This is a genomic window from Massilia sp. 01N417 (assembly GCF_056399645.1).
In genome coordinates, this window is the sequence record NZ_JBFTRS010000002.1 from 57066 (window position 1) to 171103 (window position 114038).

The 114038-nt window shown below is 65.0% G+C and carries 100 protein-coding genes, 2 tRNA genes and 1 pseudogene (2 of these 103 cut by a window edge); 44 read left to right on the forward strand and 59 right to left on the reverse strand.

From position 1 onward, the window contains the following. Positions 1-689, forward strand: the 3' portion of a protein-coding gene (locus tag AC1DOQ_RS02365; protein WP_442122993.1) for a helix-turn-helix domain-containing protein. Its footprint begins 43 nt before the window's first position; only the last 689 of its 732 coding nucleotides appear in the window; its start codon lies beyond the left edge, outside the window; the stop codon is at positions 687-689. A gap of 3 nt (positions 690-692) precedes the next feature. On the opposite strand, the gene AC1DOQ_RS02370 is transcribed toward AC1DOQ_RS02365, so the two are convergent. From AC1DOQ_RS02370 to gpmA, 16 genes are all read right to left on the reverse strand, one after another. Then, positions 693-1430, reverse strand: coding sequence for a type II secretion system protein N (locus AC1DOQ_RS02370; protein WP_477359917.1), 738 nt, complete (start codon positions 1428-1430; stop codon positions 693-695). A gap of 11 nt (positions 1431-1441) precedes the next feature. Next, positions 1442-2662, reverse strand: a complete 1221-nt coding sequence (gene gspF / locus AC1DOQ_RS02375) for a type II secretion system inner membrane protein GspF (RefSeq protein WP_477359918.1) — start codon at positions 2660-2662, stop codon at positions 1442-1444. After that, on the reverse strand, positions 2662-4089 hold the full coding sequence (gene gspE / locus AC1DOQ_RS02380) for a type II secretion system ATPase GspE (RefSeq protein ID WP_477359920.1): 1428 nt from the start codon (positions 4087-4089) through the stop codon (positions 2662-2664). Before gspE ends, gspF begins: the two co-directional genes overlap by 1 nt. Before the next feature lie 6 nt (positions 4090-4095). Continuing rightward, positions 4096-6474, reverse strand: coding sequence for a type II secretion system secretin GspD (gene gspD / locus AC1DOQ_RS02385; RefSeq protein WP_477359922.1), 2379 nt, complete (start codon positions 6472-6474; stop codon positions 4096-4098). Further along, positions 6474-7247: a type II secretion system protein N gene (gene gspN / locus AC1DOQ_RS02390; RefSeq protein WP_477359924.1), complete on the reverse strand. Its 774-nt coding sequence runs from the start codon at positions 7245-7247 to the stop codon at positions 6474-6476. The genes gspD and gspN overlap by 1 nt, the downstream gene beginning before the upstream one ends. Next, on the reverse strand, positions 7244-7762 hold the full coding sequence (gene gspM, locus AC1DOQ_RS02395; RefSeq protein WP_477359926.1) for a type II secretion system protein GspM: 519 nt from the start codon (positions 7760-7762) through the stop codon (positions 7244-7246). The genes gspN and gspM overlap by 4 nt, the downstream gene beginning before the upstream one ends. Next, complete coding sequence (gene gspL, locus AC1DOQ_RS02400) at positions 7759-8967, reverse strand: type II secretion system protein GspL (RefSeq protein WP_477359928.1); 1209 nt, start codon at positions 8965-8967, stop codon at positions 7759-7761. The genes gspM and gspL overlap by 4 nt, the downstream gene beginning before the upstream one ends. A 33-nt stretch (positions 8968-9000) precedes the next feature. Beyond that, positions 9001-10086: a type II secretion system minor pseudopilin GspK gene (gene gspK / locus AC1DOQ_RS02405; protein ID WP_477359930.1), complete on the reverse strand. Its 1086-nt coding sequence runs from the start codon at positions 10084-10086 to the stop codon at positions 9001-9003. Between the two features lie 20 nt (positions 10087-10106). Beyond that, complete coding sequence (locus AC1DOQ_RS02410; protein WP_477359932.1) at positions 10107-10775, reverse strand: PulJ/GspJ family protein; 669 nt, start codon at positions 10773-10775, stop codon at positions 10107-10109. Then, the gene (gene gspI / locus AC1DOQ_RS02415; RefSeq protein ID WP_477359934.1) at positions 10772-11149 is read right to left on the reverse strand and encodes a type II secretion system minor pseudopilin GspI; all 378 of its coding nucleotides are present in this window, start codon (positions 11147-11149) and stop codon (positions 10772-10774) included. Before gspI ends, AC1DOQ_RS02410 begins: the two co-directional genes overlap by 4 nt. A 5-nt stretch (positions 11150-11154) precedes the next feature. Then, the gene (gspH, locus tag AC1DOQ_RS02420) at positions 11155-11646 is read right to left on the reverse strand and encodes a type II secretion system minor pseudopilin GspH (RefSeq protein ID WP_477359936.1); all 492 of its coding nucleotides are present in this window, start codon (positions 11644-11646) and stop codon (positions 11155-11157) included. A gap of 78 nt (positions 11647-11724) precedes the next feature. Next, complete coding sequence (gene gspG, locus AC1DOQ_RS02425) at positions 11725-12177, reverse strand: type II secretion system major pseudopilin GspG (RefSeq protein ID WP_477359938.1); 453 nt, start codon at positions 12175-12177, stop codon at positions 11725-11727. A 150-nt stretch (positions 12178-12327) separates the two neighbouring features. After that, positions 12328-13080, reverse strand: a complete 753-nt coding sequence (locus AC1DOQ_RS02430; protein ID WP_477359940.1) for a HesA/MoeB/ThiF family protein — start codon at positions 13078-13080, stop codon at positions 12328-12330. 10 nt (positions 13081-13090) lie between these two features. Beyond that, entirely contained in the window at positions 13091-14587 is a 1497-nt protein-coding gene (locus AC1DOQ_RS02435) for a S41 family peptidase (protein WP_477359942.1), read from the reverse strand. Positions 14588-14596: 9 nt separating this feature from the next. Continuing rightward, entirely contained in the window at positions 14597-16033 is a 1437-nt protein-coding gene (locus AC1DOQ_RS02440) for a murein hydrolase activator EnvC family protein (protein WP_477359944.1), read from the reverse strand. Positions 16034-16035: 2 nt separating this feature from the next. After that, a complete protein-coding gene (gpmA, locus tag AC1DOQ_RS02445; protein WP_442122977.1) occupies positions 16036-16782 on the reverse strand; it encodes a 2,3-diphosphoglycerate-dependent phosphoglycerate mutase in 747 nt (248 codons plus the stop codon). A gap of 93 nt (positions 16783-16875) precedes the next feature. Between gpmA and AC1DOQ_RS02450 the strand changes: the two genes are divergently transcribed. The 5 genes from AC1DOQ_RS02450 to AC1DOQ_RS02470 all read left to right on the forward strand — a co-directional run bounded on the left by AC1DOQ_RS02450 (position 16876) and on the right by AC1DOQ_RS02470 (position 19788). Next, complete coding sequence (locus AC1DOQ_RS02450; protein ID WP_477359946.1) at positions 16876-17280, forward strand: rhodanese-like domain-containing protein; 405 nt, start codon at positions 16876-16878, stop codon at positions 17278-17280. 19 nt (positions 17281-17299) lie between these two features. Next, a complete protein-coding gene (gene grxC / locus AC1DOQ_RS02455) occupies positions 17300-17569 on the forward strand; it encodes a glutaredoxin 3 (RefSeq protein WP_477359948.1) in 270 nt (89 codons plus the stop codon). A 136-nt stretch (positions 17570-17705) separates the two neighbouring features. Next, positions 17706-18179, forward strand: coding sequence for a protein-export chaperone SecB (gene secB, locus AC1DOQ_RS02460; protein ID WP_442122974.1), 474 nt, complete (start codon positions 17706-17708; stop codon positions 18177-18179). A 99-nt stretch (positions 18180-18278) separates the two neighbouring features. Continuing rightward, a complete protein-coding gene (locus AC1DOQ_RS02465) occupies positions 18279-18734 on the forward strand; it encodes an SH3 domain-containing protein (protein WP_477359950.1) in 456 nt (151 codons plus the stop codon). Positions 18735-18747: 13 nt separating this feature from the next. Continuing rightward, on the forward strand, positions 18748-19788 hold the full coding sequence (locus tag AC1DOQ_RS02470; RefSeq protein WP_477359952.1) for an NAD(P)H-dependent glycerol-3-phosphate dehydrogenase: 1041 nt from the start codon (positions 18748-18750) through the stop codon (positions 19786-19788). Positions 19789-19818: 30 nt separating this feature from the next. Here AC1DOQ_RS02470 and AC1DOQ_RS02475 read toward each other — a convergent pair whose 3' ends face one another. Genes AC1DOQ_RS02475 through mscL form a run of 4 tightly spaced genes read right to left on the reverse strand, consistent with a single transcriptional unit; the run spans position 19819 to position 22525 of the window. Further along, on the reverse strand, positions 19819-20190 hold the full coding sequence (locus AC1DOQ_RS02475) for a cupin domain-containing protein (RefSeq protein WP_477359954.1): 372 nt from the start codon (positions 20188-20190) through the stop codon (positions 19819-19821). A gap of 14 nt (positions 20191-20204) precedes the next feature. Further along, entirely contained in the window at positions 20205-20897 is a 693-nt protein-coding gene (locus AC1DOQ_RS02480) for a DUF2461 domain-containing protein (RefSeq protein WP_477359956.1), read from the reverse strand. A gap of 26 nt (positions 20898-20923) precedes the next feature. Continuing rightward, the gene (locus tag AC1DOQ_RS02485; RefSeq protein ID WP_477359958.1) at positions 20924-22087 is read right to left on the reverse strand and encodes a Do family serine endopeptidase; all 1164 of its coding nucleotides are present in this window, start codon (positions 22085-22087) and stop codon (positions 20924-20926) included. A 9-nt stretch (positions 22088-22096) separates the two neighbouring features. Then, a complete protein-coding gene (gene mscL / locus AC1DOQ_RS02490) occupies positions 22097-22525 on the reverse strand; it encodes a large conductance mechanosensitive channel protein MscL (protein WP_477359960.1) in 429 nt (142 codons plus the stop codon). A 255-nt stretch (positions 22526-22780) separates the two neighbouring features. Here mscL and petA point away from each other — a divergent pair, with 255 nt between their 5' ends. The 6 genes from petA to AC1DOQ_RS02520 all read left to right on the forward strand — a co-directional run bounded on the left by petA (position 22781) and on the right by AC1DOQ_RS02520 (position 27013). Beyond that, on the forward strand, positions 22781-23395 hold the full coding sequence (petA, locus tag AC1DOQ_RS02495) for a ubiquinol-cytochrome c reductase iron-sulfur subunit (RefSeq protein WP_477359962.1): 615 nt from the start codon (positions 22781-22783) through the stop codon (positions 23393-23395). A 1-nt stretch (position 23396) separates the two neighbouring features. Then, on the forward strand, positions 23397-24806 hold the full coding sequence (locus tag AC1DOQ_RS02500) for a cytochrome b (protein ID WP_477359964.1): 1410 nt from the start codon (positions 23397-23399) through the stop codon (positions 24804-24806). A gap of 21 nt (positions 24807-24827) precedes the next feature. Next, positions 24828-25589, forward strand: a complete 762-nt coding sequence (locus AC1DOQ_RS02505; RefSeq protein ID WP_477359966.1) for a cytochrome c1 — start codon at positions 24828-24830, stop codon at positions 25587-25589. Positions 25590-25679: 90 nt separating this feature from the next. Then, positions 25680-26291 (forward strand): glutathione S-transferase N-terminal domain-containing protein, encoded by a 612-nt coding sequence (locus AC1DOQ_RS02510; protein WP_052234221.1) that lies wholly within the window; start codon positions 25680-25682, stop codon positions 26289-26291. Between the two features lie 124 nt (positions 26292-26415). Then, on the forward strand, positions 26416-26916 hold the full coding sequence (locus tag AC1DOQ_RS02515) for a ClpXP protease specificity-enhancing factor (protein ID WP_477359968.1): 501 nt from the start codon (positions 26416-26418) through the stop codon (positions 26914-26916). Positions 26917-26937: 21 nt separating this feature from the next. Beyond that, positions 26938-27013 (forward strand) — tRNA-Thr (locus AC1DOQ_RS02520). Positions 27014-27114: 101 nt separating this feature from the next. Here the strand turns inward: AC1DOQ_RS02520 and rtcA are convergent. Together rtcA and AC1DOQ_RS02530 are read right to left on the reverse strand one after the other, a co-directional pair. Beyond that, positions 27115-28089, reverse strand: a pseudogene (gene rtcA, locus AC1DOQ_RS02525) (RNA 3'-terminal phosphate cyclase); the annotation flags it as partial. 2 nt (positions 28090-28091) lie between these two features. Then, complete coding sequence (locus AC1DOQ_RS02530) at positions 28092-29327, reverse strand: RtcB family protein (RefSeq protein WP_477359970.1); 1236 nt, start codon at positions 29325-29327, stop codon at positions 28092-28094. 208 nt (positions 29328-29535) lie between these two features. On the opposite strand from AC1DOQ_RS02530, the gene AC1DOQ_RS02535 reads away from it, so the two are divergent. Beyond that, a complete protein-coding gene (locus AC1DOQ_RS02535; protein WP_477359972.1) occupies positions 29536-30309 on the forward strand; it encodes a GIN domain-containing protein in 774 nt (257 codons plus the stop codon). 20 nt (positions 30310-30329) lie between these two features. On the opposite strand, the gene AC1DOQ_RS02540 is transcribed toward AC1DOQ_RS02535, so the two are convergent. From AC1DOQ_RS02540 to AC1DOQ_RS02595, 12 genes are all read right to left on the reverse strand, one after another. Continuing rightward, the gene (locus AC1DOQ_RS02540) at positions 30330-30656 is read right to left on the reverse strand and encodes a BON domain-containing protein (protein ID WP_442122958.1); all 327 of its coding nucleotides are present in this window, start codon (positions 30654-30656) and stop codon (positions 30330-30332) included. Positions 30657-30747: 91 nt separating this feature from the next. Beyond that, the gene (locus AC1DOQ_RS02545) at positions 30748-31845 is read right to left on the reverse strand and encodes a LytR C-terminal domain-containing protein (protein WP_477359974.1); all 1098 of its coding nucleotides are present in this window, start codon (positions 31843-31845) and stop codon (positions 30748-30750) included. 18 nt (positions 31846-31863) lie between these two features. Next, positions 31864-32799 (reverse strand): type II secretion system F family protein, encoded by a 936-nt coding sequence (locus AC1DOQ_RS02550; protein ID WP_477359976.1) that lies wholly within the window; start codon positions 32797-32799, stop codon positions 31864-31866. Between the two features lie 10 nt (positions 32800-32809). Beyond that, positions 32810-33787, reverse strand: a complete 978-nt coding sequence (locus tag AC1DOQ_RS02555; protein WP_477359978.1) for a type II secretion system F family protein — start codon at positions 33785-33787, stop codon at positions 32810-32812. Positions 33788-33805: 18 nt separating this feature from the next. After that, entirely contained in the window at positions 33806-35149 is a 1344-nt protein-coding gene (locus tag AC1DOQ_RS02560; RefSeq protein WP_442122954.1) for a TadA family conjugal transfer-associated ATPase, read from the reverse strand. A gap of 19 nt (positions 35150-35168) precedes the next feature. Further along, positions 35169-36344, reverse strand: a complete 1176-nt coding sequence (locus AC1DOQ_RS02565; RefSeq protein WP_477359980.1) for a CpaE/TadZ family protein — start codon at positions 36342-36344, stop codon at positions 35169-35171. Positions 36345-36425: 81 nt separating this feature from the next. Beyond that, positions 36426-36713: a hypothetical protein gene (locus AC1DOQ_RS02570; RefSeq protein WP_477359982.1), complete on the reverse strand. Its 288-nt coding sequence runs from the start codon at positions 36711-36713 to the stop codon at positions 36426-36428. A 9-nt stretch (positions 36714-36722) separates the two neighbouring features. Beyond that, positions 36723-38276 carry a type II and III secretion system protein family protein gene (locus tag AC1DOQ_RS02575; protein ID WP_477359984.1) on the reverse strand — a complete coding sequence of 518 codons (1554 nt, stop codon included), beginning with the start codon at positions 38274-38276 and terminating at the stop codon, positions 36723-36725. Between the two features lie 20 nt (positions 38277-38296). Continuing rightward, complete coding sequence (gene cpaB / locus AC1DOQ_RS02580; protein ID WP_477359986.1) at positions 38297-39142, reverse strand: Flp pilus assembly protein CpaB; 846 nt, start codon at positions 39140-39142, stop codon at positions 38297-38299. After that, on the reverse strand, positions 39143-40504 hold the full coding sequence (locus AC1DOQ_RS02585) for a P-loop NTPase family protein (RefSeq protein WP_477359988.1): 1362 nt from the start codon (positions 40502-40504) through the stop codon (positions 39143-39145). 101 nt (positions 40505-40605) lie between these two features. Then, positions 40606-41124, reverse strand: coding sequence for an A24 family peptidase (locus AC1DOQ_RS02590; RefSeq protein ID WP_477359990.1), 519 nt, complete (start codon positions 41122-41124; stop codon positions 40606-40608). A gap of 58 nt (positions 41125-41182) precedes the next feature. Continuing rightward, the gene (locus AC1DOQ_RS02595) at positions 41183-41377 is read right to left on the reverse strand and encodes a Flp family type IVb pilin (RefSeq protein WP_477359992.1); all 195 of its coding nucleotides are present in this window, start codon (positions 41375-41377) and stop codon (positions 41183-41185) included. A 410-nt stretch (positions 41378-41787) separates the two neighbouring features. Here AC1DOQ_RS02595 and AC1DOQ_RS02600 point away from each other — a divergent pair, with 410 nt between their 5' ends. After that, the gene (locus tag AC1DOQ_RS02600; RefSeq protein WP_477359994.1) at positions 41788-42819 is read left to right on the forward strand and encodes a GGDEF domain-containing protein; all 1032 of its coding nucleotides are present in this window, start codon (positions 41788-41790) and stop codon (positions 42817-42819) included. A 15-nt stretch (positions 42820-42834) separates the two neighbouring features. On the opposite strand, the gene AC1DOQ_RS02605 is transcribed toward AC1DOQ_RS02600, so the two are convergent. Beyond that, on the reverse strand, positions 42835-44058 hold the full coding sequence (locus AC1DOQ_RS02605; RefSeq protein WP_477359996.1) for an HD-GYP domain-containing protein: 1224 nt from the start codon (positions 44056-44058) through the stop codon (positions 42835-42837). Positions 44059-44191: 133 nt separating this feature from the next. Between AC1DOQ_RS02605 and AC1DOQ_RS02610 the strand changes: the two genes are divergently transcribed. The 6 genes from AC1DOQ_RS02610 to AC1DOQ_RS02635 all read left to right on the forward strand — a co-directional run bounded on the left by AC1DOQ_RS02610 (position 44192) and on the right by AC1DOQ_RS02635 (position 56671). Continuing rightward, positions 44192-45127: a LysR substrate-binding domain-containing protein gene (locus tag AC1DOQ_RS02610; RefSeq protein ID WP_477359997.1), complete on the forward strand. Its 936-nt coding sequence runs from the start codon at positions 44192-44194 to the stop codon at positions 45125-45127. A gap of 170 nt (positions 45128-45297) precedes the next feature. After that, positions 45298-48894 carry an indolepyruvate ferredoxin oxidoreductase family protein gene (locus AC1DOQ_RS02615; RefSeq protein ID WP_477359999.1) on the forward strand — a complete coding sequence of 1199 codons (3597 nt, stop codon included), beginning with the start codon at positions 45298-45300 and terminating at the stop codon, positions 48892-48894. A gap of 215 nt (positions 48895-49109) precedes the next feature. Next, positions 49110-52409 carry a fused isobutyryl-CoA mutase/GTPase IcmF gene (gene icmF, locus AC1DOQ_RS02620; RefSeq protein ID WP_477360001.1) on the forward strand — a complete coding sequence of 1100 codons (3300 nt, stop codon included), beginning with the start codon at positions 49110-49112 and terminating at the stop codon, positions 52407-52409. 98 nt (positions 52410-52507) lie between these two features. Next, the gene (locus tag AC1DOQ_RS02625) at positions 52508-52816 is read left to right on the forward strand and encodes a hypothetical protein (RefSeq protein WP_477360003.1); all 309 of its coding nucleotides are present in this window, start codon (positions 52508-52510) and stop codon (positions 52814-52816) included. A gap of 146 nt (positions 52817-52962) precedes the next feature. After that, positions 52963-55737: an XrtA/PEP-CTERM system TPR-repeat protein PrsT gene (prsT, locus tag AC1DOQ_RS02630; RefSeq protein WP_477360005.1), complete on the forward strand. Its 2775-nt coding sequence runs from the start codon at positions 52963-52965 to the stop codon at positions 55735-55737. Positions 55738-55906: 169 nt separating this feature from the next. Further along, a complete protein-coding gene (locus tag AC1DOQ_RS02635; RefSeq protein WP_477360007.1) occupies positions 55907-56671 on the forward strand; it encodes a GNAT family N-acetyltransferase in 765 nt (254 codons plus the stop codon). 18 nt (positions 56672-56689) lie between these two features. On the opposite strand, the gene AC1DOQ_RS02640 is transcribed toward AC1DOQ_RS02635, so the two are convergent. From AC1DOQ_RS02640 to AC1DOQ_RS02685, 10 genes are all read right to left on the reverse strand, one after another. Further along, complete coding sequence (locus tag AC1DOQ_RS02640; RefSeq protein ID WP_477360009.1) at positions 56690-57364, reverse strand: hypothetical protein; 675 nt, start codon at positions 57362-57364, stop codon at positions 56690-56692. Between the two features lie 98 nt (positions 57365-57462). After that, positions 57463-58350: a PEP-CTERM sorting domain-containing protein gene (locus tag AC1DOQ_RS02645; RefSeq protein WP_477360011.1), complete on the reverse strand. Its 888-nt coding sequence runs from the start codon at positions 58348-58350 to the stop codon at positions 57463-57465. Between the two features lie 211 nt (positions 58351-58561). Next, the gene (locus AC1DOQ_RS02650; RefSeq protein ID WP_477360013.1) at positions 58562-60175 is read right to left on the reverse strand and encodes an FAD-binding oxidoreductase; all 1614 of its coding nucleotides are present in this window, start codon (positions 60173-60175) and stop codon (positions 58562-58564) included. A 3-nt stretch (positions 60176-60178) separates the two neighbouring features. Further along, entirely contained in the window at positions 60179-60910 is a 732-nt protein-coding gene (locus AC1DOQ_RS02655) for a GAF domain-containing protein (protein ID WP_477360015.1), read from the reverse strand. A 73-nt stretch (positions 60911-60983) separates the two neighbouring features. Beyond that, the gene (locus AC1DOQ_RS02660) at positions 60984-62081 is read right to left on the reverse strand and encodes a nucleotidyltransferase domain-containing protein (protein WP_477360017.1); all 1098 of its coding nucleotides are present in this window, start codon (positions 62079-62081) and stop codon (positions 60984-60986) included. After that, a complete protein-coding gene (locus AC1DOQ_RS02665) occupies positions 62078-62995 on the reverse strand; it encodes an HprK-related kinase A (RefSeq protein ID WP_477360019.1) in 918 nt (305 codons plus the stop codon). Before AC1DOQ_RS02665 ends, AC1DOQ_RS02660 begins: the two co-directional genes overlap by 4 nt. Further along, a complete protein-coding gene (locus AC1DOQ_RS02670) occupies positions 62989-63261 on the reverse strand; it encodes an HPr-rel-A system PqqD family peptide chaperone (RefSeq protein WP_477360021.1) in 273 nt (90 codons plus the stop codon). The genes AC1DOQ_RS02665 and AC1DOQ_RS02670 overlap by 7 nt, the downstream gene beginning before the upstream one ends. A 16-nt stretch (positions 63262-63277) precedes the next feature. Continuing rightward, positions 63278-63823: a hypothetical protein gene (locus AC1DOQ_RS02675; protein ID WP_477360023.1), complete on the reverse strand. Its 546-nt coding sequence runs from the start codon at positions 63821-63823 to the stop codon at positions 63278-63280. 253 nt (positions 63824-64076) lie between these two features. Then, positions 64077-64676, reverse strand: a complete 600-nt coding sequence (locus tag AC1DOQ_RS02680) for an XrtA/PEP-CTERM system exopolysaccharide export protein (RefSeq protein WP_477360025.1) — start codon at positions 64674-64676, stop codon at positions 64077-64079. A gap of 134 nt (positions 64677-64810) precedes the next feature. Next, positions 64811-65527: a S1C family serine protease gene (locus AC1DOQ_RS02685; protein ID WP_477360027.1), complete on the reverse strand. Its 717-nt coding sequence runs from the start codon at positions 65525-65527 to the stop codon at positions 64811-64813. A gap of 439 nt (positions 65528-65966) precedes the next feature. Between AC1DOQ_RS02685 and AC1DOQ_RS02690 the strand changes: the two genes are divergently transcribed. From AC1DOQ_RS02690 to AC1DOQ_RS02740, 11 genes are all read left to right on the forward strand, one after another. Further along, complete coding sequence (locus tag AC1DOQ_RS02690; protein WP_477360029.1) at positions 65967-67505, forward strand: XrtA system polysaccharide chain length determinant; 1539 nt, start codon at positions 65967-65969, stop codon at positions 67503-67505. A gap of 225 nt (positions 67506-67730) precedes the next feature. After that, on the forward strand, positions 67731-68489 hold the full coding sequence (locus tag AC1DOQ_RS02695; RefSeq protein ID WP_477360417.1) for an XrtA-associated tyrosine autokinase: 759 nt from the start codon (positions 67731-67733) through the stop codon (positions 68487-68489). Continuing rightward, a complete protein-coding gene (locus AC1DOQ_RS02700) occupies positions 68470-70032 on the forward strand; it encodes a TIGR03016 family PEP-CTERM system-associated outer membrane protein (RefSeq protein ID WP_477360031.1) in 1563 nt (520 codons plus the stop codon). The genes AC1DOQ_RS02695 and AC1DOQ_RS02700 overlap by 20 nt, the downstream gene beginning before the upstream one ends. Positions 70033-70043: 11 nt before the next feature. Continuing rightward, a complete protein-coding gene (locus AC1DOQ_RS02705; RefSeq protein WP_477360033.1) occupies positions 70044-71102 on the forward strand; it encodes an XrtA/PEP-CTERM system-associated ATPase in 1059 nt (352 codons plus the stop codon). Beyond that, positions 71099-71983 carry an XrtA system polysaccharide deacetylase gene (locus tag AC1DOQ_RS02710; protein WP_477360035.1) on the forward strand — a complete coding sequence of 295 codons (885 nt, stop codon included), beginning with the start codon at positions 71099-71101 and terminating at the stop codon, positions 71981-71983. Before AC1DOQ_RS02705 ends, AC1DOQ_RS02710 begins: the two co-directional genes overlap by 4 nt. A gap of 10 nt (positions 71984-71993) precedes the next feature. Continuing rightward, positions 71994-73196, forward strand: coding sequence for a TIGR03087 family PEP-CTERM/XrtA system glycosyltransferase (locus AC1DOQ_RS02715; protein ID WP_477360037.1), 1203 nt, complete (start codon positions 71994-71996; stop codon positions 73194-73196). Next, complete coding sequence (gene xrtA, locus AC1DOQ_RS02720; protein ID WP_477360039.1) at positions 73187-74764, forward strand: exosortase A; 1578 nt, start codon at positions 73187-73189, stop codon at positions 74762-74764. The genes AC1DOQ_RS02715 and xrtA overlap by 10 nt, the downstream gene beginning before the upstream one ends. Before the next feature lie 8 nt (positions 74765-74772). After that, complete coding sequence (locus AC1DOQ_RS02725; protein ID WP_477360041.1) at positions 74773-76380, forward strand: polysaccharide deacetylase family protein; 1608 nt, start codon at positions 74773-74775, stop codon at positions 76378-76380. Next, positions 76377-77549, forward strand: coding sequence for a TIGR03088 family PEP-CTERM/XrtA system glycosyltransferase (locus tag AC1DOQ_RS02730; protein ID WP_477360043.1), 1173 nt, complete (start codon positions 76377-76379; stop codon positions 77547-77549). The genes AC1DOQ_RS02725 and AC1DOQ_RS02730 overlap by 4 nt, the downstream gene beginning before the upstream one ends. Further along, positions 77537-79429: an XrtA/PEP-CTERM system amidotransferase gene (locus AC1DOQ_RS02735; protein ID WP_477360044.1), complete on the forward strand. Its 1893-nt coding sequence runs from the start codon at positions 77537-77539 to the stop codon at positions 79427-79429. Before AC1DOQ_RS02730 ends, AC1DOQ_RS02735 begins: the two co-directional genes overlap by 13 nt. 17 nt (positions 79430-79446) lie before the next feature. Then, the gene (locus AC1DOQ_RS02740) at positions 79447-80649 is read left to right on the forward strand and encodes a TIGR04063 family PEP-CTERM/XrtA system glycosyltransferase (protein WP_477360046.1); all 1203 of its coding nucleotides are present in this window, start codon (positions 79447-79449) and stop codon (positions 80647-80649) included. An 18-nt stretch (positions 80650-80667) separates the two neighbouring features. Here AC1DOQ_RS02740 and AC1DOQ_RS02745 read toward each other — a convergent pair whose 3' ends face one another. The 5 genes from AC1DOQ_RS02745 to AC1DOQ_RS02765 form a co-directional block, all read right to left on the reverse strand. Next, entirely contained in the window at positions 80668-82155 is a 1488-nt protein-coding gene (locus tag AC1DOQ_RS02745) for a lipopolysaccharide biosynthesis protein (RefSeq protein WP_477360048.1), read from the reverse strand. Then, positions 82152-83051: a glycosyltransferase gene (locus AC1DOQ_RS02750; RefSeq protein ID WP_477360050.1), complete on the reverse strand. Its 900-nt coding sequence runs from the start codon at positions 83049-83051 to the stop codon at positions 82152-82154. The genes AC1DOQ_RS02745 and AC1DOQ_RS02750 overlap by 4 nt, the downstream gene beginning before the upstream one ends. Before the next feature lie 18 nt (positions 83052-83069). After that, positions 83070-84155 (reverse strand): glycosyltransferase, encoded by a 1086-nt coding sequence (locus AC1DOQ_RS02755; RefSeq protein ID WP_477360052.1) that lies wholly within the window; start codon positions 84153-84155, stop codon positions 83070-83072. A gap of 94 nt (positions 84156-84249) precedes the next feature. Next, entirely contained in the window at positions 84250-85482 is a 1233-nt protein-coding gene (locus AC1DOQ_RS02760) for a pyridoxal-dependent decarboxylase, exosortase A system-associated (protein WP_477360054.1), read from the reverse strand. Further along, positions 85479-87062, reverse strand: coding sequence for an acyl-CoA ligase (AMP-forming), exosortase A system-associated (locus tag AC1DOQ_RS02765; protein ID WP_477360056.1), 1584 nt, complete (start codon positions 87060-87062; stop codon positions 85479-85481). Before AC1DOQ_RS02765 ends, AC1DOQ_RS02760 begins: the two co-directional genes overlap by 4 nt. An 85-nt stretch (positions 87063-87147) precedes the next feature. On the opposite strand from AC1DOQ_RS02765, the gene AC1DOQ_RS02770 reads away from it, so the two are divergent. Genes AC1DOQ_RS02770 through AC1DOQ_RS02790 form a run of 5 tightly spaced genes read left to right on the forward strand, consistent with a single transcriptional unit; the run spans position 87148 to position 91343 of the window. Next, on the forward strand, positions 87148-88347 hold the full coding sequence (locus AC1DOQ_RS02770) for an aminotransferase class I/II-fold pyridoxal phosphate-dependent enzyme (protein WP_477360058.1): 1200 nt from the start codon (positions 87148-87150) through the stop codon (positions 88345-88347). Then, positions 88344-89399 carry a GNAT family N-acetyltransferase gene (locus AC1DOQ_RS02775; protein WP_477360060.1) on the forward strand — a complete coding sequence of 352 codons (1056 nt, stop codon included), beginning with the start codon at positions 88344-88346 and terminating at the stop codon, positions 89397-89399. The genes AC1DOQ_RS02770 and AC1DOQ_RS02775 overlap by 4 nt, the downstream gene beginning before the upstream one ends. After that, positions 89396-89641: an acyl carrier protein gene (locus AC1DOQ_RS02780; protein ID WP_477360062.1), complete on the forward strand. Its 246-nt coding sequence runs from the start codon at positions 89396-89398 to the stop codon at positions 89639-89641. The genes AC1DOQ_RS02775 and AC1DOQ_RS02780 overlap by 4 nt, the downstream gene beginning before the upstream one ends. 3 nt (positions 89642-89644) lie before the next feature. After that, positions 89645-90487, forward strand: coding sequence for a hydrolase 2, exosortase A system-associated (locus AC1DOQ_RS02785; protein ID WP_477360064.1), 843 nt, complete (start codon positions 89645-89647; stop codon positions 90485-90487). Further along, positions 90477-91343, forward strand: coding sequence for a hydrolase 1, exosortase A system-associated (locus tag AC1DOQ_RS02790; protein WP_477360066.1), 867 nt, complete (start codon positions 90477-90479; stop codon positions 91341-91343). The genes AC1DOQ_RS02785 and AC1DOQ_RS02790 overlap by 11 nt, the downstream gene beginning before the upstream one ends. A gap of 15 nt (positions 91344-91358) precedes the next feature. Here the strand turns inward: AC1DOQ_RS02790 and prsR are convergent, their stop codons facing one another. The 5 genes from prsR to AC1DOQ_RS02815 all read right to left on the reverse strand — a co-directional run bounded on the left by prsR (position 91359) and on the right by AC1DOQ_RS02815 (position 98740). Continuing rightward, positions 91359-92723, reverse strand: coding sequence for a PEP-CTERM-box response regulator transcription factor (prsR, locus tag AC1DOQ_RS02795; protein ID WP_477360068.1), 1365 nt, complete (start codon positions 92721-92723; stop codon positions 91359-91361). 22 nt (positions 92724-92745) lie between these two features. Next, positions 92746-94851: an XrtA/PEP-CTERM system histidine kinase PrsK gene (gene prsK, locus AC1DOQ_RS02800; protein WP_477360070.1), complete on the reverse strand. Its 2106-nt coding sequence runs from the start codon at positions 94849-94851 to the stop codon at positions 92746-92748. A 54-nt stretch (positions 94852-94905) separates the two neighbouring features. Next, entirely contained in the window at positions 94906-96318 is a 1413-nt protein-coding gene (locus tag AC1DOQ_RS02805) for a TIGR03013 family XrtA/PEP-CTERM system glycosyltransferase (protein WP_477360072.1), read from the reverse strand. Between the two features lie 40 nt (positions 96319-96358). After that, a complete protein-coding gene (locus AC1DOQ_RS02810; RefSeq protein WP_477360074.1) occupies positions 96359-97387 on the reverse strand; it encodes an SDR family oxidoreductase in 1029 nt (342 codons plus the stop codon). Positions 97388-97450: 63 nt separating this feature from the next. Continuing rightward, positions 97451-98740 (reverse strand): nucleotide sugar dehydrogenase, encoded by a 1290-nt coding sequence (locus AC1DOQ_RS02815; RefSeq protein ID WP_477360076.1) that lies wholly within the window; start codon positions 98738-98740, stop codon positions 97451-97453. Between the two features lie 504 nt (positions 98741-99244). Between AC1DOQ_RS02815 and AC1DOQ_RS02820 the strand changes: the two genes are divergently transcribed. The 4 genes from AC1DOQ_RS02820 (at position 99245) to AC1DOQ_RS02835 (ending at position 104015) form a co-directional block, all read left to right on the forward strand. Continuing rightward, positions 99245-100300, forward strand: coding sequence for a GNAT family N-acetyltransferase (locus AC1DOQ_RS02820; protein WP_477360078.1), 1056 nt, complete (start codon positions 99245-99247; stop codon positions 100298-100300). Between the two features lie 106 nt (positions 100301-100406). Continuing rightward, the gene (locus tag AC1DOQ_RS02825) at positions 100407-101585 is read left to right on the forward strand and encodes a glycosyltransferase family 4 protein (RefSeq protein WP_477360080.1); all 1179 of its coding nucleotides are present in this window, start codon (positions 100407-100409) and stop codon (positions 101583-101585) included. A gap of 37 nt (positions 101586-101622) precedes the next feature. Then, the gene (locus AC1DOQ_RS02830; RefSeq protein ID WP_477360082.1) at positions 101623-102606 is read left to right on the forward strand and encodes a polysaccharide deacetylase family protein; all 984 of its coding nucleotides are present in this window, start codon (positions 101623-101625) and stop codon (positions 102604-102606) included. Between the two features lie 86 nt (positions 102607-102692). After that, a complete protein-coding gene (locus AC1DOQ_RS02835) occupies positions 102693-104015 on the forward strand; it encodes a glycosyltransferase (RefSeq protein WP_477360084.1) in 1323 nt (440 codons plus the stop codon). Positions 104016-104035: 20 nt separating this feature from the next. Here AC1DOQ_RS02835 and AC1DOQ_RS02840 read toward each other — a convergent pair whose 3' ends face one another. The 3 genes from AC1DOQ_RS02840 to AC1DOQ_RS02850 all read right to left on the reverse strand — a co-directional run bounded on the left by AC1DOQ_RS02840 (position 104036) and on the right by AC1DOQ_RS02850 (position 107757). After that, complete coding sequence (locus tag AC1DOQ_RS02840; RefSeq protein ID WP_477360086.1) at positions 104036-104956, reverse strand: AAC(3) family N-acetyltransferase; 921 nt, start codon at positions 104954-104956, stop codon at positions 104036-104038. After that, on the reverse strand, positions 104949-106133 hold the full coding sequence (locus tag AC1DOQ_RS02845) for a hypothetical protein (RefSeq protein ID WP_477360088.1): 1185 nt from the start codon (positions 106131-106133) through the stop codon (positions 104949-104951). Before AC1DOQ_RS02845 ends, AC1DOQ_RS02840 begins: the two co-directional genes overlap by 8 nt. A gap of 172 nt (positions 106134-106305) precedes the next feature. Further along, complete coding sequence (locus tag AC1DOQ_RS02850; protein WP_477360090.1) at positions 106306-107757, reverse strand: right-handed parallel beta-helix repeat-containing protein; 1452 nt, start codon at positions 107755-107757, stop codon at positions 106306-106308. Between the two features lie 342 nt (positions 107758-108099). Here AC1DOQ_RS02850 and AC1DOQ_RS02855 point away from each other — a divergent pair, with 342 nt between their 5' ends. From AC1DOQ_RS02855 to AC1DOQ_RS02865, 3 genes are all read left to right on the forward strand, one after another. Beyond that, positions 108100-110325 (forward strand): RIFT barrel domain-containing protein, encoded by a 2226-nt coding sequence (locus AC1DOQ_RS02855; RefSeq protein WP_477360092.1) that lies wholly within the window; start codon positions 108100-108102, stop codon positions 110323-110325. A gap of 384 nt (positions 110326-110709) precedes the next feature. Further along, complete coding sequence (locus tag AC1DOQ_RS02860; protein WP_477360094.1) at positions 110710-112038, forward strand: putative O-glycosylation ligase, exosortase A system-associated; 1329 nt, start codon at positions 110710-110712, stop codon at positions 112036-112038. Next, positions 112035-113102 (forward strand): acyltransferase family protein, encoded by a 1068-nt coding sequence (locus tag AC1DOQ_RS02865; RefSeq protein WP_477360096.1) that lies wholly within the window; start codon positions 112035-112037, stop codon positions 113100-113102. Before AC1DOQ_RS02860 ends, AC1DOQ_RS02865 begins: the two co-directional genes overlap by 4 nt. Positions 113103-113412: 310 nt before the next feature. Here the strand turns inward: AC1DOQ_RS02865 and AC1DOQ_RS02870 are convergent. Then, a tRNA-Arg gene (locus AC1DOQ_RS02870) sits at positions 113413-113488 on the reverse strand. A 197-nt stretch (positions 113489-113685) separates the two neighbouring features. Here AC1DOQ_RS02870 and AC1DOQ_RS02875 point away from each other — a divergent pair. Next, on the forward strand, positions 113686-114038 hold the 5' portion of the coding sequence (locus AC1DOQ_RS02875; RefSeq protein ID WP_477360098.1) for a c-type cytochrome. Its footprint extends 565 nt past the window's final position; 353 of the gene's 918 nt are visible here — the first part of the coding sequence; the start codon lies at positions 113686-113688; its stop codon lies beyond the right edge, outside the window.

Sequence of the window (114038 nt, forward strand, 5' to 3'; positions counted from 1 at the left end):
TGCGCGCCGCGGGCATCACCTACAAAATGCTGGCCGACCGCATCGCGATGAGCGAATCGAGCATCAAGCGCATGTTCGGCCAGAAGGACATGACCCTGTCCCGCCTGGCCCAGATCTGCCAGGCTGCCGGCATCGCCCTCGAGGACGTGCTGCGCCGCGCGGCCGACGCCCGGCCCCAGGCCGACACCCTCACCCTCAACCAGGAAACCTCGCTGGTCGCCAATCCGCGCCTGCTCTTGATGGCGATCTGCTGTCTCGGGCACTGGAGCCTGGAGCAGATCGTCGAGACCTACCGCCTGACCGAACCCGAATGCATCGGCCTGCTGGCCGAGCTGGACCGGCTGGGACTGATCGAACTGAAACCCCTGAACCGCTACAGCCTGCGCGTCTCGAACGCCTTCCGCTGGCTGCCGGACGGCCCGGTGCAGCGCTATTTCCGCGAGCACGTGGTGGGGGATTATTTCGACGGCCGCTTCGACGGCCCGGGAGAAGCGCTGATGTGCCTGCCGGCACGGCTGTCGCTGGCCAGCGCCGGCGAACTGGTGGAAAAAATCCACCAACTGGCCGGCGAACTGGCGCGCCTGCACCGCAACGACCGCCGCCTGCCGCCGCGCGAACGCGACGGTTTTACCTTGCTGGTGGGGTTCCGGTCGTGGGAATTTTCCGCCTTTACGGCACTCCGACGTTAAATTTTATTGCGTGGTCGGCACCGCGCCACCAACCGGGCTGCCGGTCGAGCGGGTCGGCGGCGGCATCTGCACCGGCGCCGGCGCCGGGTTGTTCGCGTTCGGATTGTTCTGATTGTTCGGATTATTCTGATTGGCGGGCGCGGCGTTCGGATTGGCCGGCGGCGGTGCCTCATGCTGCTGGGTGGCATCGGCCGGGTTGCCGAACTCCTGGCTCTGGGTCGGCTGCTGGATCGCACCCGGCGCCATCGGCGGTTCCTGCACGGCGCCGGCCGATGACGGTGCGGCGGTGAGCGCTGCCGCCGGCGCTCCCGGAGGAACGGCGGCGCCACCCATCGGCGCCGCAGCCTTGGTGTCGGCCGCCAGGTCGAGCCGCTTCATGACGCCGCCATCGGACAGCATCACATAGCGCGGATGCACCTCGGCCAAGGTAATGCCCGGCGCCACTTCCTTGCCCACCTTCAGCGCCTTCGGCGGCGAGCCCTCGGCCACGATGATGGCCACGCTGTCGCGCCCGGCGGCAACGATGCCGGTCAGCTGGTAATTGCTTGCGCTGGCGGTCGCGACTTGTCCGCCGAACAAGGTTGCGGCAGCATCGATCGACGGCTCCGGCATGCTCGTGCGCGGCACCGCGGCGATCGGGCGCTGCACCGGCTTGTACAGCTGCATGATCCAGTAGGCGAGCGAGACCGCCAGCAGGATCACGCCGAGCAGGCTCAAAACGAGGGGCAAACGCTTGTTCATCAATTTCCTTATCAACGCACCAACTGGTTGATTTCAATGATCGGCATCAGCACCGCCAGCACGATCAGCAGCACGACCAGGCCCATGGCCAGAATCAGCACCGGCTCGAGCAGGCCGGCGATCGTCAGTGCACGGCGCTCCAGGTCGGCCTGCTGGGAATCGGCGGCGCGCTCCAGCATGGCCGGCAATTCGCCGGTGATCTCGCCGGCGCGGATCATGTGCACCAGCATCGGCGGGAAATACTTCTGCACCGACAGGGCCCGCGCCAGGCTCGCGCCCTCGCGCACGCTGGCGGTCGCGTCCTCGACCAGTCCTTTCATGGCCACGTTCGACAGCGTGTCGCGGCTGGTTTCCAGCGCGCGCAGGATCGGCACCCCGGAACCGGTGGTGATCGCCAGGGTACTGGCGAAGCGCGCCGTGTTCAGGCTGCGCTCGAAGCGGCCGTAGACCGGAGCGTCGAGCAGCCAGGCATGCCAGCGCAGTTTCAGTGCGGGATTCTGCAGCGCCCGGCGCCACATGAACCAGGCGGCGACGATGGCCAATCCGACATAGATCCCGTAAGCCCGCGTAAAGTTCGACACGCCGAGCATGATCACGGTAAGCACCGGCAGCTTCTGCTTGGTGTTGGCGAACACCGAGACGATCTGCGGCACCACGTAGGTGAGCAGGAAGATCACGATCGCAAACGCGACCACGGTGACGATCGCCGGATAGGTAAACGCCAGCCGGACCCGCTGCACCAGCGCGTTGCGGCGCTCGATATAGTCGGCAAGGCGGGCCAGCACGCGCGCCAGCTGGCCGATCTGCTCGCCGGACGAGACCAGCGCGCGGTAGATCTCGGCGAAGTCGCGCGGGTGGCGCGCCAGCGCGCTGGAGAAGGAGGCGCCGCCCATCACCTCGGAACGGATCGAGGCGATCAGGTCGCGCATGTAGGGACGCTCGGCCTGTTCCAGCAGGGCCGTAAACGCCTGCTCGAGCGGCAGGCCCGCTTCCAGCAAACTGGCCAGCTGGCGCGTAAACAGGGCCAGCTCGACCTGGGACAGGCGTTCGCCGAAGCCGCGCGAACGCGTCGCTCCGCTCTCGTCGACCTGGGCCGCGATGGCCTCGACGCTCAGCGGCGTCAGGCCCTGCAGGCGCAGGTCGGCGCGCGCGGCGCGCGGGCTGTCGGCGTTCAGTACGCCCTTGCGGGTGATGCCACCGGTATCGACGGCTTCGTAGCGGAATGCCGGCATCAGTCAGCCTTCGTCACGCGGACCAGCTCGGCTTCCGTGGTCACGCCTTCGCGGACCCAGCGTTCGCCGTCCTCGCGCATGGTCTTCATGCCGGACTTCAGCGCGGTGTCGCGGATCTCGGCTTCCGACACCTGGTTGTGGATCTGCGCGCGGATCTGCTCGTTCGTTTCCAGCAGCTCGTAGACGCCGACCCGGCCGTGGTAGCCGGTGTGGCCGCAGCGTTCGCAGCCGACCGCCTGCCACTGGCCGTTGCCGTCCTGCTTTTTGCAGTAAGGACAGAGCTTGCGCACCAGACGCTGCGCCATCACGCCCAGCAAGGACGACGACAGCAGGAAGGGCTCGATGCCCATGTCCAGCAGGCGGGTAACGGCCGAGGCGGCATCGTTGGTGTGCAGGGTCGCCAGCACCAGGTGGCCGGTGAGCGAAGCCTGCACCGCGATCTGCGCCGTTTCGAGGTCGCGGATTTCACCGATCATGATCACGTCCGGGTCCTGGCGCAGGATGGCGCGCAGGGCTTTGCCGAAAGTCATGTCGATGCGGGCGTTGACCTGGGTCTGGCCGATGCCCGGCAGGTCGTATTCGATCGGATCCTCCACCGTCATGATGTTGGTGGTGGTCGCGTTCAGGCGTGACAGCGAGGCGTACAGCGTGGTGGTTTTACCGGAACCGGTCGGGCCCGTCACCAGCACGATGCCGTGTGGCTGGTTGATCATCCTGTCGAACTGCGGCAGCAGGCTCTCGCTCATGCCGAGGTGGCCGAGGTCGAGGCGGCCCGCTTCCTTGTCGAGCAGACGCAGCACGGCGCGTTCGCCGTGGCCGGTCGGCAGGGTCGAGACGCGCACGTCGACCGGCTTGCCGCCCACCCGCAGGGTGATGCGGCCGTCCTGCGGCAGGCGTTTCTCGGCGATGTCCAGCTGGCTCATGATCTTGATACGCGAAATGAGCGAGGCGTGGATCGCCTTGCGCGGCCGCACGATGTCGCGCAGCGCGCCGTCGATGCGGAAGCGCACCACGGAGGTCTGTTCGAAAGGCTCGATATGGATATCGGAGGCGCCTTCGCGCAGCGACTGGGTCAGCAGCGCATTGATCATGCGGATCACCGGGGCGTCGTCGGACGATTCCAGCAGGTCTTCGATGGCCGGCACGTCCTGCAGCAGCTTGGTCAGGTCGAGGTCGGCATCGAATTCGTCGGCCACCTGGGACGCGTCGCCGCCGGCATTGGCATAGGCGGCGGCGATTGCCGCTTCCAGTTCGGCGCGGTCCATGCGGTGCAGGGCGATGCGGCCGAAACGGCGCGAAACTTCCGCGATCGCGGCCGGCTTGGTCGCGTTCGAGACCAGCACTTCGACGGCCTGCGAAGGGTCGCCGTTGGAACGCGCCAGCACGCCGTAGTCACGTGCGAATGCGTAGGGCAACAGGTTAGTCATGGTTCGTCAATTCTGGGTCGGCGATGCCGGCCGGTATTCGGGCTGCTGGACGGGCTGCTGGACGGGCTGCTGGGCCGGCGACCGGGCCGGCTGCACCGGACGGTACTGCGGCTGCTGCGGCTGCTGCGTCTGCTGCGGCTGGCTGGTGCCCGGACCGGTGGCGGCGCCCGGCCGCGGCGCAACTGGCGCCGGCGGCGGCATCGTGGCCATCGCACCGCCCGCGGGCGGCTGGCCATTGGTTAATGGAGGCAGCATCGGCGCACCGAGGTTGCGCAGCAGGACCGAATCGTCTTCCGGCTGGGTTGCCGAACCGGAAGCACGCATCAGCTCATAGCGGTCCATCGAAATGCTGGTGTTCTGTTCCTTGCTGCGCACCACCACGGGGCGCAGGAAAACCATCAGGTTGCGTTTGACGCGGCTGCGCGCCTGGTATTTGAACAGGTTGCCGATGATCGGGATGTCACCCAGGCCACGCACCTTCTCGACGTTGTGGCCTTCGTCATCCGAGATCAGGCCACCGAGTACGATGATCTGGCCATCGTCGGCCAGCACGTTGCTTTCGATCGCGCGGACGGTGGTGATGATGCCGCCCGAGTTCGTCGGAACCGAATTGTCGATCCCCGAATTCTCGTGGTAGATCGAGAGCTTGATCGTACCGCCTTCGGAAATCTGCGGGCGCACCTTCAGCAGCAGGCCCACGTCCTTGCGGTCGACCGTCTGGAACGGATTGCTGGCCCCGCTCGCACCGGTCGTGAACGAACCGGTGATGATCGGGATGTTCTGGCCGACCTTGATCGTTGCCAGCTCGTTGTCCAGCGTGATCATGTTCGGCGTGGATAAGATATTGGCGTTGCCGTCGCTTTCAAGGGCGCTGGCGATCGCGCCCAGGCCCAGCTTGCCGTTAATCTGGCGGAAGATGCCGACCGACAGGCCGCTCAGCGCCGGCAGGCTGCTGCTGGTGCCGCCGGTGGTGCCGGTGCCGCCCAGGCCGCCGGCCGCGGCAGCCGCCAGGTTGATGATGTTGTTGGACTGGCCGCTGTTGAAGGACTGCAGGCCGCCCACGCGGTACTTGCTGGTGGCGTCGCCGGACAGGCCGACCCACTGGATGCCGAATTCGGACGCCTTGTTCGAGGTGATCTCGACCACCAGCGCCTCGATGTAGACCTGGGCGCGGCGCACGTCGAGCTGGTCGATGACGGCGCGCAGGTTGCGGTAGACCGCGTCCGGCGCGGTGATGATCAGGCTGTTGGTCGAGGCGTCGGCCTGGATGAAGCCGGAGCCCTGGCCGCCGCCGCCGCCGGCCGCCGTGGCCTGGCCCTGCTGGGCGTAGGTATTGCCGGTGCCGCCCATGCCGACGCTGCTCTGCTGGCCCTGCTGGCCGCCGAGCCCGCCGGCGCCACCGGTGCCGCCGGCGCCCGCGGACTGGATCGAACCGCCCGAGGTACCCTGCTGCTGCACCGGCACCGCCGAGGCATCCTGCGACACCACCGCGCGCAGGGTCTGGGCGACCTTGCTGGCGTCGGCATTCTTCAGGTAGACCACGTGGATGTTGCCGAGTTCGGCAGTCGGCTGGTCGAGCTTGGCGATCAGGCTTTTCGCCATGTTCGCGCGCGCCGCCGAGGGCGCACGGACGATCACCGAGTTGGTGCGCGGATCGGCCAGCACGGTGACGCGGCCGGCGTCGCCGCCCGGGCTCGGCTCCATCAGGCGCGTGACCAGGGTCGCGACGTCGCTGGCGATGCCGTTGCGGATCGGCACCACGTCGAGGTCGCCGGTGGACGGCGCGTCGAGCGCGGCGATGATCTTCGACAGGCGGCGCAGGTTGTCGGCGTAGTCGGTGATGACCAGGCTGTTGTTGCCCGGATCGGCCATGATCGAGTTGTTCGGCGAAATCAGCGGGCGCAGCACGGCGGTCAGGTTGGCCGCCGATTCGTGCTGCAGGCGGTAGACCTGGGTCGCGATCTGGTCGCCGTGCGCCTTCGAACCGCCGACCCCGACCTGGGTCGGCGAGGATTGCAGCTTGGCTTCCGCTTCCGGCACCACCTTCGCGTAGCCGTCGCCGGTGACCACCGCATAGCCCTGCAGGCGCAGCGCCGAGGTCAGCAGGGAGAAGGCCTGGGCCTTGCTCAGGGTGCGCTCCGAAACCAGGGTCAGCGTACCCTTGACGCGCGGGTCGATGATGAAGGTCATGCCGGTGTAGTGCCCGACCGCCTTGATCACCGATTCCATGTCGGCGTTGACGAAATTGAGCGCGGCGCCGCCGCCTTCCTGGGCAAAGGCGGGCGCGGGCGGAACGGCCGTCACGACGGCGCAGCACAGCATGGCGCCGCCGACGATGCGGCGCAGGGCCGGGAGTTGCAGGGTCCTACGGTGGATGTTTTTCATTATCTGAACTCTAATGCGATTATGTTCTTGCCGTTCACCATTCGGCGCTGGCCCAGCAGGTTGAGCAGGTTGCCCAGCGAGTCTTCGTATCCTTCCGCCGCTTGCGCCTGGCCCGAGAATCGCAGCCGGCCGTTTTCCAGCGTACCACTACCAGAGAGCAAAAGCGCGCCACGAACCGTGCGCAGGCCCAGGTCGGCCCGCTGCCCGCGCCAATCCATCGCCAGCTCGTAGCTGCCGAGCGGCTTGACTGGACTCATGCGTGACCCCATATCGGTCAGCGACAGCACGGTTCGTCCCTGCACGGCCACCGCCTGGCCCTGGCGCGCGATGTCCAGCAGATTCCACGACAGCCTGATCACACCCGACGGCGCCAGCGTGTTCAGCGGCGCGCCCAGCCCGGCCAGTCCCTCGGCCGGCAGCAGCAGTTCGCCGGCGCTGACCTGCCATTGCGACCAGCTGCCGCTGATCCTGACCGGCTGCGCCAGCGCCTTGTCGTTCGCCAGTTCCATGCTGACCTGGCCGAACAGCACCAGCGGCGACAGCCGCCAGCTGAACCGGCCCGGCAGCAGCGGCGTCACCGCCCCGCCCTCGCCCGGGGCGCCGCCCACGAAGGCTGAGCCGCGCCACAGCGTACCCTGCGCATCCCCCAGAGTCAAACGTCCGCCCGTCTGGCGCTCGACCATCGGCCCCAGCCACGCCGCCGGCAGGAACACGAGGATCGTCACGGCGACCGCGACCACGGTCAGCCCGACCCACAACAGCGCCTGCCTCATTGAGCGTTGCCGGTGTTCTGGCGCAGCGTCAGGCTGGCGTCGACCTGGCCGGCCGCCGGCAAGGCGGTCACGACGGCGTCCTGCACCAGCACGCGGTTGCTGCGGCGCTGTTCGTCGAGCCAGCTTGCGAGGTTGGCGAACGACACGTTATTCAGTTGCAGCTTGATGTACTCGCCCGTCATCGACAGCGATTGCGGCGTCAGGCTGCGCCCGCCGAGGCTGGTGCTGACGGTTTCGCGGGTGAGCGGCGTCACCTGGACCGCCGGCGCCTGCGCCAGGCTGGCCGCTTCCTGGGCCATGGCCTGCAGCTCGGCGGCCTGCTGGCGCAGCTGCGGCAAGCTGCGGTTCAACTGGGCGCGGCCCTCGACGGCCGGGTCGACCAGGATCAGGTAGAGCAGCGCCAGCAGCACGACGGCGCCGCCGACGCTCAGGAAGCGCCGTTCCTGTTCGGTGCGCGACAGCCAGAGCGCGGTGGCACGCTCGCGGTATTGGGCGATGGTGGTGGCGAAACTCATTGCTTGACTCCTGTGCTGCGGATCACCCAGCTGCCCGGCGCGGTCTCGTCGAGACTCATGTTGCGGGCGGCCAGGGCGCTGCGCAGCTGGCCCGTCAAACCGGGGTCGACCGTTTCGGGTTTGACTTTCACCGACAGCGCGCGTTCACGGTATTCGATTGACGCAATGCCGGGCTGGCGCGCAAGGGAACGCGTTGCTTCGCCGAGGGCCGAGGCCATGTACGTGAATTCGTCGGGCGCGACGTTGCCGGTGCTGGCGCGCGCGCGCGCGATGTTCTGGCGCATCTGGGCCACCGGATCGAGGATCGTGGTCTGGTTCGGATACACCGAGCGGAAGGTCTGGGTCATCGACTGGCGCACGGTCTCGGCTTCGCGCTTCAGGCGCAGCCATTCGATGTTCAGGCCGATCAGGTTGACCGCCAGCGCCAGCAGGGCCAGGCGGATCGGCCAGCGCCAGCGGCGCCAGTCGCGCGGCTGGCTGCCGGCGGCGCCGAGGCCGCTCACCAGGTCGAGCGCGGTGCTCTTCGAGCCGGCGATCCAGTGCGCCCAGTCGTCGGTTTCGAGCGCGATGCCGGGGCCGGCTTCCGAAGCGAGGGCCTGGTATTCGCCCAGCTGGCCGGCCGGCACGTAGAGCACCAGCGGGGCGTCGCCGCTGAAGGCGCGCGCGGTCTGCAGCACCACTGCCGGGACGGCGTCGAGCGCCAGGCCGAAGCCCTGGAACAGGCCCTGGCGCAGGGTCAGCTCGGCGCCCTGGATGGCGGCCGAGACGCTGCCCGGCTGCAGCGGCAGGCAGAGCTGGGCCGGTACGGCGGCGACCGAGCGCGCGCCCTGGGCCAGCAGGCTGCGCACGATGGCTTCCAGCCAGTCGCGGTCGACCACGGCGATCGGGCGGGTCTCGTCGGGTTGCTGGGGGGCGGCCACCAGTACGTGGTCGGCCGGATCGCCCAGGATGTGTTCTTCGACCAGGCCGGGCAGCGCGGCCTTCAGGCGCGCGCCGGTCAGCGGCGGGGCCTGGACCGACAGCAGGCTGACGTCGGCGCCGGCCAGCAGCAGCACGACCCGGTTACCGCCGACCAGGTCGCCGAGGTTGCGCAGCGGGCCTTCGCCCTGCTGCTCGATGACGCCGCCGTCGTTCACGAGGGCGAAGCGGCTCAGCGCATGTTCGCCTTCCGCGCGGGCCGGATGCCGGATATAAAGTGTAGTCAAACGATCTCTCTTTCTTGATCTTGTCGAGCGCTTTTAGTACTGGCGGATCCACACCACCTGGGTACCGCCACCGGCAATCAGGGTCGGAAAACGGTGGATCAGCGCCTCGGCATCGAGGGCCGCGCGGTCCAGGCGGATGCGGCTGTTCACCAGGAACCAGTCGCTTTTCACGTCCGCCGCGCCCGGCGTGATCGGCCGGCTGTCTCCGCCGATATCCTGCATAAAATAAGCCATTCCCCTCCAGGCCGCACGCTGCCGCCGCACGACCAACGAATTCGCTTCCGACACCGACATGTTCGGCACCAGGGCCGCCAGCACTTCCGCCGGCGCCGTGTTGACGTTCACCGGCGTCACGTCCGGCAGCACGATCACGAAGGGCCGCAGGCGCTCGACCATGGCCGGCGTGAAGCCCGGCACCGTCAGCAAATCATCTACCGCCAGGAACTTCATCGGCGAGCCGGCCACGCTGCTGCGCGACGCGCGCGGCAGCTTGCCGGGCGGCGGATTGGCGCTGCCGCCCGGACCGCCCGAGACGCCCGAGCCGCCCGCCGCGCCGCCGCCCGCACCCTGCCCCACGTTCCCGCCTTCGCCATTGCTGCCGCCGCCCGACGCGCCACCCTCCGGCGTGGCCGCTTCCAGCGGCTGGCCGGCGGCGACGAAGGCGGCGACCCGCGCCGCCAGCTGCTGGTCCATCTGCAGGTTGCGCAGCAGGCGGCCGAAGATCTCCATCTGGCCGTCGTTAACCTGTCCTTTGTCGGCAAGGTTGCGCAGATTGTAACGCGAGCATGCGTCGATAATATTGCCCGACAGCGTCGCATCGAAATTTTCGCCTTCGACCCGCTCGCGCTCGATGTACTGGTCGAGCCGGGTTTCGGCCAGCGGCGTGGCCCAGACGTGGTCGAGCGCGGTGTATTCGCGGTGGTCGAGGCCGTCCTGGAACAGCACCAGGCTGGCCCAGTCGAGGGCGCCGCGCAGGATCCACTTGGTCTGCAGGTGCAGGCGCTGGTTCTCCATCGAGCGCACCTGCACCTGCTGCTGCCAGAACAGGCTGGCGACGATCGAGATCGCCAGCGTGGTCAGCAGCAGCGCGGTGATCACGGCGACGCCGCGTTCCCGCATGCCCCTGATTCGTGGCCGTCTCATGGTTCCCCCAGCAGGAAAGACTTGGTCATCGGTAGATCCTGGCCCTGCACCTGCAGCGCCACCTGCAGCCCCGTCGGCGGCAGCGGCACGGTATTCGGGTCCTGCTGCGCCGTCTGCGCGCCGTTGGCGGCGGCGGTGGCGGCCGTGCTGCCGGTGGTGGCCGCGCTGGTCGCCTGGCGCCAGGCGCGGTTTTCCCAGGTCAGCACCTGCATCCCGGTGACGCCGGCCTGCAGCGTAACGGCGCCGCTGGTGTCGGTGTCGCTGATCGCGGCCTGCCACATGCCGTCGAGCTGGGCCAGGTCGCGTACCCCGGCGGTCTCGCGCCGCACCAGGCTGCCGTTGATGACGCGGTAGGCCACCACCTGCAGGCGCGAAGGCTGGTTCTCGGTGAACACCTCGCGCACCATCGTGAAGCGGTCGGTCCCGGTCAGCAGATAAGGGCGGCGGTCGAGCACGTCGCGTCCGGCGATGTGCTCGCAATCGCTCTGCATCTGGGCGAAGGCCAGCTGCATGCCGCGCGTGGACTCCATCTGGTTGGTCAGCGCCACGCGCGCGCGGATGATGCCGTCCAGCCCGCGCCAGCCGAGCACCGCGACGATGGCGAGGATGCTGATCGCCACCAGCAGTTCGACCAGGGTAAAGCCGCGTTGGCGTAGCGGTTTCATAAACGCGGCCTCAGCACGAGTTGGACCAGTTTGACGATGCGCCGGTTCGGATTTTCGATGTCGAATACCGAGACTTCGACGCGGCGCAAACGCGGGTTCGGGCTGGCGATCACTTCTTCCTGGCAAACGAGGTGCAGGTCGCCCTGCGGGCAATCGAAGCCGCGCTTGCCGATTTCCGGAAATTCCTTGCCCAGGCGAATCTGCACGAGGCGGTTCTCGGCCGACCAGGTCGCCATCAGCGAGGTGCGCAGGCCGCTGCTGTTGGCGGTCAGGCTGCCCACCGCGCGCAGGCCGGCGCCGAGCGCGGTGCCGACGATGACCAGCGCCACCAGCACTTCGAGCAGGGTGAAACCGTGGGAGCGGGAGGTCTTCATGTTTCTCATTCGACCGTGAAGTGGCCGACGCCGTCGGCGCGGATGGCGACCCGGTTGCCGCCGCTGGCCAGCACCAGCACGAAGGGCTTGTCGACCGGCTCGCGGCCGAAGGTGATGCGCAGCGGATTGATGGTGCCGGCGCTGGCCGGATCGAGCAGCAGGGTGATCGGGGCGTTCTTGAAATCGCGCTCGCGCAGCAGGTCGTCGCCGCCGCCGATCGGTTCCCAGCGCGTCTCGTTGCGGACCAGGAAATGGTAGCGTTCGGGCGTGGCTTCGAAGGTGACCGGGCGGTTGCGTACGATCGCCTCGTCGCGCGCCAGCTGCAGCAGCAGGGTCAGGCGCTGGGCCTCCTTTTGCAGGTCCTGGCGCGGACTGGGGATCGCGTTGAGCGAGGCCATGCCCAGCGTGATGCCGATGATGACCATCACGACCATGATCTCCACGAGCGTGAAGCCACGGACCGGCATCCCGGCGCGTCCGCGCACGTGCTTAGGCATCGGGCTTGATCTCCTCAGGCTGCTGGCCCGGCGATTTATAGGATGAGCTTATAGACCGGGCCCGTTTATCAGCTTGACTTATTTGTCCCAGGAGCCGACGTCGGCATCCTCGCCGCTGCCGCCCGGCTGGCCGTCGGCGCCCAGCGAGAACACGTCGACTTCCCCATGCAGGCCCGGCGACAGGTACTGGTAGTTATTGCCCCACGGGTCTTTCGGCAGCTTCTCGACATAGCCGCCCTCTTTCCAGCCGTTCGCGGCCGGGCCGGTGGTCGGCTTCTGGACCAGGGCCTGCAGGCCCTGCTCGGTGGTCGGATAGCGCTGATTGTCCAGCTTGTACAGCTTGAGCGCCTGCATCAGGGTAGCGATGTCGGTCTTGGCGGCGGTCACGCGCGCCTCGCCGGTACGGCCCAGCAGCTTGGGCACGACCAGCATGCCGAGGATGCCGATGATGACCACGACGACCATGATCTCGACGAGGGTGAAGCCGCCCTGGCGGCGCCGCTGCGACATGCGATGCGTAATGTTCTGCATAGAATATTGTTGGATGGTAGTCGGAAGAACCGATCTAGTATAAGGCCGAATGCGCATAGCCCGGCATTCGGAAGACTTTCCAATTGTAAGCCAGGAGCAAGGGCACTGCACTGCTTGTCAGTGTGCCCAGCCCCTCTATTATTGGAACGATCAGGCGCGTGCGCCGCAGACCGGACAGCCGGGATGGCGCCCCACCTGCACCTCGGTCCACTCCATGCCGCGGCCGTCCAGCATCAGCAGGCGCCCGGTCAGCGGCCGCCCGCAGCCGGCCAGCAGCTTGAGGGCCTCGGCGGCCTGCACGGCGCCGATCACGCCGACCAGCGGCGCGAACACGCCCATGGTGCTGCAGGCCACGTCTTCGAAGCGGCTGTCCTCGGGGAACAGGCAGGCATAGCAGGGAGACGCCGGGTCGCGCACGTCGAATACCGAGACCTGGCCGTCGAAGCGGATCACGGCGCCGGCCACCAGCGGCACGCCGGCCTGCACGCAGGCGCGGTTGACGGCCTGGCGGGTGGCGAAGTTGTCGCTGCAGTCGAGCACGAGGTCGCTGGCGGCTACCAGTGCGCGCAGGCGCTCGCCTTGCGCGCGCTCGCGCAGCGCCGTCACCTCGATCTCGGGATTGATCTGCATCAATGCTTCGCGACCGGACTCGACCTTGGGCCGGCCGATCCGCGCCGTCGTGTGCATGATCTGGCGCTGGAGGTTGGTGAGGTCGACCTCGTCGTCGTCGACCAGGGTGATGTGACCGACGCCGCTGGCCGCCAGGTAGAGCGCGGCCGGCGAACCGAGGCCGCCGGCGCCGACGATCAGGACGTGCGCGTCCAGCACCCGCTGCTGGCCTTCGATACCGACCTCGTCGAGCAGGATATGGCGCGAATAGCGCAGCAGCTGGCGGTCGTCCATTACTTTCCGGTCACTTCTTCGGACCCTTCACCTCGGGCGGCTTCTGCTCGGTGCCCGGCAGTGCGGCCGGCGCCGGGGCGTCGTCCGCCGGGTCGGCCTTGGCCAGTTTGACGGGCAGGCCCTTGAAGTGGTTGATGGCCTGGGCCAGCTGGAAGTCGTCCTTGCCGCCGAATTCGGGCGGGGCCGCGCTCTTCAGCATGGCCAGGGTGCGCTGCTCTTCCTCGAGCTCGTCACGCTTGGCGCTGACCGAGCCGTTCTTGCCCACGGCTTTCGCATCGCCCTCGTTCGACAGGTGATGGTCGAGGTCGGCTTCGCGCACCCGCAGCGCGTTCAGGCCGTCGCCCTCCGCGGTCTCGTCCACCTTCAGGTCGGGGACGATGCCGCGCGCCTGGATCGAGCGGCCCTTGGGCGTGTAGTAGCGCGCCGTGGTGAGCTTGACCGCGGTGTTCTCGGTCAGCTGGCGCAGGGTCTGCACCGAGCCCTTGCCGAAGGTCTGGCTGCCCATCACGATGGCGCGCTTGTAGTCCTGCAGGGCGCCGGCCACGATCTCGGAGGCCGAGGCCGAGCCGGTGTTCACCAGCACCACCATCGGCACCGTCTTCAGCGCCGCCGGCAGTTTCGCCAGCGGGTCGCTGCCCGGCTTGGCGTAGAAGTCGCGGCGGCCATAGAAGGTGGCGTTCGATTCCGGCAATTGCCCCTTGGTCGAGACGATGATTTCGTTTTGCGGCAGGAAGGCGGCGGAGACGCCGATCGCGCTCGGCAGCAGGCCGCCCGGATCGTTCCTCAGGTCCAGCACCAGGCCCTTGATGTTCGGGTTCTGGGCGTACAGGCCCTTGATCTTCTCGACCAGCTCGTCGACGGTCTCTTCCTGGAACTGGCTGATCCGCAGCCAGGCATAGCCCGGCTCGACCAGTTTGGCCTTGACGCTCGCCACGCGGATCTCTTCGCGCTCGACCGGCACCACCCAGGGGGTGTCGGCGCCGCGCCGGGCGATGGTCAGCATCACCTTGCTGTGCGGTTCGCCGCGCATGCGCGTGATCGCCTCGTCCAGCGTCAGGCCCTTGACCGGCACGTTGTCGATGCGGGTGATCAGGTCGCCGGCCTTGATGCCGGCCTTGAAGGCGGGGGTGTCCTCGATCGGCGAGACGATCTTGACGTAGCCGTCTTCCATCGCCACCTCGACGCCGACGCCGACGAACTTGCCGGCCACGGTTTCGCGCATCTCGGCGAAATCCTTCTCGTCGAGGTAGACCGAGTGCGGGTCGAGCGAGGCGACCATGCCGGCGATGGCGTCGGACAGCAGCTTCTTGTCCGCCACCGGCTCCACGTAGTCGCTCTTGATCAGGCCATAGACGTCGGCCAGCTGGCGCAATTCGTCCAGCGGCAGGGGCGCTGAGATACCAGACGGCGCGCCCTTCTGCGCCAGCGCCGAGAACTGGACCGAGGCCGCGATGCCGGCCACCATGCCGATGCCGACCAGACCGAGGTTCTTGAGTTTCTTGCCCATTCCTGTTCCCTAGAATTTGACCCAGCCGGCCGGATCGATCGGTTTGCCCAGATGCCTGAGTTCGAAGTATAGACCCGATTCTCCGTTACCGCCGGTGCTGCCTGCGCTCGCAATCACCTCGCCGGCCTTGACCGAATCGCCGACGTGCTTCAGCAGGGTTTCGTTGAAACCGTAGATCGACAGGTATTCGCCGCCGTGGTTGACGATGATCATATTGCCCCAGCCGCGCATCCATTGCGCGTGCACGACCCGGCCCGGGCCGATGGCGCGCACGTCGGTGCCTTCCGGCGCCTTGATGAACATGCCACGCCATACCGGGCCGTCGGCGCGCTTGGCGCCGAAGCGGGCCGCGATGGTGCCGGAGATCGGCGCGCTCAGGCGGCCGCGCAGGCTCTCGAAGGTGCCGCTCGGCAGGTCGGCGGCCAGCGCGGTGTCGGCCGAGCGCGGCGCCGGTTTGGTTTCGGCCGGTTCTTCAGCCACCTGCGGCTCTTCCTTGATCGGCGCCGGCGGTGTATACGGCTTGCCGTGCTTGGCCGCTTCGCGCGCCAGGCGCTCGCGTTCGGCCTGTTGTTCCTTGGCCCGCGCCAGTGCGCGCGCCTTCGCTTCGGCCGCGGCCTTGGCGCGCGCGGCGGCCAGCTCCTGCTGGCGCTTGCGCTCGGCGGCGGCGGCGAGTTCCTGTTCGTGGATCAGGCGGGTCAGGCGGTCGACCAGGCCGCTCATGCGCTGTTCGTCCTGCTCCAGCTTGGTCGCCTGCTTGCGCTGGGCCACCAGCTTGCTCGACAGGTTCGACAGCAGGCCGGCGCGCTTGGCCTTTTCCTTTTCCAGCAGCGCCTTCTGGTCGCGCTGTTCCTGGGCGATTTCTTCGAGTTCGTCCTTGGCGTTCTGGGTCTCGGCATGGTTGGCCTCGACCGCCGCCAGGTTCTCGCGCAGCGAGGTCAGCAGCTTGGCCTGGGCTTGCGAGACATAGGCCATCATCTGCAGGTCGCGGTTGATGCGGTTCGGGTTATCGCCCGACAGCAGCAGCTTGATGCGGTCTTCGTTACCGGCGATATAGTGCTCGCGCAGCATCTTGGACAGCTGCCGCTTCTGCGCGGCGATGGTCTGCGCCAGGCGCTCCTGCTGGGCAGCCAGGTCTTGCAGCTTGGTATTGGTCGCAGCCTGCTCGCCGGCCAGTTCGCGCAGCGAGCGGTTGGCGTCCGAGATCGCCTCTTCCGATTCGGCCAGTTCGTCGGCCGCGTCGTCCTTTTCGCTCTCGGTGCGGCTGATATCCTTCCTCAGCGCATTCAGTTTCTGCTGGATGCCGGCGCGCTGGGCCTCGGCTTGCGCCTTCTCCTTGCTGCGGACGGTCTGGCGCGGCGCGGCCTCGGCCGTCCCGATGGACAGCGCACAGGCCAGCAGGCCGCACAGCAGCGCACTGCCGGCGGACTTCAATGCAGGAAATTGCAAGGTTACTTTGCCTTACCTTGGTTGGCCACGGCAGCCATGGCGGCCGCGATCGCTTCCTGGTCGCCCAGGTAGTAATGGCGGATCGGCTTCAGGTTCTCGTCCAGTTCGTACACCAGCGGGGTGCCGTTCGGGATGTTGAGGCCGACGATGTCGGTATCGCTGATGTTGTCGAGCATCTTGATCACGGCGCGCAGGCTGTTGCCGTGGGCCGAGATCAGGATCTTCTTGCCGGCGCGGATGGCCGGCGCGATCTCTTCGTCCCAGGCCGGCATCACGCGTGCGACGGTGTCCTTCAGGCATTCGGTCAGCGGGATCTGTGCCTTGTCCAGGCCGGCGTAGCGCGGATCGTTGAACGAGGTGCGCGGATCCGTGTCTTCCAGCGCCGGCGGCGGGGTGTCGTAGCTGCGGCGCCAGACCAGCACCTGCTCGTCGCCGAACTTGGCGGCGGTCTCGCCCTTGTCCAGGCCCTGCAGGGCGCCGTAGTGGCGCTCGTTCAGGCGCCAGTCGTTCTTGACCGGCAGCCACATCATGTCCATCTCGTCCATGGCCAGCCACAGCGTGCGGATGGCGCGTTTCAGGACCGAGGTATAGGCCAGGTCGAAGGTGAAGCCGGCTTCGCGCAGCATGCGGCCGGCGGTCTTGGCTTCCTTGACGCCCTTCTCGGTCAGGTCGACATCGGTCCAGCCGGTGAAGCGGTTTTCCAGGTTCCACGTGGATTCGCCGTGGCGCATGAATACGATTTTGTACATAGGCTCTTCAGATAAAAAAATTGGCGGGAAATATCGATTCAGCTTCTATTTTATAATGCGACGATTCAATTCAGTTCAACCGACGGAAACTTCGTGAAATTCATCCTTGACCATATCTTCGTTGTTGCGATCGCCGTGATTTCCGGCGGTGCCCTGTTGTGGCCCGCGATCGCGCCGCGCGGCCGCCGCGCCACCCACCTGCAAGCGACCCAGATGATGAACCGTGGCAAAGCCACGGCCGTGATCGACGTGCGCAGCAATGAGGAGTTCGCCGCAGGCCACCTGCGCGACGCAAAAAACATTCCGCTGGCAGACTTGGCCAATCGCATCGGCGAGTTGGACAAGTCGAAAACCAAGACCGTGATCGTGGTCTGCCAGAGCGGCGCCCGTGCCGACAAGGCGGCGCGCCAGCTCAAGGCGGCCGGCTTCGAAGACGTCTACAGCCTGGATGGCGGCATGACGGCCTGGACGGCTGCCGGCCTGCCCGTGACCAAATAACTGTTCGAAAGGATTACTGATGACCGCACATGTCGTTCTTTACCACACCGCAGCCTGCCCCTATTGCGTGCGCGCCGAGCGCCTGCTGGAAGCCAAGGGCGTGACCGACATCGAGCGCATCCGCGTCGACCTCGACCCGGAACAGCGCGCCATCATGATGCAACGCACCGGCCGCCGCACCGTGCCGCAGATCTACGTCGGCGAAACCCACGTCGGCGGCTTCGACGACTTGTACGCGCTCGACCAGGCCGGCCGCCTGGATCCGCTGCTGAAGGGCGAAGCAGCCTGAACGCAGGCCTGAAACGCATTCACGCCAGGGCGCCGGCAACGCTATTGAAACCGAGTTGGTTTTGATACAATTGCCGACGCCTTGACACTCAAGCACGGGCGAGACTTGCCCTTTACATAATTAACGAAAGCGTTCCATGGCTGACGAAAACCTGCAACCCGTGTTCCAAATCCAGCGTATCTACCTGAAAGATATGTCGCTGGAACAACCGAATTCCCCGGCGATCTTCCTCGAACAGGAAGCGCCGACCATCGAGGTCTCGCTGGACGTCGGCGCCGAAGGGATCGCCGATGGCATCTACGAATCGACCGTGACCATCACCGTGACCGCCAAGGTCAAGGACAAGGTCGCCTTCCTGGTCGAAGGCAAGCAGGCCGGCATCTTCGAAGCCCGCAACATCCCGGCTGACCAGATGGATCCGCTGCTGGGCATCGGCTGCCCGAACATCATCTATCCTTACCTGCGTAGCAACATCGCCGATTTCATCACCCGTGCCGGCTTCCCGCCCGTGCACCTGGCTGAAATCAACTTCGAAGTGTTCTACCAGCAGCGCCGCCAGGCGCTGGCCGAGCAGGCTGCCGCAGCTGGCACCCCGGCCGGCAACCAGTAATACCTCCCGGGCTTCCGGCTTTGCCTGCACCAGGCGAAGCCGGCGGCTTGTTGTTCCGGTCCTGCCTTTTGGCGCGTGTCGTTTTCCCAAAGGCCTGTCATGCTCTGCGTCCGTTTCCCTTACCGTGTCATCGCAGGCAGCATCCTGATGCTGGCGTCCTGTGCGGCCGCCGCATTCGACTTCAAGACGGTGGGCGCGCATGCCGTGATCCTGTACGACGCCCCGTCCGTCAAGGGCGGCAAGCTGTTCATCGCCCCGAGCGGCATGCCGGTCGAGGTCATGATCAGCTATGGCGACTGGGTCAAGGTGCGCGACGCCGCCGGCGATCTCGCCTGGACCGAGGCGCGCGGCCTGTCCGCCAGGCGCAATGTGATCGTGCGCGTGGCTTCCGCCCGCGTCCGTGCCGCACCGGAAGACAATGCCCCCGTCGTGATGACGGCCGATAAGAACGTCCTGCTCGAACTGGTCGATCCGGAAGCCGGCCCATGGGTGCGCGTGCGCCACCGCGACGGCATCGCCGGCTACGTCAGGGCGTCCGACGTCTGGGGAATCTGACCCAGCCCACCACATGCACGAAACCAAACAATCCCAACCCATCACTGTCCTCGGCGCCGGCGCCTGGGGCACGGCGGTCGCGATCGCGCTGGCCGCCCGTCATGACGTCCTGCTGTGGGGCCGCAATCCCGAGCAGATGGCCGCCACCGAAGCGGCGCGCGACAACGTCACTTACCTGCCCGGCCATCCGCTGCCGCCCTCGCTGCGCGTGACCGCCGATTTCGAGGCGGCGCTGGCCCACGTGACCGACGCCGCCCCCGGCACCACGCCGCTGCTGATCGCGGCCTGCCCGGTGGCCGGCCTGCGCCCGCTGCTCGAGCAGCTCAAGCAACCGAGGGGCCGCAAGATTCCGAACGTCGTCTGGCTGTGCAAGGGTTTCGAATACGGCACCGGCCTGCTGCCGCACCAGGTGGTGCGCGAAGTGCTGGGCGATACCGTCCCGGGCGCGGCCCTGTCCGGCCCCTCCTTCGCCCAGGAAGTGGCGCGCGGCCTGCCCTGCGGGCTGACGGTGGCGTCCAGCTCGGCCGAGCTGCGCGAGCGCGTGGTCTCCCTGGTGCACGGCGGCAGCGTGCGCGTGTACGCCTGCGACGACATGGTCGGCGTGGAAGTGGGCGGCGCGGTGAAGAACATCCTGGCCATCGCCACCGGCGCGGCCGACGGCCTGGGCCTGGGCCTGAACGCGCGCGCGGCCCTGATCACGCGCGGACTGGCCGAGATCACCCGCCTCGGCACCGCCCTCGGCGCCCAGCCGGGCACCTTCATGGGCCTGACCGGGATGGGCGACCTGATCCTGACCTGCACCGGCGACCTCTCGCGCAACCGCCGCGTCGGCCTGGCGCTGGCCCAGGGCAAGCAGCTCGACACCATCGTCAAGGAACTCGGCCACGTGGCCGAAGGCGTGCCCTGCGCCAAAGCCGTGCGCGAACTGGCGGCCAAGCTCGGCGTCGACATGCCGATCACCAATGCCGTGGCCGGCGTGCTGTTCGATGGCGCCTCGGTGCAGGAAACCGTGGATCAGTTATTGGCGCGCGATCCGCGCAATGAGTTGGCTTGATATGCAGGGTGGACGGCAGAGCCGTCCATCTTACGTGCGCGCGTCGCGGTGCGTCGGCCCGCCGCTGTTGCCGCCCGGGTGCAGCAGGATGGTCATCAGGGCCACGGCATCCTGGTTGGCGCGCACCGCATGCGGCTCGCCGCCGGCCAGGTAGACCATTTCGTTCGGCCGCAGGATGGTGGTGCGGCCGTGGGCGTCGAACGCGATCTCGCCTTCCAGGCACAGCAGCGTCATTTCCCCCTCGACCCGGTGCTCGGGCATCGGCTTTTCCTTCGGCAGCACCAGCCGGATCAGTTCCATATGGTCGGTCTTGATCAGCGCGATGGATGTGAAGTTCGCGATGTCGTCTTCGCCCCGCTCAAGTGCGATGCATTCGCCGGATCTTGCATGCTGCAAGGCCATGGTGTTCTCCTTAATTACGCTGTCTCGTCAAATGTCTGCGGCACCCCGCGCAGCCAGTTGACCAGCGCGGTGGCGTCCTTGAATCCTTGCGCGAGCTGGGGCACCAGTTTTTCCGGTGCGTTGACGTCGAGCTTGACCTCGATCCAGACGAAATAGCTCTTGAGCTTCAGGTATTCGACCAGCGGATGGTTCGGGTCGAAGCCTTTCGGCGGACGCTGCAGTTTGTCTTCCGGGTTCAGGTCGCCGTAGGTCTCGCGCAGATGTTTATTCTTCAACATTTTGCTGAAACCTGTCGCATCGTTGACCACGTGTTCGCGGATCGCCTTCAGGCGCGGTGCCGGCGGCAGGTATTCGCCGGCGCCGAACAGCAGGGTACCGTCGGCTTCGATGTGGAAGTAATAGGTCGGGCCGCCGGCTTCGCTGGGACGGCGCTTGTCGCCCGGCGCGATGCCGGCCGAGAAATGCGTTTTATAGGGCGTCTTGTCGTGCGAAAAGCGGGTATCGCGCTGGAAGCGGAACATCGCCTTCTTCGGATCGCAGGCCGCCACCTGGCGGTCGAACTTCGAAATTTCCCGGATCAGGTGCGTCAGCGTCTCGAGGAACTCGGCGCGCAGGATGTCGTAGCGGGGCTTGTTCCAGAGGAACCAGGGACGGTTGTTGTTGTCCTTGAGTTCGGTAAGGAATTGCGTCAGGTCGTGCAAATGCATAAGTTTTTCTTATTCAACAAGAGGAGTCAGGGAGTCTGGCGCGGGCGGCGGCCGACCGTGACGTCGAGGATGGACTGGCGGTTCTTGCGCATCACCGTCATTTTCGACTTGCCGCCGGGCGGCAGCTCCGCGATCAGGTTCAGCATGTCGTTGGTGCTGGACACCTTCTTGCCGTCCACCGCCAGCAGGATGTCGCCGGGACGCATGCCGGCGCGGTCGGCCGGGCCGCCGCGCACCACGCCGGCGATGATGGCGCCGCTGTCGCGTCCGAGGCCGAAGCTGTCGGCCAGTTCCGGCGTGATGTCCTGGGATTCGATGCCGATCCAGCCGCGCACCACCTGGCCGTGCTTGACGATGGAGTCGAGCACGTTCTTGGCCGTCGAGACGGGAATCGCGAAGCCGATGCCGACCGAGCCGCCGGTCTGGGAATAGATCGCCGAATTAATCCCGAGCAGGTTGCCGCGGGTGTCGACCAGGGCGCCGCCCGAGTTGCCGAAGTTGATCGCGGCGTCGGTCTGGATGAAATTCTCGAAATGGTTGATGTGCAGGTTGTTGCGGCCCAGCGCCGAGACGATGCCGAGGGTGACGGTCTGGCCGACGCCGAAGGGATTGCCGATCGCCAGCACGACGTCGCCGACCCGCACCGCATTCGTATCGCCCAGCACGATCACCGGCAGCTTATCCGCCTTGATGCGGATCACGGCGAGATCCGTTTCCGGATCGGTGCCGACGATGCTGGCCGCGGCCTTGCGGCCGTCGGCGAGGCCGACCTCGATCTCGTCGGCGCCTTCGACCACGTGGTAATTGGTCAGGATATAGCCGTCGGCGCTGACGATCACGCCCGAGCCCAGGCTGGCCATCTGCTCCTGCGGCGGCAGCTTGTCGCCGAAGAAGCGGCGGAAGAAGGGATCCTTCAGCAGCGGATGGGTCTCGCGCAGGGCCTTGCTGGTCAGGATGTTGACCACCGCCGGCATCGCGCGCGCCGCCGCATCGCGGTAGCTGCCCGGCGCCGCGCCATCGGGCGCCTGCAGCACCGGCACCCCGCGGCCGGGGCCGCCGATCCCGACCTGGGTCGGCGCCCGCTGCACCGGCAGCGCCCCCAGCCACTCCGGGCGCAGCGCCGCGATCACGGCATAGATGCCGAGGACGATCGTGACGGTTTGCGCGAACAGGAGCCAGGTGCGCCGCATGCCAGCTACTTATCGGCTCTTCAGCGAGTCGCGGATTTCGCGCAGCAGCAGGATTTCTTCCGCGGTGGCGGCCGCCGCCACCTCTTCTTCCCTGCTCCTGAAGGTGCTGCGCATCCGGTTCATCAACCGTATCATCTGGAAGATGATAAACGCCAGGATCAGGAAGTTCAGCAAGACGGTCAGAAAATTACCGTAGGCCAGCACCGCCCCGGCCTTCTTCGCCTCGGCCAGCGGCAGGCCATAGGCCTGTCCGTTCAAGGGCAGGTAATAACTGGCGAAGTCGAGGCCGCCGAAGATCTTGCCGATCGGCGGCATGATCACGTCCTGCACCAGCGAATCGACGATTTTCCCGAACGCCCCGCCGATGATCACGCCGACGGCCAGGTCGACGACATTGCCCTTCATCGCGAACTGCCTGAACTCCTGCATCATTCCCATATAGGCCTCCCTTTTCGTTGTGGACATCCCGCAGTGATGATACCCGAAAGGCCGGGTTGCTCCAGCCCTGGAATATTCGCTTTGCCCTGGTAAGGCAGACAGGAAAATGCACATTTGGAAGTCATCATGACCGTAAGAACGTTTTTTCTTTAATTTGCAAAACTGTTCACATATAATCGACTGTTGCAATAAAGGTTTTTACCTAATTGCAATCTATTGCATTGCAGCATTTCGCATTTGACGAATGGAGTTGGTATGAGTAATGAGAAGCAGGTCGATACAGGCCGGCGAGGCTTGCTCGTGGCTACATGCGCGGCGGGCGGCGTTGTCGGAGTTTCAACGGCCGGAGTTCTGGTAAGTACTTTCCAGCCTTCGGAGCGAGCGAAGGCGGCCGGCGCGCCGGTCGAGGTGGATATCTCCGACGTCAAGCCTGGCGAAATGAAAGTGGTGGAATGGCGAGGCAAGCCCGTCTGGGTCCTGCGCCGTACCCCGGAAATGCTGGCGAGTCTGCCGAAGAACGACAATCTGGTCGCCGATCCGAAATCGGAAAAGCCGTACCAGATGGAGACGCCTTCCTACGCCAAGAACGAAACCCGGTCGCGCCAGGAGCACAAGGAAGTGCTGGTCGCGGTCGGTATCTGCTCCCACCTGGGCTGCTCGCCCTCTTCCCGCTTTGCCGAAGGTCCGCAGCCGAACCTGCCGGACGACTGGCACGGCGGCTTCCTGTGCCCTTGCCACGGGTCGACCTTCGACCTGGCCGGCCGCGTCTTCAAGAACAAGCCGGCGCCGGCCAATCTCGACGTCCCCCCGTACATGTACCTGTCCGATAACAAGATCGTGATCGGCAAAGACGAGAAAGGCGAGGCATAAGATGGGCGCAGCTTTCAAGGAAACCAAACTCCCGGCCGATGCGCCGAAGAGCCAGAAAGCGCTGGCCTGGGTCGACGACCGCTTCCCCCTGTCGAAGCTGTGGAACGATCAATGGGGCAAGTACTACGCCCCGAAGAACTTCAACGTCTGGTACATCTTCGGCTCGCTGGCCATGCTGGTGCTGGTGCTGCAGATCGTCACCGGCATCTTCCTGACCATGCACTACAAGCCGGACGCCGCCCTGGCCTTCGGCTCGGTTGAATACATCATGCGTGAAGTCCCGTGGGGCTGGCTGGTGCGCTACATGCACTCGACCGGCGCTTCGATGTTCTTCATCGTGGTCTACCTGCACATGACCCGCGCGCTGCTGTACGGTTCCTACCGCAAGCCGCGCGAGCTGATCTGGCTGTTCGGCTTCGCCACCTTCCTGTGCCTGATGGCCGAGGCCTTCTTCGGCTACCTGCTGCCCTGGGGCCAGATGTCGTACTGGGGCGCCCAGGTGATCGTCAACCTGTTCAGCGCCATCCCGCTGATCGGCCCGGACCTGTCGCTGTGGATCCGCGGCGACTACGTGGTATCGGACGCGACCCTGAACCGCTTCTTCGCCTTCCACGTGATCGCGATCCCGCTGGTCCTGCTGGGCCTGGTTGCCGCCCACCTGATCGCACTGCACGAAGTCGGCTCGAACAACCCGGACGGCATCGAGGTCAAGGAAAACCTCGGCCCGGACGGCCATGGCGTCGACATGATCCCGTCGCACCCCTACTACACCACCAAGGACCTGTTCGGCGTCTCGGTCTTCCTGTTCATCTACAGCGCGGTGATCTTCTTCGCGCCTGAAATGGGCGGCTACTTCCTGGAGTACAACAACTTCATCCCGGCAGACTCGATGAAGACCCCGCCGCACATCGCGCCGACCTGGTACTTCACGCCCTTCTACTCGGTGCTGCGCGCCACCACCTCCGACTTCATGTGGGTCGTGATGGCCGGCGTCGCCGCCTATGTCGTGTTCATCTGGCTGCGTTCGCGCCTGTCGTACAAGACCAAGGTCGCCATCACCGCGATCGCCGTGGTGCTGGAAATCGGCATGCTGTTCCTGGATGCGAAAGTGTGGGGCGTGGTGCTGTTCGGCTCCTCCGTCGTGATCCTGGCCCTGCTGCCGTGGCTGGACCATTCGCCGGTGAAGTCGATCCGCTACCGCCCCAGCTGGCACAAGTATGTGTACCTGGTGTTCGGCATCTGCTTCATCGCGCTAGGCTACCTCGGCACCCAGCTGCCGACCCCGGCCTACACCTTGATCGCCCAGGCCTGCACCCTGATCTACTTCAGCTTCTTCCTCCTGATGCCGTGGTGGAGCGCCTCGGGCCGGTTCAAGCCGGTTCCGAACCGCGTGACCTTCACTCCTCATTGACCGCCACGGAAAAGGACAACCATGAATTTTTCGAAGAAGCTGCTCGCGGTCCTTGCCCTGCTGCCGGGATTCGTCTTTGCGAACGAAGGCACCTTCCCGCTCGACCGCGCACCGGAACGCACTGATGTTGCGTCACTGCAGAACGGCGCCAAGCTGTTCGTCAACTACTGCCTGAACTGCCATTCGGCGTCAGCGATGCGCTACAATCGCCTGCGGGACCTGGGCTTGTCTGAAGACCAGATCAAGAACAACCTGCTGTTCTCCGGCGAGAAGGTAGGCGACATGATGACGATCGCGATGCGCCCTGCGGACGCGAAAGCCTGGTTCGGCGCGGTGCCGCCGGACCTGTCGGTGATCACGCGTGCCCGCGCTTCCGGCGCCGGTTCGGGTGCCGACTACCTGTACACCTACCTGCGCACTTTCTACAAGGACGACACCCGCCCCACCGGCTGGAACAATATGGTGGTGCCGAACGTCGCCATGCCGCACGTGCTGTGGCAGCTGCAGGGCGTGCGCACCGCCAGGATGGTCGAGGAAGCCGATCCCCACGAGCACGGCAAGACGGTGCACAAGTTCGCCGGTTTCGAACAGGTGAGCAAGGGCGAACTCACGCCGCAGGAGTTCGATACCCAGGTGGCCGACCTGGTCGCCTACATGAACTGGATGGCCGAGCCGTCGCAGGACCTGCGCAAGCGGCTGGGCGCAATCGTGTTGCTGTTCCTTGCTGTTTTCGCTTTCCTTGCCTGGAGATTGAACGCTTCTTATTGGAAAGACGTAAAGTGATGTGATTGCCCGGTTATAATGCGGGCAATTATTATCTGGGGTGAGCCGCTCGGCGCTTCACCCCTTTGTTACTTGAAGGAACTATAAACCATGATGGTTCTCTACTCCGGCACCACGTGCCCGTTCTCCCAGCGCTGCCGTCTGGTCCTGTTCGAAAAGGGCATGGACTTCGAAGTGCGCGACGTGGACCTGTTCAACAAGCCCGAGGACATCTCGACGATGAACCCGTACGGCCAGGTGCCGATCCTGGTCGAACGCGAGCTGATCCTGTACGAATCGAACATCATCAACGAGTACATCGACGAGCGCTTCCCGCATCCGCAACTGATGCCGGCCGACCCGCTGATGCGCGCCCGCGCCCGCCTGATGCTGTTCAACTTCGAAAAAGAGCTGTTCGTGCACGTGAACACGCTCGAGAACGAGCGCAGCAAGGTCGGCGACAAGAGCCACGACAAGGCACGCGCCGAAATCCGCGACCGCCTGACCACCCTGGCTCCGCTGTTCCTGAAGAACAAGTACATGCTGGGCGACGAGTTCTCGATGCTGGACGTCGCCATCGCCCCGCTGCTGTGGCGCCTGGATCACTACGGCATCGAGCTGTCGAAGACCGCCGCCCCGCTGATGAAGTACGCCGAGCGTATCTTCTCGCGTCCGGCCTACATCGAAGCGCTGACGCCGTCCGAGAAAGTGATGCGCCGCTAAGCGCTTACGGCGCTTTCGAGCCTCGTCCGGCACCACCGGACACCGTTGCACGCCAGTTTTCGACGCCTTGTGGCGAATCGGATTACACTGGCGTGTAACAACTTGTTTCAATTTGATCCTGAACATGCCAGACATCTCCACCAAGCCATATCTGCTGCGCGCCATCTACGAATGGTGCACGGACAGCGGCTACACGCCTTACCTGGCGGTCAAGGTCGACGCCGCCACCACGGTTCCCATGGAATACGTGAAAAAAGGCGAGATCATCCTCAACATCAGCTACGGCGCAACCTCCGGGCTGAAGATGGACAACGACGCAATCACCTTCCGGGCACGCTTCAACGGCGTCTCGCGCGAACTCTATATTCCGGTGCAAAACGTGCTGGCGATCTACGCCAACGAAAACGGCCAGGGCATGGCCTTCGACGTCAGCACCACTGCCGCCGACATGGCGCCGCCCGCCCCCGCGCCTTCTGCCGAAGCAGCTGCCGCACCGGGACCGGGCCTGTCCGCCGTGCCGGGCAAGACGTCCAGCGCACCAAGCGCCGAGGTGTCGCATCTGCCCGACGGCGACAATGAGCCGCCGAAAAAAGGTGGCCGTCCGACGTTGACCAGGATCAAATAAGGGTATAATCCTGGCCACATTGCCGGCTTAGCTCATCAGGTAGAGCAGTTGATTTGTAATCATCAGGTGGCGGGTTCGAGTCCTGCAGCCGGCACCAGTAACACCAGCATCAGCCCAGCCTTCATGGTTGGGCTTTTTGCTTTCCGGCACCCGCTTATCGTGAGTGGACGGTACAGACGTCGACCCCGTCGCGCCTGCCAAACTGAAGCGCACCGGCAGGAACAGCTCGATCACCCCGGCGTTGGTGCGCGCATGCATGGACACCTCGTCCACCGTGAAGCCGCCGCCGCCCGCCAGTGCCAGCGGCAGCATCAGCTGGTCGCCCAGGTATTCCGCGACCGCGGCGTTCGAGCACAGGTACTGGCGCGCGCGCTGCACCACCTGGCGGGCGACGTCCTCGGCCGAGACGGATTTTTCGCCGAAGGCCGTGAATACCTCGGTCGTGTGCGCGTAGTCGAAGGTCAGCATCAGTGCGTTGCCCGGCCCCTGCCCGGCCGGCAGGCTGCGGTTCAGGAGCTGGTCCTCGCCCCAGTCCATGGCCTTGCCGACGCACTCCAGCTCGCGCTGCGCGACCCGTCCCGGAATGCCGGCGATGAAGCATTCGGCATAGGCGGCCCGGCACTCGCCGCGCTCCATCCATTCGCGCGGACGCAGTTGCGCGCAGGGGCTGACGCTGGCGACCACTTCGCCGCCGCCGGCCGGATAGAAGCCGAAGCGTTCCAGTCGCACGTCGATCTGCGCGCCCATCTCGGCCATGGCGCGGCAATAGGCGCGCTGCAGGAACTGCACCGGCGGCGCCATCGGATTGTGGGTACCGCCCGACAGCCTCAGGGTCGAGGGCCGCTCGGCCGTGAGCAGCGCCGGCAGCACGGTCTGCAGCACCAGGGTACAGCTGCCGGCGGTGCCGATCGCGAAGCGGTAGTCGCCGCCCTGGGCTTGATCGGGGACGAATTCCAGCTCCTGGCTGCCGACCGCCGCGCCCTTGACCTCGGCGCCGCAGATCTGGCTGGCGGCCTGCACCGCCACCAGGTGCTGGCGCATCAGGCCGGGCCTGGCGCGCCGCGCACGGATGTTCCGGATGCGGAAGGGCCGGCCGGTGATCATCGCCAGGGTCAGCGCGCTGCGCAGGATCTGGCCGCCGCCCTCGCCCGTCGATCCATCCAGTTCGATCATGCTCACCCCTTCACGCACACGACCTGCTTCAGCGTGTGCACCACTTCGACCAGGTCGCTCTGCGCCTGCATCACGGCGTCGATGTCCTTGTAGGCCATCGGGATCTCGTCGATCACGCCTTCGTCCTTGCGGCACTCGACGCCCTCGGTCGCCTTGACCTGGTCGTCGACCGAATAGCGGCGCTTGGCTTCGGTGCGGCTCATGGTGCGGCCGGCGCCGTGGCTGCAGCTGTTGAAACTCTCGGCATTGCCCTTGCCGCGCACGATATAGCTCTTCGCCCCCATCGATCCCGGAATGATGCCGAGCTCCCCTTCGCGCGCCGATACCGCGCCCTTGCGCGTCACCAGCACATCCTTGCCGAAGTGGTTCTCCTTCTGCACGTAGTTGTGGTGGCAGTTCACCGCTTCCACGTGGGTCTCGAAGGGTTTCGCGATCACCGTGCGCACCGCCGCGATCAGGTTCCGCATCATCATTTCACGGTTCATGCGGGCGAACTTCTGGGCCCAGCCGACCGCTTCGATATAGTCGTCGTAGTGCTGCGTCCCCTCCGGCAGATAGGCCAGGTCCTGGTCCGGCAGGTTGATGAAGTGGGTCCGCATGTCCTGCTTGGCCTGCTCGATGAAGTGGGTGCCGATCGCATTGCCGACGCCGCGCGAGCCCGAGTGCAGCATGAACCAGACGAAGCCCTGCTCGTCGAGGCAGATCTCGATGAAGTGGTTACCGGTTCCCAGCGTTCCCAGGTGCTTGTAGTTGTTCGTGTTGCGCAGCCGCGGCGTCTTCTGGCAGATGAGGTCGAATTCGTCCTTCAGCGCCATCCAGGCCGTGTCGACGGCTGGTGGCGGCGCATCCCACGAGCCCTTGTCGCGTCCCTTGAAGCCGCGCGTCTTGGGCGACATCCCGTGCGGCACCGAGCGCTCGATCGCGCTGCGCAGCGGCCCCAGGTTGTCCGGCAGGTCGGAGGCGCCCAAGGTGGTCTTGGCGGCCATCATGCCGCAGCCGATGTCGACCCCGACCGCGGCCGGGATGATCGCGCCCAGCGTCGGGATCACGCTGCCGATGGTCGATCCCTTGCCCACGTGGACGTCGGGCATCGCCGCCATGTGCTTGTAGATGAAGGGCATGCGCGCCGTGTTCGCCAGCTGGCGCCTGGCGTCTTCCTCGACCGGCACGCCGCGGGTCCACATCTTGACCGGACGGCCTCCTTCCACGTTCAGGACATCGTAGTGTTCGTTTTTCATCTCATTTCTGACCCCAATGTCGGGATCGGGATTTCCAGGGCTTTGAACAGGTATATGGGGTGTTGTCCGAGTATGCGAAGGCCTATTTGCAGGGGCGGGAATTCTGCGCTTCATACCGCCGATGCTGCAGTCTGTCGCAATCCGCCGTTTCTCCCGGATGCCCGAGCCTATAGTGGATTCATCGGCAAACCATTTTGGAGAATACGTCATGAACAAACTGCTCGGCACCGCATTCCTGGCCACCGCTTTCTCGATGGGGGCGCATGCCGCCTGGGCGGACGACATCGTGCGCGAAAACCGGCCGGTCGACGCCAAGGTCTCGAAGATCCACCTGGGCGGCATCGTCCGTCTGAACGTGCGCCAGGGACCGACGGCGTCGCTGGTGGTGTCGGGCGACCGCCGCTACGTCTCGAAGATCACGACCACCCAGCGCGGCGATACCCTGTCGATCGATACCGAAAGCGGCAATCACATGAACTTCGGGCGCAATTCGGGCGAGCTGCGCGCCGACCTGACGGTGCCGAACCTGCAGGAATTCGTCTCGGAGGGCGTGGGCCAGAGCGAGGTCTCGGGCTTCAGCGGCGACAGGCTGGTGGTGTCGCTGGACGGTGCGGGCGCGGTCAAGGTCAGCGGCCAGTACCGCGACATCGATGCCCGCCTGGGCGGCGTCGGCGGCCTGACGCTCAACACCACGGGCCAGGCCGACCGCATCGAGGTCAAACTCGGCGGCGCCGGCCAGATCAGCGTGAGCGGCCAGACCAAGGTGCTGCGCGCCCACCTGGGCGGCGTCGGCAGCCTCGATGCCCAGCAGCTGCGCGCCGATTCGGTCGACCTGGACATGTCCGGCATGGGCGGTGCCAGCGTGTTCGCCAGGACCGCCGCCAACGTCAACCTGAACGGCATGGGTTCGGCCACCGTCTACGGCAAGCCGGCGACGCGCAACGCAACCACGAATGGCTTCGGGAAGGTGAGCTGGCAGTAAGCACCGGCTTGCCGGTGGGCTTAGCGGATCACCGTATCGTTCTTCACGGATTTCACGCCCTTCACGCCGCGCGCCAGTTCGACGGCGCGCTGGGCGCTTTCGCGCGAATCGACGAAGCCGCTCAGCTGGACCGTCCCCTTGAAGGTTTCCACCTGAACCTGGGTGGCCTTGACGGTCGGATCGGCGGCAAACGCAGCCTTCACCTTGCCGGTAATGACGGAGTCGTCGATGTATTCGCCAGTGCCTTCACGGGTGGGGGTCGGGGCGCAGGCGACGACCGATACCAGCAGGGTGCCGGCAATGACGGATTGGGCAATAGCGGACTGGAAGCGACGAGTAAAAGCCATGGCAATTCTCCCGAATGGTTGAGATTTTTATTATTCCCAATTTCGGTTTAGCCTGTCGCCCGATACTGTTGTGAAAACGGCACCGTGCGCCTCAAGGGGCGCCGGCCCCGCTTCCCTGCCCCGCCGGCACAGCGTTCGAGCGGCCGGCAATCAAGCCGGCCGACAGGTCGCGGCCGATCACCAGCCGCAGGTTGGCGCGGCCGCCCATGCCGACTTCCACCGGCCTGGCGCCGAAGCGCCCCGCCAGCCGCTCGGCCACGCCGCGGAAGGCCGGCTGGTATTCGATGCGGGTCTGGCGCACCGCGAAGCCCTTCTCGTTGGTCAGCCGCACCACTTTCAGGTCCGGATCGCGCAGCTGGCGCGACATCAGCTTTGCAAGACCCTGGCGCCCGTTGCCGTTGCAGATCTCGAGCGCGGCGACCACCGGCAGGTTCCGGTCTGTCTTCGGCGCCAGCGGCGCAGCCGGCAGGGCCGGTGCGGCCGGCTGCGCGCCGCGGGACGGGACCACGCGGCGCAGCTCGAGCATGCCGTTCGGTTTGGTGGCGACTTCGACGAAGGCCCAGTCCTGGTCGGGACGATGGGTCGTCTTGACCGCCTGTTCGATCGCCGGCAGCCTGGCGCCGCCATCGGTGGCGGCGTAATCGGCGCGGAAATCGTGCTCGCGCAGGGCGCTGGCCTGGCGCAGCATCTGCTTTGCGCGCTCGTCCTGGCCGAGCTGCTGCAGGGTCTCGCCGAGGCGCTGCCAGGTGCGGTGGTTCAGCGGATCGAGCAGGCAGGCCTTTTCCAGCGCGACCAGGGCTTCGTCGTACTGGCCGTTGAGGAAATAGGCATGGCCCAGGTTCCCGAACAGGAAGGCGGTGGCGGTACCCGAGGCCATGGTGGCGCCGCGCGTCAAGTCGCGCCAGATCGGGATCGCCTTCGCGAAATCGCGCTGTTCGGCGTAGGCGATCGCCAGGCCGTTGCGCGCGTTCACATGGCTCGGATCGGACGCCAGCGCCGCCTGGTAGGCCGCGATGGCCTCGTCGTAGCGGCGCGCAAGGTGCAGGTTGCGCCCGCGCACGTACTGCTCGTCGGCGGCGACGACCGCCGCTGACGCCGTCTCCTGCCGCATATAGGGACTGCTGCACGCCAGCAGCAGCGCGCCGCAGCACAGCAAGGGCAAGGTATGGGTCAGGATCCGGGTACGCATGACGATCTCCGCGAAAAATCAGTGACTGAGGACGGTGCTGAATGTGCGCGTGAGCTGGATCACGGCGGGGCCGAGCAGGACCATCAGCAAGGTCGGAAAGATGCAGAAGATGAGCGGGAACAGCAGCTTCAAGCCGATCTTGGCGGCCGCTTCCTCGGCGATCACGCGGCGCTTGTTGCGCAGGTTCTCCGAGTACACGCGCAAGGCGTCGCCGATGCTGGTGCCGAAGCGCTCCGACTGGATCAGCATGGCGACCAGCGAATCGACGTCGTCGAGGCCCACCCGCAGGGCGAAGTTGCGCAGGCTTTTTTCCTTGCTGAAGCCGGCGCGCATCTCCATCAGCACCAGCTGCAGTTCCTGCGCCAGCGTCACGCTCTTGATGTGGATTTCGGCGGCGACCTTCACCAGCGCCCGCTCCAGGCTCAGGCCCGCTTCCACGCAGACGGTGAGCAGGTCCAGCGCATCCGGAATGGTCTCGAAGATCTCGCGCTTGCGGCGCTGGACCACGCGCGCCAGGACCGCGTTCGGCAGGTAGTATCCGCCGGATGCCGCCAGCAGCAGCAGGAACATGATCCGGGTGCCGCTCAGGGCAGCCGGCATGATCGCGATCGCGATGCCGGCCAGCGCGGGCAGGCTCAGGGCCAGCACGGTCTTCGAGGCGAAGTACAGCGCCGGCGCCGCCGGGTTGCGCCAGCCGGCATTCATGAAGCGGGCGCGCAGCGCCGACTTTTCCCATCCCTCGTCCGGGATCGACAGCTTGGTCAGCGGGCGCACCGCGCGCACCACCCGCTCCACCCAGCCGCTGCGGCGGTCGGCGCCATCGTCCGGACGGCCTGTCGATTCCGCCAGGCGGGCACGCAAGGCCTGCGGCGCGAACAGCATCATGCCCAGCCATACCAGGCCGCAGGCGATCGCGAACACGACCAGCAGGAACATCAACTGTGCACTCGTCATCGATGCCTCCTCAGATGCGGATACGGATTACCTTGCGCAGCCAAATCACGCCGAAAGTGATCATCACCAGCGCATACCAGAGCATCCGGATGCCGGCCGGGTCGGTCCACAGCGGCTTGATGTAATCCGGATTGATCAGGAGCAGCACGGCGGCCACGCCGAACGGCAGCAGTCCCAGGATCCAGGCCGACATCCTGCCTTCGGCCGACAGCACCCGTACCTGGGCCGCCAGCTTCAGTCGGCCGCGGATGATCTGGCTGATGTTGCCGAGGATTTCAGCCAGGTTGCCGCCCGTCTCGCGCTGAATCAGCACCGCGATGATCAGGTAGCGCAGGTCGGTCAGCGGGATACGCGCCGCCATGTTGTGCAGCGCTTCGCTCATCGGCACGCCGTAGTTGATCTCTTCGCGCGCGATGCGGAACTCGCCGCTGAGCGGTTCCGACAGCTCGTTGCCGACGATTTGCAGCACGTTGGTGAACGAATGGCCGGCACGCAGCGCGCGGGCGACGAAATCGGCCGCTTCCGGCAGCTGTTCCTCGATGCGCGCCAGGCGCCGCACCCGGGCGCGCCGCACCAGCGTCAGCGGCACCAGTGCGAACAGCAGCGCCACGCCGGCCTGCAACGGCAGCGGCATGGGCCATCGCGCGACCAGGAAGATGCCTGCCAGCAGCGCGGCGCCGGAGCACAGCAGGAAAGACTCGACCGACCAATTCTTCCCCGATTGCAGCAGCAGCTGGTCGATGCGGTGGGCGAACGCGATACGGTGCAGCAGGCGGTCGACGAGCTCATGGTGGCTGAAGCGGCGCTGCTTCAGGATCGATATGCGTTCGCCGGTACGGCCGGCGCCGCCGGACATCAGCTGAAGGCGGCGCGCCACCCGCTGCGCCGCTGCGCCGTGAGCGCCGACCCACCACAGGTACACGCCTTCGATGCCAAGAATGATGGCAGCGAACAGGAACACCACGAAAGCATAAAAAAGGATGTCCATGCGAGGCTCCGTGAGCGCCTAGGTGAAGATCCGGTCCGGGTCGAAGGTGTCCTCGGGCACCGGCGCGCCGAACATCCTGAGGCGCTCGGCGAAACGCGGACGCACCCCGGTGGCGCAGAAATGGCCCATTACCTTGCCGTCGGCGTCGACGCCGGTCTGCTCGAAGCGGAAGATCTCCTGCATCGAGATGATGTCGCCTTCCATGCCCGTGATTTCCTGCATGCTCACCACCTTGCGGGTACCGTCGGTCAGGCGCGACGCCTGCAGGATCACGGTAATGGCCGAGCAGATCTGCTGGCGGATCGCGCGCGGCGTCAGGTTCACGCCCGCCATGCTGACCATGTTCTCGAGACGCGCCAGGGCGTCGCGCGGCGTGTTCGCGTGGATCGTCGCCAGCGAGCCCTCGTGGCCGGTGTTCATGGCCTGCAGCATGTCGAGCGCCTCGGCGCCACGCACCTCGCCCAGGATGATGCGGTCGGGCCGCATGCGCAGCGAGTTGCGGACCAGGGCGCGCTGCGTCACCTCGCCCTTGCCCTCGATGTTGGGAGGGCGCGTCTCGAGGCGCACCACGTGCGGCTGGCGCAGCTGCAGCTCGGCGGCGTCTTCGATCGTGACGATGCGCTCGTTGCCGGGGATGAAGCCGGAGATCAGGTTCAGCAGCGTGGTCTTGCCGCTGCCGGTACCGCCCGAGATCAGGATGTTGACCTTGGCCAGGCCGAGGCTTTCGAGCACCTTGATCATCGGCGGCGTGACGCTCTTCAGCTCGAGCAGGTTCTGCACCGTGAGCGGGGTTGCGCCGAAGCGCCGGATCGACACCAGCGGCCCATCCACCGCCAGCGGCGGAATGATCGCGTTGACGCGCGAGCCGTCCGGCAGGCGGGCGTCGACCATCGGGCTCGATTCATCGACGCGGCGTCCCACGCGGGAGACGATCTTCTCGATGATCTTCATGAGGTGGGCATTGTCGTGGAAGCTGATGTCGGTCAGCTCCAGCCGGCCGCGCCGCTCGACGTACACCTTGCTGCAGGTGTTGACCAGGATGTCGGAAACGGTCGGGTCGTTCAACAGCGGCTCCAGCGGCCCGAAGCCGAGCATTTCGTGCTGGATGTCGAGCACCAGGTGGTGCCGTTCCTGCTGGTTCAGCACGATGCGCTCTTCCTCGATGATGCGCTGGACCAGCAGCGCCAGCTCGTGCTTGAACTGCTCGCTGGTCAGGCGCTTCAGGCGCTCCAGGTCGATCCGGTCGAGGATCATCTGGTGCATGGTCTTCTTCAGTTCCTGGTAGGCCTGTTGCGCCACTTCCGGCAGGGAGTGGTGCTGGCGGTCCTCGTCGGTTCCGGACAAACGCTCGCGCAGGGACATGGATCGTCTCCTTCAAAGTTCAGTCATCGCCTTCGCCGCGCCCGAACAGGCGGTCGAGCAGGCCCTTGGTCTCGGTTACGCGGCGTGCGGTCACCACTTCGACCAGATCGGCCAGGCTGCGCGCCGCGGCGCTGCCGCGCGACAGCTGCAGGACGGGGATGCCCTGGTTGACCGAGTCGGTGACGGCGACGTAATCGTTGGGAACGGTGTGCAGCACCTCGGCGCCGAGCGCCGCGTGCAGGTCCTGCAGCCGCAGGCGTCCGCCCTTTTCGTAGCGGTTGACGATCAGGCGGATGTGATCGGTCACATAACCGAGCGAGCGGAAGATATCCAGCAGGCGCCGCGCATCGCGGATATCGGGCAAGGCCAGCTGCAGCACTGGGTAGATCGCATCGGTGCTGTCGAGCGCGCGCAGCGAGACGGCATCGATCTGGCGGCCGACGTCGAGCAGGATGTAGTCGTAGTGCTGGCGCGCCACGCGCAGGATGGTGTCGATGTGTTCGGGCTTGGCTTCGCTCGTCTGGCCCGGATCGTCGGCCGCGGCCAGCACCCCGAAGCCGGGCGCCACGTGCACCAGGCAGGATTCGAGAAAGGGGCCGTCGATGCGTGCGATCTGCTGGCAGACGTCCGACAGCGTCATGGCGGGCTTCTGGTCGGACACGTACAGCGTGGCGTCGCCGAACTGGCGGTGCAGGTCGATCAGCAGCACCTTCTTGTCGGCCAGCGTGGCGAGCGCGTAGCCGAAATTGGTCGAGATGAAGGTCGCGCCGCTGCCGCCCTTGCAGGCGATGAAGGCAAGGATCTTGCCGTCGCGGCTCGATGCGACGCCGGCGCTGGCGGCAATGCGGTCGATCGCTTCGTGCAGCGCGCGGTGCACCAGCGGCAGTTGCAGCACTTCGCGCACGCCCGCACGCATGGCGCGGATCAGGAGTTCGGGGTGGTGATTGTCGGTCAGCAGCATGAAATGCGCCGCCGAGTAATGGCGGGTCAGTCGCTCGAGCAGGTCGCCGTCGGCGACTTCGGCTTCGCTGGTATCGACGATGACGAGGCTGGGCGCCTCAACGAGCGGGCGGTCGAGCGCGTCGCGCAGGCTGGCGCGGCTGGCCGCGACATTCAACGGCGGCACGCGCGCAGCTCCTTGGGAGGCGATCTCCGCGTAAAGCTGGGTATCGCGGCTGATCAGCAGGGCTTTCATCGGGGTCCTCGGAACAGCAATCGGTCGGGTCCATATCGGGTTGGGGCGGTGCGCGCTGAAGCCAGTCAGGCAAGCGCTGCATCATTTGGCGCCGCTCCCGCCAATCAGCAGCTGCACGGGCTGCTGCCGATCGGCTTCCTTGAACGAACGCTGGTAACGCTCGCGGGCCGCGAGGGCGGCTGTGCCGTCCACGCCGGAGGCGGGGTTGGCGTTCGCCGCTGCCGCCGGGTCGATTACCTGGGCCGCCAGGTTGGCGCGCACCGAGGCGCCGAAGTTGTCTTCGAAGTGCGGAGTCGCGCTGCAGCCTTGCAGCAGCAGGGCCGCCAATGCCGCGGTCGTGGCCGCGAGACAATTGCGTGTGATGACCATCGCTTCCTCCTATTTCAGTTCGAAGCCGCCGGCGCTCTGCGAGGGATTCGGGGCCGGCACCGGGGTCGAGGCGGCGGCCGTGCTGACCTCCGGCGCCGGGCCGTCCAGGCGACCGCCGAGCAGGACGGCGGCGCGCGACGGCACGCCCACCTTGTCGGTCGGCAGCACGTAGCCCGGGCCCTGCAGCGGCTTGACCAGGTGGGCCGTGATGACGAATACCAGTTCGGTACGGTCGAGCTGGTAATCGGTGCTGCGGAACAGCGCTCCCAGCACCGGAACCTCACCCAGCACCGGCAATCCCTTCAGGTTGGTGACCAGGTTGTTCTTGACCAGGCCGCCGATCACGAAGCTCTGGCCGTCGTACAGCTGTACGGTGGTACTGGCGCGGCGCGTGGTCACGACCGGCAGGATCGCGGCACCGCTCGAACCGCCGGTCGAGATGCCCACGCCTTCGCGCGACAGTTCCGAGACTTCGGGCGCGACGTGCAGGTTGATGCGCCCTCCTCCCAGCACGGTCGGGGTGAAGCGCAGGCCGACGCCGAACTCCTTTTCTTCCAGCGTGACGCGATTGTTGTCCTGGGCGACCGGCACGTAGAATTTGCCGCCGGCGAGGAAGGTGCCTTCCTGGCCGCTGATCGCCATCACGTTCGGTTCGGCCAGGATGCGCACCAGGCTATCCTGGTTTTCCGCATTCACGTTGACTCCGCCTTTGGCCTTGGCGGCCTGCAGCGATCCGTGGGCATTCCCGGTAATGAAATTCGACAGCAGGGCCGCACCCCAGCTACCGCCCCCGAAACGCCAGGCGGCGCCGGCTTCCAGCCGTTCGAGCAGGGATTTCGATACCTCGGCGACCTTCACTTCGAGCTGCACCTGTTGCGGCGCGCGAACCGACAGCAGGTTGATCACCCGCGCGCCCGCCTGGTTCGCGTTCGACGTGCCGCCCGCATTGGTGCCGTTGGCGCCACCCACGGTGCCGGGCGCGGCTTCGTCCTTGTCCGGCATGGCCAGCGGCCGCAAGGGCCGGCGCACATAGGCATTCGCCAGGGCGACCACACGCTCGACGGCATCGGCGTCGCTGACGGTACCGCTCAGCACCAGGGTGTCACCGGCGGCCAGCACCTTGATGTCGCGCTCTTCCGGCAGGGCGGCGGCCAGCGTGGCCTGTACGGCGGACGGATCCATCGCCACCGTGATGTCGAGCATGCTGCAAACGCCGCTCTTGCCCTGCACGATCATGTTGGTGGTGCCGACGTCGACGCCAGCGATATACAGCGTGTCCGGCGCCACCAGAATCGCCTGCACGACCCCGGGGTTGCCGACGCTGCGGTGCTGGACCGCCTCGGGCAGCCGCATCAGCTGGGACTTCCCGACCTGCAGGGCCAGCTGGGCGGGCCGCGCGGCTTCGCCCTGGCAGCGCGGGCCGGCCTCGGAGCGCACCGCGGACGGATTGTCGTTCGCCTGCGCGGCGGTCTTGGCGGCGGCGAGCGCGGGTCCGGCCATGGCCATGGCCAGGCCGGCGAAGAGAACACGGACGATCGGCGTATGCATCAGACTTCCGTTCATGGCATCACCCCGGGATAGGTTCAGAAGCATTCCTGCGCCGTGCGCAGGCCGTTGAGCACGGTGACGCAATCACGCTCCACCTTGGCCGCGGTCTTGACCACCACCGGCACCTGGCGCACCACCACGACCGGCTTGGGCGCGGGCTTGGGCGGCGGCGCTTCCGGCAGTAGCGTCAGCTTGGTGGCGCCCAGGGTGGAAGCCGATTCCGGATCGACCTGGTTGCGCAGGGCCAGCGACAGCGTGCCCACGCTGCGCGCCAGGTCGAGCTTTTCGGCCTGCTCCGGCGTGACCTCGAGCGTGACCGCGTTGACCACCTTCGGCTTGGTCTCGTCGCGGTTGACTTCCTGCGCCACGGCCAGCACCAGGATCCGCTCCAGCACGATCTTCGAGATGCTCTGCTCACGCGCGCCGGATCCGGACGGCACGTCCTTCTGCATGCTGACAATGATGTCCACATAATTGCCGGGCAAGGCGAAGCCGGCCACGCCGATCACGTCGTTGACGCGCACGGTGATGGCGCGCTTGCCCTCGGTGATCAGGGCCGACAACCCGCCCAGGGTGCCGGCCGGCGCCAGCTTGGCTTCGCTGACCGGCTCGCCCATCACCAGGTTGCTCTTGAGGACGCGGCCGCCCAGCTTCTGCGGATCGGTGAAGGCGCCCTTCGGCACACTGTGGGACGGCCAGTCGGCCAGCTTGAACATCTCCGGCGTCAGGCGCTGGCCGAGACTGATGTCGACCGCGGCCACGGCGATCCGTCCCGCGGCGGAGCCAGGCTGGCTCAGGAGCCAGCGCGAGGCGAATACCACGGCCGCCAGGCCGAACAGGATCGCGACTGCCATCATCGCGAGGGCACGCTTGTTCTTCATTTACGCCTCCGGTTCGCAAGCAATGAACATGCTGCGCCAGGCCTGCTCGACCGTCGCCACGGTCAGGCGCGCATCGTGCCCGGCAAAGCCGGCGAAATCGGCGATCCTGTCGAGCAGCTCGCCCGGATAGCAGGCCAGCAGCGCCCGCCCCGACTGCGCGTGCAGGTGCTCGATCAGGTGATCGGCGGCGGCGTCGTCGTACTCGATGCGGCGCAGCCGGCACTGGCGGCGCAACAGGGCGCGGTAGGCCCCTGCCGGCCAGGCACCGATCGCGGCCTTGTAGCCGATCCGGCGCAGGGCCGCGTCATCGAGGATGGCGCCTGGCGCCAGGTTGGTGGCGAACACCACGGCGGCATCGAAGGGCACCGCTTCGGCCTGGCCGCCCTGCAGCGAGAGCTGGTCGATGCCGGCATCGAGCGGGCCGATGAAGCGGTTCAGGAGCTCGGCGGCCTGGATGCGCTGGCGGCCGACGTCGTCGATCACCAGCATGCCGTTGTTCGCCTGCAGGTGCGGCGGCGCATGGTACAGGCCTTCTTCGGCGTCGTAGCGCAGGTCGAGCATCTCGCGTCCGAGTTCGGCGCCGACGTGTACCAGCGGACGCTGGCAGACGGTCCAGCGGGCGTCGCAGCTGCGCCGTTCTTCCTGCTGGCGCGCGGCCAGCGGCGGCGCCACATGCAGCGCCGGATCGTACAGGCGGATCACCTGGCGGCCGACGGTCAGCGCATACGGCACCGCGATCGGGCCCGGCAGCAGCCGTCCGAGCCTGCCGGCCAGATGGCTTTTGCCACTTCCGGACGGACCGTGCAACAGCAGCGAACGGCGCGCGTACAGGGCGGCGCCCAGCACCTCGCGCGTGAGCGCGGCCAGTCCATCCTCGCCCAGCGCCGCCGCCAGCTGGGCCGGCGTCACGCGCTCGGCCTGGGCATGGCGCAGCGCCTGGCGCTCGACCACGACGCGATAGGAAGCGAGCGTGACCGGGGCCGGGCCGACATAGCGGCAGCGCGCCAGCGCATCGGCCGCCCCGCGCTGGCCGATCCCGGTCAGCTGGTACTGCATGTCGATATCCGATTCGCCGCACCAGGCCACCTCCACCTGCTGCTCGGCGATCAGGGGATTGAGCACTTCGCGCAGCACGTTGATGGACAGGCGCAGCTTGCCGGCCAGGACCGCCAGCGGCGCCTTGCCGCTGGCCTGGATCGCCTTCAGCACCAGATCGGTGACGAAGCGTGGCTCCAGGCCGGTGTCGCGCACCGTCTTGGGCTGGCGCGGCAGGATGGGCGCGATCTCCGGAAGGTCCGGCGCCGCCATGTGCGCGGCGCGCGGCGCCGTCGCGATACTGCCAGTCGATAGCGTTACAAGCATCGGAATCCCCTAGAAACCTCATGTTTTCCGAAACAGATCGGATTGATTCTAGCGAGCGCTCCCCGGCCCGCTCTTGCGTTCGGCCAAAAGCGGACTCGGCCTTAATGACGGACCAGGACCGCAATCGTTCCGAGCGCGATCGCCAACCCATACGGCATCGCGCCGATACTCGGCTGCGCCGCCGGCATCGCCAGGCGCGCGCCCGGCATCCAGACCGTGCACAGAATGCCTTTGACATTGACCAGGACCTGGCGCAGGCGGCCTTTGGCCAGCACCAGCAGCAAGGCCATCACGCCGCCGACGCACCAGCTCAGCACGGCAATTTCGAAGGCATCGCCCGGCCCGACGAAAGCGCCGACCACCGCCATCATCTTGACGTCGCCGGCAGCCATCCCGCGTGCCAGGTAAAACGGCAGGAACACCGCCAGGCCGACGCCCATCCCACCGAGCGCCGCCAGCAGCGAGGACAAGGGATCGGACGACAGCAAATGCAGGCAGGACGCGCCGGCCAGCCCGGCCAGCAGCAGGCGGTTCGGGATCCGGCGCGTGGCCAGGTCGTTGACGGCGGCAATGCTCACCAGCAGAAGCAGGACCACGTCGAGGTACTCTTCGATCGGCATAGCCTCCTCCAGAAGAAAAAAAACCCTCCGGACGACGTGTCCGGAGGGCTCCACTGCCTTACGTACCCGACGGTGCCGAAGCGCCCAGCTTGCCGTTGATGTCGGTGAACAGCTGCTTGATACCGTTGCCCAGGACTGCAGCACCACCGGCAACCACGACACCGATCAGTGCAGCGATCAGGCCGTACTCGATGGCGGTCACACCGTTCTCGTCAGCCATGAAGGTTTTGACTGCAGAGGCGAAAGTGCTCATGTGAAACTCCCATATGGTAGGTTAATGAAGACAACCCTGGCCGGAAGCGCTGACTGCAACTTCAACTGCAAAACCACGTCGACTGCTGCGCTTTTAGGCTGACTGCGCCGTGTTCCGGGCCAGTGAGTTCACTATAAAAGGTGATGCCGCACAGCAAGTTGACTGCACACAAGTTTTCCAAAGGGAACTATTTTTTGTCGATGAGAATCATTTCCCCACGCTTCGGGCAGGTGGATCGGCGAAATCCTTGAGAAAATCCCTTGAGGACAAAAAAATTACTTTTGCATAATTGCTTATAATGCAAAAAAGCGATATGCTGTTTCGCTTGCTCTTTGTGACATACCAGATACCTGCGAACGCGACGGCGGCTGTTGGCCCGCAGGTCGGTGGATTACATTGCTGAGAACAACATGGACTCGCTTCTGAAACACATGGTGGACATGACCGGCCACCGCGATCACGCGATGCTCGACATTTCCGTGATCTCGGCAGTGCAGGAACTGGCCGGCGCTGCGCAGACGCGCATCCTGAGCATCGCCACCGTGGCCGGACAGCAGTACCTGCGTTCGCGCGCATCGATCCGTGCCGGCGGCAAAGCCCGCCTGGAAGACACGCCCGAAGGCGCACTTGGCGAGCCCATCAGCCTGGAACTGGCGTGCTGCCTCGCCGAACATCGCGGCAGTGCCGAAGCCTGCGGCGCCGACGGCAGCCGCACCCTGTGGCTGCCGATCTGGTTCGGCGACAAGGCCAGCACCTGCCTGGAGCTGCACAATGACCGGCCCTTCTGCAGCGACACCATCCATACCGTCGGCGGCATCGTCGGCGTCTACCGCAATTTCCAGAACCTGCTCGACTACAGCGAACGCGATTCGCTGACCGGCCTGCTCAACCGCAAGACCTTCGACGACCAGCTGGCCCGCATGCTGCACGGCGCCCACGAGCACGACCCGCGCCTGCCCGGCCTGGCGGAAAGGCGCCAGCCGCACGGACCGGAAAAACAGTGGCTGGCGGTGGTCGACGTCGACCACTTCAAGGCCGTCAACGACAAGTTCGGCCACCTGTACGGCGACGAAGTGCTGATCCTGATCGCCAACCTGCTGCAGTCGTCGTTTCGCGTCCAGGACCGGGTATTCCGCTTCGGCGGCGAGGAATTCGTCGTGCTGCTGCGTTCCACCACCCTGGAAAACGCCTGGAAGATCATCGAGCGCTTCCGCACCAACGTCGAGAACCACGAGTTCCCGCAGGTGGGACGGGTCACGGTCAGCGTGGGCTTCGTGAGCATCAGCGCTTTCGAATCGCCGGTGGTGACCCTGGGCCATGCCGACCAGGCCCTGTACTACGCCAAGAGCAATGGCCGCAACCAGGCCTGCCACTACGACGACCTGGTCTCGCACGGCATGCTGCAGGCGGTGGCTTCGAACGACACCGCCGAATTCTTCTGATACCGGGTTAAAGCCTCAGGCCGCGAGCGCCATGAAGCGCAGCGGATCGACCTTCCACTTCTCGGCCGATTCGTGGCGGACGATCTTGTCGCCGCCGCCGAAGCCCAGGCCGCGCGCCAGGTCCACGGTTTCCGGCTTGATGTAGGTCTGGCTCTTCGTGCTGAAGAACACGTTGACCTTCGGCGTGAGCAGGCTGGTTTCGTGCGGCTCGGCCACCACCCCGAGGCGTCCCGATTCCAGCAGCACCAGGGTACCGGCCGGATAGATGCCGACGCAGCGCATGAACTCCTGGGTCAGCGCAGGATTGAAGTGGAACTTGCTCCACTCGTACATCTTGCGCAGCGCTTCGGCCGCCGGCATGCCCTTGTGATAGCAGCGGTCGGCCGTGATCGCGTCGTAGACGTCGACGATGGCGGCCATCTGCGCCAGCTCGCTGATCTGTTCGGCACCCTGGCGGTCCGGATAGCCGGTGCCGTCGCGGCGCTCGTGGTGATGCAGGGTGATGTCGAGCGGGATAGCCCCGATCTCCGGCGAGCGGCGCAGGATCTCGACACCGTCGCGCGGGTGGCGGCGTATCACCTCGAATTCCTCGTCGGTCAGGCGGCCCGGCTTGTTCAGGATATGGTCCGGGACCAGGGCCTTGCCGGTATCGTGCAGCAGGCCGCCGATGCCGGCCTGGTAGATGGTCTCGTCGTCCATCTTGCGCGAGCGGCAGAAGGCGACCAGCAGGGTGCACACGCTGACCGAATGCAGGAAGGTGTAGTCGTCCTTGTTCTTGATGTACGAAAGGCCCAGCAGGGCGCTGGCATTGCGCAGGATCGAGGCCGTGATGTTCTCGACCACCGGCGACACCTTGTCCATCTCGACCGCCTTGCCCAGGCGCGCGTCCTGCATCACGGTCTTCACCAGGCCGGCGGCCTGGCGGCGGATCGCGACGGCGCGATCGAACTCCTCGGCCAGCGTGCTGCGCAGCGGTGCCACCGGCCTGGCCGCGATCGCCGCCACTTCCTCCTCGACCGTCGCCGCCGCCTCCTCGACGGTCGGCGCATCGCTCAGGTCCAGCCCCTTGCCGCAATCGATGACCACGCCGCGGATGCCGGCCTGGACGATCTTGCGGATTTCGTCCTCGCTGCCGATGACGAAACGGTTACGGACGAAGGGATGTTCCATCCAGCCGCAATCGAGATCGTGGATGGCCATCCCCACGCGAAGTTGTGAGGAATCGATTTTCTTGAGCATGGGGACACAAACAGGGGTGTGTTAATCTCGCCGCGTTTCGAGGCGCTTTCAGTATAACAACTGTTCAGCTTGCACTTGCCATAGGCAAACTACTTTCAGCGGAATGTATCCTTAAAGATACAAATATTGATTCATGGAATTACGCCAGCTCCGCTATTTCGTCGCCATCGTCGACCATGGCTCGCTCTCGCGCGCGGCGCTGGTGCTGCATGTGGCGCAGCCGGCCCTGACCCAGCAGCTGCGCCAGCTGGAAGATGAGCTGGGCGTGCAGCTGCTGCACCGCTCGGCCCAGGGCGTGGTCAGCACCGATGCCGGCAAGGTCTTCTACGAGCACGCGCTGGCGATCCTGAAACAGGTGGCGGACGCCCAGGCGGCCGTGGTCCAGTCGGCCGAACGCCCTTCCGGCAGCGTCACGCTGGGCCTGCCCCACAGTATCTCGGGCGCGCTGGCCCTGCCGCTGCTGACTGCGATCCGCCAGCGCTATCCCGAGATTACCCTGCAGCTGACCGAGGAACTGACCGGCAACCTGGCCGAGCAGCTGCGCGCGGGCCGCGTCAACCTCGCGGTGCTGCTCGACGACGGCCAGTTGTCCAGCTTCGCCACCACCCCGCTGGTCGAGGAAGAGCTGCGCTTCATCTGCCGCGACGACGCGCCCTGGGCCGCCGGACGCGACAGCCTGGCGCTCGCCGAAGCGCTGGACGCGACCCTGATCCTGCCTGGCCTGCAGCATGGCGTGCGGCCGCGCATCGAGAGCACGGCGCGCGCCGCCGGCCTGCATACGCGCGGCGTCATCGAAATCAACTCGATCGCGATCCTGAAGTCGGCGATCCTGGCCGGCATGGGCGCCACCATCCTGCCGGTGGCGCCGGTGCAGGCCGAAGTCGAGCGCGGCGCGATGCGGGCTGTTTCGATCCACAGCCCCTCGATCTCGCGCACGGTGGTGCTGTGCACCTCGAAGAACATCCCGCTGACGAATGCCGCCGCCGCGGTCAGCCGCCTGGTGGCCCAGGTTGCGACGGAACTGTGCGCCAGCGGCGCCTGGATCGGCGCCCGGGCCCTGGCCGGTTGATGGGCCATCATTTTTTCTTATAGCCCCATCCCCATTCCGTATTTCCGTATACGTCAAGTTGTCTCTACACTTCGGGCAAAGCCAAAAAACCGGCACCCGGCCCGCTCCCGCCACCGCCTACCCGGCGCGACGCTCCGAGCCAGCCCACCTGAATACCATTTGGAGACACCATGCCTGACACCATCCTCGGCCAGGGCGCGCCCGCGCCTGCCATCCCGTCCACGCCCGCTGCTCCCGTCCCCGGATCGCCGGACCGCTTGAAAGACGTCAGCCTCGACGACAAGTACACCGCTACCGAAGGCAAGATCTTCCTGTCCGGGATCCAGGCGCTGGTGCGCCTGCCGATGATCCAGAAGATCCGCGACGAGCAGGCGGGCCTGAACACGGCCGGTTTCGTGTCCGGCTACCGTGGCTCGCCGCTCGGTGGTCTCGATGAGAACCTGTGGAAGGCCAAGGGCCACCTGGAAGCGAAGAGCATCCAGTTCGTGCCGGGCGTGAACGAGGACCTGGCCGCGACCGCCGTCTGGGGCACCCAGACCGTCGACCTGATCGGCCCGGCCAAGCACGACGGCGTGTTCGCCATGTGGTACGCGAAGGGCCCGGGCGTCGACCGCTGCGGCGACGTCTTCAAGCACATGAACCATGCCGGCACCGCCAAGCACGGCGGCGTGCTGCTGGTGGCCGGCGACGACCACGGCGCCTACTCCTCGACCCTGCCGCACCAGTCCGACCACATCTTCGCCGCCTGCATGATCCCGGTGCTGTATCCGTCGAACGTGCAGGAATACCTGGACCTGGGCGTGCACGGCTGGGCGATGTCGCGCTTTTCCGGCCTGGCGGTGGCGTTCAAGGCGCTGGCCGATACGGTCGAATCGAGCGCCTCGGTGGATGCCGATCCGTTCCGCGTCGAGGTCAAAATCCCGCAGGACTTCGCGATGCCGGAAGGTGGCTTGAATACCCGCCTGTCGTCCGTGCCGCTGGGCCAGCAGGCGCGCACCCAGGAAGCGCTGATGCAGGACTACAAGATTTACGCCGCCCTGGCCTATGCGCGCGAGAACAAGCTGAATCGCGTCACCATCGACAGCCCGGACGCCAAGCTGGGCATCATCGCCTCCGGCAAATCCTATGTGGACGTGCTGGAAGCGCTGGAAGAACTGGGCATCGACGAAACGATGGCGGCCCAGGTCGGCCTGCGCCTGTACAAGGTCGCGATGATCTGGCCGCTGGAGCCGGAAGGCGTGCGCGAATTCGCGCAAGGCCTGGAAGAGATCCTGGTGGTCGAGGAGAAGCGCCAGGTCGTCGAATACCAGCTCAAGGAACAGCTGTACAACTGGCGCGACGACGTCCGTCCCCACATCGTCGGCAAGTTCGACGACAAGGGCGAATGGGTCTCGCCGCGCGGCGAATGGCTGCTGCCGCCGAAGGCCGACTTCTCCGTCGCCCAGGTCGCGCGCGTGATCGCCGGCCGCATCGCCCGCCTGAACCTGGACGGCCGCACCCGCGACCTGATCAAGGCCCGCCTGGCCTTCCTGGAAGCCAAGGACGCGGTGCTGATGAAGGCCGTGACCACGCCGTTCCGCCCTGCTTTTTATTGCTCCGGCTGCCCGCACAACACCTCGACCAAAGTGCCGGACGGTTCCTTCGCGCTGGCCGGCATCGGCTGCCACGTGATGGCGACCTCGATCTACCCGGAGATGAACAAGCTGACCACCCACATGGGCGGCGAAGGCACGCCCTGGATCGGCCAGGCCGCGTTCTCGAAGGTGCCGCACGTGTTCCAGAACCTGGGCGACGGCACCTACTTCCACTCGGGTTATCTGGCGATCCGCGCGGCGATCGCCGCCAAGGTCAACATCACCTACAAGATCCTGTACAACGACGCGGTCGCGATGACCGGCGGCCAGCCGGTCGACGGCGTCACCTCGGTGCCGCTGATCGCCCAGCAGATGGCGGCCGAAGGCGTGAAACGCATCGCCCTCGTCACCGAAGACCTGTCGCGCTACGAGGATCGTTCTTCGCTGCCGGAACTGGTCACCATCCACGACCGCAAGCACATGGACGACATCCAGCGCGAGCTGCGCGAGCTGCCGGGCGTGACGGTCCTGATCTACGACCAGACCTGCGCCGCCGAGAAGCGCCGCCGTCGTAAAAAAGGCGAGTTTCCGGACGTGGCCAAGCGCATGGTGATCAACGAAGCCGTCTGCGAAGGCTGCGGCGACTGCGGCGTGCAGTCGAACTGCGTCTCGATCCTGCCGAAGGAAACGGAATTCGGCCGCAAGCGCGCGATCGACCAGTCGTCCTGCAACAAGGATTACTCGTGCGCCAAGGGCTTCTGCCCGAGTTTCGTCACCGTCGAAGGCGGCACGCTCAAGAAGAACAAGGCCGGCGTCGCCAAGTCGAAGGACGAGGACGACGGCTGGGGCCCACTGCCGGCGCCGATGCTGCCGTCGATCGCTGCACCGTACAACATCCTGATCAACGGCATCGGCGGCACCGGCGTGATCACCGTCGGCGCGCTGATGGGCATGGCCGCCCACCTCGAGGGCAAGGGCGCCTCGGTGCTGGACATGACCGGCATGAGCCAGAAGAACGGCTCCGTCACCTCGCACGTGAAGATCGCGGAAACCCCGGAACGCCTGCGCGCCCAGCGCATCGCCACCGGCGAGGCCGACCTGGTGCTGGGCTGCGACATGCTGACCGCCGGCGCCTCGGACGCGATCTCGAAGATGCGCCCGGGCCGCACCACGGTCGTGGTCAACCTGCACGAGCAGCCGACCGGCACCTTCGCCCAGCAGCGCGACTGGGAATTCCCGACCGAACAGGTGCGCTCGCTGATCGCGGAAGCGGTCGGTGGCGAAGCCGGCGTCGACTTCATCGACGCCACCAAGCTGGCCACCGCGCTGATGGGCGACTCGATCGCCGCCAACCTGTTCATGATGGGTTACGCCTGGCAGAAGGGCCTGATCCCGCTGTCGGAAGCCTCGCTGCTGCGCGCGATCGAACTGAACGGCGTGGCCGTCGGCGCCAACAAGCGCAGCTTCCTGTGGGGCCGCCGCGCCGCCGTCGACCTCAAGCGCGTCGAGAATACCGCCACCCCGGTCCAGGCCATCGTCATGCAGATGCCGCAGAGCCTGGACAGCATCCTCAAGAAGCGCGTCGAGTTCCTGACCGGCTACCAGGACGCGGCCTATGCCGCCCAGTACGCCGAACTGGTGTCGCAGGTGCGCGAGCGCGAAGCCGCCCTGGGCCTGGGCAACAAGCTGGCGACGGCCGTCGCCAAGTCCCTGTTCAAGCTGATGGCCTACAAGGACGAATACGAAGTCGCCCGCCTGTACACCGACGGCCGCTTCGTCGAGCAGCTGAAGAGCCAGTTCGAGGGCGAGTTCAGCGTCAAGTTCAACCTGGCGCCGCCGCTGTTCGCCAAGAAGGATGCCAAGGGCCACCTGGTGAAGGCCGAATTCGGCTCGTGGATGTGGAGCGCCTTCAAGCTGCTGGCCAAGCTGAAGGGCCTGCGCGGCGGCAGCTTCGACATCTTCGGCTACACGGCCGAGCGCAAGATGGAGCGCGCGCTGATCGGCGAGTATCGTGGGATGATCGAAGGTGTGCTGGGCTCGCTGGATGCATCGACGCACGCCACCGCGGTCGAGCTGGCGGCCCTGCCGGAACAGATCCGCGGCTTCGGCCACGTGAAGGAAAAGGCCGTGGCCGAGTACCGTGCGCGGGTGACGGAGCTGCTGAGCGGCAAGGTCAAGAAGCGCGCTGCCTGATTTACCACTCCGTCGTTCCCGCGGAGGCGGGAACCCAAGTTTGCCGGCGTTTCGGTAACTCGAACAACACTTGGATCCCCGCCTTCGCGGGGATGACGGTCTCGACGCCGCGGACCGCAAGCTTACGCCACCACTGTCCGCATTCTTGACGTTTACGTTAACGTCATATACCGTACCAAGAACTCCTGTTCGCTTCCGCAATCTCAAGGAACACCATGAACGACATCACCCCCGCCGCCAAGCTCGAGCTGCCGGAGCAGCCGAAACTGGCCAATAAAGTGCGTTTCGTGACCGCGGCTTCGCTGTTCGACGGCCATGACGCCTCGATCAACATCATGCGCCGCATCCTGCAGTCGAACGGCGCCGAGGTCGTGCACCTGGGCCACAACCGCTCGGTCGACGAAGTCGTCACCGCGGCCCTGGCCGAAGACGTGCAAGGCATCGCCATCTCCAGCTACCAGGGCGGCCACGTCGAATACTTCAAGTACATGATCGACCTGCTGCGCCAGCGCGGCGGCGCCCACATCAAGGTGTTCGGCGGCGGCGGCGGCGTGATCGTCCCCGCGGAAATCGAAGAGCTGCATGCCTACGGCGTGACGCGCATCTTCAGCCCGGAAGACGGCCAGCGCATGGGCCTGGTCGGCATGATCCGCTCGATGCTGGAAGCCTGCGACGTCGACCTGTCGGCCTATGCGCCGACCTCGCTCGACGCCCTGACCGCAGGCAATATCGAACAGCGCCACCGCCCGCTGGCCCAGCTGATCACCGCGCTGGAAAACGGCAAGGCCTCGAACGAGCTGCGCAAGCAGATCATGGACAGCGCCGAAGGCCTGAAGGTGCCGGTACTCGGCATCACCGGCACCGGCGGCGCCGGCAAATCCTCGCTGACGGACGAACTGATCCGCCGCATCCGCCTCGACCAGAACGACCGCCTGAACATCGCGGTGATTTCGATCGACCCGTCGCGCCGCAAGTCGGGCGGCGCCCTGCTGGGCGACCGCATCCGCATGAACGCGATCAACCCGTGGAATAAGGATGGGGAAATGCGGGCGCGCGTCTTCATGCGCTCGCTGGCAACCCGCGAAGCCGGTTCCGAGATCTCGCAGGCGCTCCCTAGCGTGATCGCCGCCTGCAAGGTGGCCGGCTTCGACCTGGTCATCGTCGAGACCTCGGGCATCGGCCAGGGCGACGCCGCCATCGTGCCGCACGTCGACCTGTCGATGTACGTGATGACCCCGGAATTCGGCGCCGCCTCCCAGCTCGAGAAGATCGACATGCTGGACTTCGCCGATTTCATCGCCATCAACAAGTTCGACCGCAAGGGCGCCCAGGATGCGCTGCGCGACGTGGCCAAACAGTACCAGCGCAACCGCGAACTGTGGTCCAGGAGCCCGGACCAGATGCCGGTGTTCGGCACCCAGGCGTCGCGCTTCAACGACGACGGCGTCACCGCGCTCTACCTCGGCCTGCTGCCGGCGCTCAGCGAACTCGGCCTGAAAACCGACACCCCGAAGCTGGCCCAGCCGGCGCAGAAATACTCGAGCGGCAAGAACGTCATCGTGCCGCCGAGCCGCGCCCGCTACCTGGCCGAGATCGCCGATACCGTGCGCGGCTACCACCGCAACACGGGCAAGCAGGTGAAGCTGGCGCGCGAACGCCAGCAGCTCAGCGAAACCAAGCGCATGCTGGCGCTTGCTAATCGCGAAGTGGTGCTGGACGACCTGATCCTTGATCGCGACAACGCCATGGATGGCGAAGCGAAGAACCTGCTGGCCTCCTGGCCGCAGCTGCAGGCGACCTACGCCGGCGACGAGCATGTGGTCAAGATCCGCGACAAGGAAATTCGCACCAAATTGGTGCAAACCACGCTGTCCGGCAACAAGGTCCGCAAAGTCGCCCTGCCGAAGTACGAAGACCATGGCGAAATCCTGCGCTTCCTGATGCTGGAGAACGTCCCCGGCGCCTTCCCCTATACCGCCGGCGTGTTCCCCTTCAAGCGCGAAGGCGAGGATCCGACCCGCATGTTCGCCGGCGAAGGCGACGCCTTCCGCACCAACCGCCGGTTCAAGCTGGTTTCGACCGGCATGGACGCGAAACGCCTGTCGACCGCCTTCGACTCCGTGACCCTGTACGGCGCCGATCCGGCCCTGCGTCCGGACATCTACGGCAAAGTCGGCAACTCGGGCGTGTCGATCGCGACCCTGGACGACATGAAGGTGCTGTACGACGGCTTCGACCTGTGCAGCCCCTCGACCTCGGTCTCGATGACGATCAACGGTCCGGCCCCGACCATCCTGGCGATGTTCATGAATACCGCCATCGACCAGCAGATGGACAAGTTCGCGCTGGAGAAAGGCCGCCAGCCGACCGCGGAAGAAGCGGCGCAGATCAGGGCATGGGTGCTGGCCAATGTGCGCGGCACGGTCCAGGCCGACATCCTGAAGGAAGACCAGGGCCAGAACACCTGCATCTTCTCGACCGAGTTCTCGCTGAAGGTGATGGGCGACATCCAGGAATACTTCGTGCAGCACCAGGTGCGCAACTTCTACTCGGTGTCGATCTCGGGCTACCACATCGCCGAAGCCGGCGCGAACCCGATCTCGCAGCTGGCCTTCACGCTGTCGAACGGTTTCACGTTCGTGGAAGCCTATCTGGCGCGCGGCATGAACATCGACGATTTCGCGCCGAACCTGTCGTTCTTCTTCTCGAACGGCATGGATCCGGAATACACGGTGCTGGGCCGCGTGGCGCGCCGCATCTGGGCGGTGGCGATGCGCGACAAATACGGCGCCAACGACCGCAGCCAGAAGCTGAAGTACCACATCCAGACCTCGGGCCGCTCGCTGCACGCGCAGGAAATCGACTTCAACGACATCCGCACGACCCTGCAGGCGCTGATCGCGATCTACGACAACTGCAACTCGCTGCACACCAACGCCTACGACGAAGCGATCACCACGCCGACCGACGAATCGGTCCGGCGCGCGCTGGCGATCCAGCTGATCATCAACCGCGAATGGGGCCTGGCCAAGAACGAGAACCCGAACCAGGGTTCGTTCATCATCGACGAGCTGACCGACCTGGTCGAGGAAGCGGTGCTGCAGGAATTCGAGCGCATCGCCGAGCGCGGCGGCGTGCTGGGGGCGATGGAGACCGGCTACCAGCGCGGCAAGATCCAGGAAGAGTCGATGCTGTACGAGCACCAGAAGCACGACGGCACCCTGCCGATCATCGGCGTGAACACCTTCCGCAACCCGAAGGGCGCCGAAGCGCCGGCCACCATCGAGCTGGCCCGTTCGACCGACGACGAGAAGCAGTCGCAGCTGACCCGCCTGGAAGCCTTCCACCAGCGCAACGCAAGCGAGGCCCCGGCCGCCCTGGCCGCCCTGCAGCAGGCCGCGATCGACAACGACAACGTGTTCGCGCGCCTGATGGACGCCGTCCGCGTCTGCTCGCTGGGCCAGATCACGACCGCGCTGTTCGAGGTCGGCGGCCAGTATCGCCGCAATATGTAAGCCGGCAAGCCACCGCCCCTGCTTTAGAATTCGGGGTCAGAGCACATTTCGGTCAATCGCCAAAATGTGCTCTGACCCCGAATTATTTGGAGCCTTGCATGCCGATCAAGCCGGAACAACTCGCGTCCCTGATGCGCGAAGTCGAGCAGGAAGATCCGATCGATTTCGCCGACCTCCCCTTTCCCGAAGACGATCTGCGCGAGCTGGTCGCCAACCACCTGTGCGAAATGGCGGCGTCGATGGAGAACTTCAGCTCCGAAGACCGCCTGATGACCCTGCTTGCCGTGTCGGCCAAGCTGGTCCTCGAAAACCTGGTGCTGCATTTGCAGTTGCTGCGCCGCCATGGCATTCCTGCCGGCGACAATGTTGAAGCACTATTAAGCCGGCTGCGAAACAACAAGAAGTAAATGACGCACAAAGACCACAGAGCGCTCTGATTTAGCACAATTCCCTATCGTGTTGATGTCAGGAAGATATCTTCAGGTATGATTGACTTTCGCAAATTTCTATGCAGACAGGCCTGTTTGCATCCAGCCGATTTCTTGAGGAAACCATGCCGCGTAAAGTCAATAAAAGAGCGTTCAGCACCGCTCTGGTCACCGGGGCCATCATCGTCTCCGCCGCGCTAGGCGGCTGCAACCGTACCAAGCCCACGGAACAGCTGCTGGCCGAGGCGAAGCAGTACCAGCAGAAAGGCGAGATCAAGGCCGCCATGATCGAGCTGAAAAATGCTGTCGCCAACACCCCGGAGAACGGCGAAGCGCGGCTGGCGCTGGGGTCCCTGCACGTCGACGCCGGCGACTACGTGTCGGCTGAGAAGGAACTGCGCAAGGCGCTGTCGCTCGGCATCGACAAGAAGCGTGTGCTGCCTCCGCTGGGCCGTGCGCTCGAGCAGGAGGGCAAGTTCAAGGAGCTGCTGGATACCATCGCGGCCGATACCGCTGCCGGCTCGGCAGAACTGCTGACCCTGCGCGGCAGCGCCTATCTCGGATTGAACGACGTGGACAAGGCCAAGGAGGCCTTTGCCGAGGCCGCCAAGCTGCAGCCGGACAACGGCGATGTCCTGATCGGCATGTCGCGCCTGGCGCTGTACCAGAAAGACACGATCGCCGCCCAGACCCTGGCCGACCAGGCCGTCGCCAAGGATCCGAAAAACGCCGACGCCTGGATGTTCAAGGGTGCCCTCGCACGCGGCGAAGGCAAGATGCCGGAAGCGCTGGCCGCCTTCACCCGGGCTTCCGTGATCAAGCCGGATCACCGTACCGCATTCATCGAAAAGGCGCTGGTCGAAATCAACCTGCGCAAGTTCGACGAAGCCAAGGCCGACCTGGACGCCGCGCGCAAGCTTACCCCGGGCAGCCTGCAGCTGGCTTATACCCAGGCCCTGCTCGACTTCACCAAGGGCCAGAACGCGGCGGCCCTTGAATCGATACAGAAAGTGCTCAAGAGCGCGCCCGACCATCTGCCGAGCATGCTGCTGGCCGGTGCGATCGAGCTGAAGATGGGCTCTTACCTGCAGGCGGAACAGCACCTGGGCAAATATGTAAAAGCCGTTCCGGAAAATACTTATGCGCGCAAGCTGCTGGCCCAGACCCAGCTGCAGACCGCCCCGTCCGAAGCGCTGGCGACCCTGGCGCCGGCGCTGAAGAATTCGTCCGACGACCCGCAGCTGCTGGCGCTGGCCGGCGAGACCTATCTGCGCAACAAGGATTACGGCAACGCCACCAATTACCTCGAGAAAGCGACGGCGCTGGCGCCGAAGGTCGCCGCCCTGCACACCTCGCTGGGCCTGTCGCGGATGCGCCAGGGCGACCAGGCGAAGGGCCTGTCCGAGCTCGAACTCGCCGCCTCGCTCGACACCAGCTCGCCAAAGGCCGGCATCGCGCTGGTGCAGGCCGAAATGTCGATGAAGCACTACGACAAGGCCCTGGCCGCGGCCCAGGCACTGGCCAAGCAACAACCCGACAATGCCCAGGTGCAAGCCCTGCTGGGCACGGTGTATGCGTCCCAGAACGACCAGGCCAACGCCCGCGCCAGCCTGGAAAAGGCATTGGCGCTCGACCCGTTGTTCTTCCCCGCCGCGGCCAACCTGGCCCAGATGGACCTGAACGACAAGAAGCCGGCCGATGCCGAAGCCCGCTTCACCACCATCCTCAAGAAAGATCCGAAAAACATCGGCGCCATGACCGCACTGGCCGAACTCGCCGACCTGCAGGGCCAGCCGGACAAGGCCACGACCTGGTTCGAAAAGGCCAGCAGCGAGAACCCGACCGCCGTCGGCCCCGGCATGCGTCTCGCCAACCATTACCTGAAGATCAAGCAGGCGCCGAAGGCGCTGACCGTGGCGCGCAAGCTGCAGACCGAGAATCCGACCGATCCGAACCTGCTGAACCTGCTCGGCCAGGTCCAGCTGGCGAACAACGATTCCACCGCGGCGATCGAAACCTACAGCAAGCTGGTCAACGTGCAGCCGAAATCGGCCCAGGCCAAGTACCTGCTGGCCTCGGCCTATGCGGTGGCGAAGCGTGGCGACGATGCCGCCTCCGAGCTGAAGAAGGCGACCTCGCTGCAGCCGGACTTCCTGCCGGCCCAGCTCGCGCTGGCCGAGCTGTCGATGCGCAAGAACCGTCCGGAAGAGGCCCTGGCCATCGCCCGCGGCATGCAGAAACAGCCGCGTATCGCGAACGCCGGCCTGATGCTCGAAGCCGACATCCTGATGACGCAGAAGAAGATCGACCAGGCCCTGCCGCTGTACGAGAAAGCCCAGGCCAGCCATCCGACCACCCAGGTGGCCCTCACCCTGCACCGCCTGCAGAAAATGAACGGCAAGGAGCAGAAAGCCAACCAGGTCCTGGCGCAGTGGCTGAAAGACCATCCGGACGACGTCCAGGCGATCATCTATTCGGCCGAGCAAAACCTGTACGCCAAGCAGTACCAGGCGGCTGCGACCCAGCTGGAGAGCGCGCTCAAACTGGCGCCCAACAATGCGCTGGCGCTCAACAACCTGGCCTGGACCTACCAGCAGCTGAACAATCCGAAGGCGCTGGAGACCGCCGAGAAGGCCTATAGCATCGCAGGCAACAACCCGGCCGTGCTCGACACCCTGGGCAGCATCCTGACCGACAAGGGCGACACCAAGCGCGCGGTCGACCTGCTGCAGAAAGCGGTGACGGCCTTCCCGAACAACCTCGACATGCAATTGCACCTGGGCGAGGCGCAGGCCAAGAGCGGCGACAAGGCCGGCGCCCGCAAGACGCTGGAGAAGGTATCGGCGGCCAACAAGGGCGAGAGTTCGGCCAAAGCGAAGGAACTGTTACAACAAATGTGACATCCGGCCGGCGGCGCGAGCCGCCGGCTTGACAAATAGTGTTCTTTTTATCTTGTTCGTTATCAACTATTCATTTCTTTATAGCATCTTTACTGGCCCGGTGTTACGATTGGAACTATAGGCGCGCGTTTGCGCAAGATAAATAGCGACGTCCTGCGGAGAGAAAAGAATGGACAGTTTAGCAGCTGGCGAGGAAGTGGCAAAAGCGTCCTCTGAACCTCAGGACGCACGTTACGATTCGGCTCCTGAGGGGGGTGCTGAGCTCGGCTGTGATACGATCACAGACGTGACCATCAACGAAAAAACATTTGGTATCCGTACGGCGGACACGGATGGAAGGCGCAGCTCTGCGAACCTTCTCATCAACAAGATGTATGCGTGGCGCGGTTACTCGGGCACGCATCGTCTGGACGACGACCCGAACCGGATTACCCTTTCGGCTTCCGACCATGGCGAAGTGGTCGGAACGGTCACGCTTGGCATCGATTCGCCGGTCGGCTTGCTGGCCGACGAAGTCTTCAAGGACGAGATCGACCGCTTCCGCGAGCGCGGTGCGAAGGTCTGCGAAATCACCAAGCTTGCCTTCGACCCGAAGGTGCGTTCGAAGGCTGCCCTGGCCTCACTGTTCCACGTGATGTTCATCTACGGCCGCCGGCTGCACAAATGCACCGACGTCTTCATCGAAGTCAATCCGCGCCACCGCCGCTTCTACGAAACCATGCTGGGCTTCAAGCGCATCGGCGACCTGCGCATCAATCCCCGTGTCGAGGCTCCCGGCTGGCTGCTGTGGAACAGCCTCGACTACGTCCAGGACCAGATCGAGCGCTACGGCGGCACCAGCGATTCGGCGGAAAACGAACGCTCGTTGTTCCCCTACTTCTTCTCCCAGAAGGAAGAAGAAGGCATCGCGCGCCGCCTGACCAACCTCGGCTGAACGCGCGTACCCCGGCATTCAGGCAGCGCCGCCCGGCGCTTCGGCCGCGGTCCGCGCGGCCGCTTCATGGCGCGCCAGGATCGGGTTGATCAGGCGCCGCATGAACAGGCCGATGCCGCCCCACATCGTGATGAACCACAGCGGCACGCCGCCCGGCGGATTGCCCGGATAGCCCCACTGGCCGCTGTGCACGCCCGTGTATTCGATCAGCGCCCCCAGCAGCACCATATAGCCCGCATAGGCCAGGTCCAGCGGCTCGTGGAACAGCGCCAGCCCCACCAGCAGCAGCACGCCCGTCACCAGCAGCAGCGTGTTGCTGTCGTGGATGGTGGCGAAGGCGGCCGAATAGGCCAGCGCCAGCGCCCATACGGTTGCCCGCCGGCCTGCCGGCGCCGGGCCGTTCAGCAGGCGCCGCGTGTGCAACAGATAAAAACCCCACATGAACAGCTCCCAGACCGGCTGCAGCAGGATGTCCGGGTGGGCGAACATGAAAATGCCCTGCTTCAGGGAGGCGGCATTCATCGCCGTGAAGAAGGCGCAGACGCAGGCGTAGAAGATCGCCTCGACCTTGCTGAGCCGGCCGAAGCTCAGGGCCCAGAGGAGCAGCAATGCGGCCAGCTTGCCGAGGTTGGTCGGCACGCACGCCAGGATCAGCATGACTGCCGGGACCTGCAGGAGAAGGCGGGTTCGCATATACATTTGGCAAGTAGACATGAAAGACGCTGATGTTGTCAATCAGCAAAAGAAAAAAGGCCTCCGAAGAGGCCTTTTCGTTGGCGCACCTGGAATTATCAGGCGGCTTTCTTCTCGCGGCGGCGCAGGGCGGCGCCCATGCCGACCATTGCCAGGCCCATCAGCGACAGCACGCCCGGCTCCGGTACGGCGGAGTATGCCTGGGCCGGATCGTCGATCGTTGCGCCCAAGATGTTTTGGCCACCGTTCCAATTTGCATTGTAGTTGTAGCTGTTCTTGAAACGCAGGTCACGCATGCCGAGGTAGGTGTTGAACCAGTCCGAGTTCAGCTGGTCAGCCCACAGCCCAGTCTTGCCATCGACCATGGCATCGGCCACGACCGAACCGTAGGAATCGGCGAAACCGGAGAAGCCGCCCGGGGTCGGAACGGTCGTGCCGACGATGGTGTTGGTGGTGCTACCGGAATCCATGCCGGTATCGAACATGATACGCGCCAGGAAGGTACCTTCCGTGAAGCCATTTGCACAGTTATAGCCGCAACGAACTGCGGTCGGATTCAGGTTATTAGTGGTGGTAAAGCTCTGGGTGCTGCTATCGCGCCAGTACAGGTCGAGATAGCCACCTTTTGCCGGGAATTTGTTATCCGCATTGGTCGTTGGGTCACCGGCTTGGATGCCATAAAACATACCCGTAATTTGGCCGCCAGAGGCGCCATTAAAGAAAAACGCCGGCTGGATCGCCTCGAGCGAGTCGTGCGGGGTCTTCACCGAACCTTTATACATGGTCTCGATAGTAAAGACACCCCAGTTAATCTCGTTCACCCCATTTTTGTTCCAAGTCGTCGCGCCGTTGATGGCGATCTGTTCTTGACCGGTGAACTTCAGGTACAGCGGGCCGTCCGGCAGCGCCGTTGCAGGCGCAGCATAGGCACCAGTGCTCACGGCGGTGGTAGCAGCGAAGGCAGCGAAAGCGAGTAACTTCTTCATGTTCTCTCCAATGATGGAATTAATTAAGCATTAACGACAGCAAAGGTATATAAGCAACCTGCGTGCCAGCTTGAACATATGCTTTATAACTAACTGATCTTGAAGAGAATTATTATTGGGAAATTAACATTTCAAGAATTCCAAAAAGGAGATTTTAAAAATTTTGTAAAATTTGCCGACAGTTAACTACTTAACACAACTGCGCCTACTATCAATTGTGATAGCGCCCAGGCGCCAGCAGGTCATGCGGATCGAGCTCGCGGCGCAGGCGCGCATGCAGGCGCGCCGAGTCGTCCAGCAGGTGCTGCAGATCCGGCATGGCATCGACCGCCAGGCGGTACGGGAACCAGCCGCGCTCGCGGCCGGCGGCGATCAGTTCCCGGTAGCAGGCCTGGGCCGCCGCCACCGCCGCCGGCGAATCGCGGTCGAACAGGAGCGGCACCGTGCTGTCGAACAGCTTGTCGCTGAGTGAGGTGAAGGTCAGCAGCGGCTCGATGCCATGGCGCCGGGTGATCTCCCTTACCATCTGGACATAGGCGCGCGCGCCGGCGCCGCGCATCGGCACCAGCGGCGCGTACCAGATCAGGCCGCAACCGTCGCGCGCCGGATCGCGCGGCCCCTCCCCATGCGGACGCGGATTGCGCCAGTAGGCCAGCGGCAGGGCCGTCTCGTTCGGGCGCCCCAGCACCAGCTCCATCGAACTGGCCAGGGTCGAGGCGGTGCTCGACAGGCGCCGTCCGGCCGGCCCGGGAATCCAGCGCGACAGCGCCAGCAGCGTGTTCGCATTGTCCTGGCTCAGGAACAGCAGGCGGCTGGCCACCCCCTTGAGGGCGGCGCGGATCTCCTTCTGCGCCGCCTTCACCATGCGCGCGGTGCCGTACAGGGTCCCGAAGCCGGTCCAGGGCAGGATCTGGTACTGGCTGCCGAGCGCCTCGATCACTTCCTGCGGGATCAGGCCGTCGGGGCCGACGCGATCGGCCGGATACGGCGCCGACATCGCCAGCACGCGGTGCCGGTTCATCAGGTTCAGTCCGCCGACCGTGCCGGGCAGGCGGCCGAGGATGGCGCGGATCCGCTCGATGGCCGGCTCGAGCAGGCTGTCGTCCTTCAGGCTGAACAGGCACACCTTCACTGTTTCCGGACGGCGCGCCAGCATGATGCTCATCCGCGTGACGATGCCCAGGCCGCTCTGGGTGAACAGGCCGCTGGCGTAAGGGCCGATGCCCCACTTGAACAGGCGGGCGATGTCTTCGCCGCCGGCTTCGCGCATCGCCGAGCGGTACAGGCTGCCGTCCGCCAGCACCGCCTCGAGGTCCGTCACCGCCGCGAAATGGTCGGTGATCGGCGTGACGCCGTAGCCGCGCTCCAGCGCATTGCCGAGCAGGCTGCAGTGGGGACCGGCGCCGGTGGTCGGCACCATGTACGGGTGGCCCCGCCCTGCCAGGAACTCCGCCAGCATGCCTTGCGTGACGCCGGGCTCGAGGGTAACCACGCCCATCTCCTCGTCGAAATGCAGAATCGCGCGCAGCTGGGACAGGTCGATGATCACGCAGCCGTCGCGCGCCGCGAGCGCGCTGCCGTAGCCCCAGTTGTGGCCGGTGCTGATCGGATGCACGGGAATCCGGTAGCGCTGGGCGATGCGCATTACCTCCGGCACGTGCTTACTGTCGAGAATGCGCAGCGCGGCCGGCAGGCGGCGCGTCGCACCCGTGGTATCGGCGCCCCAGGCCTGCAGGGCGGCCTCGCCGTGCAGCACGTTTTCCGGGCCGAGCAATGCCTGCCAGGCGTCCAGGGCCGGCGCCAGTTGGGTCGTGGTGTCTTGCATGAATCAGTTGGAAGTCGGTGGAGGGGACGGAGGTGAGTGCTTCAGCTTCAAATTCAACTGCTCGATCAGTTCGGTTGCCGCGCTGACGATCTGGCCGGACTCGAAACCGGCCTTGGTCATTTCCTTGAAGAACGAGCGCGCGAGAATCTTGGCGGCGTCTTCGGGATTGCGGTAGGCCAGGCGCACCTTGTCCTGGACCTGGTCGCGCGCTTCCTGCAGCAATGCCAGTTGGGAAAAACGCGAGTCGAGCAAACGTTGCAACTGCTGCACCTGGATCGATTTGCCGATGAATAGTGCAATTATATTCAGCAATTGCAGATCGCCCTGGGTGAATGCCGGGCTTTCCCTGGCGCCCGCCACATTGATCACACCAACGATCTTGCCGTCGACGCGCAGCGGGGCGGACATCAGGCTGCCGCCGACGCCGTCGCGGCCCTGGGCCAGCGCCGCCACGTCGGAATGTGCGATGTCTTCGACCAGCAGCGCTTCGCCGCTGGCCAGCACCCGGCCGCAGATCCCTTCGCCCTGCCCCACCGAGGCCGTCAGGGCGGCGTCCGGCAGCGTGCCGAAGCGGGCGTGAACCGTCATGCGCAGCTGGTCCGGGGCGCCGCTGTTGAGCAGCATGATGGAACAGCTGCCGGCACCGAGCAGCTCCGCGGTCAGTGCGGCCTGGTTCTGCAGGCTTTCGTCCAGACTGCCTTCGGCCAGGAAATTCTGCAGGTCCTGGAGCCTCACCCACCTGTTTTCCGCGCTGCCCATGTCTTCCTCGCAATAGGAGTGATTACATATCGGTAATCTTTTAATAATATCAGTGCGCCGGCGTCGCGTCAGGAGAAAGGAAGGCCTTGTGGAAAAGATGGCGCAGCAGCAGGAAGAAAGGCATGCGCAGCCAATTGCCGCGGATATACAGCATGCCGTGGGCGAGCGGCGTGAAGGCATCCGCGCAGCTCGGGTGGAAGGGAACGAGGGCGCGCTGGAACAGGCGGTCCATCAGCGCCAGCAGGGGGCGGCCGGGGGCCTCGCTGTCCATCGCGCGCAGAACGGCGTCCGGCACCGGCGTGCCCAGCAGGCGCCGGCAATAGCGCAAGGCGTAGAACAGCGGCCGCTCCAGCTCCAGTTCGCGCGCGCGCGCCGGCAGGCCGTCCCAGAAGCCGTCCTGGGCGCCGAACTGCAGCAGCAGGCGGTGGATGTCGAACAGGTTGCGCAAGCCATGTTCGAACTCGCCCTCGTAGAACAGGTGCACGGCGCTGTGCAGCACCATGTCGCGCGGCGCCAGCACGTACAGCGGCGGCGAGCCGGGCCCGGTATCGGCAAGCGGCACCGCCGCTGCGCGCAGCCTGGCCGGATCGGGACGGCGGTCGGCGGTCTCGGGCAGGATGGCGTGGTGGACGTCGATGACGTTGCCGCGGCGCAGGTGCTCCATCGGCGGCAGTTCGTGCATCCACTCGCGGTAGTAGCGCTGGTCGTAGGCGTCGTGGTGAAGACTGGCCCAGCCGTTCATCATCAGGGCCCCCTCGACCTCGCCCAGCTGCGCCTTGGGCACGAGGATGTCGATGTCGGAAAATATCCGGCCGCGCCCCGCTTCGAGACCGGCCATCGCATAGGCCGCCCCCTTCAGCAGGATCAGCGGCAGGCCCAGGCCGGACAGGGCGCGGCCGATCTGCCTCACCTCGTTGCGCACCGCCTGGGCATGGCGCTCGCCGGCCACGCGCGCCCATTCCAGGTGCGTGCGCGCCGGCGCCGGCATGCCGTCCAGCAGTCCGGCATCGTCGAGCAGCGTCAACAGGATGACGCTCATGTCGGCGTTCTCCGCCTGGCGCAGCAGCAGGTCCCAGCCGGCCAGGTCGAGCCCGGCGGCGGCGGCGGGATCGCGCAGCACGCGCAACAGCAGCGCTTGTCCGATCATGCGCCGTCCTTTGCCAGGCGTTCGAATAACTGGACAGCTTCGTCCAGTTTACTGTACCGGAATTCGAAGGCCGTGGTGGCCTCGATCAGGGACGCCAGGGCCGTGAAGCCACGCGCGCCCAGCACCTGGTAATTGAAGGCGTTCTCGGCTACGCCCATGAAGGCGCGCGCCTTCGGCAGCGGCGCCAGGCTGATCGGCGCCTGCGCCTCATATCGCGGAAACACGATAAAGGCGGGCCGGGCCGGTTCCGCCGCGCGCGCAATGCTTTCCGCAGGCGCCTTCAGGTGGGCGATGGTGCCCTTGGCGGTCTTTTCCACAGGCGTACTGAGCACGGCATCGGGGGCGAACGCGCGGATCACGCCGATCGACTGGTTCTTCAGGCTGACCGGACGCGGCAGCGGCAGCACGCTACCGTTGTCCAGGCTGACCAGGGTCATCTCGTCGGACAGCAGGCGCCAGCCGCGCGTCACCAGGGCGGCGCACAGGGTGCTTTTGCCGGATCCGGGAGGCGCCGGCAGGACCACTGCGCGGCCGTGCCGCTCCAGCACGGCGGCATGGATGATCAGGTAGGAATGGGCGCGGTGCGACACACACCAGTTCATCACCCATTCGAACATCGGATAGGCATGCGCCAGCGGCAGGGGCTGGAATGGCGCCGCGCCCTCGTAGTCGAAATGGACTTGCGGGCGGAACAGGCGTCGCAGGCCGCCCGCGCGCTGCAAGGACAGGTGGAAGTCGGCAAAGCCACCGGGCTCGTCGACCGGATAATCCGCATACAGCAGCGCGATGCCGGTGGCCAGCTGCGGCACGTCGCTGCGGATACGGTTGGCGAACGGTCCGGTGCGTAGGACCAGTCCCGGCCCTGCCAGGCGGGCCGCCAGCTCGCCCTGCGGCAAGTCGCCGACGCTCAGCATGGAAAAGGCTCGACGAGGTCCAGGCGGGCAAGGCCGGCCAGCATGTCCTCGATCATCGCGCGCAGTTCGTCGGTATCGGCCTCGAAACGCGCGGCCAGGCGGTCCGCCAGCGTGGCGGCATCGGCGGGACCGATGCGCAGCGCAAGCAAGACATCGACGGCGGCACCGTCCAGCAGGTGCGTGGCGCCCGACAGGTCGTTGTACAGCACCGCTTCTTCGTCCCATTCCCGAAAGACAAGCCCCTGCCCCGGCACCACACGCCACATGCTCGCTGTCGCCTCGTCAATCGTGGGTAGCTTCGAGATAGTTCTTGACCTGCTCGGGGCCCCACCTGACGCCGGCGGTCGGGCTGTAGTAACCCTTGGTCTGGACGTCGGCCCACATCGCCAGCAGCGTGTCGGTCGACAGGAACCCGATCTTGCCGGATTTGATGTTCAAGTAGGTCGCGATCGCATGCATCGCCAGCTTGTAGCTGTCGAATTTCTGCGGACTTAGCAGGTTCAGCATCGTCGAGCACAGGTAGCTCGTGTTCTTGGTCTTGACGGTGCAAGACCCGCGGTTGCCGGGCACGTAGAACACGTCGGCAAACCAGGTGTCGATCGAGCACGGCCAGGCGCTGGTGTGGTTCTTCCAGTAGCCTGGCGACAATCCCTCACATGCCGGCTTGACGCCGCCGTAATGGCTGCTCATGTCGCCGGACATGGAACCCGACGGCGCTTTGCAGGTCATGAGCTTCAAGGTCGCGTGGCTTTCGAGCGTCGACAGGACGCCGACCGCACCGATGCCGGCCTTGGCCAGCCGGCGCCGGGTGGCACCGCGTTCGCTCAAGGACAACGGCGCTGCGTTTCCATTGTTTTCTTGATTTTCGGTAGCCACGTGCGTTATCCCCAAAGATGTGTTGCGATCATGCGAAGCGTTTCTCCACTTCCCATAAAAAGCAAATTCCGGGCCATGAGCAGGCTGTTCCGAAAAAAATATTGCAAATCAGGCGCTTAATGCCTACTGTACTACCCGGAAATTTCTATTGTATGCTGGAACGCCGACAAGTGTAAAAATTATCGACGCGTCCCGGCAGGCACAATCAGAAGAAACTTTCGGGGATGATCAGCACGTCGCCGGGGCGCATCGGCATGTTCGCCGAGATATCGCCTTCCTTGATCAGGTCGTCCAGGCGGACGTTGAATTTCTGCTGCTTGCCGTCGACCGTGCGGATCACGCTGGCGCGGTTGCCGGCGGCGAACTCGGTGACGCCGCCGACCGCGATCAGCACGTCCATCAGGCTCATGTCGCGGCGGTACGCCAGGGCCTGGGGCTTGGCGGCCTGGCCGATCACGCGGATCTGTTCGCTGAAGTTGCCGACGAAGTTGGTGACGATGACCGTCACCACCGGCTGCTGGATGAACTTAGCGAGCGCTTTTTCGATGTCGCGCGCCAGTTCGGTCGAGGTCTTGCCGGCGGCCGGCAGGTCTTCGACCAGCGGGGTGGTGATCTTGCCGTCCGGACGAACCGGCACCGACATCGACACCTCGGGGTTGCGCCACACCATAATGCTCACGCTGTCGCCCGGTCCGATCAGGTAGTCGGGGTTGGTGACCTGGGTTTGCGGCGGCGGCATCCTGGTGGCACAGCCGGCCAGGAGCAATGCGAGCGCGGCGGCTGCCGCCACTGTCGTGTGTTTCATCAGGTTCGCCTTGTACTTGCCCACGTCATTCCCTTTCGTCGAACACATATGTTAATAAGTCGCTAACAGCGATGTATTGTATATCATAGTGCTTGAGGAAAAGACCGCGCACGCTTGAAATCTTTCCCGAAGCTCTATTTCTGTTGCATTAGATTCTTCACGTACTTCACCGGAATCGCATACGTGATGCCGCTCGGCGCGCTGATCGCGGTTTCCTTCAAACCCTTCACGAACACGGCGTTGATCACACCCCAGACTTCCCCGCTGGCCGGATCGTAGACCGGACTCCCGCTGTTGCCAGGATAGGCCGTGCCGTCGAGCTGGAAGATGTCATAGGAGGTGCGCTGCAGCTGGACCAGCTGGCGCACGTCGAGCTTGCGCGAACTCAGCGAAGGCATGACCACCGGCGTGATCGCGGCCAGGGTGGCGCGGTGGGTGGCCGCATGCAGGCCCAGCACCATGCCCAGCGGATAACCGGTGAAGGCCAGCGACTGCCCTTCGGCGACGCCGTCGGAATCCCCCAGCTTCAGCGCCGGCAGCGGTGGACCGCTCAGGCGCAGGTGGGCCAGGTCGTGTTCGTTGTCGCGCGCCACCAGCTGGGCCGGGCGGAAACGCACGGTGTCGCCGTCGCTGGTCACGATGCCCAACTGCTCCATACGCGCGTCATCCAGTTTCTCGGGCACCACGTGGGCATTCGTGATCACGCTGAGGCCATCCCCCACCACGAAACCGGTCCCGACGAACACGGTCGAGGGGCTGCGCGTGCGCTCGAAGGTGCCGACACCGACCACGGAGCGCTTGACCGTCGGGACTAGCGCCGTCAGCTCGGCGCCCACCGCCGGCACGATCATGCACGCGGCGGCGAAACCGGTCAGCAGTGCCCGCCAGGACCGCCTACCCGGAGCTGTGCGAGGAGTAACGGAAGGGCTGGCGGAGCATGTTTCGTTGGTGCACCAACCGTGCACCCCTTTTTGCAATTTAGACATTACAATAAAGCAGTATCTTTTAGAAAGTTTCGATGTCGCAAGTCTACTGCATGAATGCGCCGCACATGAGAGTTCGATGTACTTCCCGACAATAATTTTCTCTAAGTTTATGCAAACCTGAGCCTATCTTCGTGTTTCTTAAAGGAATTTGTGTTGTAGCCGAGGTACGGCATGTTGAGCTCTTCACATTTTTCGTGTGCTTAATTGCAATTGCATGGAGTACAAGCGATGATGCGTGAGTATTCTATTTTCCTCTGATTTGGATCAGTAAATAAGTCCAAATCTTTCACGGTGAGATTGAACGATGGCAGAGATCACAGCCACCCTCCTGAACTTCCTTAAAGCAATCGGCAAATACCGCTGGTATGCCGTCGCCATCGCCTGGACCATCGCCGTCATCGGCTGGGCCGTGGTGCTGCGCCTGCCCAACCAGTACGAGGCCTCGGCCCGTGTCTACGTCGACACCCAGAGCATCCTCAAGCCCTTAATGTCGGGAATGACCACCCTGCCCAACCTGGACCAGCAGGTAGTGTTCATGCGCCGTACCCTGCTCAGCCGTCCGAACGTCGAAAAGCTGATGCGCATGGTCGACCTCGACGTCAAGGCCAAGGACGCCAAGGAGCACGAGAAGATCGTCGACGACCTGATCGCCAAGATCAAGATCGGCGGCACCGAGCGCGACGACATCTATACGATCACCTACGTCTCGGACAACCCGAAACTGGGCAAGGACGTCGTGCAATCCCTGCTGACCATCTTCGTCGAGGGCAGCTTCAGCGGCAAGAAGCAGGACTCGGAAAAGGCCGTGCAGTTCATCGAAGACCAGATCAAGTCCTACGAAGAGAAGCTGAGCGCCGCCGAGAACTCGCTGAAAGAGTTCAAGATCAAGAACATGGGCCTGCTGCCGCGCGAAGGCGGCGGCGACTTCAGCGGCCAGCTGATCCAGGCCACCGACCAGCTCAACCAGGCGCGCCTGGAACTGGCCGAGGCCGAACAGGCCCGCAACGCGATCCGCCGCCAGATCACGGGCGAGCCGGCCAAGCCGGGCGAGGCTGCCGTGGAAGTTCCCGTCACCGATCCGGAACTGGAAAACCGCATCGCCACCGCCCAGAAGAACCTGGACACCCTGCGCCTGCAGTACACCGAGCAGCACCCGGATATCGTCGCCAACAAGCGCCTGCTGGACCAGCTGCTGGCGCAGAAGGCCGAGCTGGCCAAGCAGAAGAAGCACAGCAACGATCCGGGCGCCGGCTACAGCCCGATGCTGCAGCAGCTCAAGGTCTCGCTGTCGACGGCCGAAGCCCAGGTGGCATCAATGCGCATCCGCGTCGAGGAATACGCGGCCCGGGTGGCCCGCCTGCGCGCCCAGAGCTCGTCGGTGCCGGAAGTCGAGGCCCAGCTGGCCCAGCTGAACCGCGACTACCAGGTCAACAAGGACAATTACCAGAAGCTGCTCGAACGCCGCGAATCGGCGCGCCTGTCCGGCGACCTGTCGTCCGCCACCGACATGCTGACCTTCCGCGTGATCGATCCGCCGACCGTGCCGACCCAGCCGGCCGGTCCGAACCGCCTGCGGCTGTTCTCGCTGGTGTTCGCCGGCGCCCTGGTGGCCGGCATCGCCGTCGCCTTCCTGTTGAGCCAGCTGCGCCCGACCTTCCTGAGCCAGGCCACCCTGCGCGACGTCACCGGCGTGCCGGTGCTGGGCTCGATCGGCATGAACTGGACGGCGGAACAGACAGTCCGCCGCAAGCGCCGCCTGGCCGCCCTCGGGGTATCGGTTTTGGTGCTGTTCGGGATCTACGGCGCCGGGATGGCAGCGATCCTGTCCCATCCCTCGCTTTAATCGCGGCGCCCCCGCAAAGTTTGCAAGGAGTTCCACGTGAGCATTATCGAAAAAGCAGCCAGCCGCATCGACCGGCAGCGTAGCGCCGCTCCCGCCAGCCCCATCGCCACTGGCGGCCTCAGCGACAGCGCCGCGCTGCATCCGGCCGCGGACAGCCCGTCCGTGACCGTGGCCGACACCGTCATCCACGAAACCGTGCACGCGGTGCCGGTCGCGCCGGCCACCGTGCACGAACGGCCGGCGGTGCCGAAGTTCACCACTCGCAAGGTCGACCTGGACCTGGTGCGCATGCGCGAGACCGGCATGGTCACCGCGGCCAGCGGCCGTACGCCGCTGCTGGAAGACTTCCGCATCATCAAGCGTCCGCTGCTGCAGCGCGCCTTTGGAGCCCGCTCGCCGGGCGGCAACCCGGGCAACCTGATCATGATCACCAGCTCGCTGCCGGGCGAAGGCAAGACCTATACCGCGATCAACCTGGCGATGAGCATCGCAATGGAACTCGACCACACCGTGCTGCTGGTCGACGCCGACGTCGCCCGTCCGTCCATCCTGCGCACCCTCGGCCTGCCGCCCCAGCGCGGCCTGATGGACATCCTAGTCGACGACAAGCTCGACATGGGAGACGTCATGCTGCGCACCAACGTCGATACCCTGTCGATCCTGCCGGCCGGCACCGGCACGCCGCGCGCGACCGAGCTGCTGGCCAGCTCGACCATGAGCAACCTGGTCGAGGAAATCGCCAACCGCTATCCGGACCGGATCGTGATCTTCGACTCGCCGCCGCTGCTGCTGACCAGCGAATCGCGGGTGCTGGCTTCGCACATGGGCCAGATTGTGATAGTGGTCGAGGCCCAGACCACGACCCAGCACGCGGTCAAGGAAGCCCTGAGCCAGCTCGAAGGCATCGACAACGTCAATCTCATCTACAACAAGACCAGGGAAATCCCAGGCATCGAAGAGACGTATGATTATCACTACGGCTAAGCAGACCGACCGCGCTCTCCACCTTGCGCCGCTCGCCGTTGCTGCCTTGCTGCTATCGGCTCAATGCTGGGCAGGTACGAAGTTCACACCCTTCATTTCCCTGTCCGAAACGTACAGCGACAACCCGGGGTTGCAACCGGATGGCCGCGAGCAAGGCCAGTTCATCAGCGAGGCAATGCCGGGCTTCACGCTGCTTAGTTCGACGTCCCGTTTGCGCCTGAATGCATCGGCCCAATGGAATTATTACGCCTACCAGAATGGCAACGTTCCAAACATGCGCGACCGCGACCGCATTTATTCGGCCAGCATGGATGCCAAGCTGATCGAGAACCTGTTGTCCCTGGAAGCAGGTATGCACGGTTCGAGCCAGTATGTTTCCGCGTTTGGGCCGCAATTCGGCAATCTGTATTCGGATCTGAATCGCACCGAGATACGAACCTGGCGCATCAGCCCCATTCTGACGCACCGCTTCGGCTCGAACGCCGCTTTGCGCGTGCAGCTCACCCGCGATTCGGTCGAGTCAGACGCCCGAGCCACGGCCTTCGGCAACAGCCATTCCACGATGGGAATCGCCAACCTGTCCGGCACCTCTGCGGGCGCAAAACTCGGCTGGGGATTGCAATACATGCACCAGCAACTGGACACCGACCAGTTTGGCTCGACCCTGACGAAAAACGCCCTTGCCAACCTGAGCTACCGCCTGAGCCGGGAGTGGGCCGCTACCGCTACCGCCGGCTACGACGACAATGAGTACCAAGCATTACGTAACCGAACGGCAGGCCGTAGCTACTCTGCCGGTTTCATCTGGACTCCGTCTCAGCGGACCAGCATCGATGCCGCATTTGGGCACAATTATTTAGGTAAAACCGGTCATTTGCTCGCTGTTCAACGCAATCGCAGAATGGTCTCGCAACTCAGCTATACCGACTTGGTAACCACCACCCGCCAGCAATTCATGCTGCCGGCTACGATCGATACCGCAGCGATGCTCGACCGGCTGTTCAGCAGCTCGATCGCCGACCCGGCCGCGCGAGCCCTGGCGGTACAAGCCTATATTGCCGCAACCGGCCTGCCGTTGACCCTGGCTGATCCGATCAATTATCTGAGCAATCGCTATCTGCGCGACCGTCGCCTGCAGTTTGCGTATATTTACAATATGCCTCATAGCAATTTGGCATTGTCGGTGTACAAATCCGAACGCAATGCGCTGTCGCTCCAGCAGAGCGACAGCGAACTGCTGGGTAACCAGTTCAGTTCGCTGAACGACAATGTACGGCAGCGTGGCGCCAACCTCAACTTCAGCTATCGCCTATCGTCACGCATGACCGGGCATGCGAATCTTTCTGCCGCTCGTTCGACCTCGATCACCACAGGCCTTGTCGCACCTTCGCATTTCGCAAGCGTAGGCCTGGCCCGCCAATTCGACCGCCAGACTTCCGGCGCACTGGAACTGCGCCATGTCCACACCGGATCGGGTTTCGTAAACGGCACGGGCGATCGCACTGAGAACGCCATCACTGCCACCCTTTCGGTCAAGCTTTAATCGGAGCTGCGATGTACGAGACCTTTTACGGATTTTCCGCCAAACCTTTCCAGCTGCGCCCCGACCCGCACTTCTTCTTCGGCAGCAAGGGCCACAAGCGCGCCATGGCCTACCTCGAGTACGGCCTGTCGCAGGGCGAAGGCTTCATCATCGTCACCGGCGAGGTCGGCGCGGGCAAGACCACGCTGGTACGCAACCTGTTCAACGGCCTGCCCTCGGACCAGATCGTGGCGGCCCACATCGTCAACACCCACCTGGATCCGGACGACACCCTGCGCATGGTGGTGTCGGCCTTCGGCCTGCCGTACGAGGGTGCGAGCAAGACCGACCTGCTGACGCGCCTGGAGAAATTCCTGTGCGACGTCGACCACCAGGGCAAGCGCGCCCTGCTGGTCATCGACGAGGCCCAGAACCTGTCGGCGCGCACGGTCGAAGAGCTGCGCATGCTGTCGAACTTCCAGACCGACGACAAGTCGCTGCTGCAGACCTTCCTGCTCGGCCAGCCCGAATTCCGCACCACCCTGCACAGCCCCGGCATGCAGCAGCTGCGCCAGCGCGTGATCGCCAGCTACCACCTGGGCCCGATGGATGCGCAGGAGACCCGCGCCTACATCGAGCACCGCATGGCGACGGTCGGCTGGAACGGCGACCCGTCCTTCGACGACGGCGCCCACGCCGCCATCTATGCCTACAGCGGCGGCATCCCGCGCAAGGTCAACACCCTGATGGACCGCGTGCTGCTGATGGGCTACCTGGAAGAGATGCATGCCTTCACGGAAGCCGACATCAACACCGTGATCAGCGACATCAGCGAAGAATTCCAGCTGCCCGGCGCCGACGGCGATTCGCTGGCGGCCGGCACCCCGGCCGCCCTCGCCCAGGACATGCACGTCGGCGAGATCCGCACCGCCGACATGCGCGTCGACGAGCGCCGCGCCAGCAACGTCGAGATGCTGGACGAACGCATGATGCGCCTTGAAAAGTCGATCGTTTCCGTGCTGTCGATCCTGAAGAAGATCGTCGCCACGCCCCAGGGGGCGGTAACCCAGCCGATGGACAACCAAGAATGAACATGTACGAACTCGCCCCGCGCCGCCTGCCGGCGCCGGGGGAACGCATCCGCAACGCGATGACCTGCGATGTCGAGGACTATTTCCAGGTATCGGCCTTCGCTCCCTACATCGACCGCGCCAGCTGGCCGGAGCGCGAATGCCGGGTCGAAGCCAACATGGACCGCATCCTGGCCCTGTTCGAACGCCATGGCGTGCGCGCCACCTTCTTCACCCTGGGCTGGATCGCCGATCGCTATCCGCAGGTGGTGCGCCGCATCGTCGCCGGCGGCCACGAGCTGGCCAGCCACGGCTACGGCCACCTGCGCGCCTCCGACCAGACCCGCGCCGAATTCGCCAACGACATCCGCTCCGCCAAGGCGCTGCTGGAGGACATCGGCGGCCAGTCCGTGCTGGGCTACCGCGCGCCCAGCTTCTCGATCGGCCGCGCCAACCTGTGGGCGCTGGACGAGCTGCTCGACGCCGGCTACCGCTACAGCTCCAGCATCTATCCGATCGCCCACGACCACTACGGCATGCCGGAAGCGCCGCGCTTCGCCTTCTACCCGAACGGCCCGGACGGCCTGCTCGAAGTGCCGATCACCACCGTGCACATGCTGGGCCGGAACCTGCCGGCCGGCGGCGGCGGCTACTTCCGCCTGCTGCCCTATGCGCTGTCGCGCTGGATGATGGCCAAGGTCAACCGCGACGACCGCCAGCCCTCGCTGTTCTACTTCCACCCGTGGGAGATCGACACGCAGCAGCCGCGTCCTGCCGGCCTGGACGCCAAGTCGCGCTTCCGCCACTACGTCAACATCGACCGGATGGAAGCCCGCATCGAGGCCCTGGCGCGCGACTTCGCCTGGGACCGCATGGACCGCATCTTCCTGAACCAGGAATGAGGCGCCCATCATGGAAGACCTGCTGCTGCTGATCCACCGGATCCCCTACCCGCCCAACAAGGGCGACAAGATTCGCTCCTACCACCTGCTCAAGCACCTGTCCCGGCACTACCGGGTCCACCTGGCGACCTTCGTCGACGATCCCGACGACTGGCAATACGTGCCGCACGTCGAGGCGCTGTGCGCGAGCAGCCATTTCGCGCGCATGAACCCGCGGCTGGCGCGCGTGCGCAGCCTGGGCGCGCTGCTGAAGAACCGCTCGCTGTCGCAGGAGTACTACCGCGACGCCGGCATGGCGCGCTGGGTCGACGATACCCTGGCCGCGCACAGGATCGACCGCGTGCTGGTGTTCTGCTCGCCGATGGCGCAGTACGCCGAGAACCACCGCAGCGCGCGCCGCGTGATCGACTTCTGCGACATCGACTCCGAAAAATGGCGCCAGTACGCCGAGCAGAAATCCTTCCCGATGAATCTGGTCTACCGCTACGAAGCGAAGCAGCTGCTGCGCTACGAGCGCCAGATCGCGCGCGACTACGACGCCTCGCTGTTCGTGTCGGCCCCCGAGGCCGCGCTGTTCCGCAGCCTGGCGCCGGAAAGCGGGCCGAAGATCGGCCACTTCACGAACGGTGTCGACACCGAGTATTTTTCGCCCGAGCGGCCGTACGAGAATCCGTTCGCGGCCGGCGAACGCGCCCTGGTCTTCACCGGCGCGATGGATTACTGGCCGAATATCGACGCCGTGAAGTGGTTCGCCGCCGAAGTCTTCCCGACGGTGCACAAGCGCTTCCCGGACGCCCGTTTCTACATCGTCGGCTCGCGTCCGGCGCCGGCGGTGCAGGCCCTGGCCCAGCAGCCGGGCGTGGTGGTGACCGGCACCGTTCCCGACGTACGCCCCTACATCGCCCACGCCGCCGCCGCGGTGGCGCCGCTGCGGATTGCGCGCGGGGTCCAGAACAAAGTGCTGGAAGCGATGGCGATGGCGACCCCGGTGGTGGTATCGCCGCAGGCGCTGGAAGGCATCGACGCCGTCCCCGGCAGCGAGCTGGTGCTGGCCGACGAACCCGCCGCCTTCGCCAGCGCCTGCGCCGCCCTCCTCGAAGGGCAGGACGGCGCCATCGACGCGATCGGCCGCGCCGCCCGCGACAAGGTCCAGCGCCGCTACAGCTGGTCGAGCAACCTGGCATGCATCGGAGAGAGCCTCGAATGTTCCTGAAACCCCCACCCGAAGTGCTGGGCGCCGGCATCGCCGCCCCGAACCCGTCCATGTCGCGCGCCCGCGCGGCCATGCTGGTGCTGGCCCTGCTCGCCCCGTTCGCCCTCTATTTCGGCACCGTGCGCTCGATCGTCGGCCTGTGGAACAGCTCCGAGACCTTCGCCCACGGCTACGTGATCCTGCCGATCAGCCTGTGGCTCATCTGGCGACGGCGCGAGAATTTCAGCCTCTATCCGGTACAGCCCTGGGCGCCGGGCCTGGCGCTGGTCGCGCTGCTCGGCGCCGGCTGGCTGGCGGCCCAGCTGGGCGAAGTCCAGGTGGTGTCGCAATACACCTTCGTCGCCATGTTCCCGGCGATCGCGCTGGCCCTGCTGGGACCGCGCCTGGCCGGCTCGCTGGCCTTCCCGCTGCTGTTCCTGCTGTTCGCGGTGCCGTTCGGCGAAGCCTTCGTCGGCCCGCTGATCCAGTTCACCGCCGACTTCACGGTGGCGGCGGTGCAGGCCACCGGTATTCCCGTGCTGCGCAGCGGTACCCGCTTCGAACTGCCGACCGGGAACTGGTCGGTGGTCGAGGCCTGCAGCGGCGTGCGCTACCTGATCTCCTCGATCACCCTCGGCTGCCTGTACGCCTACCTCACCTACCGCTCGACCATGCGGCGCGCGCTGTTCATCGGCCTGTCGGTCGTGGTGCCGATTATCGCCAACGGCCTGCGCGCCTACATGATCGTGATGATCGGCCACCTGTCCGGCATGGCGCTGGCCACCGGCGTCGACCACCTGATCTACGGCTGGCTGTTCTTCGGCCTGGTCATGTTCATCATGTTCTGGATCGGCAGCTACTGGCGCGAAGACACCGCCGCGCCGGAGGCAGCAACAGCGCCAGCGGACTCCGGCACGCCGACGGCGGCACCGTCGCTGCGCGAGCGCGCCGGCAAGGGCGTCCCGGTGCTGGCCGGCGCCGTGCTGGCCGTGTGCGCGCTGTGGCCGGCGCTGGCCCTCTACGGCGAGCAGGCGAACCACAACCCGGCCCCGGTCTCGCTCGGCGAAGTGGCCGTCAGCTGGCCGCAAGCCGCGCCCTTCGCCGACTGGAAGCCGGACTACATGGCGCCCGACGTCGACTTCGTGCGCAGCTACCGCCGCGACAGCGTGCCGGTGGCGCTGAACCTGCTGTACTACCGCAACCAGGACCGCAGCAAATCCCTGATCAGCTCCCTGAACCGCATGGCCGGCTACAAGGACACCTGGCACGAGACCGAGAGCGCGAAGCGGGTCGAAACCGCCGGCGGCCGTCCGCTGACCGTGCGCGAGACCGTGCTGCGCGACGGCGGCAAGGGCCTGCTGGTGTGGAGCTGGATGCGCATCGGCGGCCACGACACGACCAGCAATGCGATCGGCAAGCTGTACCAGGCGGGATCGAAGGCGATGCTGCGCGGCGACGACGGCGCGGCGCTGATGCTGTCGGCGCCCTTCGACGAGCATCCGGAAGCGGCGCGGGCCGCCCTGCGCGCCTTCCTGTCAGAAAATTATTCCTCCATCAATGCTGCACTGAACCACGCGCAACAACACTGAACAAGACCATGCGCATCATTATTTTTACAGCCTCGCTGGACTTCAATGTCCGGTGGAACGTCATGACGATCGCCGAACGCTATTCCCAATGCGAACTGGCGGTCCTGCTGCACACACCACGGAAAAAGCCGGCGCAGCTCGTGCGCAATCAGTGGCGCAACCTGCGCCGCCATGGATGGCGCTGGGTTCCCTACCAGAGCGGCGAAATCCTCACCCTGTTTGCCGGCAAGCTGCACCGGCAGCCGCCGCAGAGCCCCGACCGCCCCGGCCAGATGTTCACGATGGCGGCCCTGGAGCAGCATCCACGCATCCGCATCCATCGTGTCGCCGCGATCAATGGCGAAGAGGCTTGCGCCTGGACGCGCGATTTCGCGCCCGACCTAGGCGTTGCACTGGGCGCCCCGATACTCAAGCCGGCCCTGTTCACGCTGCCGCGCCTCGGCACCATCAACCTGCACAAGGGCCGCTTGCCCGACTACCGCGGCATGCCGCCGGCATTCTGGGAGCTTCACGATGGCCAGGACAGTGTCGGCGTCACCGTGCACCGCGTCGACGCCGGGCTCGACACCGGCGACATCCTGCTCGAGGAAAGCGTTGCGATCGATCGCTTCTCGACCGTGGCCGGAATGAGGACGAAGCTGCACCGGGTCGGCGTCGAACTCGTGACCGAAGCCGTGGGCCGCATGCTGGACGGCTCCGCCACGTTCAAGCCGCAACAGCGCGGCGGCCGCACCAATACCCGCCCACCGCTGGGCCTGGAGGCGCGGATCGGCAGGCAGCTGGCTGCCCGGGATCCGTCGCGCGGCGGCCTGCTCAAACGTGGCATCAAGCAACTGATGTTCGGCGCCTATGCGAAGCTCGCCATGCCGGCCCTGAACTGGCTGCACGGCCGCACCGGCAACCAGCGCGTCATCATTCTGCTGTACCACCGAGTTAGCGACCAATTCCGCGACAACGTCACGATCGGCATCGAGCGCTTCGATCAGCACATGGAATATGTGGCGAAGAATTTCGTGACCGTGTCGCTGAAAGAAATCGTCGAAGGCCGGATTCCGCGCAACAGCAGCAAGCCGGTGATCGCCGTATCGTTCGACGACGGTTATCTTGACAATTACGAGAACGCGGCGCCGATCCTGCTCAAGCATCAGGTACCCTGCACCTTCTTCATCAGCACGGAAAAGATCCGCGACAACAAGCCGTTCGACCACGACATGCGCGCACTCGGATTCGGCCTCGACAACATGAACTGGAATCAGGTGCGCCGCATGCACCAGTGGGGCCTGCATTTCGGCAGCCACACCCGCAACCACGTGAACCTGGCCGAAGTGAGCGACGAGCTGGCGCTCGAAGAACTGCGCGGCTCGCTCAACGACATCCGCGAGCAGCTGGGACAGGAACAGGTCTTCATCGCCTATCCGTACGGCCGCAAGCATCACATCACGGCAAAGCGCATCGACATGATGAAGGAACTCGGCTACGAAGCCTGCTTCTCGGCCTACGGTGGCCTGAACGGTTCGGACATCGATCCTTTCAATATCAAGCGCATCGGCGTCAACTGGGCCTTCGACCTGACGACCCTGCAGGCGCGGTTGCGCGGATGGGATAAGACCCGATGAGCCAGCCGCCCCTGATCGTGCACCTGACCTATGTACTGGATTACGGTGGCATCGAGACCCTGATGATCGACATGATCAACCGGATGCCGGCCGATCGTTATCGCCACGCGATCATCTGTCTGACCAGGTACACGGATTTCGTCAACAAGATCACCCGTCCCGGCGTCGAGGTCATTGCCCTGAACAAGCCCCCCGGACTGGGACTGGGTATCCATGTCCGGCTGTTCAAGCTGCTGCGTCGGATGAACCCTGCGATCCTGCACACCTACAACTTCACGACGATCGAATACGCCGCCACCGCACTGCTGGCTGGCGTACCGGTGCGCATCCACGCCGAGCATGGACGCGACGCCAGCGACCCGGAAGGCCGCAATCCCAAGCACAATCTGCTGCGCCGCCTGCTGACGCCGATCGTTGACCGCTTCATCCCGGTATCTCTCGACCTGCAGCGCTGGCTGCGCACGGTCGTGAAGGTCCCGGAAACAAAGAACCTGTTGATCAATAACGGCGTCGATACCGCGCGCTTCGCGCCGGCTCCGCAGTCGCCGCCGCCTGACGGTTGCCCGGACTGGCGAGGCTGCTTCGTGATCGGCACCGTTGGCCGGGTTCAGGACGTCAAGGATCACGCTACCTTGGTCGCGGCCTTCGCTGCGCTGCGCGAACGCCTGCCGGCGCAGCGTGACCGACTGCGCCTGGCGATCGTCGGTGAAGGTCCGCTGCGGTCGGCGCTGGCGCAGCAGATCGAGCGCGCCGGCATGAAAGATGCGGTCTGGCTGCCCGGAGCGCGCAACGACATCGCCGCGATCATGCGGCATTTCGACGTATTCGCCCTCAGTTCGATCGCCGAAGGCACGCCGGTTACCCTGCTCGAAGCGATGGCCTGCGAGATTCCGGTCGTATCTACCGCCGTCGGTGGCATTCCCGATCTGGTGCCGGACGGCGTGGCCGGACGGCTGGTGCCGGCGCGCGACCCCGCCGCGCTGGCGGAAGCCCTGGCGGAATATGCCGCCAATCCCGAGTTGGTGCAACGCCATGGGGCGGCGGCGCGCCAACGTATCGAACAACGCTATAGCATCGACGTGATGCTGGCAGCCTATACGGATCTCTACGACCGTCTGACTGCCGCGAAAATTCACCCCAACAAAGCAATCACATCATGTGCGGAATAGTAGGCATTTTTGACATGCGCGGCGGTCGCACCATCGACCGCAATGTACTCGGGCGTATGAACGACACCCAGTTTCACCGCGGCCCGACCGAAGGCGATCTGCACCTCGAGCCAGGTCTCGGCTTCGGCCACCGGCGCCTCTCCATCATCGCACCCGAAAACGGCTTGCAGCCGCTGTTCAACGAAGACCGCACGGTAGCGCTGGTGTTCAACGGCGAGATCTACAACTTCCGTGGCCTGCGCGCCGAACTGCAGGAACTCGGCCACGAATTCCGTACCCCCTCGGACAGCGAAACCATCGTTCACGCTTGGGAACAGTGGGGCGAGGACTGCGTGCGCCACCTGCGCGGCATGTTCGCCTTCGTTATCTGGGACCGCAACCGGCAGACCCTGTTCGTGGCGCGCGACCGCATCGGCATCAAGCCGCTGCACTACGCCATGCTGCCGGACGGGATGTTCCTGTTCGGCTCCGAGCTGAAATCCATACTGTCGGTGCCGGGCCTGCCGCGCGAGATCGACCCGTTCGCGGTCGAGGAGTATTTCGCCTACGGCTACGTGCCAGAGCCGCGCACGATCTTTACGCATGCGCACAAGCTGCTGCCGGGCCACACCATGACCTTGAAGGTGGGTGATGACCGCATCGAGCAGAAGAAATACTGGGACGTGCCGTTCACCCCGCACGACCGCATGACCGAGCGCGACATGGAAGGCGAACTGATCTACCGCCTGCGCGAAGCCGTCGAGAGCCACCTGGAAGCCGACGTGCCGCTCGGTGCCTTCCTTTCCGGCGGGGTCGACTCCAGCGCCATCGTCGCCATGATGGCGGGGCTCTCCAAGGAACCGGTGAATTCCTGTTCGATCGCCTTCGACGATCCGTCCTACGACGAATCGGCCTATGCGCGCCAGGTGGCCGAGCGCTACAAGACGAACCACCGGTGCGAGACCGTCGACAAGGACGACTACGGTCTGGTCGACACCCTCGCCCACCTGTATGACGAACCTTATGCCGACAGCTCGGCGATCCCGACCTACCGAGTGTGCGAGCTGGCGAGGAAGCAGGTGACGGTGGCCCTGTCCGGCGACGGTGGCGACGAGAATTTTGCAGGCTACCGCCGCCATCGCATGGCCCACAACGAAAACCGGGTGCGCTCGATGCTGCCGCTGGCGCTGCGCAAGCCAGTGTTCGGCTTCCTTGGCGCGGCCTACCCAAAGGCCGACTGGGCGCCGCGCGTGTTCCGCGCCAAGACTACCTTCGAGGCGCTGGCACGCGACCTGACCGAGGGTTACTTCCACGGCGTGTCGATGATGAACGACCGCCTGCGCAGCCAGCTGTTCTCCGACAGTTTCAAGAGCCGCCTGCAGGGCTACAGCGCGGTCGAGGTGATGCGCAACTACACCAAAGATGCGCCGACCGACGATCCGCTGTCGCTGATCCAGTACATCGACATGAAGACCTACCTGCCGGGCGACATCCTCACCAAGGTCGACCGCGCCAGCATGGCGCACGCGCTCGAAGTGCGGGTGCCGCTGCTGGACCACCAGTTCGTCGAGTGGGTTTCCGGCCTGCCGTCGGAGTGCAAGCTGCGCAACGGTGAGGGGAAGCACATCTTCAAGAAGGCGCTCGAGCCATATCTGAGCGAGGACGTCCTGTACCGCAAGAAGATGGGTTTCTCGATCCCCCTCGCGGAGTGGTTGCGCGGTCCGTTGGCGGACAAGGTCAGGCAGGCGGTCGACAGTCCCCTTCTGCTCGATACGGGCATCTTCAACCAGCACTACCTCAAGCAGATGGTCGATGAGCACCTGGCGCGCCTGAAAGACCACGGCGTCGCGCTGTGGCAGGTGCTGATGTTCGAAGCCTTTCTGCGCAAGAATCAAGCATAACTACGAAGAAAAGAATCATGCGAGTCCTGCACGTCCTCGATCACTCGATCCCGCTGCACAGCGGTTATACCTTCCGTACCCGCTCGATCCTGCGCGAACAGCGCGCGCTCGGCTGGGAGACCTTCCACGTCACCGGCGCCAAGCAAGGTTCCGGCGAGATGCTGGAAGAAACCAGCGACGGCCTGCACTTCTACCGCACGCCGTCCGGCTCGACCCTGTCGAAGCTGCCGGTGCTGAACCAGGTCGACGTGATCGACGGCCTGGCCAGGCGCCTCGCCGAGATCATCCCGGTGGTCAAGCCGGACGTGCTGCACGCCCACTCGCCGGTGCTGAACGCGATCGCCGCCCTGCGCGCCGGCAAGAAATTCGGCATCCCGGTGGTCTACGAAGTGCGCGCCTTCTGGGAAGACGCCGCGGTCGACCACGGCACCAGCACCGAGAACGGCCTGCGCTACAAGCTCACGCGCGCGCTCGAGACCTATGCGCTGAAGCGCGCCGACGCCGTCACCACCATCTGCGAAGGCCTGCGCAAGGACATCGTCGCGCGCGGCATCCCGGCCGACAAGGTAACCGTCATCCCGAACGCTGTGGACATCGACAAGTTCGCGCTGGGCGGCAGCGCGGATCAAGCGCTGAAGGACAAGCTGGGCCTGTCCGGCTCGCGCCTGATCGGCTTCATCGGCTCTTTCTACGCCTACGAAGGTCTGGACGTGCTGCTGCGCGCGGTGCCGAAGCTGTCGGCACGCATGCCGGACCTGCGTGTGCTGCTGGTCGGCGGCGGTCCGCAGGATGCCCAGCTGCGCCAACTGGCCAAAGACCTGAAGATCGAGGACAAGGTGGTGTTCACCGGCCGTGTGCCGCACGACCAGGTGAACAAGTACTACGACCTGCTCGACGTGCTGGTCTACCCGCGCCTGCCGATGCGCCTGACCGACCTGGTCACGCCGCTGAAGCCGCTGGAAGCGATGGCCCAGGGCCGGATCCTGGCGGCCTCCGACGTCGGCGGCCATCTCGAGCTGATCGCCGACGGCAAGACCGGCGTGCTGTTCCGCGCCAACGATACGGATTCCCTGGTCGAGAAGGTGGCGACGCTGCTGGAATCGCAGCAGAAGTGGCCCGAACTGCGCCAGGCCGGCCGCAACTATGTGGAGACCGAGCGCAACTGGCCGGTTAGCGTGGCGCGCTACAAGAATATCTACGGCCGCCTGACGGGAAGCTGAGTTCCCGCCTTCCTCGCCTTAGCCTTTCACGCCGCTGACCTTGGCGGCCATACGGCGCTGGTAGATACCTACAGCTTTCGCGATCAGGTAGGACTCAGCGCCTTCCGGCCGGCCAGCGAGCGTCCACATACCGAGCATCGTCAGTGTATAGACAATGCCACCGGCAGCGACACAGGCCAGCAGTGTCGGGACCGGACTAGCATTTATCATCGACTCGACGGAACGCACTGCAAAGGCCATGACCAGCGACGCCAGCAACGGACGGATGACATTGCGGATCAGGTCAAGCAGACTGACGCTCGGCATTACACGCATCAGCATGATCAGCGCAACGAACAGGCCCGTAACGACGACCCCCAGCCGCAGCCAAGCGATTTCCATGGCCTGCGGATGGTTCAGCACTACCAGAGCAATCGTCGCAAACAGAACGAGCTGAACCCAGGTGGTCAGGGTCGCGCTGCGGTTCTTACCGAGCGCAAGCAGAACATAGCCGGTGCTGGTCGAGATTGCCTGTACGATATTGGTCAGTGCCAAAATCTGAATAAAAGGCACAACGATCATCCATTTCTCTCCGAGCAAGACCAGCACGGTAAGCTTCGCCACCAGAGCCAGCCCGAGACTGGCAGGAATGGCAATCAGACTCTGCAGGCCTTGCGCAAGCAGGAAGTGGCGTTTCAGCTCTTCCAAGTTGTGCTTGACACGCACAAAGGCCGGGAACAGGACTCGATTCAGCGGCGACAATATTTCCGTGGCTGGCATCGCGGAGATCTCGTCCGCCAACGTATATCCGCCCATCGTGGTTGCGTTGGTCCATCGCCCGACCAAGGTCTTGTGCAGGTTGTTATTGAGATAGTTGCCGATGCTGTTCACCAGCATCCACTGCGAAACGGCAAAGATTTCACCAAATTTTTCCAGGCTGGGCCGGGCACGCATCGGGTGCAGGATGTAGCTAAGCACCACGCCGGTCGCGCGACCGGTCAGTGTACCGAACACCAGCGCCCAATAGCTATGGAAGGTCCAGGCCAGAAAAGCGGTGGCCAGAAAACCCGCGATTCGCTTCGAAAACGTCAACACGAAGTCGAGGTCTGCACGGAACTCTTTCTGGAAGGAGACGACGCCAATGTTCTCGAGCGCAGCCAGCAAGGATCCCAGGCAGGCAATGCGCAGCACCGGTACCAGCCGCGGATCGTGAAAATAGTCTCCGGCCAATGGCGCAATCAGCGACACTACAAGCACCGTGGCGCTGGCCTGCAACAGCCGCAGCGTCCATGCCGTGTTGTAGTGGGCCTGCGTCGCCGCACGATTCTGGATTAGCGCTACGTTGACACCGAGATCAAGCAGCACGTCGGCGATGCCGATCACGAGCGAAGTCATGGCGATCACGCCGAAATCCGCCGGTACCAGCAGACGCGCCAGGATCAGAGTGCTGACAAAGCCGATCAGGCGGTCGACCCAACGCATCAGCACATAGATGAAAGCCCCCTTGATGACACTATTACTCTTCATTGCAGCGATCCTTTCGGCCAGCCGGGGAGCAGGTAGCGGCTATAGGTCAAGTAGCGCAGGCCGCCGGCGACAAGGCTGAGCAGGTGACAACGCCAGGCTTCGAGGTGCTTGCCTTCATCCAGAGCCTGGCACGACTGGTCATGCCAGGCGGCCTGGATCCGGCGCCTGATCTGCCGGGCTACGGCGCGCGACGGTGCCAGCGTCAGCATCTTGTCGTACAAGGACATATAGGCGGTACGGTAGGCCGTGGACTTCGACAGCGATCCCGGCGTGTCGTGACACACATAGGTGGGCAGATCGGTAAAGGCGATCAGCCGGCCCTGCAGGGCCAAGTTATAGCCGAGCCAGCTCCATTCGGCATATGGATGGTAGTCGGCGAAGAATGCTTCGCTTACGCGCTCGGTTCGGTACAGCGCGTTGCAGCTCTGCAGCCAGACAAGCGTGAACAGTTCTTCCAGAGGGTTCGACGGCACACGGGAAAGGGTTGGGTAGACCAGCCGGTCAATGCCATTTCTGCGCTTGTAGCCATTGCATACCACCAAGTCAGCCCGGGCCTCTTCCAGCACCGCCAGACGCAGATCAATGGCCCCTTCCAGATATTCGTCGTCGTCGTCGAGAGTCGAGAAAAAGGGTGTCTTGACTAACTGGCGGCCCCGCAGCAAGGCGTGCGGCAGCGAAGGTTCGGGCATGATGTCAAGCTGAACGTCCGGCTGGGCTCGCAGCCATTCGAGCACGTCCGGTTCGCTGCGAGTGCCGTTCACGATAACAATGATCGCAACAGGGTGACGACTCGCGCTGCGGATCGAGGCAATCGCCCGCTGTAGCAGGGCGCCGCGTTCCGGCGACGCCATTGTGGCAATGATGGTGCTGACGAGCACACAAGGTTCTGTGGTCAAAAACTTCTCCGAGCTGTTCTATTGGAATGCCCTGCCGGTGGCGAGTGCGAACGCACGCGAGATCAATGTCCATTTGATACTTCCGGGCACCGGCAGCGGAGTTTGCCGGGCCGCCTGCTGGAAAGCTGCCACCCATTTCGGTCCGATGTGCGCCAGGCTGAAGCGTCCAGCCACCGTGCGCCGACCGTTCATGCCAAGACGCTCGCGCACGGACGGATCGCGCAGGCTTAGCAGCGCCCCCGCGATTGCATCCTCGCTCTCTACAAAAAGGCCGTTTTCGCCCTCGCGAGCAAGGGTTTTATAGGACGGAATCAAGGTTGAAACCAAAGGCATGCCGAGCGCCATCATCAGGGCCAGCCGGTTGGTTGACTTGGTCTGGAACCATTCCCCCTGCGGCACCGGAATCATGGCGACGTCGCAGGCAAGGATATCATCGGCCACTGTATGTTCCGACCACTGGCGGGTAGCGAATTCACCCTTCGAGATGAGTTCGAATTCGAAGCCGGAGTTGATTTCCGGATGCTCTTTCAACTTGTGCACTAGAGCAGTGATGTAGTCGGCGTAGTTCTGGTGGCCGACCCATGCGACACGTAGACGGGCCCCGGCCGCGTAATCCTGCTTGAACTGCCGCTCCGCGACTTCGACGCTGTCCTCGATCACGACCGCACGTTCGATACCCAACGCATCGCGCAATTGCTCCGTGGGCACAATGGTAAGGTCATAGCTGCTATTGAACTGGCCGGGGATACGGTCGCAGCGCACGCCCACCGCGTGCTTGCCAAGTCTGCGCCACAAGCGTGCCAACTGCATCATAGGCCATTCGCCCCCTTCGAACACAACCAGGTCGCGGTCGCTGCGGAAAAGATGCCAGACTGCCTTAAAAAAACGTGGATCGTTGACCGAGCTGATACTGTTGAAATTTTCCAACAGCAACTGCGAATCATATCCATTTGCCTGCAACCACTCATGGATCAGATAACCCTGCAAGCGGCTGGACGCGGTTTCCCTGCCATTTGAAATGACCCATCCAATCTTCAGCTTCTCCGATGGGTTGAGCAGCTCAGTTTGAGCATGCGTGGCCGGGCTTTCCATTGAAGATTGCATCGTTGTCTGGTCCAAAACTGTTGTGTACTAGGCAAATCTACTCAATTGCAAATAATACATTAATATTTCGACTCATACATTCAGCAGTGCGGGCTCAGACAAGCACCTCGACCACCTCAGGGTGTCCCAGGAACGCACCCGGGCTGGCGCTGCGGCCGTACGCACCAGATTGGAACACCACCACCAGATCGCCGACCTCGGCTTGCGGTAGCTCCATGCGTTCGGCTAGCAGGTCAAGTGGCGTGCACAGCGGACCGACCACTGACACGATTTCCTTGGCAGCATGCATCCGGTTACCGATCGCTACCGGGTAGTTTTTTCGGATGACCTGCCCGAAGTTGCCCGATGCCGCCAAATGGTGATGCAGACCGCCGTCCGTGACCAGGAATACTTGACCGCGCGATACTTTGCGGTCGATTACCCGCGCCACATACACCCCGGCCTCGCCCACCAGGTAGCGTCCCAGTTCGATCGACAGCTGCGCCTGCGGCAGGGCGGCGCGCACGCGCGGCAGCGCGGCCGCCAGCGCTTCGCCGATCGGCGCCAGGTCGAGCGCCTGCTCGCCCGGAAAATACGGGATGCCGAAGCCGCCGCCCAGGTTCAGGATCCGCACCGGATGCGGACTCGCCGCGGCCAGGCGCAGCGCCAGCTCGATGGTCTGGGCCTGGGCCTGGACGATCGCCTCGGCCTTTAGGCTCTGCGAACCGCTGAAGATGTGGAAACCGAGCACCTCGAGGCCCAGCTCCGCGGCCAGCGCCAGCACCCGCGGCGCGTCCTCGGCATCGATGCCGAACTGCTTGGCGCCGCCGCCCATGCGCATGCCCGAGCCCTTCAGTTCGAAGTCCGGATTGATGCGCAGGACCAGGCGCGGCGCGATCCCGGTCTCCGCCTGGATGCGGGCCAGGGCCCGCACTTCACGCTCCGATTCGGCGTGCACACAGGCGCCGGCGGCCACCGCCTGCAGCAGTTCGGCGTCGCGCTTGCCGGGACCGGCGAAGCTGAGGTGTTCCGGCGCCATGCCGGTGTCGAGCGCCACCTTCAGCTCGCCGGCGGACGCCACGTCGATGCCGTCGACCAGGCCCGCCATGTGCTGGACCAGGGCCGGCATCGGGTTCGCCTTCATCGAGAAATGCAGGGCAATCTCCGGCGGCAGGTGGGCGCGCACATGGGCCACGCGCGCATCCAGCAGGGCGCGGTCGTAGGCATAGAACGGCGTCGCGCCGACGCGCTGGGCCAGGCGCGGCAGCGGAATGCCGCCGACCAGCAGGCAGCCGTCGGCAACCGGGAACAGGGTTTGGAGGGCGTGGACGGGACGGGCGGCGCTCATGCGGAATTCTCGAACAGGTTCAGGTAAGGGGTGCGCAGGCCCGGGCGGTCGATCTTGCCGTTCGGGTTGCGCGGAAAGGCCTGCCCGCTCAGCACCACATGGGCCGGCATCATCCAGGCCGGCAGGCGGCGCTGGCACTGGCGCAGCAGTTCGGCGGCTTCCAGGCCGGCCTGCTGGGGCAGCGCCAGCAGTACGATGCCCTGGCCCAGCACCGGATGCGGCACGCCGAAGGCCACCGCCTCGCGCACCAGGCCGGTCGCGTAGACGGCTTCCTCGACCTCGGTCGGGCTGACCCGGTAGCCGGAGACCTTGATCATGTCGTCGCTGCGGCCGATGAAATACAGGTAGCCTTCGCGGTCCTTGCGCACGGTGTCGCCGGACCACACCGCCATCTCGGCCAGCGGCAGGCCGGCGGGCTGGCCCGGGGCCGGGCGGAAGCGCTCGGCGGTCTTGGCCGGATCGTTCCAGTAGCCCAGCGCCACCAGGGCGCCGCGGTGCACCAGTTCGCCCGGCTCGTCCGCTTCGCACGGCGTGCCGTCGGGGCGCACCACCATCACCTCGGCGTTCGGGATCGCGCGGCCGATCGAATCGGGGCGGCGTTCCAGTTCGGCCGGCGGCAGGTAGGTCGAGCGGAAGGCTTCGGTCAGGCCGTACATCAGGAACAGTTCGGCGTCCGGCAGCGCCCGGCGCAGGGCCTGCACCGCGCGCTGCGGCATCGCACCGCCCGAATTGGTCAGGTAGCGCAGCGTGCACCCGGCCGGCCATTCCAGCGCGCCGAGCTGCAGCCACAGTGGCGGCACCGCCGCCAGGCCGGTGATGCGCTCGTCGGCGACCGCCGTCACGATATCCTTCGGGAACAGGTAGTTCATCAGCACCGCGGTGGCGCCGGCCAGGAAGGCGCAGGTCAGCTGGCTCAGGCCATAGTCGAAGCTGAGCGGCAGCACCGACAGGATGCGGTCGCGCGGCGTGATCTCCAGGTAGCTGGTGACGCTGCGGGCGCCGGCCACCATGTTCCGGTGCGACAGCACCACGCCCTTCGGCTTGCCGGTGCTGCCCGAGGTATAGAGGATGGCCGCCATGTCGGCGTCGATCGCGCGCCGCGCCGCCAGCTGCCGCGGGTCCGGACGGGTCTGCGCCGCGCGCCACTCGCGCAGCGCCGCCGCCCCCGCGGACAGTTCGCCCGGCGCGCCGGTGACGAACACGGTGCGCAGGTCGGGGCAACCGGCCAGCACATCCTTCAACTGGGCCAGGCGCTCCGGCGAGGTCAGCATCACGCGCACATTGCAGTCGGCCAGGATGTGCGCCACCTGCGCGGCCTTGAGCTGGGGATTGACCGGCACGAACACCGCGCCCGCCAGCGCCGCGCCGAACATCGCGGCCACGTTCTCGACGCGCTTGTCGAGGTAGACCGCGACCCGCTCGCGGCGCGCCACGCCCGCTTCCAGCAAAGCGCCGGCGGCCTGCTCGACCGCATCGGCCAGGGCGGCGTAGTCGAGACGGCGGCTGCCGTCGACCAGCGCCTCGGCGGCGGGCATGCGGCGGGCGGCATCGAAGATAAAGTCGTGGATCAGATCGGCCATGGCAAACAGGAGAAACGCGGCGGTCCGCCGCAGCCCGCCATCTTACCAGTTCGCCCAATTTTTACGCGGCAGTTTATACTGGGTCATGCTCGTCGCCCCGTCTCCTTCCCGTCCCGCCATTCCGCTCGCACCGGTACTGTCGCTGGCCTCGTTCTACCGGAGTGCCGGTGGACGCGCCGCCACCGTGCTCGACGCCGGCGAGGCGCGCCTGGTGACCAGCGGACGGGTGGCGATCGCGCTGGCGCTGCGCGAACTCGGCGTGGGCGCCGGCGACAGCGTGCTGCTGCCGGCCTACCACAGCGCCTCGATGGTGCCGCCGGTGCTGTGGCGCGGCGCGGCGCCGGCCTTCTACCGCATCCAGCCCGACACTAGCGCCGACCTCGACCACATCGCCGCCCTGCTGCGCGCGGCGCCGCGCGCGCGGGTGGTGGTGGCCACCCACTTCTTCGGCTTTCCGCAGCCGCTGGCGGCCCTGCGCGCCCTGTGCGACGAACACGGCGTGGCCCTGCTGGAGGATTGCGCGCACGCCTTCATCGGCGAGCACGAAGGCCGCCCGCTGGGCGCCTGGGGCGACTACGCGGCCGCCAGCATCATGAAATTCCTGCCGCTGTACGAGGGCGGCGCGCTGGTCTCGGCACGCCACCCGCTGGCCGGCGCCAGGCTGCGCCCGGCCGGCGCCGGCTTCGAACTGAAAGCCGCCTTCAACACCTTCGAGCGCGGCTTCGCCTTCGGCCGCCTGCGCCCCCTGCACGCCGCGCTGTGGCTGCCGCTGCGCGCCAAAGACCTGGCCTGGAACGCGCTCAAGCGCGGCAGGCATGCGGGCAGCCCGCCCGCCGCGCTGGCCCCCGCCTCCTCCGACAGCGGCTACGGCTTCGATCCGGACTGGATCGACAAGCGCGCTTCGCTCGCCTCGCGCCTGGTGCTGGCGCTGTCCTCCAGCAGCCGGGTGGCGGCGCGGCGGCGGCGCAACTACCTGCGGCTGCTCGACGCCCTGTCCGGCCTGCCCGGCGTGCGGCCCCTGCATCCGCGCCTGCCGGACGGTGTCTGCCCCTGGCTGTTCCCGCTGCTGGCCGACGATGCGGACGGCCTGGCGCAGCGCCTGCTCGCCGCCGGCGTGCCGCTGACCCGCTTCGGCTATCCGCTGTGGGACGGCGTCGGCGACGCCACCTGCGCGAACGCCGCCCGGCTGTCGCGCCAGGTGCTGGGCCTGCCCTGCCACCAGGAGCTGCGCGAGGATGAATTCACCTGGCTGATCGCCACCGTCAGGCGCGAGGTATGCACATGAAATGGACCATCATTCCCGCCGCCCGCTTCCGCGAAGCCGCTGCTGACTGGACTTCCCTGCACGCCGCCGCCGGCGCCCCGGCCCTGCTGGCGCCGGCCTTCGTGGCGCCCCTGCTGGACGCCTTCGCGAGCGGCGCCGAGCTGCTGGCGCAAGGCCGCGACAATGGGCAGACGGTCGCGATGGCGGTGCTGGCCCCGACCCGCCGCGGCGCCTGGGCCACCTTCCAGCCGGCCCAGGCCCCGGTCGGCCTGTGGCTGCAGCTGCCCGGCCTCGACACCGGCGCGCTGGTGCGCAGCCTGTTCGGCGCGCTGCCGGGCTTTCCGCTGGTGTGCGCGCTGACCCAGATGGACCCGATGAGCATGCCGCGCCCGCCCGCAGGGCCGGCCGTCCGCACCCTCGACTACATCGACACCGCGCGGGTGACGCTGGCGGGCGGCTTCGACGCCTACTGGGAAGCGCGCGGCAAGAACCTGCGCGCCAACCTCAAGAAGCAGCGCAACCGGCTCGAGCGCGACGGCATCGCGACCCGCCTCGAGATCGCACGCGATCCCGCCGCGATGGCGCAGGCGGTCGAGGATTACGCCCGCCTGGAAGGCAGCGGCTGGAAGGCCGGCGCCGGCACCGCTGTGCGCGCCGGCGACGCCCAGGGCCGCTACTACCGCGCCATGCTCGAAGCGATGGCGCGGCAGGACGCCGCCAGCGTCTACCGCTATCATTTCGGCGAGAACCTGGTGGCGATGGACCTGTGCGTCGAGGACCGCGACAGCATCGTCGTGCTGAAGACCGCCTACGACGAAACCGTGCCGGCCAGCCTCTCGCCGGCGCTGCTGATGCGCGAGGAAGCGATGCGCTCGCTGTTCGATGGCGGCCGCTTCGCCCGCCTCGAGTTCTACGGCCGCGTGATGGAATGGCATACGCGCTGGACGGAAGAGGTACGCACTATGTACCATGTCAACCATTATCGCTGGCCCGCGCTGCGCCACCTGCACGCGCTGCGCGAAGCGCGGCAACGCCGCGCCGCCGGCGCACCAACGGACGAACAAGGATCATGAAGTATCTCGACGAAGTCAAAACCATCCTCACCGACGTGCTCGGCCTCGACCCGGCCACCCCGATGTCGGCCGACACCCCGCTGCTGGGCAGCCTGCCCGAGCTCGACTCGATGGCCGTGGTCTCGCTGATCGGCGCGCTCGAGGACCATTTCGGCATCGCCGTCGACGACGACGACATCAGTGCCAGCACCTTCGCGACGCTGGGCAGCCTGGCCGCCTTCGTGGAACAGAAGGCCGCCTGAGGCATGGCGCCGGCACACGCGCCCGCGGAAAGCTTTTTCCTGCCCGTGCGGGACGGGACCCGCTATTGCCTGTTCCATCCGCCGCAGGGCGAGTGCCGCGACGCGCTGGTCTACCTGCACCCCTTTGCCGAAGAAATGAACAAGAGCCGCCGCATGGCGGCGCTGCAGGCGCGCGCCCTGGCCGCGCGCGGCGTCGGCGTGCTGCAGATCGACCTGCACGGCTGCGGCGACAGCAGCGGCGAATTCGGCGAAGCCCGCTGGGAAGGCTGGAAGGCCGACGCCGAGGCGGCGCGCGCCTGGCTGCAGCAGCGCCTGGGCCGTCCGGCCGGGCTGTGGGGGCTGCGCCTGGGCGCCCTGCTCGCGCTCGACTGCGCGGCCGGCGCCCGCGAGGTGCCGCACCGCCTGCTGCTGTGGCAGCCGATGACCAGCGGCGCCGCGGTCATGAACCAGTTCCTGCGCCTGCGGATTGCCGCCGACATGGTGCAGGAAGGCGCCGCCAACGGTGGCACCAAGGCACTGCGCGCGGCGCTCGAACAGGGCCGGTCGGTCGAGATCGCCGGCTACGAGCTGGCGCCGCAACTGGCCGCCGCCATCGATCCCCTCGACGCCTCGGTACTGGCGCCGCGCGGCTGCCGCATCGACTGGTTCGAGGTGACCCCGGCGGCCGGGCGTCCGCTGCCGCCGGCTTCCAGCCGCGTCACCGCCATCTGGCAGGCCCAGCGCATCGACTTTGGCGTGCACCTAGTGCATGGCGAGCAATTCTGGACCACGCCGGAGATCGCCGAATGTCCCGCCCTGCTCGACGCCACGAGCCGGCTGTACCCGGAGGCCGCGCATGCAGGCTGAAGAACGCGCCCTGTCCTTTCCCTGCGCCGGCGCCTGGCTGTACGGCGTGCTGTCGCTGCCGGCGCAAATGACGCCGGCGCCGGCGCCGCGCGGCGTGCTGATCGTGGTCGGCGGGCCGCAAGTCCGCACCGGCAGCCACCGCCAGTTCACGCTGCTGGCGCGCAGCCTGGCGCAAGCCGGCTTTCCGGTGCTGCGCTTCGACTACCGCGGCATGGGCGACAGCGAGGGAGACGCACGCGATTTCGAACAGGTCCGGGACGACCTGCGCGCGGCCCTCGACTGCTTCTTCGCCCAGGTCCCGGGCATGCGCGACGTGGTGCTGTGGGGCCTGTGCGACGGCGCCTCGGCCGCCGCGATGTACGCGCCCGGTGACCCGCGGGTGAGCGGCCTGGCCCTGCTGAACCCCTGGGTGCGCACCGAACAGGGCGCGGCCAAGGCCACGCTGAAGCATTATTACCGCGCCAGGCTGCTGGATCCGGGACTGTGGAAGAAGATCGCCAGCGGCAATTTCGAGGCCGGCCAGGCGGCGCGCTCGTTCGCGGCCTCGGTGCGCTCGGCCTTCGGCGGCGGCAAGGCCGCTGCCGCGCGGGACGGCATGGAAAACCGCAGCCTGCCCGAGCGCATGTACGCGGCCCTGCAGGGCTTCGAAGGAAAGACGCTGGTGATGCTGAGCGGCGCCGACCTGACCGCCCAGGAATTCGCCGGGCTGGCATCCGGCTCGCGCGACTGGCAGCGCCTGCTGGACGCTCCCGCCGTCACCCGTCACACGCTGGACGGCGCCGACCACACCTGCTCGCGGCGCGAATGGCACGACCAGGTGGTCGGCTGGACCGCCGGCTGGCTGCGGTCCTGGTAGCGATCCCGCGGCCTCTCAGGCGGCGGTGGTCTTGATGCCGTGCCGGCCCATCAGGTCGTACAGGGTCGGGCGGCTGACGCCCAGCATCTCCGACGCCTTCACGATATTCCCGTCGACTCGCGCCAGCGCCCTGACGATGGCCTTGTACTCGGCCTCGTCGCGCACCTGGCGCAGGTTCAGCGGCGCTTCCTCGGCTTCCAGGTCGGGCAGGCCGAGGTCGTCGGCGACGATGGTGTTCCCGTCGGCCATGATGACCGCGCGCTTGATGCAGTTTTCCATCTCGCGCACATTGCCCGGCCAGGCATAGCCCTCGATCGCGGCGATGGCGTCGGGCGCGAAGTGCAGCGAGGCGCGCGATTCCTGGGCGCAGAACTTGTTCTTGAAGTGGTGGGCCAGCAGGGCGGCGTCGCCTTCGCGCTGGCGCATCGGCGGGATGTTCACCACGATCTCGGACAGGCGGTAATACAGGTCTTCGCGGAAGCGCCCCTGCACGCACAGGTCCTTCAGCTTCTGGTGGGTCGCGCAGACGATGCGCACGTCGACCGGGATCTCCTCGTGGCCGCCGATGCGCTCGATCACGCGCTCCTGCAGGAAGCGCAGCAGCTTGGCCTGCAGCGGCATCGGCAGGTCGCCGACCTCGTCGAGGAAGAAGGTGCCGCCATGGGCCAGTTCGACCTTGCCCTTGGTCTGCTTGGCGGCGCCGGTGAAGGCGCCCTTCTCGTAGCCGAACAGTTCGCTCTCGAGCAGGTTTTCCGGAATCGCCGCGCAGTTGATCGCCATGAAGCGCTCTTTCGAGCGGGGCGACAGCGCGTGGATGGCGCGCGCCAGCACTTCCTTGCCGGTGCCGGATTCGCCCAGCAGCATCACCGATGCCGAGGTCGGCGCCACCTTCTCGATGGTGCGGCAGACTTTCAGCATGCCGGGGTCGCGCGAGATCACGCCGGCCAGCGGCGAATCGGCCTGCGACTGCTGCATGCGGCGGTTCTCCTGCTGCAGGTTGTGCAGGAAGAAGGCGCGCTGGATGACCAGATTCAGCACCTCCGGGTCGACCGGCTTCTGGTGGAAGTCATAGGCGCCCATGCCGATCGCCTTGACGGCGTTGTTGTGGTCCTGGTTGCCGGTCAGGACGATCACGCGGGTGTCCGGCGCCAGCGCCAGGATCTGCTGGAGCGTGGCCAGGCCTTCGGTGGAGCCGTCCGGATCCGGCGGCAGGCCCAGGTCCATGGTGACGACCGCCGGTTCGTGGCGGCGGATCTGGGCCAGCGCCGCCTCGCGGTCGCCGGCGACCACGACCTCATAGGCGTCCAGGCTCCAGCGCAGCTGCTTCTGCAGGCCCGGATCGTCTTCGATGATCAGCAGTTTGGGTTTGGTTTGGGTCACGGTATCCTCTCTCGGGAGTCGTTCAGGCGGGCATGGCTGCGGCCGGCTCGCGGTACAGCGGCAGCACGACCTTGAACGTGGTGCCGAGCGTGGGCCGGCTGCTGACTTCCAGCTGCCCGCCCAGCTCGGTGATGTATTCGCGGCTTTCGAACACGCCGATGCCCATGCCGGCCGACTTGGTCGAGTCGAAGGGCTTGAACAGGCGCTCGCGGATGAACTCTTCGCTCATGCCTTCGCCGGTGTCGGTAATCTCGATCTCGATTGCGGCGGCCTGCCCGTCCGCATCGCGGCGGCCCAGGCGGATCATCACATGGCCGTCGCGCGGCGTGGCCTCGATTGCGTTCTGGATCAGGTGGCCGACCACGCGCTCGAGGCGTTCGCGGTCCGCCTCCACCTGCAGGCCCGGCACCTCGACCACCAGCTGCGGGCGCGGCTCGAAGGCGCTCTTCAGCGCCACCGCCTGGCGCACCACCTGTTCGACCGCCAGTGGCAGCTTCTTGTCGGCGTTCTCGGTGCGGGACAGCTTCTGCAGCAGCAGCTTCATCTTCTGCACCGAGTGGTTCAGGGTTTCCAGCATGTCGCGCTGGAATTCCGGGTTGTCCTTGTGCTTTTCCGCGTTCGCGTTCATCAGCGACAGCTGGGCCACCAGGTTCTTCAGGTCGTGCACGACGAAGGTCGACATCCGGTTGAAGGATTCGAACTGGCGCGCCACCATCAGCGCGTTGGCGGCGTCTTCCTGGGCCAGGTGGCCGGCGGCCTGGCTGCCGGCGATCTCCAGCAGGTCGGTGATTTCCCAGTTCAGCTTGAGCGGGCTGCGGGCGCGCTGCAGCACCACGAAGCCGAACAGCTTCTCGTGCAGGATCAGCGGCACCACCAGCCAGCGGCGCGGATATTCCAGCAGCCAGTCGGGCACCGCCAGGCCTTCGTACTTGTCGGGACGGGCCACGAATTCGTCGAGGTCGACCACCCACTGCGAGCTCTCCAGGAAGCGGCAGAACGGCGAGTTGCCCGGCTCCGTCACGCCGCCGTCCGGTCCGTGCCAGCTGGCGCGCGGCTCGTAGCGGCCGGCTTCGTTGCGCTGCCACAGGGTGCCGCCGGGGCTCTCGACCAGCGCCGCCATCGCCTGGATCGCGCGGTCGCCCAGGTTCGGACCGCGTTCGGACAGGGTGCGCGTGAAGCGCATCCACTCCTCGCGATAGTCGTAGTTGTAGCGGAAGAAGTGCTTGCTGATCGAGACCTTCAGCCAGGAGCGGAAGGTGCCGGAGAACAGGATCACCAGCAGCAGGGAGACCGCGCCGAACAGGAAGCCGGCCTGCATCACGGTACCCCAGCGGCCGCCGAAGAAGCGCAGGTAATAGCCGGCCGACCCCATCGCCAGCAGGTAGATCGCGGAGCCGAACAGCGCGGCCGAATGGAACATCACGCGGCGCGAGACCACGAAGGTGGTGCTCCAGGATTTGCTGCGCGCCATCGACGCCGCCACCAGCGGCACCGTCAGCGCATTGATCACGCCGCGCGCGTTCCACAGTTCCGGATTCAGTTCGCGGAACAGCATCATGTTGGTGTACAGGTAGAAGTCGTAGGCGAACATGCCGCCGATGCCGAGGCAGGCGAACTTGATCGCCCAGCGCTCCTCGATGGTCTTGTTGCGGTACACCTGTTCGACCAGCAGCATGCCGTACACGGCCAGGCAGGCGAAGGCGGTCACCACCCGCATCGCGCCGAGGGCGTTCAGCAGTTCGAAGCTGAAGTGCCCGGCCAGCAGCGCCCCCAGCAGCAGGATGTAGGCGCAGGCGGCCACGAACAGCGAGGGCCGTACATCGAAGGGCAGGCTGACCGGCAGCCATGACGACCGTTCGCCCTCGCTGCGCCAGTGGCCCAGCAGGGCCACCAGGAACACCGACCAGGCGCCGTCGCGCAGCACTTCGAGCGAGCCGGTGAGCGCGGTCCAGAGCCGGTCGTGGGTCGCATCGCTGGCCAGCACGGCGGCCCACAGCGCGGTCAGCAGGCAGGCGGCGGACAGGGTGGCGCGCTGCGCGCGTCCGCGCCATCCCGACAGCACCGGCAGGCACAGCAGCAGGTAGCCCGCTGCGGCCAGTGCATAACTATAGGCGGCAATATTGGTCACGGTACACCGTCGGAACAGTGGAATGGAAACCGCAGCGCTGACCGCAGAACCGGGTCAGCGTCCGCTGCGGAACAGAACGACCTTCAAGGTATCGATCAGGATCAGGACGTCGAGGAACAGGCTGTTGTTCTTCACGTAGTACAGGTCGTACTGCAGTTTCTGCAGCGCGTCCTCGGCGGAAGAACCGTAGCCGTAGCGCACCTGGGCCCAGCCCGTGATGCCCGGCTTGACGCTGTGGCGCACATTGTAATACGGGACCACCTCGATCAGCTGCTCGACGAAATAGGGACGCTCCGGACGCGGGCCGACGAACGACATCTCGCCCTTGAACACATTGAGGATCTGCGGCAGCTCGTCGATGCGGGTCTTGCGCATGAAGTTACCGATGCGGGTGATGCGCGGATCGTTCTGCTGCGCCCACTGCGGCTTGCCGCCCTTTTCGGCGTCGGTGCGCATGCTGCGGAATTTGTGCACGAAGAAGGTGTTGCCGTCCTTGCCGACCCGCTCCTGCGAGTAGAACACCGGACCGCGGTCTTCCAGCTTGACGGCCAGCGCGGCCAGCAGCATCAGCGGCAGGGTCAGCACCAGGATGATCACGCTGCACACGATGTCGAAGCTGCGCTTCATGAAGGTGCGCACGAAGCTCTGGTCGAAGCCGCCGCCGAACACCAGCCACGAAGGCTGCAGCGAGTCGACCCGGATCTGGCAGGTCTCGCGTTCGAAGAAGGTGGCGGCGTCGGTGACCTTCAGGCCGGCCAGTTTGCACTCGAGCAGTTCCTTGATCGGGAAGCCGCCGCGGCGGTTCTGCACCGACACCACGACCTCCTCGACGTTGTACTGGCGTGCCAGCGACACCAGGGTATCGCCTTCGCGGCCGTCCAGCAGGCTGGCCGAGGGCACGCACAGTTCCTCGTTGGGCGTCGGGATGAAGCCGGTGATGTTGTAGCGGTGGTAGCTGGTGCTCTGCAGGGCCAGGTCGCTGCATTCCTTGGCCAGCGGGCCGCTGCCCAGGAACAGGATGCGGGTCTCGAGGAAGCGCAGCTCCGAGCTCTTGAAGAAGATCATTCGCGCAATGAAAATGCCGGCGGCGGCGATCGCGAACACCAGGGCCAGGATGCCGCGTCCGAAATACAGGTCGGGCGCGACGTAGAACACCAGGGTCAGTATCAGGAAGCCCATCAGGAAGGACGGCATCAGCTTCATGAAGAAGGGATTGCGCAGGCCTTCGTTGAAGTCGAGCTGGTACATGCCCATCGCGCTCATGCTGAAGATGATGGCGGCGGTGAAGGCGATGGCCGAGGTGAAGAAATGATCCAGGTTCTGGATGTTGGGAAGACTGACCGGCTGGCCCAGTTCCATGAAGCGCACCGCCGCACCGACATAGGCCGCCCCGAGGAGCACCAGCACCTCGACGAACAGCAAGACGAAGACGATCTTCGATACGTAGTGATTCGAAATCTTAAGCACGCTACCCTCCGGTATTCTTCTTGATTACATACTGCAGTGCTTATTGGGACAAGTTGCGCACGTACCAGTCCATGGCTTCCTTCAGCCCTTCGCCGATGCGGTGGGTGGGCGCATAGCCCAGCATCGCGCCGGCCTTGCCGATGTCGGCCTGGGAATGGCGCACGTCGCCCGCGCGGAAATCGACATACACCGGCCGGTGCGCGGCCACGTGCGGGAAACGCGGCGCCAGCAGCTCGCACATCATCGCGTGCAGCTGGTTCAGCGAGGTACGGTCGTTCAGCGCCACGTTGTACACCTGGTTGGCGGCATCAACGCCGGACGTTGCCGCCAGCAGGTTGGCCTGCACCACGTTGTCGATGTAGCAGAAGTCGCGGCTGGTCTCGCCGTCGCCGTTGATGCGCAGCTCCTCGTTGCGGATCAGGGCCGCCACCCACTTCGGGATCACGGCGGCATAGGCGCCGTTCGGATCCTGGCGCGGGCCGAACACGTTGAAATAACGCAGGCCGATCGATTCCATGCCGTAGGTGCGGCCGAACACGTCGGCGTACAGCTCGTTGACGTACTTGGTCACGGCATACGGCGACAGCGGCTTGCCGATCCGGTCCTCGATCTTCGGCAGGCCTGGATGGTCGCCGTAGGTCGAGCTGGATGCGGCGTAGACGAAGCGTTTGACCTTCGCGTCGCGCGCCGCCACCAGCATGTTCAGGAAACCGGTGATATTGGTCTCGTTGGTCAGTTGCGGATTCGCGATCGAGCGCGGCACCGATCCGAGTGCGGCCTGGTGCAGGACGAAGTCGACGCCCTCGCAGGCACGTGCGCAATCCTCGGGCGAGCGGATGTCGGCCTGCAGGAAGCGGAAGTTGGCCCAGGCGGCCTCCCCCACCAGCTCGCGGACCTGGTCGAGGTTGCGCTGGTGGCCGGTGGCGAAGTTGTCGAGACCGGTGACGCGCTGGTTCAGCTTGAGCAGGGCTTCGACCAGGTTCGAGCCGATGAAGCCAGCAGCGCCGGTGACCAGCCAGTGGGAGCTGTGCTGTCGCAACTGCTGTTGGACATCTTGAATCTTATTCACGTTTGCAGACACTTTAGGGATTGCGCGGCCGCCCGCGCAGGCGGACGGCCGTATTGGGCAGTATTACAGGCGCCAGACGCAGTAGCCGGCTTCGCTGATCGCTTTCGGGTCGAACTGCGATTTGACGTCGATGAAGCAGCCGTTGTCGTTCAGCTTGGACTGGAAGTCGAGCAGCGAGCGGGCCAGCACTTCCTTGTGCGGCACCGCCACCACCAGGGCGTCGCCCTTCGGCAGGTCTTCCCAGCGTTCCAGCTTGATGCCGTATTCGTGCTGGGCTTCCTCGGCTTCGGCGACCGGATCGTAGACGTGCACGTCGCAGCCGTAGGATTCGAGCTCGTGGACGATGTCGGCAACCTTCGAGTTGCGCAGGTCCGGGCAGTTTTCCTTGAAGGTCAGGCCGATCACGTTGACCTTCGAACCCTTGACGTGGAAGCCGGACGAGATCATCGACTTGACGGTCTTTTCGGCCACGAATTTCGCCATGCCGTCGTTGATGCGGCGGCCGGCCAGGATCACCTGCGGGTGGTAGCCGACCATCTCGGCCTTGTGGGTCAGGTAATACGGGTCGACGCCGATGCAGTGGCCGCCCACCAGGCCCGGACGGAATGGCAGGAAGTTCCACTTGGTGCCGGCGGCTTTCAGCACTTCGAGAGTGTCGATGCCGACCTTGTCGAAGATGATCGCCAGCTCGTTCATCAGGGCGATGTTCAGGTCGCGCTGGGTGTTCTCGATGACCTTGGCGGCTTCGGCCACCTTGATGCTGGAGGCGCGGTACACACCGGCCGTCACCACCGATTCGTAGAGCTTGGCGACGCGGTCCAGGGTCTCGTCGTCGTCGCCGGACACGACTTTCAGGATGGTGGTGAGGGTATGTTCCTTGTCGCCCGGGTTGATGCGCTCCGGCGAGAAGCCGACGTGGAAGTCCTGCAGCCACTTCATGCCCGACTCTTTTTCCATGATCGGGATGCAGACTTCCTCGGTGGCGCCGGGGTAGACGGTGGACTCGAACACGACGATCGCGCCGCGCTTCATGTTTTTGCCGACGGTCTTGCTGGCGCCTGCCAGCGGAGTGAAGTCGGGGTTGTGGGCGATGTCGACGGGGGTCGGGACGGCGACCACGATGTAGTCGGCCTGGGACAGCAGCGTTGGGTCGGTGGTGACTTCCAGGTATTGCGCTGCTTTCAGCTGCTCGGTCGAGACCTCTCCGGTGGGATCGGTGAACTTCTTGTAGTTTTCAACCTTGCTTGCCGACAGGTCGAAACCGATGGTTTTTGCTTTCTTGCCGAACTCGACAGCCAACGGCAAACCAACATAGCCCAAGCCTACTACTGCAACGACTTCATCCGCTCTCATATCACGTCCCGATCAAGTATTGATTTTTGCCATTATATTAACTTTTAATATAACACGGAAATATATGGCACTCAACAAACGACTTACATTAACTCTTGAAAAACAACAGGATGGGTTGCTAGTTGTCAACTCATCCATAGCCTAAATGCAATTTTAGCATCTTCAAAAAAAAACAAGATTTACTGTTGCGCTATCGTGCGCGTACTGTTGAGAAAGGTGGTTGTGGGGTCACGATATATATGATGGGTTCCAAATCTTGGAACAGAGATCGCGCGATCGTCAATACAAAACGTACAAAAAGCAGGACTGAGGATCGAGACAGGATGTTAAGACAACAGTTTATTCATTATTATCAATATTTCTATAGCGGCTGTCGATGAGCCAGGCGCGTTCGATTGCGCACGATTGTTGGCGAGCTCGGCTGCGCATCACTTACAATGCAAAGGATTCATGCATTTTAGTTAATAGACCTTCTGTACCCTGGTGCAGATGCGGAGCCTGGCTTTGAACGAACTGGAATTCTCTTATATAGATGCAAGCGCGGCCGAGGCATCGGCGCTGGATGCCTGGGTGCGCAGCCATCCGGCGGCCAGTGCCTACCAGCTGTCCGCCTGGTGCCGCGCGGTCAGCGAGGCTTACGGCTATCGCAGCCAGGTATTGGTGGCGCGCCGCGGCGGCCGCCTGGCGGGCGTGCTGCCGCTGTGCACGATTGCCCGCCCCTTCGGCAAGCCGCGCTGGGTATCGCAGCCCTTCTGCGACCTCGGCGGTCCGCTGGGCGAGGATGCGCAGGTGACGGCGGCGCTGGCGGCGCATGCGCGGCGCGAACTCGGTGTCCGTCAACTGGGCTCGCTCGAGCTGCGCTGCTCCGCCGGCCCCGGCGGCGGCCTGGAGGGACGCAAGGTGCGCATGGTGCTGCAGCTGCCGGACAGCGCGGAAGCGCTGATGAAATCCTATCCACCCAAGCTGCGCAGCCAGATCCGCAAGGCGGAAAAGAACGGCCTGGGCGCCGAACTGTCGACCTCGGCGGCGGCCGTGCAGGATTTTTACGACGTGTATGCGCAGAACATGCGCCGGCTCGGCAGCCCGGCCCACAGCCTGGACTGGTTCAAGGCCATCCACCGGCACTACGGCGCCGACGGCATGTTCGTCATGCTGGTGCGCCACGAAGGCAAGGTGGTCGGCGCCGGCTGGGTCCTGCTATGCGCGGGCAAGGCGGTGATCCCCTGGGCCTCGACCCTGGCCGACTACAACCGCCTGGCGCCGAATATGCTGCTGTACTGGGCGATCCAGTCCCAGCTGTGTGCGCTGGGCATCCGCGAATTCGACTTCGGCCGCTCGACCTTCGGCGAAGGCACCTATAAATTCAAAGAGCAATGGGGCGCGCTGCCGCATGCCCTCGCCTGGCAGGAATGGAAGGCGGGCGCCGAGCTGCCGGTCGCCGAATCGGGCGCGTCGCGCGCCGGCAGCCTGCGGCCGCTGATCGAAAAAGCCTGGAGCAAGCTGCCGCTGAGCGTGGCCAACCAGCTGGGACCGCGGCTGCGCCGCTACATCACATTGTAGTCAGGCTGCATTTAATGTTTCGTGCGACCTTGCTTAATGCTAATTTCAATTTTATTATCGTAAGACATTCCGTCCGCACCGGCGGCACCGTTCCCCGTTCCGCTCCATGAAGCTACTGACCTTCAGCACCTTGTTCCCGAACCAGCAGCAGCCCAACCACGGTATCTTCGTGGAGACCCGGCTGCGCAACCTGGTGGCCAGCGGCCAGGTCGCGTCGCGGGTGGTGGCGCCGGTGCCCTGGTTCCCGTCGCGGCATCCGCGTTTCGGCCAGTACGCCAGATATCCGGCGGTGCCCGCGCGCGAGGAGCGCCACGGCCTGGACATCCGCCACCCGCGCTACGTCACTCTGCCGAAGGTCGGCATGAATGTCGCGCCGATGCTGCTGATGCAAGGCGCGAAGGGCGAGATCGGCCGCATCATCGACGAGGGCTACGACTTCGACGCCATCGACGCCCATTATTTTTATCCGGACGGCGTGGCCGCCGCCATGCTGGGCCGCTACTTCAACAAGCCGGTGGTGATCACGGCGCGCGGCTCGGACGTCAACCTGTTTCCGCGTTTTCCGCTGCCGCGGCGCATGATCCAGTGGGCCGCCAGCCAGGCCAAGGGCATCATCACCGTCAGCCAGGCGCTGAAGGACAGCCTGGTGCAGCTGGGCGTACGGCCGGCCGCGATCACGCCGCTGCGCAACGGTGTCAACCTGGACATCTTCCGCCCGCTCGACCGCGAGGCGATCCGCGCCACCCTCGGCCTGACGCAGTACACCCTGATTTCGGTCGGTCACCTGATCGAGCTGAAGGGGCATCACCTGATCATCGGTGCGCTGCCAAGCTTGCCCGACGTGGTACTGTTGATTGCCGGACACGGCCCGGACCGCGGCAAGCTGGAAGCGCTGGCGCAAAGGCTTGGCGTGGCCGACCGGGTGCGCTTCCTGGGCGCGGTGCCGCAGCCCGAACTGAAGCAGTATTTCAATGCGGCCGACCTGATGGTGCTGGCGTCCAGCCGTGAAGGCTGGGCCAATGTGCTGCTCGAATCGATGGCCTGCGGCACGCCGGTGGTGGCGAGCGCCGTCGGCGGATCGCCGGAAGTGGTGGCGGCGCCGGCCGCCGGCATGCTGATGCCGCACTACAGCAGTGAAGGCGTGCTGGAAGCGGTGCAGCAGCTGCGCGCACGCAATCCGGACCGGGCGGCCACCCGCCGCTATGCCGAGGGATTCAGCTGGGACTTCACCACCCGCGGCCAGATCGACCTCTTCCAGAAAATCATTGTAGATTACGCCGCGTGAGACTTTCTTTAGCGATCTTCCGGCCAGGGAGCCGGGCATGAGCACCTACCAGCGTTCCGCTGCGCCGCTCCCCGTGCTGATGCGCGCAATCGGCGACAGTTACGCCCTGTGGCCCGCACGCAAGGCGCGCCTGTGCATCGTGAACTACCACCGGATCCTGGAAGTCTCCGACCCGCTGCTCGAGAACGAGCCCGATGTCCAGACCTTCCGCAAGCACATGAAGATGCTGGCGGACTGCTTCAAGGTGCTGCCGCTGGACGAGGCGCTGGCCGCGCTGCAGCAGAGCCGCCTGCCGGCGCGCGCGGTCTGCATCACCTTCGACGACGGCTACCGCTCGGTGCACGACCTGGCGCTGCCGGTGCTGCGCGAGTTCAACCTGCCGGCCACCGTGTTCGTCAGCAGCGGCTACGTGGACAGCGACGAGAACATGTGGAACGACCGCATCGTCGACGCCGTGCGCGCCGCGGCCGGCCAAGAGCTGGACCTGCGCGCCATCGGCGCCGGCCGGCATCCGCTCGACAGCCTGGAGGCGCGCTGCAGCGCGGTGCGCCAGCTGACCACACGCGCCAAGTACCTGCCGCCCGCCGAGCGCATGGCGCTGGTCGAGGAACTGGAAGCGCTCGCCCGTCCCGCCGGCCGTCCGCTGATGCTGAGCGCGGAGATGGTGCGCACGCTGCAGGCATCGAACGTCGAGATCGGCGCGCACACGGTGTCGCACCCGATCCTGACCAGCCTGCCGGACGCCGACGCGATGGCCGAAATCGCCGGCAGCAAGGCGGCGCTGGAAGCCATCCTGGACCGGCCGGTGCGCTATTTCGCCTACCCGAACGGCAAGCCCAGCCTCGACTTCGACGAGCGGCACGTGGCGATGGTGCGCGATGCCGGTTTCGCGGCGGCGTTCTCGACGGCGCCGGGTCCGGTCACGGAAGCGGATAATGTGTTCACTTTGCCGCGTTCACGGCCGTGGGACACGAGTACCTTCTTTTATATGTTGCGCCTGCTGCGCTGGCTGGCCAGCTAGGTTTCATTTGTCTTCACCGCCGTACAAGAAAGCCCCAGATGCAAAACAGGAGCGATTCCACTTTAACGGAAATCCACGAGCCGCCCGTGCAGACCGATGTGCCGCAGAGCGCAGCCATCGATGAAGCACAGGCGGCGCAGCTTGCCGCCCGGCCGGGCGTGCTGCTGGTGGCCTTCCACTTCCCGCCGCAGCGCGGCAGCAGCGGTATCCAGCGCACGCTGAAGTTCGCCCAGCACCTGCCGCAGCTGGGATGGAAGCCGCTGGTGCTGTCCGCTCACCCGCGCGCGTATGTGGCCTCGAGCGACGACCAGATGAACGACGTGCCGGGCGACCTGGTCGTGCGGCGCGCCTTCGCGCTCGATTCCGGGCGCCACCTGGCGATCCGCGGCCGCTACCTGCGCGGCATGGCGCTGCCGGATCGCTGGATCACCTGGCTGTTCGGCGCCGTGCCTGCCGGCCTCAAGCTGATCCGCGAACACCGCCCGCGCCTGATCTGGTCGACCTATCCGATCCCGACCGCGCACCTGATCGGCTACACGCTGAAGCGCTTCACCGGCCTGCCGTGGATCGCCGACATGCGCGATCCGATGACGGAGGAGCACACGCCATCCAGCCGCCTGGTGTGGCGCGCCTACCGCTGGGTGGAAAAGCTCACGGTGCACAACTGCACCCGCATGGTGTTCACCACGCCGGGAGCGCTGGCGATGTACCGCGCGCGCTATCCGGAGGTGCCGCCTTCGCGCTTCGGCCTGATCGAGAACGGCTACGACGAGGACGACTTCGTGCGCGCCACCGCCAGCTACGTGCCGAAGCCGAAGGGCGAAGGTCCGCTGGTGCTGCTCCACAGCGGCATCATCTATCCGACCGAACGCGATCCGACCGCGATGCTGGCGGCGCTGGGCGAATTGCGCCGCGAGGGCCTGATCGGCCCCGACACCCTGCGCGTGGTGCTGCGCGCCTCGATCCATGAAGACCTGCTGGGCGACCTGATCGACCAGCACGACCTGCACGGCCTGGTGGTGCTGGAACCGCCGATTCCGTATCGTGCGGCGCTGGCCGAGATGCTGGACGCCGACGGCCTGCTGGTGATGCAGGCGGCGCACTGCAATTCGCAGATCCCTGCCAAGCTGTACGAATACATGCGCGCGCGCCGTCCGATCCTAGCGCTGACCGATCCGGCCGGCGACACCGCCGCCACCATGCGTGGCGCCGGGCTGGATACCATCGCGCGGCTGGACGACAAGGACGACATCAAGGCCGGCGTGATGCGCTTCGTCGGCCTGGTGCGCAACGGCGAGGCGCCGCTGCCGCCGGAAAACGCCAGCGAATTCTATTCGCGCCGCTCGCGCAGCAGCCAGTTCGCGACCTTGCTGGATGAAGTGGTGAAGGAACACGCGCGCCAGAACTGACGCGCGGTTTTGTTCAGCGTTTAGTGAGGCCGGGCGGCCAGCTGTTCCGCAGTTGAATAGATGGTGATGCCCTGCCCCGCCATCTTTTCCAGGTGGTCGTAGAAGGCGCGCGCCGGGATGAACCAGGAATCGCCCTCGCCCACCTTGCCGTTCACGCGCAGGCCGGCGCGCTCGAACTCGTCGCGGAAATACGCACGCAGGTCTTCGCGCGCGGCATAGTCGATGCGGCGCGCCGCCACCGCCGGCGCGAACGGACGCACCGGCACGTCCCAGCGCCTGCCGTCCTTGTCCAGGCACGGCAACTGGTAGGTGCGCTCCTCCCAGATCGGTTCCGGGAAGCGTTCGCCCATGGCGTCTTCCAGCACGTGGTAGAAAGTCACCGGTCCCATCGAGATGCCCAGTCCCAGCACCTTGGCGCCGTCGAGACCGACGAAGCGCTGCCACGGCGAGCCTTCGCCGAAGATCGAGGGCGCACGGTGATGGGCTTCGGTCAGGTATTGCGCGTGCCTGCCCCAGGCCGACACCGAATGGGTCGGGTGCACGCTGCGGTGGGTGGCCGCTTCGCGCAGGAAGGTTTCCGGCAGCCGGCCCATATTGGTGCCGTGGCTGCGCGGATCGAACACATAGCCTTCCATCTCGCAGGTCGCCTTGACGGTGCCGGCCGGCAGATAATAGGTCGGCACCAGCAGCGTGCCTTCGGCGCCGACCGCGTCCTGCAGCGCGCCAATCACGCTGGAGGCGCCGCCTTCCACATAGCCGAGGCTTTTCAGGGACGAGTGCAGGAACACGGTGTCGCCCGGCCGGATGCCGAGGCGCGCCAGGTCGCGGGCCAGGTCGGCGCGCGTCACGTGGCGGCCGGACTGGCGGAGCTGGCGCTCGCTGCGGCGGCGGCGCAGCGCTTCCAGGGCCGCCTTGACGGTGCGCTTGAGAGGTTTAAGCATTGCCGGCGAGCTCGATTTCCAGCAGGTTGGCGTCGATGCAGAACTTGGCGGCCCAGTTCAGGTATTCCCACTGGCCGTAGTCGCCGTTCACCGGGAAGGAACCCTTGATGCCGCCGACCATGCCTTCATGGCCTTCGAAGCGCACGGTGCGGCGCACGAAGGCGGTCAGCTTGCGGCCGGCCTCCAGGTAGCGGCGCTCGCCGGTCAGGCGGTGCAGCAGGAACAGGCAGTGCGCGATCTGCACCGAGCCGGTCAGGCAGACGTAGTCCACGGCGCCGCGGAAGTTTCGGTCCAGGCGCCCGGCCAGGTAGCCGTCGGCGCCGATCGCCTCGACCAGGCTCTTGCCGGTACGCTCGGCGGCCTGCAGCAGGTCGGCGCGGCCGGACAGCAGGTGGGCTTCCAGCACGCCGCGCAGCACGTAGCCGATGGTGTGGGTCAGCGGGTTGTCGGCGTCGGTCAGGCAGTTCGAGGCGAACCAGCCGTTCGGCTGCTGCTTGCCGATCGCCCAGTCGACCTGGCGCAGGCCGGCCTCGCCGTAGCCGTTGCCTGGCGCCACGCGCTCGGCTTCGAACAGGCCCCACGACACGTGGGTCTCGTAGGCCTTCTCGCCCGGCTTGGCGAACGGGGTCGGGAACTTGCGCCAGCAGCCGTCTTCGTCGAGGCTGTCGCGCAGCCAGGCGGCGGCGCGGTGCATCGAGTCCAGGTAGCGCTCGTCCTTGTATTCGGCGGCGCCGGCGGCCAGGCCGATCAGGATCTGGCCGGTATTGAAGGTCACCGGCACGCGCGGGGTGGCGTCGATCTTGCCGCCCATGAAGCCGCCTTCCGGGAACTGGATCGCCACGCACCAGTCCAGCATGCGGCGCGCGCGCGCGTGCAGGCCGGCGTCGCCGTTGCGGTTCGCCATCGTGATCATGGTCGGGATGATATAGCCGGTCGTCTCCGGATAGGAGGTGGCCCAGCCCTTCTGCAGGCTGAAGTCGCGCGCCACGCCGCCGTCGTTCGAGGCCGAGTTGTCCTGCGCCGTGCACAGCCATTTGGTGCAGGCGGCGATGACGGCTTCGGGGCCGGGATCGCGGGCCGGCAGGCCGCGCTTGTCGACCTCCAGCTCGGCCTTGGCCATGTCGGACAGCGGCGGCTGGGAAAGCTGGTGCTTGATTTTTCGTAGCAGTTGGAACACGGTCGGCCCTGAATAAAAAATTATTAAATTGTAAATAATGATGGCATTGATACCACTCAATGTCAATTTCGCGATATGCCCATCAGGCGAGCGCCGCAGGCATGGCTATTATTGTTTAAGAATTATTTTACTCCAGGCAGCTTTGTTGCCATTTTCGATATGTGCGGCGTATTTACGGCTGGCTCAGACAGGCGCCAAAGTCCTCGAAGGCGCCGTAGCGCGCTTGTGCGGGACGGGGTCCGCCGCACAGGTCGGGCCCGATTTCGCCGGCGTTCGCACGGCGTGCAGCCGGTTCGCGCCAGCGGAAATCGAGGGCGAGCGGGTCGCGGAACAGCGCCCGGTAGGGATGGCTGCCGAGGTAGAGCCGTGCCGCCGAGGTATACAGGTTGTCGTCGAGGCGCACGATGCCGTCGTCGCGGCTGCGGATCATGCCGTCCACCAGGTTGCCTGCGAGGTCGGCGCTGCTCTCGGGGAAGCGCACGGTGATGCCGCCGGTATCGACCAGGGTATTGTGCTGCAGCCGGCTGCGCGCGGCCGCATTCAGATAGATGCCGTCGTCGGAGCACGAGGCGACCAGGTTGGCGCGCAGCGTGCTGCCGGTCTGCTCGGTGATGCATTTGCCGTCCCTGCAGTATTCCTTTCCGGTACCGCCGCCGCCCAGCGACAGGCCGATCCGCTGGCCGGGCGCGCCGCGCAGCCTGTCTTCGCAAATCACGATGTTCTGCTCGAACAGGTTGTTGGCGCCGCCGCCCTTGGCGAATGCGCCGTAGCTGATGCGGTCGCCGTCGCCCTTGATGAAGTCGCTGATCAGGTTGCGGCGGACGATCCAGTCGCTGGCCGTCACCAGGTCGATCGGCGTGACCGGCCTGCTGGTGAGACGCACGCTGTCGTTGCGCAGCGTATTCGACTCGATCAGGCCGTGGTCCGGGTAGCGCCCCTTTTCCGCATTGATCTTGAAATGGGCATCGAAATCGACGATGAGGTTATTCACGGCCGCGAAGTGGTGGGCATCGCCGACGACGTGGAAAGCATGCTCACAGTAATAGGCTTTGGGGCAGCTGCCCCGCAGCGAAAGGTTTTCGAAGCGCCAGTACGGCGCCGACACCCGAAACCCTTCGCCGGCGCCGATCTCCAGCTGGACGCTGCCGGGCTGGACAGCGCGCACCACGATGGGCGCATCGGCGCGGCCGGGATGAAAGGCCTCGATCGTCCGGCTGGCCTGATAGCGGCCGGGCAGCAGGGTGATCACCTGCCCCGGCGTCGCCGCGGCGACGGCGCGCAGCAGGCCGGCGCTGTCCGATACCAGTACTTCGTCGACGGCCGGCGCGGCCTTGCCGGAACCGGCGGCCATGCCGCGCTGCATGCCGACCGTGCCGGCCCAGGCAGCGCCGCCCGGCAGCTGTTCGCCACGGTCAGCCCGTATCAGCCATTCCCGTGCGATGCGGCCGCTGCCTTCGATGACGGCATTGTGGCCCGCGCTGCGGCGCTCGATATAAGGGCCCAGCGAACGTGGCGTGATGCCCATGCTGGACAGCGTATACAGTCCCGTTCCGGCAGCGGCCGCCGCCAGCAGTAATGCCGATGCCGCTGCCCACGCCCAGCGGCGGCCCCTGTGTTGTGCCACACGCTTTTTTCTGGTTTTTTGCATCGACATTTCGCCCAAGAACGTTGAAAATTGCCTTAGAGATACTACTACACGGTTTTGCGTGTCAACAATGTAGCGATTTGAGTCATTCTCACCACATTTCTTAAAATAAAAATATTGATTAGTCGCTCATACCTGGATATTTATTGACAACAAAATCGTTAGACAATACAGTTAAGTGTTGTATCGAGGAATTCTTTGGGAACTTTTTGATTGCGCGTCTGATATTTTTCCCACAGTAAATTAATTTCCTACGGTAATCTGAACTTATTCCTAGCAGCACTATTTCTGTGCCGCGACCTTTTTTGGATAAGTTCAGATATGCGTAACTCTTACACTTCTCGTCCCCTTCTCCTGGTTATTTGCGCCGCCCTGTCCGCATGCGGCGGCGGCAGCAGCGTAGATAGCGCTTCGAACGCTTCCGCCTCGACCTCCACCGCCAACCCGGTCACCACTGCCGGTTCGCTGGTTACCAACGTACTCAACGGTCCGATCACGACCACAGTCACGCCGCCCACTACCTCGACCGGCACCAACACCGGCAGCGGCTCGACCACCACCACCGGCGGTATCACCACCGTCCAGCTGACCAGCGTGGCAACCGCTTCGCAGACCAACGCCGCGGCCACTTTCGGCCAGGTCTTCGCTCAAGGCGACGTGCCGAACGGCCAGACCGTGGTCGCCAAAACCGCCAGCGGCGCCACGGTTCCCCTGCAAATGGACGTCAAGGCACGTCACGCAGACGGCTCGGTGCGCCATGCCGTCCTGACCGTACAACTGCCGAGCACGGCGGCGAAGCAGTCCGACACCTTAACCCTGTACCGCTCCACCGCGTCTGCCACCACCACCCCGGCCAGCCCGGTAACCCTGCTGAACAATGGCTTTACCGCCAGCGTGAATCTGACCATCGCCGGCGTGAAATACACCGCATCGGCCGACACCCTGCTGAAGTCCGGCAAGGTCACGAGCTGGCTGGCTGGCCCGCTGGTCAATGAGTGGATCGTGTCCGCTCCGCTGAAGGATTCGGCTGGTAACGAACATCCGCACCTGATGGCTCAGTTCGCCATCCGCTCCTATACCGGCAGCAAGGCCGCCCGCGTCGACGTCACCGTGGAGAACGACTGGGCTTATGGCGTAGCGCCGCAGAACATTACCTATGATGCCCAGGTACTGGTCGGTGGCCAACCGGTCTATACCCAAGCCGCCCTCACGCACTACCATCACGCGCGCTGGCGTAAGGTATTCTGGTGGGGCACTGAGCCGAAGCTGGACGTTCGCCACAACATTGCATATCTGATCGCTTCCAAGGCCGTTCCAAATTACGACCAGACCCTGGCGCTCAAGGAAACCTCGATCGCCACTTGGAACACAAACTGGATTAATAGCAAACCTGCGCCCATGACGGCCGGCCTGGGCCAGCCATACATGCCAACCACTGGTGCCCGTACCGACATCGGTCCGATGCCCGCCTGGAACGCACTGTATCTTCTGACCATGGACCCGCGCATGAAAAACGTTGCCCTTGGCATGTCTGAACAGGCAGGCAGCTGGTCTGCGCACTTCCGGAACAAAACTACCGGCCGTCCGGTGACTTTGGCCGAGTTCCCGTACATGACGACGTTCAACGCTGCCCCCGACACGCTCAATCCGGCAACGAAGCAGCTTGAAGCGTTCCCGAATTGCCCATCGGCGGCTGCATGCACCACTCCGATGTCGGCAGATACCTCTCACCAAGCGGCGTTCTCGTACGTACCTTATATGGTGACGGGCGATTATTACCACCTGGAAGAACTCGAGTTCTGGGCCAACTTCAGCAGCTTTGCCAGCAATCCATCTTACCGTGAAGCCGGCAAGGGCCTGGTGAAGTCGGATCAGGTTCGTGGCCAGGCATGGAGCCTGCGCACGCTGGCGGAAGCGGCGTATATTGTGCCGGACAATGACCCGCAAAAAGCGAACTTCACGGCTATCGTAAATAACAATATTAATTGGTACACGACAACCTACGCCAACAACGCCTCGGCCAATAAACTGGGCGTGCTGGAAAATGGTAATGCCATCATTTACAACGGCTACCTCGGCGTAGCCCCATGGCAGGACGACTTTTTCACGACGATCGTCGGTCACGTGGTGGAACTGGGCTTTACCAATGCTCAGCCACTGCTGGCTTGGAAAACGAAGTTCGCGGTGAACCGCATGGTCGGTAACGGTTATTGCTGGATTGAAGCCTCGGCATACAGCCTGAACGTCCGTCCAACTACGAACTCACCGTTGTATTCGGCGATCGGTGACCTGTACAAGGCCAACTTCGGTGATGCATTCTCGAAACTGGCGTGCGGTAGCCCGGAAATGGCTGCGAGCTTGAAACAGCGTGTGGGCGAGATGGTCAGCTATATCACCCCAGACGGCACTCAGGCAATCATCCAGCCGGCGTTGGCCTACAGTGTGGGCGTCAATCCCGACGGCAAAAAGGCATGGGATCAGTACGTAAAGCGTCCGTACAAGGCAGATTATTCCTATCAGCCTCAATACGCGATCGTGCCGCGTTAAGTTGACGCAGTAAGCTTCTGTACTGACAACAGACGTTCTCGCACCCTACAGGCTCGCGCCTGTAGGGTGTTTTTATTTTCTCTCCGTTCGCCAACGGTGTTGCTAGTACTCACGTGTTATGCTAACGAACATACTCATATAGCCAATTTACCATCGTACATGATTGATAATGCAGCACTACTGTTGTTTGGACTGTTGATCGTTTATACGGTCTTTCGCGCTATAAAACTCGACAAGCTCATGCCGTGGTTCTCTGCCGATAGCGAACCGCCCAAGGAACAATCCAAGAAGCCGTCCCGCAGATGAACGCGGCCTGAAACCTACTCTGAATCGGCACGCCATGGTCGTCCCGCCTAGCCGATGCCGAGCAGGCATCGAACGCATATGCAAAGTCTTTTTCTGTCGTCGGTCTTTTTTACCCTGATCTTTACCGGATTTTCCGCTGCCTTCGCTGCGGCCCTGTGTTTCGTCTGGGTCGATGTCGTTAAGCCCCAGCAACTGGCTTGGGCCATCATCACCGGATGGCCTTTGTCCATGATCGCGGCGCTGGCCATGGTGGCGCAGTATGCGCTCAAGGACAAGAAATTCCCGCCGAAATTTGGTGCCATTCTGGCCCTGATCGCAACACTCACGGTATGGGTAACGCTGACCACCATGATGTCGACTATCCCGGACCGCCCTTGGGCCAAATGGGACTGGGTATACAAGGTCATGCTTTTCGCCTTGTTCATTCCCTACATTTTTCGCTCGCGCGTGCAGATCGAGGCTTTCATCCTTGTTTTCGTCTTCTCGGCCGCGACTATTTTTTTCTCGGCAGGCGTAAAAACGATGCTCGGCAGTGGTGGCTATGGCGTGCTTGCCATCATGGGCGGAGGAAACACGGGTTTGGCGGAGGGCAGCACCTTGGCAGTTGTTTGTGTAATGCTGATCCCGCTTATTGTCTTCCTCATGCGCAATACGATCATACTTCCCAGGAACCGGCTTACCTGGCTGCTGTTTGCTGGCATGATCGTCAATGCGCTCGCTACTGTGGTCGGTACCAGCGCACGCACTGGCGTCATTGCTGTCGCAATGTTATGTCTGCTGTCAATGCTGAAGTCGAAAAAGAAGCTCTGGTGGATCGCTGGCGTAGCCTTGGCCGGCGTCGTCTACATGAACGTAGACCTAACAGAGACGCGCTGGGGCGCCCGCATGTCTACAATCGAAACTTATAACTCGGATTCGTCTGCCCTTGGGCGACTCAAGGTATGGGAATGGACGGTAAAATATATCGGCAGCAATCCTCTTGGAGGTGGTTTCGACGCCTTCCTGCACAACCGGATTGCCAACGTCACCGAGGACGGTATCGTCCAGTATTACCCCGAAGGCCGTCTCGTGGGCAAGGCCTTTCATAGTATTTATTTCGAAGTGCTGGGCGAGCAAGGAATTCCTGGCTTCTGCATTTACTTTGCAATCATTTTGATTGCTCTGTCCAAGCTGCGAACCCTGAGAAAAAAGTGGCGTGGCCACCCAGGCATGGCTTGGCTAGTTTCCCTAGCGGATGCACTGAGCAGTTCTATCCTGATCTTCTTGGCGGGTGGGGCCTTCGTCGGTATTGCATACCAGCCCTTCATTTTCTACATGATTGGACTGGTAGTCGCGGTCGATCACTATTCGACCCAGATCGAGCGCGACATCCAGTATTCGAAGAAGAAGGAGCCAGTATTAACGTGAAGCTCAACCAACTCGCCGGGCTACGGGGGATCTGCGCATGGTGGGTCGTGTTCTTCCATTCGCTGGCCCTGCTGGGCAACTCGATCCCGCTGCCGCTCGCGCACCTGATCGCCCATGGCTACCTGGCTGTCGACCTGTTCTTCCTGCTGAGCGGTTTCGTGATCTTCCTGAGCTATCACGCCTCGCTCGCAAAGAACTTCCCGCATAGCGTGGGCCGCTTCTACTGGAACCGCCTGTCGCGCATCTATCCCCTGCATGCCGTGATGCTGGGCGGCTATCTGATGCTGTTCGCAGCCTTTTATTTCTTCTCGAGCAGCCACGCCGCGCCGGAATCCTATACCTGGAGCACCTTCTTCCAGAGCATGTTCCTGATCCATATGTGGGTCGGTAGCGACCTCACCTGGAACGTGCCGTCCTGGTCGATCAGCTCGGAATGGTTCGTCTACCTGTTCTTCCCGCTGATGGCTTACAGCCTGCGCAAGCTGCGCGGCGGCGTGGCCGCCCACCTGGTGGTCCTGGTGCTGGTCGCCCTGCTGCTGCACCTGGTGTATGCGCTCAACGGCATCGAGTCGCTGGGCGCGGGCATTCCGCGCATGGCCCTGGTCCGTACGCTGCTGGAATTCCTGATGGGCGTGTTCATCGGTTCCCTGTACATCAACCACCGCGAATTCCTGGAAAAATACCGCAACGCCGCGCTGCTCGGCTTCGCCGGCCCGTGCGTGCTGTATGCCAGTGCGCCGCTGCCGGATTACGCCACCATCCCGATGGCGTTCGCCTTCCTGATCGCCTACCTGAGCGTGACGACGTCGCCGATCACCGCTGCGCTGTCGAATCCGGTGCTGGTCTACCTCGGCGAGATCTCGTATTCGACCTATATGGTGCACTACCTGGTCTACGACCTGCTGAAGGCGGGCTTCATGTCGAACGCGAATGAGATCAAGCCTCTGTACGTGTGGCTGTCGTTCGCGCTGGTGCTGCTGCTGTCGGCGCTGCTGCACCACGTGGTCGACGATCCGGTGCAGAAATACTTCCGCCGTCGCCGTCCGGCGAACAAGGCTGCGTGAGGAGCGCCGCACTCTTCAAGTGAGCGGAAGGCCGGCATGTTCGCCGGCACTGATGTCCGCCTTACCTTACAATTCGACTATACCAAACACGAAGTCGCGGCCTTGGCCGCCCTTGCCAGCGAGCGCAACAAGCAGGCGCGCAAGACGATCGACCGGCAGATCGAGAGGCTTCAGGAGGGTCGGTCGGCAGTATTCCGCCTAAGGAGCTTGTTGTGTCGGGTTTTCGACGAGGAGTTCGCCGCTGAAGCAGCACTTGAACAGGGATGTTGGACAGATCCTGCCGCACTGTTCGATAAGTGCTTGATTTTAATGGCGCGGCTGGCGGGGATCGAACCCACGACCCTTGGCTTCGGAGGCCAATACTCTATCCACTGAGCTACAGCCGCCCTGGAAAATCGGAAGTGATGCGAAGGATACAGCGTTCCACGCGTCCCGTCTATGGATAAGCAGACGCGGACTGCATAAATTGCGTTTCCTATAACTTAGATTGTTCTATAATCGCTCACTTGAGGTTCTTTCTGCTATGCAAGGAACCTTTAGAGGCTGGCAGGTTTTTTTATCTATTTAAGTTAGTAAGGAAATCATGAGCGACGCACATCAGAGTGAACATCAGTCTTTTATCCGAACCCCTAAACAACTCATTGTGGCCGTCGCCGGGTTCTTCCTTGTCATCGTCATCGGCATCATCCTGCTGGTCACCTTCGTCACCAACACCCACCTGTCCGGAGCAGGCTCCGTCCAGAACGCGGAAGCCGTCGCTGCCCGCATCCAGCCGGTGGCCGCCGAAGGCTTCACCCTGAAGGACGCCAACGCACCGAAGGTCCTGCAGAACGGCCAGGCCGTCTATAACTCGACCTGCGCCGCCTGCCACGGCACCGGCGCCGCCGGCGCACCGAAGGTCGGCGATGCCGGCGCCTGGGCCGCACGCATCAAGCA

What these genes read in the sequence shown, in the direction of transcription:
- AC1DOQ_RS02370 (WP_477359917.1), bottom strand. Translation starts at nt 1,430, where the DNA reads ATGAACAAGCGTTTGCCCCTCGTTTTGAGCCTGCTCGGCGTGATCCTG.
- gspF (WP_477359918.1), bottom strand. Translation starts at nt 2,662, where the DNA reads ATGCCGGCATTCCGCTACGAAGCCGTCGATACCGGTGGCATCACCCGC.
- gspE (WP_477359920.1), bottom strand. Translation starts at nt 4,089, where the DNA reads ATGACTAACCTGTTGCCCTACGCATTCGCACGTGACTACGGCGTGCTG.
- gspD (WP_477359922.1), bottom strand. Translation starts at nt 6,474, where the DNA reads ATGAAAAACATCCACCGTAGGACCCTGCAACTCCCGGCCCTGCGCCGC.
- gspN (WP_477359924.1), bottom strand. Translation starts at nt 7,247, where the DNA reads ATGAGGCAGGCGCTGTTGTGGGTCGGGCTGACCGTGGTCGCGGTCGCC.
- gspM (WP_477359926.1), bottom strand. Translation starts at nt 7,762, where the DNA reads ATGAGTTTCGCCACCACCATCGCCCAATACCGCGAGCGTGCCACCGCG.
- gspK (WP_477359930.1), bottom strand. Translation starts at nt 10,086, where the DNA reads ATGCGGGAACGCGGCGTCGCCGTGATCACCGCGCTGCTGCTGACCACG.
- AC1DOQ_RS02410 (WP_477359932.1), bottom strand. Translation starts at nt 10,775, where the DNA reads ATGAAACCGCTACGCCAACGCGGCTTTACCCTGGTCGAACTGCTGGTG.
- gspI (WP_477359934.1), bottom strand. Translation starts at nt 11,149, where the DNA reads ATGAAGACCTCCCGCTCCCACGGTTTCACCCTGCTCGAAGTGCTGGTG.
- gspH (WP_477359936.1), bottom strand. Translation starts at nt 11,646, where the DNA reads ATGCCTAAGCACGTGCGCGGACGCGCCGGGATGCCGGTCCGTGGCTTC.
- gspG (WP_477359938.1), bottom strand. Translation starts at nt 12,177, where the DNA reads ATGCAGAACATTACGCATCGCATGTCGCAGCGGCGCCGCCAGGGCGGC.
- AC1DOQ_RS02430 (WP_477359940.1), bottom strand. Translation starts at nt 13,080, where the DNA reads ATGGACGACCGCCAGCTGCTGCGCTATTCGCGCCATATCCTGCTCGAC.
- AC1DOQ_RS02435 (WP_477359942.1), bottom strand. Translation starts at nt 14,587, where the DNA reads ATGGGCAAGAAACTCAAGAACCTCGGTCTGGTCGGCATCGGCATGGTG.
- gpmA (WP_442122977.1), bottom strand. Translation starts at nt 16,782, where the DNA reads ATGTACAAAATCGTATTCATGCGCCACGGCGAATCCACGTGGAACCTG.
- grxC (WP_477359948.1), top strand. Translation starts at nt 17,300, where the DNA reads ATGACCGCACATGTCGTTCTTTACCACACCGCAGCCTGCCCCTATTGC.
- secB (WP_442122974.1), top strand. Translation starts at nt 17,706, where the DNA reads ATGGCTGACGAAAACCTGCAACCCGTGTTCCAAATCCAGCGTATCTAC.
- AC1DOQ_RS02465 (WP_477359950.1), top strand. Translation starts at nt 18,279, where the DNA reads ATGCTCTGCGTCCGTTTCCCTTACCGTGTCATCGCAGGCAGCATCCTG.
- AC1DOQ_RS02470 (WP_477359952.1), top strand. Translation starts at nt 18,748, where the DNA reads ATGCACGAAACCAAACAATCCCAACCCATCACTGTCCTCGGCGCCGGC.
- AC1DOQ_RS02475 (WP_477359954.1), bottom strand. Translation starts at nt 20,190, where the DNA reads ATGGCCTTGCAGCATGCAAGATCCGGCGAATGCATCGCACTTGAGCGG.
- AC1DOQ_RS02480 (WP_477359956.1), bottom strand. Translation starts at nt 20,897, where the DNA reads ATGCATTTGCACGACCTGACGCAATTCCTTACCGAACTCAAGGACAAC.
- AC1DOQ_RS02485 (WP_477359958.1), bottom strand. Translation starts at nt 22,087, where the DNA reads ATGCGGCGCACCTGGCTCCTGTTCGCGCAAACCGTCACGATCGTCCTC.
- mscL (WP_477359960.1), bottom strand. Translation starts at nt 22,525, where the DNA reads ATGGGAATGATGCAGGAGTTCAGGCAGTTCGCGATGAAGGGCAATGTC.
- petA (WP_477359962.1), top strand. Translation starts at nt 22,781, where the DNA reads ATGAGTAATGAGAAGCAGGTCGATACAGGCCGGCGAGGCTTGCTCGTG.
- AC1DOQ_RS02500 (WP_477359964.1), top strand. Translation starts at nt 23,397, where the DNA reads ATGGGCGCAGCTTTCAAGGAAACCAAACTCCCGGCCGATGCGCCGAAG.
- AC1DOQ_RS02505 (WP_477359966.1), top strand. Translation starts at nt 24,828, where the DNA reads ATGAATTTTTCGAAGAAGCTGCTCGCGGTCCTTGCCCTGCTGCCGGGA.
- AC1DOQ_RS02510 (WP_052234221.1), top strand. Translation starts at nt 25,680, where the DNA reads ATGATGGTTCTCTACTCCGGCACCACGTGCCCGTTCTCCCAGCGCTGC.
- AC1DOQ_RS02515 (WP_477359968.1), top strand. Translation starts at nt 26,416, where the DNA reads ATGCCAGACATCTCCACCAAGCCATATCTGCTGCGCGCCATCTACGAA.
- AC1DOQ_RS02530 (WP_477359970.1), bottom strand. Translation starts at nt 29,327, where the DNA reads ATGAAAAACGAACACTACGATGTCCTGAACGTGGAAGGAGGCCGTCCG.
- AC1DOQ_RS02535 (WP_477359972.1), top strand. Translation starts at nt 29,536, where the DNA reads ATGAACAAACTGCTCGGCACCGCATTCCTGGCCACCGCTTTCTCGATG.
- AC1DOQ_RS02540 (WP_442122958.1), bottom strand. Translation starts at nt 30,656, where the DNA reads ATGGCTTTTACTCGTCGCTTCCAGTCCGCTATTGCCCAATCCGTCATT.
- AC1DOQ_RS02545 (WP_477359974.1), bottom strand. Translation starts at nt 31,845, where the DNA reads ATGCGTACCCGGATCCTGACCCATACCTTGCCCTTGCTGTGCTGCGGC.
- AC1DOQ_RS02550 (WP_477359976.1), bottom strand. Translation starts at nt 32,799, where the DNA reads ATGACGAGTGCACAGTTGATGTTCCTGCTGGTCGTGTTCGCGATCGCC.
- AC1DOQ_RS02555 (WP_477359978.1), bottom strand. Translation starts at nt 33,787, where the DNA reads ATGGACATCCTTTTTTATGCTTTCGTGGTGTTCCTGTTCGCTGCCATC.
- AC1DOQ_RS02560 (WP_442122954.1), bottom strand. Translation starts at nt 35,149, where the DNA reads ATGTCCCTGCGCGAGCGTTTGTCCGGAACCGACGAGGACCGCCAGCAC.
- AC1DOQ_RS02565 (WP_477359980.1), bottom strand. Translation starts at nt 36,344, where the DNA reads ATGAAAGCCCTGCTGATCAGCCGCGATACCCAGCTTTACGCGGAGATC.
- AC1DOQ_RS02570 (WP_477359982.1), bottom strand. Translation starts at nt 36,713, where the DNA reads ATGGTCATCACACGCAATTGTCTCGCGGCCACGACCGCGGCATTGGCG.
- AC1DOQ_RS02575 (WP_477359984.1), bottom strand. Translation starts at nt 38,276, where the DNA reads ATGAACGGAAGTCTGATGCATACGCCGATCGTCCGTGTTCTCTTCGCC.
- cpaB (WP_477359986.1), bottom strand. Translation starts at nt 39,142, where the DNA reads ATGAAGAACAAGCGTGCCCTCGCGATGATGGCAGTCGCGATCCTGTTC.
- AC1DOQ_RS02585 (WP_477359988.1), bottom strand. Translation starts at nt 40,504, where the DNA reads ATGCTTGTAACGCTATCGACTGGCAGTATCGCGACGGCGCCGCGCGCC.
- AC1DOQ_RS02590 (WP_477359990.1), bottom strand. Translation starts at nt 41,124, where the DNA reads ATGCCGATCGAAGAGTACCTCGACGTGGTCCTGCTTCTGCTGGTGAGC.
- AC1DOQ_RS02595 (WP_477359992.1), bottom strand. Translation starts at nt 41,377, where the DNA reads ATGAGCACTTTCGCCTCTGCAGTCAAAACCTTCATGGCTGACGAGAAC.
- AC1DOQ_RS02600 (WP_477359994.1), top strand. Translation starts at nt 41,788, where the DNA reads ATGGACTCGCTTCTGAAACACATGGTGGACATGACCGGCCACCGCGAT.
- AC1DOQ_RS02605 (WP_477359996.1), bottom strand. Translation starts at nt 44,058, where the DNA reads ATGCTCAAGAAAATCGATTCCTCACAACTTCGCGTGGGGATGGCCATC.
- AC1DOQ_RS02610 (WP_477359997.1), top strand. Translation starts at nt 44,192, where the DNA reads ATGGAATTACGCCAGCTCCGCTATTTCGTCGCCATCGTCGACCATGGC.
- AC1DOQ_RS02615 (WP_477359999.1), top strand. Translation starts at nt 45,298, where the DNA reads ATGCCTGACACCATCCTCGGCCAGGGCGCGCCCGCGCCTGCCATCCCG.
- icmF (WP_477360001.1), top strand. Translation starts at nt 49,110, where the DNA reads ATGAACGACATCACCCCCGCCGCCAAGCTCGAGCTGCCGGAGCAGCCG.
- AC1DOQ_RS02625 (WP_477360003.1), top strand. Translation starts at nt 52,508, where the DNA reads ATGCCGATCAAGCCGGAACAACTCGCGTCCCTGATGCGCGAAGTCGAG.
- prsT (WP_477360005.1), top strand. Translation starts at nt 52,963, where the DNA reads ATGCCGCGTAAAGTCAATAAAAGAGCGTTCAGCACCGCTCTGGTCACC.
- AC1DOQ_RS02635 (WP_477360007.1), top strand. Translation starts at nt 55,907, where the DNA reads ATGGACAGTTTAGCAGCTGGCGAGGAAGTGGCAAAAGCGTCCTCTGAA.
- AC1DOQ_RS02640 (WP_477360009.1), bottom strand. Translation starts at nt 57,364, where the DNA reads ATGCGAACCCGCCTTCTCCTGCAGGTCCCGGCAGTCATGCTGATCCTG.
- AC1DOQ_RS02645 (WP_477360011.1), bottom strand. Translation starts at nt 58,350, where the DNA reads ATGAAGAAGTTACTCGCTTTCGCTGCCTTCGCTGCTACCACCGCCGTG.
- AC1DOQ_RS02650 (WP_477360013.1), bottom strand. Translation starts at nt 60,175, where the DNA reads ATGCAAGACACCACGACCCAACTGGCGCCGGCCCTGGACGCCTGGCAG.
- AC1DOQ_RS02660 (WP_477360017.1), bottom strand. Translation starts at nt 62,081, where the DNA reads ATGATCGGACAAGCGCTGCTGTTGCGCGTGCTGCGCGATCCCGCCGCC.
- AC1DOQ_RS02665 (WP_477360019.1), bottom strand. Translation starts at nt 62,995, where the DNA reads ATGCTGAGCGTCGGCGACTTGCCGCAGGGCGAGCTGGCGGCCCGCCTG.
- AC1DOQ_RS02670 (WP_477360021.1), bottom strand. Translation starts at nt 63,261, where the DNA reads ATGTGGCGTGTGGTGCCGGGGCAGGGGCTTGTCTTTCGGGAATGGGAC.
- AC1DOQ_RS02680 (WP_477360025.1), bottom strand. Translation starts at nt 64,676, where the DNA reads ATGAAACACACGACAGTGGCGGCAGCCGCCGCGCTCGCATTGCTCCTG.
- AC1DOQ_RS02685 (WP_477360027.1), bottom strand. Translation starts at nt 65,527, where the DNA reads ATGATCGTGCCGGCGGTGGGCGCCGAGCTGACGGCGCTAGTCCCGACG.
- AC1DOQ_RS02690 (WP_477360029.1), top strand. Translation starts at nt 65,967, where the DNA reads ATGGCAGAGATCACAGCCACCCTCCTGAACTTCCTTAAAGCAATCGGC.
- AC1DOQ_RS02700 (WP_477360031.1), top strand. Translation starts at nt 68,470, where the DNA reads ATGATTATCACTACGGCTAAGCAGACCGACCGCGCTCTCCACCTTGCG.
- AC1DOQ_RS02705 (WP_477360033.1), top strand. Translation starts at nt 70,044, where the DNA reads ATGTACGAGACCTTTTACGGATTTTCCGCCAAACCTTTCCAGCTGCGC.
- AC1DOQ_RS02710 (WP_477360035.1), top strand. Translation starts at nt 71,099, where the DNA reads ATGAACATGTACGAACTCGCCCCGCGCCGCCTGCCGGCGCCGGGGGAA.
- AC1DOQ_RS02715 (WP_477360037.1), top strand. Translation starts at nt 71,994, where the DNA reads ATGGAAGACCTGCTGCTGCTGATCCACCGGATCCCCTACCCGCCCAAC.
- xrtA (WP_477360039.1), top strand. Translation starts at nt 73,187, where the DNA reads ATGTTCCTGAAACCCCCACCCGAAGTGCTGGGCGCCGGCATCGCCGCC.
- AC1DOQ_RS02725 (WP_477360041.1), top strand. Translation starts at nt 74,773, where the DNA reads ATGCGCATCATTATTTTTACAGCCTCGCTGGACTTCAATGTCCGGTGG.
- AC1DOQ_RS02730 (WP_477360043.1), top strand. Translation starts at nt 76,377, where the DNA reads ATGAGCCAGCCGCCCCTGATCGTGCACCTGACCTATGTACTGGATTAC.
- AC1DOQ_RS02735 (WP_477360044.1), top strand. Translation starts at nt 77,537, where the DNA reads ATGTGCGGAATAGTAGGCATTTTTGACATGCGCGGCGGTCGCACCATC.
- AC1DOQ_RS02740 (WP_477360046.1), top strand. Translation starts at nt 79,447, where the DNA reads ATGCGAGTCCTGCACGTCCTCGATCACTCGATCCCGCTGCACAGCGGT.
- AC1DOQ_RS02745 (WP_477360048.1), bottom strand. Translation starts at nt 82,155, where the DNA reads ATGAAGAGTAATAGTGTCATCAAGGGGGCTTTCATCTATGTGCTGATG.
- AC1DOQ_RS02755 (WP_477360052.1), bottom strand. Translation starts at nt 84,155, where the DNA reads ATGCAATCTTCAATGGAAAGCCCGGCCACGCATGCTCAAACTGAGCTG.
- AC1DOQ_RS02760 (WP_477360054.1), bottom strand. Translation starts at nt 85,482, where the DNA reads ATGAGCGCCGCCCGTCCCGTCCACGCCCTCCAAACCCTGTTCCCGGTT.
- AC1DOQ_RS02765 (WP_477360056.1), bottom strand. Translation starts at nt 87,062, where the DNA reads ATGGCCGATCTGATCCACGACTTTATCTTCGATGCCGCCCGCCGCATG.
- AC1DOQ_RS02770 (WP_477360058.1), top strand. Translation starts at nt 87,148, where the DNA reads ATGCTCGTCGCCCCGTCTCCTTCCCGTCCCGCCATTCCGCTCGCACCG.
- AC1DOQ_RS02775 (WP_477360060.1), top strand. Translation starts at nt 88,344, where the DNA reads ATGAAATGGACCATCATTCCCGCCGCCCGCTTCCGCGAAGCCGCTGCT.
- AC1DOQ_RS02780 (WP_477360062.1), top strand. Translation starts at nt 89,396, where the DNA reads ATGAAGTATCTCGACGAAGTCAAAACCATCCTCACCGACGTGCTCGGC.
- AC1DOQ_RS02785 (WP_477360064.1), top strand. Translation starts at nt 89,645, where the DNA reads ATGGCGCCGGCACACGCGCCCGCGGAAAGCTTTTTCCTGCCCGTGCGG.
- AC1DOQ_RS02790 (WP_477360066.1), top strand. Translation starts at nt 90,477, where the DNA reads ATGCAGGCTGAAGAACGCGCCCTGTCCTTTCCCTGCGCCGGCGCCTGG.
- AC1DOQ_RS02815 (WP_477360076.1), bottom strand. Translation starts at nt 98,740, where the DNA reads ATGAGAGCGGATGAAGTCGTTGCAGTAGTAGGCTTGGGCTATGTTGGT.
- AC1DOQ_RS02825 (WP_477360080.1), top strand. Translation starts at nt 100,407, where the DNA reads ATGAAGCTACTGACCTTCAGCACCTTGTTCCCGAACCAGCAGCAGCCC.
- AC1DOQ_RS02830 (WP_477360082.1), top strand. Translation starts at nt 101,623, where the DNA reads ATGAGCACCTACCAGCGTTCCGCTGCGCCGCTCCCCGTGCTGATGCGC.
- AC1DOQ_RS02840 (WP_477360086.1), bottom strand. Translation starts at nt 104,956, where the DNA reads ATGCTTAAACCTCTCAAGCGCACCGTCAAGGCGGCCCTGGAAGCGCTG.
- AC1DOQ_RS02855 (WP_477360092.1), top strand. Translation starts at nt 108,100, where the DNA reads ATGCGTAACTCTTACACTTCTCGTCCCCTTCTCCTGGTTATTTGCGCC.
- AC1DOQ_RS02860 (WP_477360094.1), top strand. Translation starts at nt 110,710, where the DNA reads ATGCAAAGTCTTTTTCTGTCGTCGGTCTTTTTTACCCTGATCTTTACC.